80 protein-coding genes and 4 pseudogenes (2 of these 84 cut by a window edge) are annotated in these 115,343 nt (G+C 54.0%); 37 read left to right on the forward strand and 47 right to left on the reverse strand.

What is annotated here, in order from left to right:
• Positions 1 to 365, forward strand: partial view of an HMA2 domain-containing protein gene (locus tag GO003_RS25205; RefSeq protein ID WP_159651866.1) — the 3' portion only. Its footprint begins 64 nt before the window's first position; only the last 365 of its 429 coding nucleotides appear in the window; its start codon lies beyond the left edge, outside the window; the stop codon is at positions 363 to 365.
• Here GO003_RS25205 and GO003_RS25210 read toward each other — a convergent pair.
• The 14 genes from GO003_RS25210 to GO003_RS25275 all read right to left on the reverse strand — a co-directional run bounded on the left by GO003_RS25210 (position 357) and on the right by GO003_RS25275 (position 10,967).
• Positions 357 to 923, reverse strand: a complete 567-nt coding sequence (locus tag GO003_RS25210) for a hypothetical protein (RefSeq protein ID WP_159651868.1) — start codon at positions 921 to 923, stop codon at positions 357 to 359. The genes GO003_RS25205 and GO003_RS25210 overlap by 9 nt on opposite strands.
• A gap of 6 nt (positions 924 to 929) precedes the next feature.
• Positions 930 to 3,260, reverse strand: coding sequence for a Fe(2+) transporter permease subunit FeoB (feoB, locus tag GO003_RS25215; RefSeq protein WP_159651870.1), 2,331 nt, complete (start codon positions 3,258 to 3,260; stop codon positions 930 to 932).
• Entirely contained in the window at positions 3,257 to 3,487 is a 231-nt protein-coding gene (locus GO003_RS25220) for a FeoA family protein (RefSeq protein ID WP_159651872.1), read from the reverse strand. Before GO003_RS25220 ends, feoB begins: the two co-directional genes overlap by 4 nt.
• A 13-nt stretch (positions 3,488 to 3,500) precedes the next feature.
• Complete coding sequence (locus GO003_RS25225; RefSeq protein WP_159651874.1) at positions 3,501 to 5,651, reverse strand: heavy metal translocating P-type ATPase; 2,151 nt, start codon at positions 5,649 to 5,651, stop codon at positions 3,501 to 3,503.
• On the reverse strand, positions 5,651 to 6,130 hold the full coding sequence (locus tag GO003_RS25230) for a YtxH domain-containing protein (RefSeq protein ID WP_159651876.1): 480 nt from the start codon (positions 6,128 to 6,130) through the stop codon (positions 5,651 to 5,653). Before GO003_RS25230 ends, GO003_RS25225 begins: the two co-directional genes overlap by 1 nt.
• Positions 6,123 to 6,449, reverse strand: a complete 327-nt coding sequence (locus GO003_RS25235) for a hypothetical protein (RefSeq protein ID WP_159651878.1) — start codon at positions 6,447 to 6,449, stop codon at positions 6,123 to 6,125. The genes GO003_RS25230 and GO003_RS25235 overlap by 8 nt, the downstream gene beginning before the upstream one ends.
• 5 nt (positions 6,450 to 6,454) lie before the next feature.
• Positions 6,455 to 6,790 (reverse strand): hypothetical protein, encoded by a 336-nt coding sequence (locus GO003_RS25240; RefSeq protein ID WP_159651880.1) that lies wholly within the window; start codon positions 6,788 to 6,790, stop codon positions 6,455 to 6,457.
• Position 6,791: 1 nt separating this feature from the next.
• The gene (locus GO003_RS25245; protein ID WP_159651882.1) at positions 6,792 to 7,487 is read right to left on the reverse strand and encodes a ferritin-like domain-containing protein; all 696 of its coding nucleotides are present in this window, start codon (positions 7,485 to 7,487) and stop codon (positions 6,792 to 6,794) included.
• Positions 7,474 to 7,815 (reverse strand): heavy-metal-associated domain-containing protein, encoded by a 342-nt coding sequence (locus tag GO003_RS25250; protein WP_159651884.1) that lies wholly within the window; start codon positions 7,813 to 7,815, stop codon positions 7,474 to 7,476. The genes GO003_RS25245 and GO003_RS25250 overlap by 14 nt, the downstream gene beginning before the upstream one ends.
• Positions 7,802 to 8,083, reverse strand: coding sequence for a hypothetical protein (locus GO003_RS25255; protein WP_159651886.1), 282 nt, complete (start codon positions 8,081 to 8,083; stop codon positions 7,802 to 7,804). Before GO003_RS25255 ends, GO003_RS25250 begins: the two co-directional genes overlap by 14 nt.
• Positions 8,084 to 8,170: 87 nt before the next feature.
• Positions 8,171 to 8,716, reverse strand: a complete 546-nt coding sequence (locus GO003_RS25260) for a c-type cytochrome (protein ID WP_159651888.1) — start codon at positions 8,714 to 8,716, stop codon at positions 8,171 to 8,173.
• Between the two features lie 18 nt (positions 8,717 to 8,734).
• Positions 8,735 to 10,057 carry a carbohydrate porin gene (locus GO003_RS25265; protein ID WP_159651890.1) on the reverse strand — a complete coding sequence of 441 codons (1,323 nt, stop codon included), beginning with the start codon at positions 10,055 to 10,057 and terminating at the stop codon, positions 8,735 to 8,737.
• Between the two features lie 417 nt (positions 10,058 to 10,474).
• A complete protein-coding gene (locus GO003_RS25270) occupies positions 10,475 to 10,705 on the reverse strand; it encodes a DUF6686 family protein (RefSeq protein ID WP_159651892.1) in 231 nt (76 codons plus the stop codon).
• On the reverse strand, positions 10,698 to 10,967 hold the full coding sequence (locus GO003_RS25275) for a hypothetical protein (protein ID WP_159651894.1): 270 nt from the start codon (positions 10,965 to 10,967) through the stop codon (positions 10,698 to 10,700). Before GO003_RS25275 ends, GO003_RS25270 begins: the two co-directional genes overlap by 8 nt.
• Positions 10,968 to 11,268: 301 nt before the next feature.
• Between GO003_RS25275 and GO003_RS25280 the strand changes: the two genes are divergently transcribed.
• Positions 11,269 to 12,297, forward strand: coding sequence for a peroxidase family protein (locus GO003_RS25280; protein WP_331001675.1), 1,029 nt, complete (start codon positions 11,269 to 11,271; stop codon positions 12,295 to 12,297).
• On the opposite strand, the pseudogene GO003_RS25285 reads toward GO003_RS25280, so the two are convergent.
• The 3 genes and pseudogenes from GO003_RS25285 to GO003_RS25295 all read right to left on the reverse strand — a co-directional run bounded on the left by GO003_RS25285 (position 12,290) and on the right by GO003_RS25295 (position 14,818).
• Positions 12,290 to 13,517: pseudogene (locus tag GO003_RS25285) on the reverse strand (ISL3 family transposase). The gene GO003_RS25280 and the pseudogene GO003_RS25285 sit on opposite strands and share 8 nt — an antisense overlap.
• A gap of 15 nt (positions 13,518 to 13,532) precedes the next feature.
• On the reverse strand, positions 13,533 to 13,850 hold the full coding sequence (locus GO003_RS25290; protein ID WP_159651896.1) for a hypothetical protein: 318 nt from the start codon (positions 13,848 to 13,850) through the stop codon (positions 13,533 to 13,535).
• A gap of 371 nt (positions 13,851 to 14,221) precedes the next feature.
• Positions 14,222 to 14,818, reverse strand: coding sequence for a recombinase family protein (locus GO003_RS25295; RefSeq protein ID WP_159651898.1), 597 nt, complete (start codon positions 14,816 to 14,818; stop codon positions 14,222 to 14,224).
• A gap of 152 nt (positions 14,819 to 14,970) precedes the next feature.
• Here GO003_RS25295 and GO003_RS25300 point away from each other — a divergent pair.
• From GO003_RS25300 to GO003_RS25315, 4 genes and pseudogenes are all read left to right on the forward strand, one after another.
• A pseudogene (locus tag GO003_RS25300) lies at positions 14,971 to 18,038 on the forward strand (Tn3 family transposase).
• Between the two features lie 570 nt (positions 18,039 to 18,608).
• Positions 18,609 to 19,457 (forward strand): tyrosine-type recombinase/integrase, encoded by an 849-nt coding sequence (locus GO003_RS25305; protein ID WP_164505700.1) that lies wholly within the window; start codon positions 18,609 to 18,611, stop codon positions 19,455 to 19,457.
• The gene (locus GO003_RS25310; RefSeq protein WP_231089284.1) at positions 19,451 to 20,362 is read left to right on the forward strand and encodes a tyrosine-type recombinase/integrase; all 912 of its coding nucleotides are present in this window, start codon (positions 19,451 to 19,453) and stop codon (positions 20,360 to 20,362) included. Before GO003_RS25305 ends, GO003_RS25310 begins: the two co-directional genes overlap by 7 nt.
• Complete coding sequence (locus GO003_RS25315; RefSeq protein ID WP_159652056.1) at positions 20,359 to 21,348, forward strand: tyrosine-type recombinase/integrase; 990 nt, start codon at positions 20,359 to 20,361, stop codon at positions 21,346 to 21,348. Before GO003_RS25310 ends, GO003_RS25315 begins: the two co-directional genes overlap by 4 nt.
• Positions 21,349 to 21,945: 597 nt before the next feature.
• Here the strand turns inward: GO003_RS25315 and GO003_RS25320 are convergent.
• The 17 genes from GO003_RS25320 to GO003_RS25400 all read right to left on the reverse strand — a co-directional run bounded on the left by GO003_RS25320 (position 21,946) and on the right by GO003_RS25400 (position 75,510).
• Positions 21,946 to 23,166, reverse strand: coding sequence for a PepSY-associated TM helix domain-containing protein (locus GO003_RS25320; RefSeq protein WP_159658093.1), 1,221 nt, complete (start codon positions 23,164 to 23,166; stop codon positions 21,946 to 21,948).
• Positions 23,167 to 23,178: 12 nt separating this feature from the next.
• Complete coding sequence (locus GO003_RS25325; protein WP_159658092.1) at positions 23,179 to 25,527, reverse strand: TonB-dependent siderophore receptor; 2,349 nt, start codon at positions 25,525 to 25,527, stop codon at positions 23,179 to 23,181.
• 340 nt (positions 25,528 to 25,867) lie between these two features.
• Positions 25,868 to 26,545 (reverse strand): 4'-phosphopantetheinyl transferase family protein, encoded by a 678-nt coding sequence (locus tag GO003_RS25330; protein ID WP_159658091.1) that lies wholly within the window; start codon positions 26,543 to 26,545, stop codon positions 25,868 to 25,870.
• Positions 26,535 to 29,630 carry an efflux RND transporter permease subunit gene (locus GO003_RS25335; protein ID WP_159658090.1) on the reverse strand — a complete coding sequence of 1,032 codons (3,096 nt, stop codon included), beginning with the start codon at positions 29,628 to 29,630 and terminating at the stop codon, positions 26,535 to 26,537. The genes GO003_RS25330 and GO003_RS25335 overlap by 11 nt, the downstream gene beginning before the upstream one ends.
• Positions 29,631 to 29,643: 13 nt before the next feature.
• Entirely contained in the window at positions 29,644 to 30,801 is a 1,158-nt protein-coding gene (locus GO003_RS25340; protein WP_231089285.1) for an efflux RND transporter periplasmic adaptor subunit, read from the reverse strand.
• A complete protein-coding gene (locus GO003_RS25345) occupies positions 30,798 to 32,177 on the reverse strand; it encodes an efflux transporter outer membrane subunit (protein ID WP_164505731.1) in 1,380 nt (459 codons plus the stop codon). The genes GO003_RS25340 and GO003_RS25345 overlap by 4 nt, the downstream gene beginning before the upstream one ends.
• Positions 32,164 to 45,423 (reverse strand): non-ribosomal peptide synthetase, encoded by a 13,260-nt coding sequence (locus GO003_RS25350; protein ID WP_231089286.1) that lies wholly within the window; start codon positions 45,421 to 45,423, stop codon positions 32,164 to 32,166. The genes GO003_RS25345 and GO003_RS25350 overlap by 14 nt, the downstream gene beginning before the upstream one ends.
• 60 nt (positions 45,424 to 45,483) lie before the next feature.
• A complete protein-coding gene (locus tag GO003_RS25355; protein ID WP_231089287.1) occupies positions 45,484 to 53,511 on the reverse strand; it encodes a non-ribosomal peptide synthetase in 8,028 nt (2,675 codons plus the stop codon).
• Entirely contained in the window at positions 53,511 to 66,683 is a 13,173-nt protein-coding gene (locus GO003_RS25360; RefSeq protein WP_231089288.1) for a non-ribosomal peptide synthase/polyketide synthase, read from the reverse strand. Before GO003_RS25360 ends, GO003_RS25355 begins: the two co-directional genes overlap by 1 nt.
• 9 nt (positions 66,684 to 66,692) lie before the next feature.
• Entirely contained in the window at positions 66,693 to 67,685 is a 993-nt protein-coding gene (locus GO003_RS25365) for a TauD/TfdA family dioxygenase (RefSeq protein WP_159658911.1), read from the reverse strand.
• Positions 67,686 to 67,755: 70 nt separating this feature from the next.
• On the reverse strand, positions 67,756 to 68,529 hold the full coding sequence (locus GO003_RS25370) for a thioesterase II family protein (protein ID WP_206444796.1): 774 nt from the start codon (positions 68,527 to 68,529) through the stop codon (positions 67,756 to 67,758).
• 5 nt (positions 68,530 to 68,534) lie between these two features.
• Positions 68,535 to 68,747 carry an MbtH family protein gene (locus GO003_RS25375; protein ID WP_159658910.1) on the reverse strand — a complete coding sequence of 71 codons (213 nt, stop codon included), beginning with the start codon at positions 68,745 to 68,747 and terminating at the stop codon, positions 68,535 to 68,537.
• Positions 68,748 to 68,757: 10 nt separating this feature from the next.
• On the reverse strand, positions 68,758 to 69,789 hold the full coding sequence (locus GO003_RS25380) for a GNAT family N-acetyltransferase (protein WP_206444795.1): 1,032 nt from the start codon (positions 69,787 to 69,789) through the stop codon (positions 68,758 to 68,760).
• Positions 69,790 to 69,878: 89 nt separating this feature from the next.
• The gene (locus tag GO003_RS25385) at positions 69,879 to 71,255 is read right to left on the reverse strand and encodes a lysine N(6)-hydroxylase/L-ornithine N(5)-oxygenase family protein (RefSeq protein ID WP_231089289.1); all 1,377 of its coding nucleotides are present in this window, start codon (positions 71,253 to 71,255) and stop codon (positions 69,879 to 69,881) included.
• Positions 71,256 to 73,646 (reverse strand): penicillin acylase family protein, encoded by a 2,391-nt coding sequence (locus tag GO003_RS25390; protein ID WP_231089290.1) that lies wholly within the window; start codon positions 73,644 to 73,646, stop codon positions 71,256 to 71,258.
• Positions 73,647 to 73,734: 88 nt separating this feature from the next.
• The gene (locus tag GO003_RS25395) at positions 73,735 to 74,499 is read right to left on the reverse strand and encodes a VPLPA-CTERM sorting domain-containing protein (RefSeq protein WP_159656266.1); all 765 of its coding nucleotides are present in this window, start codon (positions 74,497 to 74,499) and stop codon (positions 73,735 to 73,737) included.
• Between the two features lie 81 nt (positions 74,500 to 74,580).
• On the reverse strand, positions 74,581 to 75,510 hold the full coding sequence (locus GO003_RS25400) for a hypothetical protein (RefSeq protein ID WP_159656264.1): 930 nt from the start codon (positions 75,508 to 75,510) through the stop codon (positions 74,581 to 74,583).
• 311 nt (positions 75,511 to 75,821) lie between these two features.
• Here GO003_RS25400 and GO003_RS25405 point away from each other — a divergent pair, with 311 nt between their 5' ends.
• The 15 genes and pseudogenes from GO003_RS25405 to GO003_RS25475 all read left to right on the forward strand — a co-directional run bounded on the left by GO003_RS25405 (position 75,822) and on the right by GO003_RS25475 (position 89,588).
• The gene (locus tag GO003_RS25405) at positions 75,822 to 76,025 is read left to right on the forward strand and encodes a hypothetical protein (RefSeq protein ID WP_159656262.1); all 204 of its coding nucleotides are present in this window, start codon (positions 75,822 to 75,824) and stop codon (positions 76,023 to 76,025) included.
• Between the two features lie 65 nt (positions 76,026 to 76,090).
• The gene (locus GO003_RS25410; protein ID WP_159656260.1) at positions 76,091 to 76,321 is read left to right on the forward strand and encodes a DUF6686 family protein; all 231 of its coding nucleotides are present in this window, start codon (positions 76,091 to 76,093) and stop codon (positions 76,319 to 76,321) included.
• Between the two features lie 14 nt (positions 76,322 to 76,335).
• Positions 76,336 to 78,006: a multidrug ABC transporter permease/ATP-binding protein gene (locus tag GO003_RS25415; protein ID WP_159656258.1), complete on the forward strand. Its 1,671-nt coding sequence runs from the start codon at positions 76,336 to 76,338 to the stop codon at positions 78,004 to 78,006.
• 171 nt (positions 78,007 to 78,177) lie between these two features.
• On the forward strand, positions 78,178 to 78,444 hold the full coding sequence (locus GO003_RS25420; RefSeq protein WP_159656256.1) for a hypothetical protein: 267 nt from the start codon (positions 78,178 to 78,180) through the stop codon (positions 78,442 to 78,444).
• Positions 78,445 to 79,013: 569 nt separating this feature from the next.
• The gene (locus GO003_RS25425; protein WP_159656254.1) at positions 79,014 to 79,181 is read left to right on the forward strand and encodes a hypothetical protein; all 168 of its coding nucleotides are present in this window, start codon (positions 79,014 to 79,016) and stop codon (positions 79,179 to 79,181) included.
• Between the two features lie 126 nt (positions 79,182 to 79,307).
• Entirely contained in the window at positions 79,308 to 80,486 is a 1,179-nt protein-coding gene (locus GO003_RS25430) for an ISAzo13 family transposase (protein ID WP_159656252.1), read from the forward strand.
• Positions 80,487 to 80,524: 38 nt separating this feature from the next.
• Positions 80,525 to 81,385: pseudogene (locus tag GO003_RS25435) on the forward strand (Fic family protein); the annotation flags it as partial.
• A gap of 100 nt (positions 81,386 to 81,485) precedes the next feature.
• On the forward strand, positions 81,486 to 82,289 hold the full coding sequence (locus GO003_RS25440) for a tyrosine-type recombinase/integrase (RefSeq protein WP_159656250.1): 804 nt from the start codon (positions 81,486 to 81,488) through the stop codon (positions 82,287 to 82,289).
• Positions 82,290 to 82,332: 43 nt separating this feature from the next.
• The gene (locus GO003_RS25445; protein WP_159656717.1) at positions 82,333 to 83,571 is read left to right on the forward strand and encodes a site-specific integrase; all 1,239 of its coding nucleotides are present in this window, start codon (positions 82,333 to 82,335) and stop codon (positions 83,569 to 83,571) included.
• Entirely contained in the window at positions 83,568 to 84,512 is a 945-nt protein-coding gene (locus GO003_RS25450; RefSeq protein ID WP_159656715.1) for a tyrosine-type recombinase/integrase, read from the forward strand. The genes GO003_RS25445 and GO003_RS25450 overlap by 4 nt, the downstream gene beginning before the upstream one ends.
• Positions 84,509 to 85,507: a site-specific integrase gene (locus GO003_RS25455; protein WP_159656713.1), complete on the forward strand. Its 999-nt coding sequence runs from the start codon at positions 84,509 to 84,511 to the stop codon at positions 85,505 to 85,507. The genes GO003_RS25450 and GO003_RS25455 overlap by 4 nt, the downstream gene beginning before the upstream one ends.
• 181 nt (positions 85,508 to 85,688) lie before the next feature.
• Entirely contained in the window at positions 85,689 to 85,838 is a 150-nt protein-coding gene (locus GO003_RS25460) for a hypothetical protein (protein WP_231089304.1), read from the forward strand.
• A 259-nt stretch (positions 85,839 to 86,097) separates the two neighbouring features.
• Positions 86,098 to 87,390, forward strand: a complete 1,293-nt coding sequence (locus tag GO003_RS25465) for an IS4 family transposase (RefSeq protein WP_159651551.1) — start codon at positions 86,098 to 86,100, stop codon at positions 87,388 to 87,390.
• Between the two features lie 17 nt (positions 87,391 to 87,407).
• Positions 87,408 to 88,469: pseudogene (locus tag GO003_RS25470) on the forward strand (IS91 family transposase); the annotation flags it as partial.
• A 639-nt stretch (positions 88,470 to 89,108) separates the two neighbouring features.
• Positions 89,109 to 89,588 carry a cupin domain-containing protein gene (locus tag GO003_RS25475; RefSeq protein ID WP_159651537.1) on the forward strand — a complete coding sequence of 160 codons (480 nt, stop codon included), beginning with the start codon at positions 89,109 to 89,111 and terminating at the stop codon, positions 89,586 to 89,588.
• A gap of 417 nt (positions 89,589 to 90,005) precedes the next feature.
• Here the strand turns inward: GO003_RS25475 and GO003_RS25480 are convergent, their stop codons facing one another.
• From GO003_RS25480 to GO003_RS25510, 7 genes are all read right to left on the reverse strand, one after another.
• Positions 90,006 to 90,179 carry a hypothetical protein gene (locus tag GO003_RS25480; RefSeq protein WP_164505694.1) on the reverse strand — a complete coding sequence of 58 codons (174 nt, stop codon included), beginning with the start codon at positions 90,177 to 90,179 and terminating at the stop codon, positions 90,006 to 90,008.
• 66 nt (positions 90,180 to 90,245) lie between these two features.
• A complete protein-coding gene (locus GO003_RS25485; protein WP_159651539.1) occupies positions 90,246 to 91,058 on the reverse strand; it encodes an energy transducer TonB in 813 nt (270 codons plus the stop codon).
• Complete coding sequence (locus tag GO003_RS25490) at positions 91,055 to 91,489, reverse strand: ExbD/TolR family protein (RefSeq protein ID WP_159651541.1); 435 nt, start codon at positions 91,487 to 91,489, stop codon at positions 91,055 to 91,057. The genes GO003_RS25485 and GO003_RS25490 overlap by 4 nt, the downstream gene beginning before the upstream one ends.
• Positions 91,482 to 92,009, reverse strand: a complete 528-nt coding sequence (locus GO003_RS25495) for a MotA/TolQ/ExbB proton channel family protein (protein WP_159651543.1) — start codon at positions 92,007 to 92,009, stop codon at positions 91,482 to 91,484. Before GO003_RS25495 ends, GO003_RS25490 begins: the two co-directional genes overlap by 8 nt.
• An 11-nt stretch (positions 92,010 to 92,020) precedes the next feature.
• The gene (locus GO003_RS25500) at positions 92,021 to 93,235 is read right to left on the reverse strand and encodes a MotA/TolQ/ExbB proton channel family protein (protein ID WP_159651545.1); all 1,215 of its coding nucleotides are present in this window, start codon (positions 93,233 to 93,235) and stop codon (positions 92,021 to 92,023) included.
• On the reverse strand, positions 93,232 to 93,846 hold the full coding sequence (locus GO003_RS25505) for a DUF3450 family protein (RefSeq protein ID WP_231089291.1): 615 nt from the start codon (positions 93,844 to 93,846) through the stop codon (positions 93,232 to 93,234). Before GO003_RS25505 ends, GO003_RS25500 begins: the two co-directional genes overlap by 4 nt.
• A gap of 352 nt (positions 93,847 to 94,198) precedes the next feature.
• Positions 94,199 to 94,711 (reverse strand): PepSY domain-containing protein, encoded by a 513-nt coding sequence (locus tag GO003_RS25510; RefSeq protein WP_159651547.1) that lies wholly within the window; start codon positions 94,709 to 94,711, stop codon positions 94,199 to 94,201.
• A gap of 270 nt (positions 94,712 to 94,981) precedes the next feature.
• Here GO003_RS25510 and GO003_RS25515 point away from each other — a divergent pair, with 270 nt between their 5' ends.
• Together GO003_RS25515 and GO003_RS25520 are read left to right on the forward strand one after the other, a co-directional pair.
• Positions 94,982 to 95,827 (forward strand): flagellar biosynthesis protein FlhF, encoded by an 846-nt coding sequence (locus GO003_RS25515; protein ID WP_231089292.1) that lies wholly within the window; start codon positions 94,982 to 94,984, stop codon positions 95,825 to 95,827.
• A gap of 9 nt (positions 95,828 to 95,836) precedes the next feature.
• A complete protein-coding gene (locus tag GO003_RS25520) occupies positions 95,837 to 96,262 on the forward strand; it encodes a hypothetical protein (RefSeq protein ID WP_231089293.1) in 426 nt (141 codons plus the stop codon).
• 391 nt (positions 96,263 to 96,653) lie between these two features.
• On the opposite strand, the gene GO003_RS25525 is transcribed toward GO003_RS25520, so the two are convergent.
• Together GO003_RS25525 and GO003_RS25530 are read right to left on the reverse strand one after the other, a co-directional pair.
• Positions 96,654 to 97,040, reverse strand: a complete 387-nt coding sequence (locus GO003_RS25525) for a type II toxin-antitoxin system VapC family toxin (RefSeq protein ID WP_159658286.1) — start codon at positions 97,038 to 97,040, stop codon at positions 96,654 to 96,656.
• A complete protein-coding gene (locus GO003_RS25530; RefSeq protein ID WP_159658285.1) occupies positions 97,037 to 97,285 on the reverse strand; it encodes a type II toxin-antitoxin system Phd/YefM family antitoxin in 249 nt (82 codons plus the stop codon). Before GO003_RS25530 ends, GO003_RS25525 begins: the two co-directional genes overlap by 4 nt.
• Before the next feature lie 255 nt (positions 97,286 to 97,540).
• On the opposite strand from GO003_RS25530, the gene GO003_RS25535 reads away from it, so the two are divergent.
• From GO003_RS25535 to GO003_RS25545, 3 genes are read left to right on the forward strand one after another with little or no spacing between them, the layout of a single operon-like run.
• Positions 97,541 to 98,143 carry a recombinase family protein gene (locus GO003_RS25535; protein WP_159658284.1) on the forward strand — a complete coding sequence of 201 codons (603 nt, stop codon included), beginning with the start codon at positions 97,541 to 97,543 and terminating at the stop codon, positions 98,141 to 98,143.
• Between the two features lie 9 nt (positions 98,144 to 98,152).
• Complete coding sequence (locus tag GO003_RS25540) at positions 98,153 to 99,814, forward strand: IS481 family transposase (RefSeq protein ID WP_159658283.1); 1,662 nt, start codon at positions 98,153 to 98,155, stop codon at positions 99,812 to 99,814.
• Positions 99,804 to 100,775 (forward strand): ExeA family protein, encoded by a 972-nt coding sequence (locus GO003_RS25545; protein ID WP_159658282.1) that lies wholly within the window; start codon positions 99,804 to 99,806, stop codon positions 100,773 to 100,775. Before GO003_RS25540 ends, GO003_RS25545 begins: the two co-directional genes overlap by 11 nt.
• A 303-nt stretch (positions 100,776 to 101,078) precedes the next feature.
• Here GO003_RS25545 and GO003_RS25550 read toward each other — a convergent pair whose 3' ends face one another.
• Positions 101,079 to 101,834: a pentapeptide repeat-containing protein gene (locus GO003_RS25550; RefSeq protein ID WP_159658281.1), complete on the reverse strand. Its 756-nt coding sequence runs from the start codon at positions 101,832 to 101,834 to the stop codon at positions 101,079 to 101,081.
• A 620-nt stretch (positions 101,835 to 102,454) separates the two neighbouring features.
• On the opposite strand from GO003_RS25550, the gene GO003_RS25555 reads away from it, so the two are divergent.
• The 10 genes from GO003_RS25555 (at position 102,455) to GO003_RS25600 (ending at position 110,670) form a co-directional block, all read left to right on the forward strand.
• Positions 102,455 to 103,042, forward strand: a complete 588-nt coding sequence (locus GO003_RS25555) for a TetR/AcrR family transcriptional regulator (RefSeq protein WP_159658280.1) — start codon at positions 102,455 to 102,457, stop codon at positions 103,040 to 103,042.
• A gap of 196 nt (positions 103,043 to 103,238) precedes the next feature.
• Entirely contained in the window at positions 103,239 to 103,466 is a 228-nt protein-coding gene (locus GO003_RS25560; protein ID WP_231089294.1) for a rhodanese-like domain-containing protein, read from the forward strand.
• 203 nt (positions 103,467 to 103,669) lie between these two features.
• Positions 103,670 to 103,948 carry a DUF4242 domain-containing protein gene (locus tag GO003_RS25565; protein ID WP_159658279.1) on the forward strand — a complete coding sequence of 93 codons (279 nt, stop codon included), beginning with the start codon at positions 103,670 to 103,672 and terminating at the stop codon, positions 103,946 to 103,948.
• An 11-nt stretch (positions 103,949 to 103,959) separates the two neighbouring features.
• The gene (locus GO003_RS25570; protein ID WP_159658278.1) at positions 103,960 to 104,139 is read left to right on the forward strand and encodes a (4Fe-4S)-binding protein; all 180 of its coding nucleotides are present in this window, start codon (positions 103,960 to 103,962) and stop codon (positions 104,137 to 104,139) included.
• 98 nt (positions 104,140 to 104,237) lie between these two features.
• Positions 104,238 to 105,437, forward strand: a complete 1,200-nt coding sequence (locus GO003_RS25575; RefSeq protein WP_159658277.1) for an NAD(P)/FAD-dependent oxidoreductase — start codon at positions 104,238 to 104,240, stop codon at positions 105,435 to 105,437.
• Positions 105,434 to 105,868 (forward strand): DUF1641 domain-containing protein, encoded by a 435-nt coding sequence (locus GO003_RS25580; RefSeq protein ID WP_231089295.1) that lies wholly within the window; start codon positions 105,434 to 105,436, stop codon positions 105,866 to 105,868. The genes GO003_RS25575 and GO003_RS25580 overlap by 4 nt, the downstream gene beginning before the upstream one ends.
• 164 nt (positions 105,869 to 106,032) lie before the next feature.
• Positions 106,033 to 107,205, forward strand: a complete 1,173-nt coding sequence (locus tag GO003_RS25585; RefSeq protein WP_231089296.1) for a YncE family protein — start codon at positions 106,033 to 106,035, stop codon at positions 107,203 to 107,205.
• A gap of 290 nt (positions 107,206 to 107,495) precedes the next feature.
• Positions 107,496 to 108,734: a site-specific integrase gene (locus tag GO003_RS25590; RefSeq protein WP_159656717.1), complete on the forward strand. Its 1,239-nt coding sequence runs from the start codon at positions 107,496 to 107,498 to the stop codon at positions 108,732 to 108,734.
• A complete protein-coding gene (locus GO003_RS25595) occupies positions 108,731 to 109,675 on the forward strand; it encodes a tyrosine-type recombinase/integrase (protein WP_159656715.1) in 945 nt (314 codons plus the stop codon). Before GO003_RS25590 ends, GO003_RS25595 begins: the two co-directional genes overlap by 4 nt.
• The gene (locus GO003_RS25600; RefSeq protein ID WP_159656713.1) at positions 109,672 to 110,670 is read left to right on the forward strand and encodes a site-specific integrase; all 999 of its coding nucleotides are present in this window, start codon (positions 109,672 to 109,674) and stop codon (positions 110,668 to 110,670) included. Before GO003_RS25595 ends, GO003_RS25600 begins: the two co-directional genes overlap by 4 nt.
• A 1,129-nt stretch (positions 110,671 to 111,799) precedes the next feature.
• Here GO003_RS25600 and GO003_RS25605 read toward each other — a convergent pair.
• From GO003_RS25605 to GO003_RS25615, 3 genes are read right to left on the reverse strand one after another with little or no spacing between them, the layout of a single operon-like run.
• On the reverse strand, positions 111,800 to 112,027 hold the full coding sequence (locus GO003_RS25605) for a hypothetical protein (RefSeq protein ID WP_159654957.1): 228 nt from the start codon (positions 112,025 to 112,027) through the stop codon (positions 111,800 to 111,802).
• The gene (locus GO003_RS25610) at positions 112,012 to 113,226 is read right to left on the reverse strand and encodes an IS91 family transposase (protein WP_159654959.1); all 1,215 of its coding nucleotides are present in this window, start codon (positions 113,224 to 113,226) and stop codon (positions 112,012 to 112,014) included. Before GO003_RS25610 ends, GO003_RS25605 begins: the two co-directional genes overlap by 16 nt.
• Before the next feature lie 8 nt (positions 113,227 to 113,234).
• Complete coding sequence (locus GO003_RS25615) at positions 113,235 to 114,134, reverse strand: tyrosine-type recombinase/integrase (protein ID WP_206444633.1); 900 nt, start codon at positions 114,132 to 114,134, stop codon at positions 113,235 to 113,237.
• A 1,015-nt stretch (positions 114,135 to 115,149) separates the two neighbouring features.
• Here GO003_RS25615 and GO003_RS25620 point away from each other — a divergent pair.
• Positions 115,150 to 115,343, forward strand: the 5' portion of a protein-coding gene (locus GO003_RS25620) for a TIGR02450 family Trp-rich protein (RefSeq protein WP_206444634.1). 49 nt of this gene lie beyond the right edge of the window; only the first 194 of its 243 coding nucleotides appear in the window; it begins with the start codon at positions 115,150 to 115,152; its stop codon lies off the right edge, out of view.

The raw sequence follows: 115,343 nt of genomic DNA on the forward strand, positions 1-115,343 counted from the left end.
AGGCACGGCTTGATCAGCTCGAAGCAGAATTAGTCACAATCGATGCCATTATCGAACTGAAAGCCAATGTCGTTGCCGGTAGTGTGGTGATTAATTTTGACTATGACCAAACCGATACCGAAAGCTTGGAAAACAAAATCGAAGCTGCCGTCGATGCCGCATTGGACGCACCCCTGGCACATCAAAAACGTTCGCTGAAAATGCGCGTCAACCGTTATGCCAAGGTCGGCATGTTGGGCAGTCTGGCAACGTCGCTAGCGTTGGCGGCGACCGGTCAGAAACGTGGACATGCTGTGGCTGGCGGTTTGTTCGTGGCTTGCTTGGGAGTGCATTTGACTACCCATCGTAAGTCCCTGTTACGTTGAGTCTGCTAATGGCCTAGTGGCGAGTTCGGCCACTAGCATGACCAACGATTTGGCCAAATCGCGTCCAGCATTTTGCCCGTCCACCGTCTCAGGCAGATAGACTTCCAATCCAAGATAAGTGAAGCGAGGATTGTGCCAGATTTTTTTTGGGATTACGGTATGTGCGTGGGGAAATTCGGATTCGATGCCGAGCGGAACGATGCGCACATCCTGCTTGTGAAAGTCCGGACGCCTATCAATTTCCTGCTCAAGCGCGTCGCGCCACCCCGCACCGGCGCAAATCAAATCGGCACTCGGGCCGGCAGTATCGCAGCCGCTGTGCAAATCCAGCAACACTGAATGGTGACCGAGCACGTAAGGCAGCAATTGCTGATACAAGGCCCGGTGCAGGGTTTGATAATTGAAAGATTGATCCGGCAATGGTCGCCGGCCGGACAGCCCTTCCGGCACGGTTAGCACTTGAATTTGTTGCGGGTCCAGTCCTTTGGCAACCGCACGACCGAAGGCCAATTCTTCGCGGTGGATACCGATGACCAGTAATACCGGTGCGCCTTGCATGAACGACTAAGAATCCTGATGGATCGGAACAGTTTGCAACACCGATTTTTCTCGCTGACCGATATGCCGCAAGGTTAGCAAGACCACAGCAAATAACGTCAAAATCACCATCGACCAAACCAGCGACTGTTGGGGATGGCGGCTCCAGGTCGCGGTTTGATAATACAAGGTAGCCAATCCATAGCCTAAACCGGTGGTCCAAAAAGCCACGAATAATGTCCAGGCTCGGCCCGATTCCTGGTAGGTCGCAGCAATCGCCGCAGTACAGGGCATGTACAAGAGGATAAACAATAAGTACGCAAAGGCGCCGTCCTTGCCGTCGAATCGACTGGCCATCGCGCCGAAAATTCCGGTGGAAATTTCCTCTTTTTCCGCCACAGCAGTTTGATCGTGGACATCCCCGATGTCCAACCCCAACGGGTCCAACCAAGCGGACAAGGCTTCGCTTAGATTGACGGGCACCGTCGCAGCTGCATCACGCAGGCTATCGGCCAAGTCGAAAGCGTCTTTCTGCGCATTCTCGGCTGAAGCACTGCTTGCCAAAGCCGTGTAGGCGGCGTTCAAAGTGCCGACCACGGCTTCTTTGGCCAATACGCCGGTAAAAATCCCTACTGCTGCGGGCCAGTTGTCTCGGTCCAGACCGAACGGCGAGAACGCCGGCGCGATGGTGCGGCCAACCGCGGCCAATACCGACTTCTCACTGTCTTCGTTGCCATAACTGCCGTCGGTGCCGACCGCGTTCAGTACGTTGAGCACCAGTACCATCGGCACGATGACTTGGCCGGCGCGCAATACAAAGCCTTTTAATTTATCCCAGGTATGAATGGCGATGCCTTTCAGCGTTGGCAGGTGATACGGCGGCAATTCCATGATGAACGGCGTCGCCTCGCCTTGCAGCAGTGTGGTTTTTAAAATCAAGCCCGTCAATACCGCAACGATGATGCCGGTCAAATACAAACCAAACACAATGTTCTGCGCCCCGTCGGCGAAAAAAGCCGCTGCGAACAGCACATACACCGGCAGCCTTGCGCCGCAGGACATAAACGGCGCCATGGCGATCGTCATCAAGCGGTCGCGGCGATGTTCCAGCGTGCGGGTGGCCATAATGGCTGGGACGTTGCAGCCGAAGCCGACGATCAACGGTACGAAGGATTTGCCGGGCAAACCGATCCAACGCATGAAGCGGTCCATAACAAACGCCGCCCGCGCCATGTAGCCGGAGTCTTCCAGCACCGATAAAAACAGGAACAAAAAGCCGATCACCGGCACGAACGTGGCTACCACTTGGGTGCCGCCGCCGATGCCCTTGGCGAGCAGCAAGGTCAGCCAATCCGGCGTGCCGATGCCGTTTAGCCAGACGCCAAAGCCATCCACGAACAAGGCCTGCGCAGCTTGGTCGAAACAGTCGATAAAGGCGCCGCCAATGTTGATCGTGAACATGAACATCAGATACATCATCAACAAAAAGATCGGAATCCCCAATGCCCGATTTAGCACAATACGGTCGATACGGTTAGTCAGGTCGCGATTGATCCGGCCGCTGATCGTCACGCAGTCTTTGCAGATACAGCGAGCCAGTTCGAAACGGGCATCGGCCATCATGATATCGATATCCTCACCCAACTTTTGCGACCACGATTTAGCTTCTTGCCGCAGTTCGGGGGCCACCAAGCCCAGCGCCAAGTCGTCGCCTTCCAGCAGGCGCATGGCCAACCAACGTTCGGACCAACCCAAGCGCTTTGCAGTGCCTCGCAAACGCTCGCTCAGCACGACGATAGCCTCTTCCAAGGCGGGTTCATAAATGACTTCGACGGCGGCGGCTTTCGGGGTGATCGCCGCCTGGACGATAGCGGCTTTCAACGCGGCGATTCCCTGGTTTTCCGATGCTGTTACCGGCAATACCGGACAACCCAGGCGTTCGGCCAATCGGGCGGCATCGAGCTTCATGCCTTTGCTTTCTGCGACATCGATCATGTTCAACACCATCAGCATCGGCACGCGCATTTCCGCCAACTGGCTGGTCAGATACAGGCTACGTTCCAGAATCGAAGCGTCGACAATGTTGACGATCAAATCGGCCTCGTTGCTGTGGGCGTAGTCGCGGGCTACACATTCGTCCAGAGACACTTCCCGGTCGGCCACGTCGAGGGAATAAGTACCGGGCAGGTCGACGACCTCGAACTGACAATCGGCATAGCGGTATTCGCCACTTTTCTTCTCAACGGTGACGCCGGGCCAGTTACCGACGCGTTGTCTGGCGCCGGTCAAGCCATTGAACAGCGTGGTTTTCCCACAGTTGGGATTGCCGACCAAGGCGATGGTATAACGGGTTTTCATGGCAGCTTGTCCACGGATAGGGCGTCGGCTTCATCCTTGCGTAACGACAAGGAATAACCGCGTATTAGAATTTCCAATGGATCACCGAGCGGCGCTACCCGCACCAGACTGAGCTCGGCACCGGGAGTCAGGCCCATCGATAACAATTTGCGTCGATAGGCTTTGCCGCTGGGATTAAAGCCAACCACTGTGGCGCGTTCACCGATAGCAAGTTCTTTTAAGGTCATGCAGCCTCTTTAATTAGTAGGTCATACGTTGCTGTTTGCGCGGCGCTCGGCTGGCGCGGGCTTTGGTTTTAGGTGGCATGCCGCCGCCCAGTAGAGCGCGCAATAATATGGCAATCGTGCTGCCGTTGTGCAGCATTGAGGCTTTTACCGGACTCAGCCAGCCGAACGCCGCCGCCGACAAAATGCCGGTATTAAGGCCCACGGTCAGCTTGAAATTGCTGTCGATGAGTTTGCTAGTGGACAGAGCCAGAGCGCGGGCATCGGCGACGCGGGCGATGTTGTCTTCCAATAAAGTGATATCGGCGGCAAGTCGCGCTATGTCGGCACCTCGGTGCATGGCGATGCCAACATGCGAGCCGCTTAGAGCCGGCGCGTCGTTGACGCCGTCGCCGATAAAAGCAATAGTTGAACCTTGTGCCGCCAGTTCCTCCAGAATTTTGGCCTTTTCGTGCGGCAACAGGTTAGCGTGAAATGCGTCCAAGCCTAGTTGTTTTGCCAACTGGCTGGCGCGGTCGTAATGGTCGCCGGTCAGCATTAGAATACGCTTGACACCCAGAGCGCGAAGGCGTGCTACCGTAGCGGCACTGTTGGCGCGGACCGTGTCGGTCAACACCAAAATCCCCAATAACTTACCACCGAAGCCGATGTATAAAATGGTTTTGCCTTCGGCGTTGATTTTATCCAGCACGTCTTTGTATTCGGCGAGGACAATGCCTTCGTCGTCTTCGATGAAATGCCGCGAACCGACCACAATGCGCTGGCCGTCGATGACGCTGGCGACACCGTGAGCCACGACGAATTCCACCTCCTGGTGTTGAAAGTGCTGATGGCGATTTAAGCTGTGCGCAGCCTCGACAACGGCTTGCGCCAGTGGATGGAAGTAATGTTCCTCGACCGAGGCGGCCAGATTGATCAAATCTTCCGGGCTGAAGTCGTGGTTGAAGGTAATCGAATCGGTGACCTGCAAGGCGCCACTGGTCAGCGTTCCGGTCTTGTCGAACACAAAGGTGTCGGCCTTGGCCAGACGTTCCAGCGCATTGGCGCCCTTGACCAAGATGTTGCTGTGACCTGCCCGATACATCGCCGATTTAAATGCCACCGGTGTAGCCAATTTCAAAGCACAGGAATAATCGGCCTGCAATACCGCGGCGACCCGTTCGCTGTCGCGGGAAATCAACCAAGTTGCCGCCGCCAGCGCCAATACCAAGGGTACGGTTTTGTCAGCCAAACGCGATGCTTCCAGTTGGGTTTCGCTTTTGACGGTCAAGGACTGTTCGACCAGATCGGCGATGCGGGCAGCGGCGGCTTGGCGGCCGACTTGTTCGGCGTAAATGCGGATGCGGCCTTCTTCGACCAAGGTGCCGGACAGGGCTTTGTCGCCGCGCTTACGGACGACAGGAACACTTTCACCCGTCATCGTAGCTTCGTTAACCAAAGCTTCGCCGCCCAGCACCGTTCCGTCGATCGGAATCACCGTGCCGGTGGCGGCGATGACGGTATCACCGACCACGACTTCATGCGCCGGAATCAAGGTTTCGGCGCCGTCGCGTTCCACCCAGACTTCTTTACTACCGGGTTCCAATAGATGTTTCAATAAATCGTCCGAGCGACGGGCGATCGAATGTTCCAGATATTCACCCAGAGCCAATAAAAATGAAGTGGTGTTGGCAGCCAAATAATCGTGGCGGCCTATCGAAATAGCTACCGCCATGGCCTCGAGCACATGCGAGGTAATGCCTTTTTCCAGAAAGTCGTCGATGGCTTCGCCCAACAGCGGAACGGCGGTGCCGAAGGCGACCGACATTTGCATGGATGGATTCAGACTTCGGCTGGCCAGCAAGGTCGCCCCGCTCATGGCCACCGCGCCGAGGCGGGCGGTATCGCTGGCGAGCGCTTTGCCATTGGGCAGCGGGTTATCGGGCGGTGCTAATGTCAACAATGCGGTCGCCAAAGTATCGGTGTCGGTGGCGTCAGTCTCGTATTCGATCACCAACGAGCAAGCCACTGGATTGACCTTGACCGTCAGTACGCCCTGGATGGCCTCGACGGCGCGGCTGATTTGCCGAGGTTCCAGCGATGTGCCACGGCGGCAGCGGTATCGAAATCGGATCCGCCCACGGGTACTGTGTACCGGCTCCATTTTGGCGAACCAGGTCGCGGACATTACTCGTCTCCGTGACGTTCCGTGGCGACTTCGGCCTTGATGTCGGCCATTTGCTCTTTGAATTCCTCGAACCCGCCGGCTACGCCGGCATAAACTTTCATTGCCGCTTTGATTAATTTGCCGCGAATCTCCTCATCACCCAATACCCAGGCTGCGCCGGCGCCTATCATCAATCCCAACAGGAATTGATCGGTATGCTGTCCGGGCAGAAAAGACGACATTTGGCGCAGAAAGTCGCGGTCGACGCTGCCTGCGCCAAAATTACCCGCACCATAACCGGGTGCGCCGTAACCTGCGGTCTGATCGTGATCAAAGCCATGAGCCTGATGCTCACGCGGCATGCCGGTTGCCGGATCGAAGCCTGCTTGCCAGCCGCCGTAGGGCGGTGGATAACCATAACCGTTGGCTTGCGGCGGTTGACCGTAGACGTAGCCGTATTCGTTCGCTTGGCGTTTTTGTTTTTTGTGTTTTTTACTCATCAGAGTTCTCCTGAAGTATTTCCGAATCCTTTAGCAAATTTTCGAGCAGCAACACGCCGGCCGCACCGATGGCGACCGATAGCAAGGCGTCGGTGTAATTACCGTGACGCAGGGCTACAGCGGAACGGGCGCCAGCTGCCAATGCGGTGCCGCCTTGCAAACCCTGACGCAATATCCGTTTATAGTCTGCCTTGGAACACGGTTTATTGACATCCTGAAACGCGGATAGGCAGGCGGAGGCGACAAACCCCTGTGTAAAGCTGGCACCGCCTCGCATTTGTGGTAGTGAGTGCGCATAAGGGTATGGTTGGTATTTCATGGGGTTTACTCCTGATCGCTTTCGGGATGTTCATGTTTAATGGAATGCTTGCGTGATGCGGTTTTTTTAGACCTGGCTTTACCCGCTTCCTCGGCGGTCAACTTGGCGCGGGCCTTGGCAGATGCGCTTTCGATGGCTTCCAGGCCGGACACCGTGGCATTGCGCAATTTGTCTTGTGCCTTTTCCAAGGTTTCCTTAGTCGATTGACTGGCCTTATCCAAGGTTTCCTTGGTCGATTCGCCGGCTTTTTTCAGGGTGTCCTGAGTCGATTTGTTTTTCAGCAACTGCATGGCAACGATCCCGGTAGCCACGCCAGCTGCGAAACGGATTAGATGTAACATGTCAATTCTCCTGTTTGTTGCGAGCTAAGCGGTTGCGGTAAAAGTAAACCCCTGCGCCACCGGCGGCCAGACCGAGCAACATGGATGGTGTGGTTCGGCGAAGCAGCGGGCTGAACAAACCGATGGGGCCGGCGTGAGGACTCAGATGAACCAGGGCTTTTTCCACCAGATCGGCCAGAGGACCGTGTTGTTCGTAAGCCTGTTGCGGCGGAATGCCTCGCTCGGTATGGTAGCGTTCTTGCGCCATCGCCTCGGCTAGGGCTTCCTGAAACGCCGGCAGGTGGTTATTCAGCGAGGCAGCCTGCAAATTCAGCATGACGTTGCCGACTTGCGGATCGACGACATGTGGCAACAAGTAGTGGTAGAGACGGATATTGGCGATTTCGCCGACCACAGCGCGCTCGCAGTTGGCGCGCCAGGTCGGTTCGATTTCGGTTTGTGTCGGAAAAGGGTCCAACGGTCGCGGGATTCCCAGGCGTTCGCACTGCCGTGATAGTGCGTCGACGTGACGTTGTTCAGCGCGCACGATATTCGCGAACGGTCGGTGCGGGCCGAAGGCTTCAACGACCTTGCCATAGAAAGCGCGCGCGGCGTACTCGTCGTAAAGCGCGATCCGCACGGCTTGATGCAGAATCGGAAACGGCGCGTTGGGATTGAGCCTGCGCGAGCGCAGGATGGCTTCGTCATAATTGGGCATAGCTGATCTCCTGATAGGTGTCGCGCAGGATGTTTTCCAGTGACTGAGCGGCGGCCGAGGACGCGCCGGCGATGAAATCCTGCCACGCGTGATCAGGAATCACGGCGGGGTCGTATTCGATCAGGCAGGAGCGGGCGAGTAGATTGATGCGCACCGAGCGCACGCCGGGTGCGCGCTCGACCAAAGTCTGAAATCGTTCGGTGTCGTTGCGGCGCGGTAAAGGCAATTCCTGGGGATAAACCTCAAGACGTAGCCGGATACGACCATGAATATGGTGGGCGATCTGAACTTTATGGAGATAGCCGCACAGGTGTTCAAATGTCGGCATCGCATTGCCTCCTAAAAAAACTCGATTGGCTGGTAGCGGCTTGCCAATCGCGTAGCAATTTTGCGGGATCAAGCGGTTGGCTTAAATCACGACATCCTTTTTTCATAATTAAATGTCCAGTAGCGATTTTCCGAGTAAGTGAAAAAACGCCGGTCATTGTTCTGCCAAGGCAATGGATAACCTTGTAAAAACAGAAGTTCGGAGTATATGCCCGCTGAATGGCGTTTACAACTGAGTATTTTGATAAAGATTCGTCCCTTTTTTTCATTGAAAATCGCCTGAATTGTGTTGGTTACATTTGCGCCAGTTTTGACTGTATCGTTTTGGCAAATCAAAGTCCTCCCCTTAACCAGGATTATTTTGAGAAGGTTCTCAGGTACAGTATTACTTCCCAGATTTGTTCCTCGGTCAATTCGTTCTTGTGGCCGCGCATGGCGGTATAACGTGGGCGTCGGCCGGGGCGTTTGATTTTTGCCTTGCTTTGTTCATGTTCTAATTCGAAAAGTCCCGAACCATTTTCAATGACCCAAAACAATTGTCCATCCGGAAGATTGTCCATGAGTGCTTTACACGTGAAATCAGTCGGAGAGGGCTGCAGGTGTTTGCCGATCGGCCCCCTGCCATCACCGTTGACTCCATGGCAATTCATACACGGAACGGGCTTGGCTTCACGTCTGTAAAGTTGCTTTCCATTTTCGATATTTTCAGGCGTCATCTCTAACGGATTTTGTCTTAAATAATAGGTTTGCGGAGCTTGTGGCGTCTGACGAATGGAGGAACAATCGGCTTTGAGAGCGAGTTCATCCGACGAGCTAGGGGGGGGCGTTGAACAACCCGCAAAGAGCAGCAAGGCTGCCAAAGCGAAATGCAACGGGAACCGTGTCAAAGTAGCGAACATCATAAGAAACCCCGAACCTCTTTAGAAATTGATATTGTAGCGAAACCCGCCGACGATGCTATCGTCCAGCGTAGGATCGGTGCCGGGATTAATATAGTATTGGAGAACCGGTTGGAAGCTTAGCCACGGCATCAACTGCGCTCTATAGGTCAGCTCCAAGGCTATCTCAGCATTCTTGACGGATTGGCCGGCATTGTTTTGTGCTGTCATGAACTTGTTACCGTTAACCCCCACGGTGACGCCCAGGCCGAGCACATCATTATCCCTTCTAGGAATCAGGCCTGTATAGACTAATCCAGCGCCATAGAACATCTGGATCTGATTCACGTCCTCGTCAGCGCCTCCGATGCGGAGGAAACCGCTTAACCCTTGGTCGGCTGCATCCGATTCACTCAAAATTTTGCCTTCGACAAAGCTGTAGATGCCGTAAGTGCCATCCCTAGCTACGGGATCACCGTCTGGTGCCGTATCAACCAGATCATCGAATTCAGTCGTGTATAGCCATGAGCCCAAGCCAAAGCGAAGGAAGTCAAACGCGCTGGGCTGGTAATTGAGTTCATCTACGATAAGCAAACCGTCACCGTCATTTAATCCGATTTGCGTTCCTTTATGATTGCCGGGGTCGCCTGGGACACCGTCCAGGACCGCCGCCCGCAGGGTGATTTCATCAGTAATATTGGCGCGGAGCCTGAGACCAATCGAGCTCACTGGAAAGATCGACGGACCATTGATGCCTGTTTCTGACAGATCCAAGCCTGTGCCGAAAGCGCCGTTGATAAAAACATCCGCAGTTTCCTTGGCATCAAACTCGGAATCCACAGCGAAGAGTCCCACCAAAAATCCGATCCGGTCATTAAACAAAGATTGTTCATACCAAGCTTCAAAAAGTTTAAAGGTATCGTTGGCTGCCAAGTTACTTGGAGCCGTGATGCTCCCGGTCGCCTCGCCAGGGTCTTTTCCATGGGTGCCCAGAGCCATTATGTAAACGGTACCGCCGGACAAGCCCACTAATTTTTCCATGTCTGCAGTGAGCGATGTTTCCAGCAGGTTGGCATAGCGAACATCGGAACTTACACCACGGGAGTTGACCAATAAGTCACCCGTATTGGCAATATCGATGCTGATTCCGTATTCCAGCAGAGTCGAGCGTACACCACCCCAATCACCTGTCAAGGTGCCATCGAAAGGTTCGGTCTGTTCCAACGCTGCTTCTGTCTTGGGCTCCTCGGATTCGATAGGGGTGGCAAATACCGTATCTTCAGTAGCAACGGCAAAACAAACGACGATTACCACGGCGAGCGATAATTTATTCTTCTCATGAAAATGATGTTGTATTCGATTCATCGTCAACCCTATGCAATCGGTAAATTATTGATTCAGTATCCGTCGTAATGACGCTAATTTTTTCGGGAACTGCGTATAAGGGGCTGAACCACGAATAGAGTTAAAATGGACTGCGTTCTTGTTGATCAGCCGGTAGGCAACATGAAAATAATGTTCGCCGGGGGTGACCCGAAAGCACGGACTTACCAGATTGCAACTAACAGTATCAGCAGCCAACCGACACTCACCGCACCTGCATCAAGCCAGATATGCAAAGCCCCTCAACGTTCAAGACGAAACAGTAAACCGCCGAAGGCCAACTGATAAAGGCGTAGGCCGGATCGCTGGTACCGTTTTTTAGGCTGGCCGCTAAACGGACTGACTCAAATTATTCAAGGCATTGCGGATCGAATTACATCAGTAAACTAAATGTTGCTTTTAGGTAACCATGCTCAGCATCGGGCGAGTGCGGACCGTTTTTTGATTCTGCCGACTCAGGTTTTTGCTGGCTTGTGCGATAAGAAGCGCAAGGTCTTCAAACTGCTCAACATCAAGTCGCAAGGATAGGTTTTGCCAATGCAAATGCACAACGCCGCATTCGCGGCAGGTCAATATTTTTCCAGCTTGGTTGCTGGCAAGATACTCATGGGTACAGGGCTTTTTAGACATAGTCGAGTTCTCCGGATAGATGAGATGGGTAAGTCGTTTCGGTAGGTGGAACGGCAAGCTTCGAACAATTGCCATTTACAGTGAGCTTTGATTTGCCAAGCGAAAACAGCAGCTTCCAGAGGATTTGCTTGACATTTAAGTCCAAGCGATGAGAGTCGGTGTTGTGGATCTGACCGCTGGCTAATAACGACCTAAAAAAGTTCGGCTTGATCTCCAAATATAAAGTTGTCGGTGTTTTGAACAGATGCGCGAAAAATTTCATAAGGTCACCTAGATGCTTTCTATAGCAAATGATAATCATTCTTGTTCAGTATTTGCAACAATTTTATTCGTTCTATGGCGCTTTTAGCTCGCATTGTTTTTAAACACCGTTTTGAATTAGATAGGTTCAGAGCGAAAGGGAGATCAATTTCAAAATTCGAAATATTTTTTGGAAGATTGTGTTGATTAATACGGCAGCGCTGTCGTGGTCGCTTCGAAACTTTATCAACTGATGCGCGAATCACGGAGCCACTTATTTACTCTGGTTCATTTTTGAGTCAAGTAGAAGCCGAACGTCCGCATTGGCATTTGCTATCGCGGAGGTAATTGCAGGCAACCCGGTGATGGCCAAGATGGCACCAACCATGAATAGCTTCTGGTGGCCGGCAGATTACGGGCCGTTTTTTATTCGCATGGCCTGGCACAGTGCCGGCGTATACCGGATCTTCGACGGGCGCGGCGGTGCGGCGGGGGGCCAACAATGCTTCGAGCCTCTCAACAGTTGGCCGGATAACGTCAACCTCGACAAATCCCGCCGCCTGTTGTGGCCGGTCAAACAAAAATATGGCGCCAAGCTGTCCTGGGCCGATTTGATGGTCTTGGCCGGTAACGTAGCGTTGGAAGAGATGGGCTTCAAGACGAAAGGTTTTGCCCGTGGCCACGCCGACGACTGGGAGGCCGAGATCGTCAATTGGGGAAGCGAGAAGAAATTTCTTGCCGATGAGCGCCACGATGACAAAGGCGAGCTGGCGAAACCGTTGGCCGCAGTACAAATGGGCCTGATTTACGTTAACCCGGAGGGACCTGGTGGCAACCCCGATCCGCTGGCGGCTGCCAAGCATATCCGCGAAGCCTTTGGCAGGATGGCGATGAATGATGAAGAAACCGTAGCTTTAATCGCTGGTGGCCATACGTTCGGTAAAGCACACGGCGCACATAAATCGGATGAGTGCGTAGGCAAAGAACCGGCCGCCGCCGGTATTGAGGAGCAAGGCTTAGGATGGGCCAACCGATGCGGTAGCGGCCATGGCCCCGACACCGTCAGTAGCGGCCTGGAAGGCGCGTGGTCGACCAATCCGACTCGCTGGACCCATGACTATTTGACCTGGCTGTACACCTTTGATTGGGAACAAACCAAGAGTCCAGCCGGCGCGACGCAATGGATTCCCAAGGAGGGCAAAGGCGAGAACTTTGTACCGGACGCGCACGATTCCAACAAACGCCATGTGCCGATCATGTTTACTACCGATATTGCCTTGAAAATGGACCCGGAGTATCAAATAATCTCCAAGCGTTTTTTGGATAATCCCACTGAATTTGGCTCTATGTGAAATACAGTGGGTAATCAAATTTCAACTTTCCACATAGGAAAATCATATTAATGAAATTGTTGATGTTGCGGTAGCCTCTGGCTCGCCGTTTAGCCAGCTGAATCTTACTATTGATGCCTTCAAGAATGCCGTTACTAATGAGTGATTCCACGAAATGCACAATCCCCCGACCAATGTCCTCGAACTGTGTTGGCAAACTTCGTAAACGCTGGAATTTTGGCTGCGTCCACCTCCTCAAACCATTGCCTCAAAAAAGCCTCCGCTGTCGGCTTGTCGCGCATTTCCCAGAGATCATTGAATAGCACTTTTAAGCGGTAAGCTTCGCCCAGCGTGGGGTAGAGTTTAATCAGTTCATCCAGCTCTTTTTCTTTTTTGTCGGATAGGTTTTCCCGGTTCTTTAGAAAAGTGTATTTGTGACCTTTCAGAGCATCATGCTCCTTGCGTTCGGCAATGCGCACCTGATTCATGGCCTCATTCAATAATTTCACAACATGGAATCGGTCAAAGGTAATTTGTGCAGACGGGAGTGATTCGGCAGCACCGGCAATAAATGACGGTGACAAATCCATGCTGATTTGCTCCACCTGTTCCTTATCAACACCCTTATTTTCAAGGTGTTGTTGAATACTTTGCAGCGTTGCCTTACCCTTACCTTCGGTGACATGAATCACACGGGCTTCATCCAAATCAACGCCCAGCGTGACGTAATGATGGCCTTTTTTGGTCGAGGTTTCATCGACGCCCAGCTTGGTTATCCTGCTCGGATCATCGGCTGCTTTTGCCTTGCTAATCCAGTGATTAAAGATAGTCCAGATGCGCTGTGGATTGACCTTCAGTATCTCGGCGACTCGGTTGACCGGCATTTCCCGTTCGATCAAGGCTAGCGCCAAGGCTTCAAATAACAAGGTAAAACCACTGCCCGGTCGTGCCCAGGGAACGTCAACAGTGCGGACTTTACCAGCGCTCGTGGTAATGCGCGGCACCGTACAGTGGAGGTAACAGGTGTGTTCAAAAAAACTCAAATGTTGCCATTGCCGCTCTACGGTATCATGCACTGGACAGAGGTTATTCGCGTCGTCTAAGAAGCGCGAGCCAGTCACGAAATCGATATGCAGATGAAGTTCGCTACGGGCCAATTCATCTGTAGAAAAGGTCACGGCTTTGACCTGCCAAGGGGGTTGCAGGCCTAAAGCCATGCTGAATAAAGTTTCACTGTTCATGGCTATATTATTGCATTACCCACTACGAATCACATAGAGCCTCAGCAGCGCCGAGTCATTCTGCTGCTTGCGCATCAGTTCGAGTTCGCGCTGATGTGCCGCGCTGATCCGGCTGATGTATCGGCGCACCATTACATACAACAGCAGCGAAGTAACCGCGACGAAGAACCAGCCCTTGGCCATGCTGGCCTGCACGAGCGCTGCGGGATCGCTGAACAACAATCCAATTACCCGGTCGGACAGTAGTATCCACAGGCTGGCGAAGAAGGCATACGCCAGCACAACGCGGAAGGTGCCACGCCAAGTTTTATCGCCTGTTTCGATCTCAGTCATTCGTGCAGTCCGGTTGGAAATAGAAACCCTTGAGCGACCAAGGGCATCATTATAAATCCATTTATACAACATGGTCATTGAGGAAGCTTGAGCAAGATGAAATAACCTCCATAGCTGTCGGCGATTGATGGACGGCTTACCGCCAGCTTGCCGCCCGACAAAAAACCAACCGCTCAGGCCGATGAGTGATCGGTCCGTTGGTGGGCAGTGCAGCTGTTCTTCTCAGTAAGCTGCCGTTGCCCTGCGCAACAGGCGAAGGTCCGCTGAGGGTCGGGTATTGCCGGCCAGACGAGCCATATAAAATCATTAGCACCTTATTTTAGGTGCTAACTCGGTTTTTCGTTCGATTGCGCCCCAATTCAAATGCAATTTTACGTTTCACCAGAACCATTCCGTTTTTCTGCCACATAGGAGAAGAATTTTCGCCTCCCTACGCCGGTAATCTCACAAACCTCGGCGGCGGTTTTGTCCGAGTTTTCGTATAGGATTCTGGCATTCTCCAATTTTGCAGGGTCAGTTTTAGGTCTTCCACCCGTTTTGCCCCGCGCTTTAGCAGACGAACGACCAGCAGCCGCCCGCTCAGCGCGAAGCTCACGCTCCATTTGGTGAATAGCACCCATCATCGACAAGAAACAACGACCAGTCGCCGTGGTGGTATCGATATTTTCGCGCAATGACACTAAATTAATTTGCCGCTGTTCTAGCACCTTTGCCGTTGTCAGTAAGTCCATCAAAGAGCGCGTCATGCGGCTTAATTCGCTGACAACCAAGGTATCGCCAGGGCGAGCATATTCTAAAAGCTGATCCCAGCCGGGACGATCCATGTGCGAGCCGGTCATCTTGTCGGAAAATATTTTGCCGCACCCGGCTTTTTGCAACGCATCAATCTGAGAATCCAGATTTTGGCCGGTACTGCTGACTCGGGCATAACCGATTCGATGAAATGGCGTAGTAGTATTGGTTTGCATGGTGCAAAAAGTTAACACATAGTGGGGTTAAATGCATTATGATTTTGGCAAAGGTTTTTGCACTCAAAATTGAAGGAATTGAAATTGAAAAGGATCGGTGAACATAGAGTGCAAAAAGTGTACTTTCTGCACTCGCCGAAAAGCTGTGCCGAATGAACGTCAATTCGCGCCGCCTGTCTATCCTGACGAGAAGTGAAATCGATGATCTATACGGGTTACCTCGTTTCAGCAATGACGACCGCAGTCTCTTCTTCGATTTAAGCGTGATAGAACAGAAAGCTGTCGACGCCGCTTATGCCCGCTCATCGGCAGTCCATTTAATCCTTCAAATCGGGTATTTCAAGGCCAAGCAACAGTTTTTTGTTTACGTGCGGGAGGCCGTGCTCGACGACCTACACTATATTCTCCAGCGGTATTTCCCCGACCAGGCATTAGATAAGATCAAAACCCTTTCCAAGCCGACCCGGCTCGAACAGCAACAAATCATCCTCCAGTTATTCGACTATCGCCTATGCGACGGCGAGGCCAAGGCGGCACTGGAACTGAAAGCGCAGCGGGTCGCCATGCTGTCGACACAGCCGATTTACATCCTACGCGAAACCTTACAATACCTTACTAACCACCGCCTAATTGCTCCTGGCTACACTTATCTACAGGACATGGTGAGCCGAGTAGTGACTGGCGAACGTCGGCGAATTACGGACTTACTGAAAAAAGCCATGACGCCGGATGTCGACAAGCAGCTCGAAGCCTTGCTTGAGTCCGAGGAAGGCATGTATCGCATCAGCCTACTCAAACACGAGCCTAAGGATTTCAGTTACCGCGAGTTACGCCAGGAGGTTGACCGCCGCAAATTTTTTCAGCCGCTGTATGAATTCGGGCAAAGCTTTCTGGGTACTGCCGGCCTGTCCAATGAGAGTATAAAATACTATGCATCATTGGTTCCGTTCTACTCCGTCTACAAGCTGCGGCGCATGGCGGAACCCACAACACGCCTGTATTTGCTGTGTTTCGCCTTTCATCGCTTTCGGCAAATCAACGATAATTTGATCGAAGCCCTGATTTGTCTCATTGGCCAATACGAGAAACAAGCCAAACTTGCCGCCGACGAGGCCATGCAGCAAGCCATCAACGAGGCCGGCGCGAATCTACAGGCGGCAGGCCAAGTTCTGGAACTGTTCATCGACAATTCAATCCCTGACGAAACACCGTTTGCGGCCATCAAGGAAAAGGCTTTCGAGCTACTCAACGTCGAGAGCTTTCCAGTCGTATCCGGTTTTATGCGTAACATCGAATTCGATAAAACCGCTTTTGAATGGTCGTATTACGGCACGCTACGCCACAAATTCAAGCTCAATTTACGACATTTGTTCTGTAACCTCGATTTCGTCTGCCTGGTGTCGGATGAACCACTGTTGGAAGCCATTTTGTTTCTACAGGAGCTGCTGCGCCAGGGCAAGACGCCACGACAAATGAACCCGGCCAACTTCCCGACCGGAATCATCGCAAAGAATTTGCAACGGTATTTATATACCCGGACGGAAGAACAAAAAAAGAAAACCCTAGAGGTTGATCGCTATGAGTTCCTGGTATACCGCGAGCTACGGAAGGCGCTTGAAGCCTGTGACGTATTTGTTCGGGACAGTAATGAATTTCGCAGCTTTGATGACGACCTGATCAACACCGAGCGCTGGAATAAGGATAGAGACGCGATATTGCAAGAAATCGGCGCACCGATTCTGTTGACACCAATCCAGGATACGTTAGCCGCGCTCAAGCGGGAACTGGAAGCCAAGTACAAATCAGTGAACCAGCGCATTGAAAGCGGCGACAATAAACATATCAAATTCACCGGTAGCGGGGACAAGCTTCGCTGGACGTTGGTTTATCCCTCCGAGGAAGAGCCAACCAACAGTCCTTTCTATGCTCAATTGCCAAGTATCGGCGTGGCCGACCTGCTTTGGTTTGTCGCTGAAAGAACAGGACTCCTGAAGTCATTTGCCCACGTTTTGGAGCGGTACGTCAAACAAGATGCCGATCCGAAACCGATCCTGGCCTGTATCGTTGCCCTGGGTACCAATATGGGCTTATGGAAAATGGCGGAAGTCTCGGGGCTTAGTCATTCTGCGTTGCTGACGACGGCTCGAAATTTCCTGCGGGCGGAAACGCTGCATGCAGCGAATGACGCCATTTCCAACGCTACGGCTGCGTTACTCGTTTTCCAAGTGTACGACATCCACCACCAAAAGCATTCTAGCAGTGACGGCCAGCATATAGTCACGCAGATCGACACGATCAATGCCCGACACTCCAGCAAGTTTTTCGCGCTAAAGAAAGGCGTAAACTCCATTACCTTAGCCATGAATCAAATGCCAAGATTATCGGCGCGCACGAGCACGAATCGCATTTCGTGTTCGACATCCTGTACAACAATACAACGGAGATCAAGCCGGAAAGGCATTCGACGGACACGCATGGCACCAATCAAGTGAATTTCTTTATTTTGCGCGTCTTCGGCTACCAATTTTCGCCACGATATCGTGACCTGCATAAAAAGATCGATAGCCTAGTTGGGTTCCAGCACCCAAGCCGTTATGGCGATGCCTTGTTTAAGCCATCGCGTAAGGCCTTTGATACCTTAATATGCAAGGAGTGGCCGAATATCCAGCGCATTCTGGCTTCGCTTGCACAAAAAGATGTGACTCAAGCAACCATCGTGCGTAAGCTCGCCAGTTATAAGCGGCAGAACCAGACCAAGAAGGCACTATGGGAATTGGACAATATTTATCGGTCACTTCATATCCTTGATTTCATCGATGACCCGATACTCAGGCAGCGCATCCAAAAGGCGCTTAATCGCGGCGAGGCGTATCATCGCATGCGACGAGCCATATCCTATGTCAACGCCGGCAAATTCCGGGTAAAAACCGAAGCGGAGCAGCAAATCTGGAACGATTGTTCCCGGCTTATTGCCAACGCCATCATTCATTACAACACACTGATCTTGTCGCGGGTGTATGAGCAAAAACTGGCAGCCGACGACCAGGATGCTATCGTGATCATTAAAGGTACTTCGCCCGTCGCCTGGCAAAATGTGAATCTGATCGGTAAGTTTGAATTTACGGAAGAAAACGCCAAGGTTGACATTGATGCGTTGGCGGCACGATATAACGATCCTGATTTCTGGCGTAAGTCTGTGGAAGAAGGTAGCGACCTATAACATTAGCTATTGTTAATTTTTACCTTTTCGAGGATATGTGGAGTTCAGGAATATGCCGAGTATAATTGCCAATGGACGGCAGTAACCGCATAAAATCATCACGTTTGCGCCATTCGATCCACTGATTTAATCCGCATATTATTGCCGTCTTTCATCTCACCGATTGAAGGAGGTCAGTATGCTTACAACATATCTTAAACGCCAGACTACTCTTACCACTTACTACACCAGCTCTGCTGGACCATATTTGGATGAGTTCACTGACTGGTTAGCTCAGTGCGGGTTCCACGATGAAGTCATATGCCAATATCTTCCGGGCGTCAGCGAGTTTGCGGCCTGGGTTGATGCCACCTATGGCAACCTGACTTCATTTCCAGTTAACGCACTTAATCATTTTCACGATTACCTCGCTACACGCGGTCGATTGCGCTATTCAAAAGGTCAGCACTCGGTATACTGGTTGGTGCACATCACTTTGTCGAGTTTCTCCAGAGTCAGAACAAAATCGTCGTCACCGAGATATCACCGAAGACGACACAACCGGAGCTCTTCCGTCAATTTGAACACTGGATGCAAACACACCACGGAGTGCAGTCTTCAACGCTACGCAATTACCGCCAGCATATCGTTGAACTGCTATCAACGCTCGGCGAACATCCTGAACAGTTCACCGCAGACGCGTTGCATACCTTTATCCTGAACTACGCTCTCGGGCGCAGTCATGCACTCGCTAAGAAGCGAGTGACGGCAGTTCGTATGTTTATTCGGTTTTTGATCACAATGGGGCATTGCCAGCCAGGCCTTGAGGCAGCGATTCCGGCTCTTGCCGAATGGCCACTTGCGCGGTTGCCTCGTTATTTACTTCCAGAAGAGGTTGATCGTGTCCTTGCCCATATTAATCGTACCACGCCAATCGGCATCCGCGACAAAGCAATCCTTTTACTACTGGCTCGATTGGGATTGCGAGCCAGTGAAGTCGCTGAACTAGCGCTTCCTGATATCGATTGGTCTGCGGGAACATTTTCCGTTATTGGCAAGAGCCGACGAGAGGCGAAGCTACCTTTGCCACAGGAGGTTGGTGATGCCTTGTTGGAATATCTTGAGAGTGCACGCCCATCGGTTAAAACTGACCGTGTCTTCATCACTGCAATCGCTCCCTGGATGCCAATAACCCGGCATGTTGTCAAGCAAGTTGCCGCTCAAGCGATACGGCGTGCTGGAATCAATGCCCCATCGTTTGGCGCCCATGTCCTGCGTCATTCAGCTGCTACAGGGATGCTGCGTCAGGGAGCGTCGCTCCAGGTGATCGGCGAGGTATTGCGGCACAGTTGTCTTGAGACTACGGCTCATTACGCGAAAGTGGACATAGCCTTGTTGCAGCAGGTCACGCGTTCGTGGCCGGGAGGAGCATCATGCTAAAAGATGCCATCGATACTTATTTGGCCGTACGCCGCGCTGCGGGCTTTAAGCTCACAGACGATGCGTTTTATCTGTTTCACTTCGCTCGATTTGCCACTGCCCAGGGAGACACGCATGTAAAGTCACAGACGGCTATCGCTTGGGCAGGACAGGCACGAACTGAATCACAGCGCGCTATCCGCTTGAAAGCGGTTATTCGCTTTGCCCGCTTTAGCTATGCCGCCGACAACCGCCATGAAATTCCACCACAAGGTGTATTTTGCTTTCAACGTCATCGACCAATTCCCTATCTCTATACCGAAGCAGAGATTCAGGCATTGATGGGTGCGGCAGCACGGCTGGAGCCAGCAGATTCGTTTCGTCCACTGATGTATCGCACCTTGATTGGGTTACTTGCGTCTACGGGATTGCGGATTTCCGAGGCGCTCGGCTTGTGTTTTAAGGACATTATGGCGGATGGGCTGCTGATTCGGAAAACGAAATTTGGCAAAAGCCGGATAGTGCCGCTCCATCCCACGACGCTTTTAGCACTGGAAGAGTATCTTGTCGAACGCGCTAAACTCGCCACTACTGATGATCATTTGTTTATCTCGAAGTGGCGTCGTGGGATGTGCCGCCAGACGGTATATGCCACATTCAAAGAGCTCCTGAAGATGGCCGGTCTCCCTCGCCAATCTGGGCTGCCACGACCAAGGCTAATCGATTTTCGTCATTCCTTCGCGTCGAATGCACTCGTAGACGGCCCGGATCGTCGCGATCAGGTCGGTCGCCACACGCTGGCGTTGATGACGTACTTGGGTCATGCCAGCCCAAACAGTACGTTTTGGTATTTAGAAAGTTCACCGCTCTTAATGGATCACATCGTTCGCGCCTGCGAACATTTCGTCGAGGAAAATACACCATGACTCCGATCGCCCCTCATATCACCGCATTTCTACAAGAACGATTGCCGCTACAACGAGCCGCGAGCGAGCATACCTGCGACAGCTATGCCTACGCTTTTCAACTGTTGTTTCAATTTGCCGCCGCTCGGTTGCATGTGACACCCTCCGCGCTCTTCCTTGAGCAACTCGATGCCGCTTTGGTGATGGATTTCTTGCAATATCTGGAAACGGAGCGCGACAACAGCCCGCGCACACGCAATGCTAGGCTCGTTGCGATCAAGTCATTTATGCGCTTTATGGAATATAGAGAACCCGCGCTCTTAGAGCAGAGCCGACGTATCTTAGCCATTCCCGCAAAGCGAACAGATACACGGCTAATCAATTATTTGTCATTAGACGAAATGCAGGCACTGCTCAATGTACCGGATCTGAAACGCCGCGACGGTATCCGTGATCGAGCTATGATCCACCTCTGTTTTTCGGCAGGACTGAGAGTATCCGAACTGGTTCATCTCCCATTACAGGCGCTGGAGTGGCAACCATCACCCAATGTACGCATTTTCGGTAAAGGGCGTCGAGAACGTCTATTGCCACTCTGGAAGCAGGCAGCTTCCGATCTGCGTGCATGGCTTGCCGTGCGAGGACAACCAGCTGCGACAGAACTCTTCCTAAATGCACACGGAGAACCCATGACCAGATCGGGCTTCGAGTATGTGCTGAAGAAACATGTGGAAGTGGCTGCTAAACGTTGCCCATCTATTGAGAAAAAACGGATATCTCCTCATGTCCTACGTCACACCGCCGCGATGGTGGTATTGCAAGCAACAGGCGATATCCGAAAGGTATCGTTGTGGCTTGGACATGGGGATATCCAGACGACCGAAGTCTATCTACGCGCTGATCCGACCGAAAAACTTGAGGCGATGAGTGCGATGGTCCCGCTTACGCTTAAACGTGGTCAGTTCCGTGCGCCGGACCAGTTGATTGCCTCTCTACGAGGCGGCTAGAATATGCTGAGTAGTTCGGAGCCGAACGACCCATGTTGTTCGGCTCCTCCGTTCGCTACTTTCCATATTCCTGAACTCCGTATATCCTCGAATATGCTGAGCTCAGCATATTCGAGGGGATGGGCAAAAATAGCCAAAATGGCCAAGTCACGAGGTCGTTCATCACCTAAGCAATCATAATGTAATCGAGCGAATACCGGTTCCAACGAGCATGTCACTGGATTTATGTATGATAAGCTGACCTTTGTGTCCCTATTATTGAGTAAATACCTAACGAGGCTTCGCCTCAGACCAACGAGTCGTGATTTGCTCGCATTTTTGCCTAGCCCTTCATTGGCTAACACTTCGTGAGGATGCACATTAATTCCTGTAATTCGGACTCATGAACGTACATTATTTTGTGCGTTACGCTGACGCGGTTTAATCCGCCAGCGACTACTCAAGTCACTATCCGTAAGCGGTGCATCCTACAAAGTGGTTTTTTAAAAAGCTCATTTTTTGGGAGAGGTGTGTCTTTGTCTAAATTTTCAAACTTGACTCATTTTTAAATATGCTGCCAACTAAAGGTATGTAAATACATAGTTGCTTGTCTTTTATTCAGTCGGCTGAACTCAGACTAGAGACTGCCCGTTGTTTAACACGCAGGGCTTTGCGCTTACTCAGCCAAATCAACACACCGGTAATAGCCAACCCGACCACAGCCAATCCGCTCAGGGAAACCAAAACTCTGCCCGGCAGCCCGATGATTTGTCCACTGTGCAGCGGCAGTTGCCACGCTTCGAAAATATCGGCCGCCGTGCCGCTACCGGGGACGTAATCACCAAGATAAGCGCCGGTTGCACCGTCGAAATACAGATAACTAAGCCCCAAGCCTTGATTGTCGCCGTAGCCAACGCCGAAAATGCCGTAGCCGGCGTTGTAAAAAATGGAGGCCTGCGCTTTGTCCCAGTCGCGAGTTGCTGCTTCAAGCGCCGCGCTTTGCAGAATATCGGCAAAGGCCATATTCGCTTCTACCGGGGGTTGTTCGCTACGCTGTTCCCGAGCATCGAACGGCGATGGGGTAAATTCGGAAACCAGCGAAACCACGGGCTCGAAAACCGCATCGCGCAGATTCAACGAGATGGCGCTGACAGACATCATCAGCATCAAGACCAACAACCATAAGCCACCAGCGCGATGCAGATCAAAACTCAAGCGCATGGCACTGGCACCGGGTTTTATCCGCCAAGCCATAGCCCAGCGTTGCAGCCAATTTTTTTGTAAACCGTGCCCGTTTGGCGATGGCTGCATTGAACGAGGCTTCGTTTTCGGCAGGGTCAGATAAAAACCGACCAGTGACTCGAACAGCCAGACGATCGCGGCCGAACCCATCACCCACAAGCCGGTTTCGCCAGGTAATTGCAAGCTGTAATGCAGCACGTAAATAAACGGAATCAAATGCCGGCGCTCGAAGCAACAAGCACCCCAAATCCGTCCGCCCAAAACCTTGCCGCTAACCGGATCGACGAATAATTCGTCGGCATCGACCAGCTGATCGGCGTCGGCCGCCCGGACAGTAATCCGCGCCGCCTTGCCGGCTTCACGGTTTAATGGCAGCGAGACGATGCGATATTGCGGCCAATCGTGCTGCAAACGTTCCATCAATTCGCCCGTGGCAAGCAGCGGCCCTTGCTCGAGACTTTCGAACAAATCCGGATTAAGCCAGGCGTCTAGTTCCTGTTGGTAGGCAATGATGCTGCCGGTCAAGCCGGCTAGCAGCAGAAACAAGGCCGCAGTCAGACCGAGGAAACGGTGCAGCCGAAGCCAGATTTTCCGCATGGTTGCGCAGACTTACCAGTTGTAACGAAGGCTGGCCAATACCGAGCGACGATCGCCGTAATAGCATGAGTCTCCGCCACAAGTCACCACGTATTCTCGGTCGAGCAAATTGCTCATGTTCACCCCCAGACGCATGCCTTGCAGCTTGGAATGAACCTTGCCCATGTCGTAATGCACGGATGCATCGACCAGTACATAACCCGGCGCCTTTTGTCTATTGCTCAAATCGCCGTAATTGGATCCGATATAGCGCAAACCGCTACCCAGGCCCAAACCGGTGAGATCGCCGGTTTTTTGCGTGTAGTCCAACCATAGCGAGGCTTGATGCTCGGGGGTATAGGTCAGGTTCTTACCCAATTCCTCCTCCGAATTGGATTTTTTGACTTTGGTATCAGTATAGGTGTAAGCAGCAGCGACATCCAACCCGAGATCCAAACTGGCTTTACCTTCCAATTCCACACCCTGAGCACGAACTTCGCCGGTCTGCTTTTGATAATTTCCCGATGGATGCTCAAGATCGGGGGTCAGTACGTTTTGCTGAGTCAGATGGAATACGGCGGCGGTAAACAGCGCGTTATAGCCGACCGGCTGATATTTGATACCGAACTCGTGTTGTTGACCGGTAGTCGGTTTGAACGGCGAACCTTCGAAACTGGCACCGATAGCCGGCTCAAACGATTCCGAATAGCTGTAATAAGGCGCCACACCGCTGTCGAACTGATAACTTAGCCCGGTACGATAGGTAAATGCTTCGTTATCCTGCTGGGTAGCGGTGTAAGCAGGATTAGCGTAATCGACAATATTACTGCCTTCCGTGCCACCATTAGTCTGATAATCAGTATTCACGCTGCTGGTAGACACCCAATCCTCCCGCACACCTATCGTGGCAATCCAACGATTCCATTTCAGCTGATCCTGGCCGTAAAAACCGATTTGATCCAGCTCCTGATCGAAGCGTTGCGAAATATTGGGTCGAATAAATGTTCCGCTACCACCAATTACATCATCAAACGGTTGCCCGTAAACCGGGGTGTAAATATCGAAATTCGTCGCAGCCCCCCAAACACTGCCGGTTTGTCTGTCACTGACAAAATGCCGAAAATCAAGACCCGACAAAAAAGTATGCTGCACTTCGCCAGTGGCAAAGTTGGCTTGTAATTGATTATCCAAAGTGAATGTATCAGTCTGATCATGGTAAACACTGACATCGCGATCAATTAAACGGGAATCAGCATCCAAAAAACCGGCTGAATTATAGGGAAAAACACCTTTCAACTCGCTATCAACATTGGCATAACGGAGATTCTGCCTAGCGGTAAATGTCTCATTGAAATGATGCTCAAACGCATAACCTACCGCAAACTGTTCCCGTTCAAACCCGTCAAAATCAGGCTCACCCAAAAATCGACTGGTGGGAATGTTGCCGTTGGGATTGGCCATTACACTACCTTGATATGGCATAAACTGCATGGCATTGCCGGTTTCATCCTTTTGATAATGGCTCAGGAAGGTAAATGTTGTGGCATCGCTTGGCTTCCAGATAAAACTCGGCGCAACGAAATAACGATCATCCTCGACATGATCGACCTGAGTATCGCTGCCGCGCCCCAAAGCCACCAACCGATACAACAAATCGTTACGTCCGGCGACAGGACCGCTCAAATCGACACTGCCTTGCACCCTATCGAAACTGCCGCCAAGAAACTGGATTTCATGAAATGGTGTTTCAGTCGGTCTCTTACTCATCATATTGACTAAGCCACCCGGTGCGTTTTGACCATAGAGTACAGAGGATGGCCCCCGCAATATTTCGATCTTTTCCATGCCGTAAGGGTCGACCCGAAGCTGGGCGTAACTGTTGCTGGAGTTCATCAATCGAGTCCCATCCAGGTATTGAGTACCCTCAAATCCGCGTAGATTGAAATAATCATCGCGCGTACTCGGCCCGAACATGCCGCTAACTACACCCGGTGTGTAAGCGACGGCTTGGGTAATGCTCTGCGCTGCACGCGCTGCAAACTCATCGTTATTGATCACACTGATCGATTGAGGAACCTCAATTAGCGGTGTATCGGTCTTGGAACCTGATAGAGACTTGATGACTACATAACCCTTTACCGGATCGGTAGCCTTGATTTCCTGTTGACCAACTACGAACATGGTTGGCAACGTTATCTCACTCTCGGCCTTACCCGTTTTGATATTACTATCAATGGATCTTGGCGATTCCGGCTCATCGGCCATTTCTTCAGCCATTAGATCGCCAATCGATAAGGTCGCGGTAAATGCGATGACGATCGCTCTTCGTAACACTTCGTTTCCCTGGTTTCGGCAGGGTTCTTTTCCAAACTGTTCGTTCATAGCAACACGTAATAGATTAAGTTACCTCCATAATAACGCGATTGATAATGATTCTCAAGTCTAATATGTTTACTGAATATTGATTTTCCTAATCACTTGTTTATCAGAACTGAACAAACATCTACTAAAAAAGGTGAGCGTGCGCGGATCGCAGAGGACTAAAGTCCACCTGTTTCGCTCCCCGCGCTAAAAGCACATTCGCTAAATCTTGTGGCTGCTTTAGTAAAGTTTAAAAAGCGGCGCTAATACTGACCGGCTGAAGCCGGTGGTTTAAACTTTATGATGGAAAATTAAAGCGATAGGAAAAATGACAGTCTACGAATATAAAGTCAGTTCAGTTTCAAACGGTTATAGTCAAAGCAGCACTCATGCCCGGCACCAGATCTAAATCGATTATGCACCACTCGCGACTAGATAGGTAAGAATCCGGCAAAGTTCGGAACCCCGGATCTCCAGATGTTGAAGTGACAATGGCTCTGATACCGGCACCAATCCCGCACCCTACCGCCTTAACCAAACTTTCCTTGCGTGTCCAGAAACGATAAAAAGCCGGAACTTGCTCATGTGTGGACAATGATTGCCAGTAACGTTTCTCTTCCGGTGCCAGAATTTCATCTACTAGAGATGCCAAATCGTGCCGCCCGTCCCAAGCCTCAATATCGATACCGAGCGGCGTTTTTCCAACCCCCAGCAACATCCAGTCAGATGAATGCGATAGATTGAACTGCAAGACTTCCGACTGACCGCTTGCATCAACTAAATATGGCTTGCCGAATGCGTGTCTAGCAAAACACAGGCATTCAGGTGCGATATTCAGATAGTTGCTTAACAACAAACGTAATTTAGCGTGGCAGACTACATAGCGCTGGCGATCCAGATCGCGAACGAAGCGCCGCGCAATCGAGTTTTCCTCGGCGGACAATAATCGCCAATAGCGTTGGTAGTCGGCATCACTTGCCACCAAATCCTCGAACCAAACATCGACGCCGGCAACCTGCAAAAAGGGTTTAGCGTGCATCGTCGCCTTGTCGTTGAAAATCCTGTAATACGGCATAGCAAACCGGTGTCAACAATAGGCTGGCGAACATGCCGAACAACAAACCTGCCGCCAGCGACAAAGTCATCGGCACCAGAAATTGCGCCTGCACGCTGGTTTCCAGCAGCGTCGGCAGGAAGCCGGCAAAGTTGGTCATGAAGGCCAGGAATATGGGCCGGAATCGAGCGGTGCAGGCTTCGGCGATCAGTGCGAATTTATCCGTGGCGCGCGCTTCGTGCTCATGAATGTAATCCAGCAACACCATGCTGTCGTTGACCACCACCCCGCTGGCCGCCACCATGCCCACCAAGGATTCCATCGACAGCGGCATGCCCAACAGCGCATGGGCCAATACCGCGCCGGCCCAGGCCATCGGCGCCGCCAGCAAAAACACCAGCGGCAGCGCATAGGAGCAGAAGCTGACGGCAATGATTGCGTATATCACGGTCAAGGCGATGGCGGTGTTGCGCGCCAGTGCCTGCAAGGTGGCGTTCTGCTCCTGCCTTTCCCGGCCCAAATCGGTTTTCAAGCCGGCAAAACGGCTTTGCAGACCCGGCAAGACTTGTTGCTCCAGATCGGCATAAATCGCATTGAGATCGGCTTGTGCCGGATCCACGCGGGCCGCGACTTCCAGCACGCGCTGGCGGTCGCGGCGGGTCAGTTGCGCATAGCCCGGCTGAAAATTCACCTCCGCCACCTGCGCCAACAGGGTGTGTTTGCCATCGGGCAAATGGATCGGCAACTGGTACAAGTCGTCCAACGAATGGCGCTGCTCGGCCGGCAAGCGCACCATAATCCTTACATCGTTGCGGCCGCGCTGAAACCGTTGCGCTTCGACCCCGTAATAGGCATGGCGCACCTGTTCGGCCAGATCCGCCAGTTGCAAACCGAGTTTGTCGCCCAGCGGTTTCAAGCTCAGCCGCAATTCCGGTTTACCGGGAATATTGGAGTCCAACACATCATAAACGCCGGGATAGGCGGACAAGCGGCTTTTCAACTCGGCTCCGGCCTGCTGCAATACCGTGGGATCGGCAGCGCCCAGATTCAATACGATGTCGTAAGGCACGTCGCCCTCGCGGACGATGAAATCCAGCCGTGCCAAGCCCAGATCGCCGATACGCCGCCGCCATTCACGAACGAAATCGTCCACCTTGACCCGTTGCCGCGCTTGTTCCGACAGTTCCAGCCACAACCCGGCTTCCTGCTCCCAAATCAAGGTCTCCTGTCCCAGCAGGAGTCGGTAACCCGGCTCGGCCTTTTCCAATTCGTCGCGATAACTCAATAGTTCGCGCTCCACCCGCTCGGCCAGGCGCCGGGTTTCATCCGCTGCCGTGCCGGGCGGCACGGTCAGTCTGGCCCAGAACGCATCCTTGCTGATGTCGGGATTCATAGCCCGCCGCACATGGCCGCCGGCATACAGGCCGCCAGTCAACAACAGCAAGACGATGAACAGCGATAACACCAGATAGCGCCAAGCCAGCGCCCGTTGCAACAGCGGCCGGTAGTAGGCTAAAACAAAGGCTTCCAAGCCATGATTCAAGCGCTCGCGCCAATGCGTCAGGCGTTGGAAACGCGAGTCGCTTGCGGTTGGCACAGCCAAATGCGCGGGCAAGATCAACAAAGCCTCCATCAGCGAAAATATCAGCGTCAGTATCATCACCCAGACGATGGGCCGCATCATCTCGCCGCTCCAACCGGGCATAAACAGCCCTGGTAAAAATGCCGCCAAGGCGATCAAGATCGACAACAACACCGGCAACGCCACCTTGCGCACGCCGCTGGCGGCCGCCTGTAACGGATCGGCGCCCGGCTTTTGTTGCTCGCTGTGCACGCTCTCGCCGATGATGATGGCGTCATCCACCAGGATGCCCATCGCCAGCAGAAATCCGAACAACGACAGCATGTTCAGCGACAGGCCCAACATCGGCATCCACCACAGCGTGCCCAGCACCGAAGTCAAAATCCCCATGCCGGCCCACCACGCCACCCTGGCCCGCAAAAACAGAGTCAACACCAGCCAGACCAGCACAAAACCGCTCAAGCCGTCTTCCAGCAAGGTGTCGATACGCTGACCGAACGCCATCGAGTCGTCCCACCAGGTTTTAAGATGCACGCCGGGCGGCAGACCGGTTGCGGTTTGATTAACATATTTCCTGACACTTTCCGCCACCTCGATGGCATCGGTTTCGGCGTGAATTTCCCAGCCTTGCGCCGGCAGACCGTCATGCCGCCATTGCAACACTTTTTCGCCGAGGCCGTCGCGAACCGTCGCCACGTCGCGAATGCGCAGCACGCCGCCATCGGCCAAACTGAGCAAAACCAGTGCGCCGACCGCATCGCCCCGGCGCGCGCCACCCTGAACCTGCAACAACAAATCGCCGGACGGCGTTTTTACCGTGCCCCCGGCTAGATCGAACGAGGCCCGGCGAATGGCCGCCGCGACCTGTTCCAGCGTCAAGCCGTATTGATGCAGACTGGCGGCACGCACCTCGACGCCGATTTCATAATTCATCCGCCCGTAATCGACCGCCTGGGTGACGCCGGGCAAGGCCGACAACTCGGCGCGAGTCCTGTCGCCCAAGGCTTTCAACCGCAACGGCTCGACCTCGCCGTACAAGGCCACCCAGATCACACCGTCGTCGCCGTCGCGCTGGGCTTCGCGAATGTCGATCTTTTCCACTGCCGCCGGCAGGTGAGTCAAGGCATCGATGCGACCCCGCGCGGCGCTCATCACCGCTTCCCGGCCATGGCCCCGCAGTACGCTGACCTTGATCTGGCACTCGCCTTCGAATACGCCGGTATCCAGATGCTTGACGCCCGGCAAATCGTGAACCGCTTCCTCCAGCGGGATGCATAATCCCGTTTCCACATCCCGCGGGCCCGCGCCGGGATACATACCGACGATTTCGAACTGCTCGGGACTAAAACGCGGGAAAACGTCCTTCTCCACCGCCATCAATCCGGCCAGACCACCCAGCCAAATTAGCGCCATCAACAGGTTGGCGGCCACCGGATTGGCGACGAACCAAGCCAATAGCGAGTTCGGCAAACGCACGGCATCTTTCATGGCTGGCTCCGCGTTACAGGCTGTCGCCGACCGGTTCAACGACCACCGGCATACCGGCCACCGGCACATCGATACCGGATACGATCACCCGGTCCCCTGCCTGCAAGCCGCCACCGACCAACACACGCTCGGGATCGCTGCGCAGCACCTGTAAGCGTTTGATTCGCAGCTTGTTATCGGCGTCGACCAGCAAGGCTTCCTGGGCGGCGTTCAAGGCAGTGCGCGGCAGTTCGAATACACCCTCCAGCTCACGGCCCTCGATTTCGGCGGTTAAAAAACTGCCCGGCAACAAGGCCGGTTCCCGCTCCGGATATTCGAGGCGGGCCACCCAATATTCCAGCCCGGTACCCTGATCGACGACACCCTCGCGGCGAACGATCATGGCCTGCCGTTGCACCTGTTCGGTCCCGCGTTCGGTCATCAGCATCACTTTGGCGCCAATGGTCTTGCCGTTACGAATCTCGGGCACCGACAAATAGCCGATCTGCGCCGGGCTCAACGGCAAGCGTATCTCGGCTGCATCGTCGGCATAGATTCGCGCCAACGGCTTGCCGATTTCCGCTGTCTGTCCAACCCCGGTCGATTTTTCCTTGACTCGCCCGTTGAACGGTGCGCGTATCTCGCAACGGCTGCGCTGTAATTTGGCGTCCGCCAGCTCGGCCTCGGCTTGTTTCAATTTGGCCTTGGCTTCCTGTAACTGCGGTTCGTGCAGGGAGAGCGGGGTCGGCGAGCCCTCGCCCAGCACTCGCCATTCCCGTTGCGCCTGAATAGCCGCCGCCTGTTCTTCGGCCAGCGCGCGCCTGGCTTCCGCCAACCGGGTTTCGCTTCTGACAATCGACAGATCGTATTCGGCCGTCTCCACCGACACCAACACCTCACCGGCCTTGAACCGGCCGCCGACCACAAAACTGTCATGCACAGTCACGATTCTGCCTTGCACTTGAGCGGTCAAATCGATCTCGCGCACCGGCAGCAATATGCCTTGGCTTTGCACCGGCAAGTGCAAGCGTTGCGGTTGCGCGATCAAGGTTTTGACGGTTGGCGGCTGTATGTTTGCCGCCTGCGCTTCGGGTTTGCCACCGCTAGCCAGTAGCAGGGTTCCTCCAGCGCCGGCCAACAAGACCAACGCGGGCAGCACTATTTTCAGGGTATTGCCGGACATCAAACTCATACCCCGCCTCCCAGGGCCAGGTACAAATCCAGCCGATTGTTCAACAGCTGCAAGCGTGCATCCAACAGCGCGGTGCGTGCAATCAGGGTGCTGCGGTAACTATCCAGTAAGGTCAAAATATCCACGGAGCCGTTTCGATAAGCGTAAATTGCCAGCGCACGGCTGGTCTCGGTTTGTTTTGCGGTGGCCGCCAACGCTTGTTCGCGGCCAATCAGCCAGTCCTCGGCCGCCAGACTTTGTTCCACTTCGCGAAACGCGTTCAGCACGGTTTCCCGGTAACGATGCAAGGTTTCCCGGCTTTGCGCGGCCTGGAAATCGATGTCGGCCTGCAAGCGATCGCCGACATACAAAGGTTGAGCCAAACCGAGCGCCAGATTCCAGGCCGCGGAACGCGGATCGGTGAGATCGGATAAGGTGTTTCCCAGGCTGCCGCCGCTGGCCACCAGAGTAACCCGCGGCAACAAGGCCTTACGCGCGCTGCTAAGGCGCTGGTCTTGCGAGCGCAAACGTATGAATGCTGCCGACACATCGGGCCGGCGCGCCAGCAACTCTGACGGCAAGCCCGCCGGTAACGCGGCCGGTAAATCCGGCAAGCGCCGACAACGCTCGACACGGCCCCCCGGATACTGTCCCAACAACACTTCAAGACGGCGTTGCGCCTGTTGTACCCGGTTACCCGCCTCTTTCAGCTCGGCCTTGGCATCGCTGAGGTCGGTCAACGCCAGACTCAAATCCAGTCCCTGAGCCAAACCCAGGTTGAAACGGCCCTGCAGCAATTCGACCAAGGCACTACGCTCGTCGATGGAAGCTTGCACCACTGTCACCCGTTGCCGGGCTTCAGCCAGCTCGAAGCAGCTTTGCGCGGTACGCGCCGCCAACGATAACACCGCCCCCTGCAAATCGGCTTCTACCGCATCGGCTTCCAGAACCGCTGCCTGCCGCGCATCGTTGATCCGCCCCCAGACATCCAGTTCCCAACTCAGATTGAACGGCACCGACCAGCGGCTACCGGTACTTATCGAGTTTTTCGCATCGCGCCCGGCGTCAGCGTGTTCAAAACCTGGCGCCAACTCCAGTTGCGGTCTGGCGGGCGCGCCTGCTATGCGCGCTTGCGCACGGGCTTGCTCGACCCTCGTCGCCGTTGCTTTCAGGTCGTTGTTTCCTTCCAGGGCCGTCAACACCAGACTTTTGACATCGTCGTCGTTAAAGCTGGCAAGCCAGGCGCTGACCTGGCCTTGTGCAACGCTAACCGGTAGCGCCGTCCAGGCAGTCGGCAACGGGCCGGTTTCGCGAATGGCATCGCGTTCCGGCACCGTGGTACAGGCCGGCAGACACAACAACGCCAGGCATAGCCAACAACCGTTACGACGCGGCATCGGCATTCAATCGATTTACTACATCGGCGATAAAGTCATCATGCTTGACGATATTAGCGTGATCGGCCGGCACCCGTGCCGACCACAGCACACGGCTGCCACAGGCTTGTTCCAGCATATCCTGGGCGAATTCCGAAGCTTCGCCGGCCTCATCCGACCACCAGCAATGCAGGCCTACCCTTATGGGTTCCATCCGGTAACTTTCACTCAATTGGCTCAATCGCTGCATAATCGTCAGTCCATTATTCACATCCAGCAATTTTAACCATGCCGCGGCCGGATGCCGAGCTTCATCCGCTTCACTGAGATTCGCCAGGCTATCAAGATCGAAATCCGCCCACTCGAGCGCAATGTCATGCAATAGTTCCCTCTGGCTGGCATTATCGTCGGCATCCGCTTCGTTGTCATTGCTATCGAAGCCGGGCACATAACTATCCGCCAAAGCTAAAAACGCCACTTCTCGGCCGGCTTGTTCCAATACGCTCGCCATACTCAACGCCAAAGCACCGCCCAAGGACCAGCCCAACAGATGAATCGGACCGTGCGGCTGCTGTTGCATCACTGCCTGGGCATAATCCGCTGCCATCGCCGCTATCGACTCATCTTTCCAATCGGGGTCCAGAAAACTACGGCACAGCAAACCATACACCGGTCGTTGATCCGCCAGCACTCGGGCCAGCGGGTAATAGCCGAACACCGTACCGCCGGCCGGATGCAGGCAAAATAGCGGCGGTTTATCGCCATCGGCACGATTCAAAGCCACCAAGGGCGACAATTGGCCGGTGTTGGCTTGCGCGGCCAACGCGGCAATGGTCGGTCGTTGCAGTAATTGGCTGAGCGAAAGATTCCAGTCCAGCCGCCTGTTGATCAGCGACACCAGCCGCAGTGCGCTCAAAGAGTGCCCCCCCAACTCAAAGAAATTATCCTCGACGCCGATGTCCTCCAAGCCCAGCACTTCCCGCCAAATCGTTGCCAGCTGGTGTTCGACGGCATTGCGCGGCGCGGTGCGGGTGCGGGCGATGCGTTCCGGCGCCGGCAGGGATTGGCGATCCAGCTTGCCGCTGGGCAATTTCGGCAGTTGCGGCAAGACCAGGATATGGCTCGGCAGCATGTAATCCGGCAAGCGGGTTTGCAAGGCTTGGCGCAGGCTTTCGGCACGTTGAGTTTCGTTGCCTTCAGCCCCTACGGAACCGGCCCCGACATAGGCCAGCAATTGGCCGTTTTCGGAGGCGATAACTACAGCTTCGTCTATGCCGGCTTGCGCCAGCAAGGCGGCTTCGATTTCGCCCAGTTCGATGCGGTAGCCGCGCAGCTTGATTTGTTGATCCAGCCGCCCCAGGTAGTCGATGACCCCATCGGCCCGGCGTCTGACCCGGTCGCCGGTACGGTACAGCCGAGAGCCGGCCTGGCTGCTGAACGGATCGGGAATGAAGCGCTCGGCGCTCAACCCCGGCTTGTGCAAGTAGCCTTGGGCCAGGCCGGGCCCGCCGATGTAAAGTTCGCCGGCCACGCCGATGGGGACGGGGTTGAGGTCGGTATCAAGGATGTAGGCGCTGCGATCACCGATAACGCTGCCGATGGGGGCATAGGCGCTGTCGCAATCGACGGCGGCTTCCCAGACCAGCGGCGTGATGACGGTTTCGGTGGGGCCGTAGGCGTTGAGCAGGCGTTGAGGCTGCAAGCGGCTTTGAATCAAGGCCAGGCTGTCTCGAGGCAGCGCTTCGCCGCCGACCGTACAACTGGTCAGGTCGGGGGCTTGTTCAGGCAGCTGGATGTGCCGAGCCAGTTCGCTCAGATAGGCCGGCGGCAAGTCGATGCGGGTGATGCCATGGCTTTCGATCGCCGCCAGGGTTTGCTCGACGCTCCACAGGGACTGGTCGCTGACGACCACTTTGGCGCCGCACGCCAGCGGCACCGCCCATTGTTCAATCGCCGCGTCAAAGCTGAACGAGGCGAAATGCAGGCAGACATCGCCGGCTTGCATGGCATACACCTCGGCCATGGCCTGGCAATGCCGGGCCAGCGCGCCGTGGCTGACCGCCACGCCTTTAGGCTGGCCGGTGGAGCCGGAGGTATAGATCAAATAAGCGGTTTGCTCGGGATGCGTCGCGAGCGCCGGCGGCGTGTCGGGGTAGGCGGACAAATCCAGCCGGTCCAGCTCAAGCGTCATGATCGACGCGGGCGTGCGCGTGATTGATGGTCCTTCACTATGGCTTAACAGACAGCCGACACCGGCATCGGCCAGCAAATAACGCAAGCGTTCCGTAGGATAATCCGGGTCCAAGGGCAGAAACGCCGCGCCGCATTGCCAAACTGCCAGACTGGCGACGATCATGTCCGCCGAGCGCGGCAGGCACAAGCCCACCACGTCGCCCGCTTTCACGCCGGACGCCAACAAATGGTGCGCCAGCTGCTGGCTGTGGCTTTGCAAGTCGGCATAGCTCAGCACCTGCCCGGCACAAACCAGGGCTTCGGTGTCGGGGTGGGTAGCGGCTTGATGGCTCATGGTTTGAAGTAACAGACGTTCATCCAACCGCTTTGCGGTGATTGGATGGGTTTGCGCCCCGTCGAAAGCCCCATACCCTATGCTGCCAATTGCCTCCTCGGCGTGTTGACCAATGGCCAGTAATAAGGTCCTTAGACAATCGCCGATGCGGCGAATGTCTTCCTCACCAAAATGTGAACGGGCATAATCGAAACCGATCTCCAGCATCGTCCCAACCGCAACATCCACCGTTAATGGATAATTGGTGACGTCGTGCTGATTGACATTGCCGATACTCAAGCCGCTGCCGGACAGCTGCAATGCCTCATCGACCGGGTAATTCTCGAACACCAGCAAGGTATCGAACAAATCGCCGCCGACGCCGGCCCAACGCTGAATATCGTAAAGCGGCAGGTATTCGAATTCGCGCAATCTCAAATTATCGGCTTGCAAGCCGCGCAGCCACTCGGCTAACGGCATGGACGGCGAAATCTCTATCGCCACCGGCAAGGTATTGATGAACAAACCCAGTATGGTTTCCGCTCCCGGTAAATCGCCAGGCCGCCCGGCCACTGTCGCGCCGAAAACAACGCGGCTTTGGCCTGTGTAATGTCTCAGCAGCAAAGCCCAGGCGCCTTGCAGCAGCGTGTTCAAGGTGATGCGCTGCTGTTGCGCGGCAGTCTGCAAATGTTGAGTCTCGGCGGCATTCAATTGGCAAGTCCAATAACCGTTGCCCGAATCTTGCGGCTTGTTGACGGTCGCCGCCAACAAGCACGGCGCATTGACGCCGGCGAGTTGACGCCGCCAGAACGCTTCGCCGCCGGCACTATCCTGACGTTGCAGCCAAGCGATGTAATCCCGGTAGCTGCCTGGGCTGGTACGCGATGGCGCGTCGGCGTAAATCTCCATCACTTCGCCCAGCAGCAACGAGGTGCTCCAACCGTCCAGCAGTAAATGATGACAGGTCCAGATCAAATGCGTCATGCCGCCGGCGAGGCTGACCAACGTCAAGCGCAGCAACGGTGCCTGGTGTAAATCGAAACCGCGTTCATAATCGGTTTTTGCCAACTCGGTCAACGCAGCGTCATCGACGGTTCGTTGCCGCCAATCATGCAGCTTCACCGGCAATTCAACGTCCCTGAATACCGCTTGCAACGGCACCGGCAAGTCACCCTGCCAGACAAAACCGCTATGCAAAATCGAATGGCGGCGCAGCACCGTCCGCCAGGCATCCACAAATCGGTTTGCATCCAGACCTTGCAGATCGACTGCCATTTGCGTGACATATAAATTAGCTTCCGGCTCGCACAAAGCATGAAACAAGATGCCCTGTTGCATGGGCGACAGGGGGTACAGGTCTTCGATTTGGCGGTGTTCGACCGGCAGGGCGTCGAGCTGGGCTTGAGTAACCTGGGCCAGCGGCACGTCGCTGGGGGTCAGGTGAGTCTCGGCTTCGAGGCAGTGGTCGAGCAGCTGATCCAGGTGGGTCTGATAACGTTGCAATAGCGTGGCAATGGTGCGTGCTTGGTAGCGCTGGCCGCTGTAACTCCACTGCAGCCGTAGTTGGCCTTGGTAGATTTCGCCGTTGATTTCCAATTCGTTGCCCAGCGGCGCTTCGGGGTCGCGTTCGTCGCCGCTGTTTTCGGCGGCCGGGCGCAGGAGCGCTGCGGCATCGAAGCTGGTGTCGAGTTGACCCAGGTAGTTGAAGGTGACTTTGGGTTTGTCGTGACGTTGGTCTTCGACAGCAACTTGTTCGTGGTTGCCGGATTGATCGCTCAGGTAGCGCAATACGCCATAGCCGATGCCATTGGACGGGACGCTACGCAGTTGTTCCTTGACGGTTTTGACGGTTTCGGCCCAGTCCCGGCCTACGCTGAGTTTGACCGGGTACAGACTGGTGAACCAGCCGATGCTGCGGCTGAGGTCGAGGGCGCTGTTATTGCTGTTATGGTGATTGGCGTTGATGCCTTGTGTGGTCTGGATCACGGCGTCGGCTTCGCGGCCGTGGCCTTCGAGTTCGATGCCGATGTCGGCGTGCCCGGTCCATTCGCTAAGGGTGCGGGCCAGGGCGGCCAGCAGCAGTTCCTGGATGCGGGTGCGGTAGGCGCCGTTGGCGTCGTGTAGCAGCTGCCGGGTGCGGGCGCTGTCCAGAGTCAGGCTTTGGCTGACCCGGTCGCGGCTTTGCGCGCGGCCTTGCGGATGGTCGTAGGGCCAGGGGGCTGCTTGGATTCGGCCTGGGCTTGCGGTTTGTGCTTGCCAGTAGCCGCGTTGGGCTTGCAGGTGTTGGCTTTCGGCATAACGTTGCAGTGCGCCGCTCCAGGCTTGGTAGCTGGCGGTTTTGGCCGGCAGGCGCGGGGTTTGGCCTTGTTGCCGTTGCTGGTAGAGGCTTTGCAGATCTTCCAGCAGGATGCGCCAGGAGACGGCGTCGACGATCAGGTGATGGCCGATCAGCAGCAGGCGTTCGCTGCCGTCGTCTACCGGGATGTGCACGGCTTTGAACAAGGGGCCGTGTTGTAGGTTGAGGCGGCGTTGGGCTTGTTGGGCGATGCCGCTGATGCCGTCTACCGTGACCACGGAATGGCGGTCGAGCACGCTGGCCGCCATTCCGTCGTGACTTGTTTGGAAGGTATGGCTGGTTTCCATCGCCTGTGCTTGCTCGGCGGGCTGGTAGTATTGTAGCCATTGGCTGTCTTGCTGCCGGTAGCGCAGGCGCAGGCTGTCGTGGTGGGCGATCAGTTGCTCCAGGGCTTGTTGCAGGTGGTCGAGATCGAGCGCTTGCCGGGTTTGCAGCAAGAGGGATTGGTTCCAGTGGTGCGGGTTAGGCAGGTTTTGCGCGAAAAAGGTGTGCTGGATCGGTAATAGCGGGGCGTTGCCGCTGGCAGGCTGTTGCGCGGCGGCGTCTATCGCGGCGGTTTGGCGGTCGGCGTGCACGGCGACGCGGGCCAGGCTTTCGATGGTCTGGTGCTGGAACAGGTCTTTGGGGGTGAATTGCAAGCCTTGGGCACGGGCACGGCTGACCAGCTGGATGGAGATGATGGAGTCGCCACCCAGTTCGAAGAAGTTGTCGCGAATGCCGAGGCTTTGCCGGCCAAGCAGGTCTTGCCAGAGCTGTAGCAGCAGGCGCTCGCTGGCAGTAGTCGGCGCTTGCGGGGCGCTGGTTTCGCTGAAGTCGGGCACGGGCAGACGACGACGGTCGACTTTGCCGTGGGCGGTGCGCGGCAGGCGATCCAGCAGGACGATTTTGGCCGGTACCATGTAGTCCGGCAGGCGTTGGCTAAGTTCGGTTTGGATGACGGCCGGACTTAGGCTGGGTGTTGCGGGATCTGTAGAGCGATCATCGGCCACTTTGGGGTTTTGTTCGGTCGCTTCGGTGGCGTTTTGCTCCAGATAGGCGGCCAGGTAGCGGCGGCCGTGGTCGTCTCTCAGCATGACGTAGGCATCGCCGATGCCGGGCAGTTGCCGCAAGGCGGCTTCGATTTCGCCGGGTTCGATGCGGTAGCCGCGCAGCTTGATCTGTTGGTCGGCGCGGCCGAGGTAGTCAACGCTGCCGTCGGCGCGGAAGCGGACCCGGTCGCCGGTACGATACAGCCGGCTGCCGTCGGCGGCGAAGGGATCGGGGAGGAAGCGTTCGGCGCTCAGACCGGGACGCTGATGGTAGCCACGGGCCAGACAGGGGCCGCCGATGTACAGTTCGCCAATGGCACCCGGCGGTAGTGGGTTCAAATCCCGGTCCAATACATACAGCGTGCGTTCGCCGACGGCCTGGCCGATCGGGGCGTAGCCGCTCCAGTCGTTGTCGTCGGCTTGCCAGGCCAACGGGGTGATGAGGGTTTCGGTGGGGCCGTAGCCGTTGATGATGCGTTCGGGCCGCAGCACGCTACGGACTTTGTGCAGGGCGGCGGCGGAAACGGCTTCGCCGCCGACGCAGGCAATACGCAGCTTGAACGGGTGCGGACGCACGGCGAGCGCGTCGGCCAGGTGTAGCAGATGGCTGGTCGGTGGGTAGATGACGCTGATGTCGTGAGCCGCGAGCGCGGCGGCGGTGTCGTCGCCGGTCCAGTCGCCAAAACCCAACACGACGCCCGCGCCGTGGCACAGCGGCGCCAGCCATTGTTCCATGGCGGCATCGAAGGTGAAGGCGGCAAAGTGCAGCGCGCGATCGTGACGGGTGTAGGCGTAGAGTTCACCGGCGGCCTGAATGTGGCGGCTCAAGGCACCGTGGGCGACGGCGACGCTTTTGGGTTGGCCGGTGGAACCGGAGGTGAGGATCAGGTAGGCCAGTTGTTCGGGGTGGAGGGTCACGGCTGGTGCGCTGGCGGCATAATCGCTCAGCTCGGTTTCGTCAAGATTGAGCCAAACACAGGCGGCAACCGCCTCAGCCGAACGTGTAGGCTGGGCTGAGCGCGAGCGAAGCCCATCGCTCGCGCCTGATGGCGCCATCGCCAACGAAGATAGCGAGATCGCCAGCGTCACGCCGGCATCGGCCATCAATTCGGCCAGGCGTTCGCCCGGTTGTTCGGGGTCCAGCGGCAGGTAGGCGCCGCCGGCTTTCAAGACGGCCAGCATGGCGACGATGGCATCCAGGCCGCGCGGCAGCAGCAGGGCCACCCGGCTTTCGGCTTGGACGCCCCATTCGATCAATCGGTGCGCCAGTCGGTTGGCCTGTTGTTCCAAATCTTGATAACTCAAGCGCTGTTCGCCGCAGATCAAGGCCACGGCGTGCGGTTGCCGTTCGGCCTGGCGCTGGATCAGCTCATGCACCGGGGGGCGCGGGTCGTAGGTCTTGGGCCAGATGTTCCAGGCAGCCAGTTGCGCTTGTTCGGCGGCGGTCAGGCATTGCAATTGACCGATGCGTTCGTCGGCTTGCGCGGCCAACCGGTTTAACAGCAATCTAAAGTGCTCGGCCAGGCCGGCTACCGCTTCGGCGCTGAAAAATTGCCGGTCGTAATCAAACACGACCCGCAACGTATCGCCACTTTGCACCGCCAGCGTCAGCGGATAATTCGTGGTTTCGCTATGCTCGCCGCCGCTGATCCGCAAACCGTCGTCGGCCCGTTGGCGCAACGCTTCCGACAGCGGATAGTTCTCGAACACCAACAGGCTATCGAACAAAGCTTTGCCCGTCTTGCCCCACCAACGCTGGATGTCGGCCAGCGGCGTGGCTTCGTGCTCGCGCAAGTTGAGGTTATCCTGCTGCAAGCCCTGTAGCCAGTCGCCAATTCGACTGTCGGCGCGCGGCGCCTGAATGATGGGCAGAGTGTTGATGAACAAACCGATCATATCCTCGGCGCCCGGCAAATCAGCAGGCCGGCCGGACACGGTGACGCCGAAGGCTACCGCCTCGCTGCCTGTATAGCGCTGCAGCAACAAGGTCCAGGCGGCCTGCACCAAGGTATTCACGGTCAATTTGTCGGCCTGGGCGATTTGACGTAATTTCGCGAATTCGTCGCCGTCGATCAGCAGCGGCAACAGGCCGTGACCGCTTTCCCTGACACCAGCGACCAGCCCTTCGGCCAGTCGGGTAGGTTCTTCCAGCAGACCGAGTTGTCGCCGCCAATAGCCTTCGGCGGCTTGGCCGTCGCAAGCTTGCAGCCAGGCGACATAATCGCGGAACCCGGCCACCAGCGTTGGCAGCGTGACGCCGCGATAATGGGCCAGCACTTCCCCCAACAGCCGCGCGCTACTCCATCCATCCAGCAGCAAATGATGACTGAGCCAGATTAGGTGATAAATGTCTTCGTCCAGTCTGACCAATTCCAGTTTGAACAACGGCGGGGTTACGGTTTGCAATCCTTGGCTTTGCAATTCGGCAATCAGCCTTTGTAAGGCTGATTCGGCATCGTCCCTACCGCGCCAATCGCGTTCCCGCAACGGCAATGCCACACGTTTATGCACGATTTGCAGCGGGCCTGGCCAATCGCCTTGGGAGACAAAACCGGTGCGTAAAATCGGATGGCGCTCCACCATCGACTGCCAGGCAGCGGCGCAGCGGACGGCATCGAGTCCGCTCAGGCGTACATCGAAACGACTGACATAGCTGGCTGCATCGGCTTCATACAGGCTATGAAACAACATGCCCTGCTGCATCGGCGTCAAAGGATAAATATCCTGCAAATTACCGATCTCTATCGGCAATTGGTCCAACTGCGCCTGCGTCAGGCCGGCCAGCGGAACATCGCTAGGCGTAACCGCCAGCGGTCCTTGACTGCAATGTTCGATCAACGCCGTCAGTTCTTGATTATATTCGGCAGCCAGCCAATCCACGCTTGTCGCGCTGAACTGCTTGCAGTTATAGGTCCAGTTCATCGTCAAGCGGCCGTCGTAAATCTGGCCGTTGATTTCCAATGCATAGTCCAACGGTGCAGCACTGTCGCGTTCGTCGCCGCGCGACTCGCCGGCGGGCCGGAACAAACCGGCATCGGTGAAACTGGCGTCGAACTGCCCCAGATAATTGAAGCACACCGCGGGGTTGGGCAAGGCCTGCAACTCGGCGCGAACCGCTTCGTCGGCCAGATATTTCAACAAGCCGTAACCCAGACCGCGATCCGGAATGCACCGTAATTGCTCCTTGACGGTTTTGATCGATTCGGCCAGATAGGCGGCGGGGCTTAATTTCACCGGATAAACGCTGGTGAACCAGCCGACGCAGCGGCTGATGTCCGGCGCATGATCGAACTCTTCGCGGCCGTGGCCTTCCAGATCAACAGTCAATGCCGGGTTGCCGCTCCAGCGGCACAACACCCTCGCCAAGGCGGTTAGCAACAATTCATCGATACGGGTGCGGTAAGCAGCCGGCGCATCCTGCAGCAAGCGCCGGGTCGAGGCTGGATCGAGTTGCAGCGTCACGGTTTCCGCGTCCGCCGCCGTCGCATCGGTAGCCCCGAATTCGGATGGCAATTCGTGGATTGCCGCCAGCTGTTGCCGCCAAAAATCAAGCTGATCCGAAATCTTTCCGGCACGGCGAGCAAGCGCTTCCGCCCAGGCTTGAAATGACGCGGTTTTGGCCGGTAATTGCGGGATTTCCGCGTTGGCAATTTGCCGGTACAAAACCTGTAAATCCTCCAGTACGATCCGCCATGACACTCCATCCACCACTAAATGATGTACCACCAGCAGCAATCGGTAACTACCGTCGGGCACTTCGATATACGCCGCACGCAGCAACGGTCCACCTTGTAAATCCAGGCTGCGTTGCGCCTGCTGCGCAATCGCGGCGATCTGTTCGGCATCGGCGGCTTGGCGCAGCCACAAGATGTCTTGTTCCTCCTCCGCTTCGGCATAGTACTGCCGCCACTGCCCGTTCCGGCAAAAACGCAAACGTAGCGCATCGTGATGTTGCAGCAAATGCCGCAACGCCAGATTCAGGGCCTGGGCATCCAGGGCTTGTTCGGTTTGCAGCAATACCGATTGGTTCCAGTGTTGGCGCTGAGGAATCTCGGCAGCAAAAAATTCGGCTTGAATCGGCGTCAACGGCAAGTCACGCCCGTTAATAACGGCGGCAATGGAGGCATCTGCTTGTATCGGTGTCAGCTTTGCCGCCAACCCCGCCAGCGCGGTGACGGTTTGATGGCTAAAAATATCCTTGGGCGACAACGCCAGCCCGACTTGGCGGGCGCGGCTAACCACTTGCAGGGAAATAATCGAATCGCCCCCCAACGCGAAGAAATTATCCTCGACGCCGATGTCCTCCAAGCCCAGCACTTCCCGCCAAATCGTTGCCAGCTGGTGTTCGACGGCATTGCGCGGCGCGGTGCGGGTGCGGGCGATGCGTTCCGGCGCCGGCAGGGATTGGCGATCCAGCTTGCCGCTGGGCAATTTCGGCAGTTGCGGCAAGACCAGGATATGGCTCGGCAGCATGTAATCCGGCAAGCGGGTTTGCAAGGCTTGGCGCAGGCTTTCGGCACGTTGAGTTTCGTTGCCTTCAGCCCCTACGGAACCGGCCCCGACATAGGCCAGCAATTGGCCGTTTTCGGAGGCGATAACTACAGCTTCGTCTATGCCGGCTTGCGCCAGCAAGGCGGCTTCGATTTCGCCCAGTTCGATGCGGTAGCCGCGCAGCTTGATTTGTTGATCCAGCCGCCCCAGGTAGTCGATGACCCCATCGGCCCGGCGTCTGACCCGGTCGCCGGTACGGTACAGCCGAGAGCCGGCCTGGCTGCTGAACGGATCGGGAATGAAGCGCTCGGCGCTCAACCCCGGCTTGTGCAAGTAGCCTTGGGCCAGGCCGGGCCCGCCGATGTAAAGTTCGCCGGCCACGCCGATGGGGACGGGGTTGAGGTCGGTATCAAGGATGTAGGCGCTGCGATCACCGATAACGCTGCCGATGGGGGCATAGGCGCTGTCGCAATCGACGGCGGCTTCCCAGACCAGCGGCGTGATGACGGTTTCGGTGGGGCCGTAGGCGTTGAGCAGGCGTTGAGGCTGCAAGCGGCTTTGAATCAAGGCCAGGCTGTCTCGAGGCAGCGCTTCGCCGCCGACCGTACAACTGGTCAGGTCGGGGGCTTGTTCAGGCAGCTGGATGTGCCGAGCCAGTTCGCTCAGATAGGCCGGCGGCAAGTCGATGCGGGTGATGCCATGGCTTTCGATCGCCGCCAGGGTTTGCTCGACGCTCCACAGGGACTGGTCGCTGACGACCACTTTGGCGCCGCACGCCAGCGGCACCGCCCATTGTTCAATCGCCGCGTCAAAGCTGAACGAGGCGAAATGCAGGCAGACATCGCCGGCTTGCATGGCATACACCTCGGCCATGGCCTGGCAATGCCGGGCCAGCGCGCCGTGGCTGACCGCCACGCCTTTAGGCTGGCCGGTGGAGCCGGAGGTATAGATCAAATAAGCGGTTTGCTCGGGATGCGTCGCGAGCGCCGGCGGCGTGTCGGGGTAGGCGGACAAATCCAGCCGGTCCAGCTCAAGCGTCATGATCGACGCGGGCGTGCGCGTGATTGATGGTCCTTCACTATGGCTTAACAGACAGCCGACACCGGCATCGGCCAGCAAATAACGCAAGCGTTCCGTAGGATAATCCGGGTCCAAGGGCAGAAACGCCGCGCCGCATTGCCAAACTGCCAGACTGGCGACGATCATGTCCGCCGAGCGCGGCAGGCACAAGCCCACCACGTCGCCCGCTTTCACGCCGGACGCCAACAAATGGTGCGCCAGCCGGTTGGCCTGGCTTTGCAAGTCGGCATAGCTCAGCACCTGCCCGGCACAAACCAGGGCTTCGGCGTCGGGGTGGGCTTGCGCCTTAGCGCGAATGGCTTCGGCCAATGCAAGCCATTCACAAGGTTTGGCTTCGTTAGCGCTTGAACAAGTCCATTCAAGCGGATCGAGCAGCGGCAAGTCCAGTAAGGCCGTCTCGGGTGCAGCCAACGCGGCTTCGGCCAACCGGCAAAAATGCCGAGCCATTCGCTCTATCGTCGAATGATCAAATAAATCACTGGCATAGGTCCAAAGGAGAACGATGCCGTCTTTGCCAATTTCGAAGGTATCCAATATCAATTCGAATTGGGTGGTGTGACTGTCGCGGGCAAACGGCGCGATATTAAGCAAGCCCAGGGCTTCGGCGATCTCCGCCTGTTGATACTGATGGTTGTACATCACCTGAAACAGCGGATTGCGGTTCAAACTCCTTTCAGGGCTAAGCGCTTCAACCAATTGCTCGAACGGTAAATCGGGATGCGCCTGCGCGCCCAACGCGGTGTCCTTGACCCTATCCAGCACTTGGCGGAAACTCAAGCCACCATGCAGTTCGGTCTGTAACACCTGAGTATTGACGAAAAAACCGACCAGATGCTCGGTCTCGCGGCGATTGCGATTGGCAACCGGCACGCCGACGCGAATCGCTCGCTGGCCGCTGTAACGGTACAGCAGCATTTTGAACAGGGCCAGCAAGCCCATGAAGAGGGTTGCACCTTGCTCCAGACTATATTGGCGTAGCGCGGCGCTCAACGCATCGGGCAACGGGAATTCCAGCTTGGCGCCATGGTCGCTCGGCTGTGGCGGCCTGGGTTTGTCGAACGGCAATTCCAGCGCGGCATGCTCGCCGGCCAGTTTTTCCGTCCAATATTTCAGCTGCCGTTCCATTTCGCCTGCTTCCAGCCAATGCCGCTGCCAGACCGCGAAATCGGCGTAACCGATCACCAATCCGGGCAATTGCGGCTCCCTTCCCTCGCAGTAGGCGCGATAGATTTCGGCGAATTCGCTAATGACGATAGCCAGCGACCACTCATCGGCAACAATGTGATGTAGCGCAATCGATAGTACATGGCGGTCGGCGGCCAGCTTCAGCACGCTGACCCGCAATAATGGACCGTTTTCCAAATCGAAGAGTTGCCGCTCGATACCCTCAAGCTTGGTTCTGACCGAGGCTTCATCGCCGATCGCCGCGCTGTAATCCAGCCAAACCACCGTCACCGGCAACTGTTCATGGACGACTTGTAGCGCCTTACCGCCGACGTTGCGGAACGTGGTTCTGAGGCTTTCGTGCCTCGCCACTAATTTATCGACACTGCGCTGTAACGCAGCCGCATCCAACGTGCCGTTCAGCCAGACCGCATCGGCTATGTGGTAGGCGCTGCTATCCGGTTCCAACTGCGCCAGAAACCATAGCCGCTGCTGCCCGTAGGACAGCGGTAGCGGGGCATCGCGCTTGACGCCGGTAATCGGCAATTGCGCAACGTCTATGCCGCGGCGTTTCAACAGCACGATCAGGGCTTTGCGTTGCTGGATGCTCAGGTCATTAAAATTGGCGAGTAGGTTTTCCATTAAACAAATCTATTTTCAATAAGGTTTACGTCGCTGCGCACGAAACAGGCAGCGATCGTTTCATTCTTCGGCGGCCAGCAAGGCCAGCAAATCTTCCGCCGACAGACCTTGCAACTCGGCCAGAGCGCCTGACAATTCGGACTGTAAATCCGGCTGTTGCGCAGATAGGGCTTGCAGCGAGTCGATTTCCGCCGCCAGCGCCGCCAACCGCGGGATTTCGAATATGCGCAGCACCGGCAATTCAACCCCGGCCGACTGCTTGACGCGGCCCACCAGTTTCATCGCCAGCAAGGAATGCCCGCCCAGCTCGAAGAAATGGTCGTCCAGGCCGACCCTGTCGATATTCAGCAACTCCTGCCATATTTCGGCCAGCACCCGTTCTGTCGCGCTGTGCGGCGCATGGTAGCTACGCCGGTTCAGTTCGGGTTCGGGCAGGGCTTTGCGGTCGAGTTTACCGTTAACGGTTTTGGGCAGGCTGTCCAGTAAGACGATGGCGGCGGGAACCATGTAGTCGGGCAGGCGCTGCCGCAAACCTTGTTGCAGCGTTTCGACCACAAGTTGGCGACCGGCGGTGGCGACATAGGCGACCAGATAATGTCCGTGCGGACTGTCTTTCAGCGATACCACTGCTTCGTCCACGCCTTGTTGCGCCAATAACGCCGCTTCGATTTCGCCCAGCTCAATGCGCAGGCCGCGCAGTTTGATCTGATGATCCAGGCGGCCCAGGTATTCGATGACGCCGTCGTTGCGCCACTTGGCCCGGTCGCCGGTGCGGTACAGGCGGCCGCCGCTGCCGAACGGGTCGGGTATGAAACGTTCGGCGGTCAGGCCGGAACGGCGGTGGTAGCCGCGCGCCAGGCCTCGGCCTCCGATGTATAGTTCGCCGGCGACGCCCGCCGGTAGCGGGTTGAGGTGGGCATCCAGAATGTGGATTTGGCTGTTGGCGATGGGTTGGCCGATCGGCACGCTGTGACCCCCATCATCGCGGCAGGTCCAGTGGGTGACGTCGATCGCGGCTTCGGTGGGGCCATACAGGTTGTCGAGTTCGACGCCCGGCAATCGCTGAAATACTCGCTGTTGTAGTTCCGCCGGCAAGGCTTCGCCGCTACAGACGATACGTTTCAGGTCGGGGAGCGCCGGCAGCTTGGGCTGGTTGACGAATTCGGCCAGCATGGACGGCACGAAATGCAGGGTGCCGACGCGGTGCTTGAGCATCAGTCGCGCCAGTTCGGCCGGGTCGCGATGCGCGCCGGATCCGGCAATCGCCAGACGGGCGCCGGTCAGCAAGGGCCAGAAGAATTCCCACACCGAGACGTCGAAGCTGAATGGGGTTTTTTGCAGCACGGTATCGCCAGGGCCGATGGCATAAGCTTCCTGCATCCAGTGCAGCCGGTTGGCCAACGCGACATGGGGGTTGGCGGCACCCTTGGGCCGTCCGGTGGAGCCGGAGGTATAGATGATGTAGGCCGGGCTTTCCGGATGCAGCCTTGGGCTGGGCGCAAAATCGGGTTGGCCGCTCAAGTCCAGTTCATCCAGATCGTAGGGTACGCATTTATGCCCTTTTGGGTGCTGCGTACCGCAAATGCCTTGCAACTTGGGCCACACCGCGCCGTGACTCAACAACAAGCCGATGCCGGAGTCTTCGATCATGTACGCCAGCCGGTCGGCGGGATAGTCGGGATCCAGGGGCACGTAGGCGCCGCCGGCCTTGACGATGGCCAGCAGGCCGACCACTAATTCCAAGGAACGTTCGACAGCTATGCCGACAGGAATTTCCGGGCCGACGCCTTGGCTGATCAAATAATGCGCCAGACGGTTGGCACGGCTCTCCAGTTCGGCATAACTCAGGGTTTGCTCGCCAAACGCCAGGGCGATCGCCTCCGGCCGGATCAAGGCCTGTTGGCTGATTAACTGATGAACCAGGCCGACGGGATAGTCGCGCGGCGTGGCGTTCCAGGCAGCAAGCTGGCTTTGTTCGGCTGCCGTCAGTGAGCTCAAATTGGCAAGCGGGCGTTCGCCATCTTCGATCATGTCCAACAGCAACTGGCGAAAATGCCGCTCCAAAACCTGTACGACATCGGCATCGAATCGATCCCGCCAATAACCGAAGGCCAGCCCGAGCGACTCGCCGACACTGACATTCAATGTCAACGGATAGTGGGTGATATCGATATGCCGGGGCAAACCGAATTGCAGGCCGGCATCGGCATTGCGCAACGCGGCGTCGACCGGAAAGTTTTCGAATACCAACAATGTATCGAACAGCGCCACCCCGGCTTGCCCGGCCCAGCGCTGAATATCGTACAGCGGCGTTTGTTCGTGTTCGCGCAAAACCAGATTGTCTTGCTGCAGGGCTCGCAACCAGTCAGCGACCGATTGCTCGGACCTGCCGGTGACGATCAACGGCAACGTATTGATAAACAGACCTAACATGCCGTCCACGCCTGACAAATCCGCAGGTCGCCCGGATACGGTAACGCCAAACGCCACGGTTTGTTGGCCGCAATAACGTTGCAACACCAGCGCCCAGGCGCCTTGCAGCAAGGTATTCAAGGTAATGCGCTGACGCTGGGCGAAGTCCTGCAGGTTCCTAGTGATATTCGCATCCAGTCGCTCGCTGTAACTGCCGTGACCTGCTCCGCCAGCCCGGCCAAGCGCGGCGGCCAGCAGAGTCGGCTCGTCCAGCTCCGCCAAATGCCGGCGCCAGAAGCGTTCGCTGTCCGCCGGGTCTTTTTGTTGCAGCCAGGCGATGAAATCTCGGTATCGGCAACCCGCGCCGCGCTCGGAACCGGCATAGCTTTGCAACACTTCGCCGAGCAATTGCGAGGTACTCCAGCCGTCCAACAGAACATGATGGCTGGTCCAGATCCAGCGGTAAGTCCGCTCGGAAAGCCGCACCAGCAACAAGCGCATCAGCGGCGCTTGCGCAGGGTCGAAGCCGCGCGCGTGTTCTTCGGCGGCCAATGCCGCCAACTCGGCTTCGGAAGCCGCGCGGCCACGCCAGTCAAGGATTTCCAGCGGCAATGCCGCCTGCCTGTAAACCACTTGTAACGGCCGGTCGGCCTCGCCGCGCCAAACAAAGGCACTGCGCAATATATCGTGCCGGGCGATTGCCTTGCGCCAGGCGGCGGCAAAGCGCTCGACGTCCAGGCCCTCGATGTCCAACGTCATCTGATTGACGTACACCCCGGTTTCCGGCTCCAGCAGGGCATGAAACAAAATGCCTTGCTGCATCGGCGCCAACGGATAAATATCTTCGACAACCTCGATGGCAACCGGCAGCGCGTCGATTTGCGGTTGGCTCAGACCGGCCAACGCAAAATCGGCCGGCGTCGCGCCTTTGGCGCCGCTCAAGCAATGTTCCACCAACATGGTCAATTCGGCGCGATAGGCTTCCAGCAAACCCAGCACGGTTTCGGCGCGGTACTGGTTTTCGCTGTAACGCCAACGCAATTCCAATTCGCCCGCCAACACCTGGGCATTGATTTCCAGCCAGCACGGCAGCGGCACGGCGGGGTCGCGGTCAGCACCGGCGGTTTCCGGCGCCACCTCGAATAAAGCCTGCTCGGCATCGAATTGGCCGAAATAATTGAAGCTGACTCGGGGTTGCGGCAAGGCCGCCAATTGCGCTTGCACTACGGGCTCCGCCAAATATTTCAAGACGCCGAACCCCAAGCCGCCGTCCGGCACGCTGCGCAGTTGATCCTTGACGGTTTTGATCGCGGCGCCGGAATCGGCAATGGCAGACAGACAGACGGGATACACACTGGTGAACCAGCCGACGCTGCGACTGAGGTCGGTATCCTCGAACAGATCTTCGCGGCCATGGCTTTCCAGTTCTACCAGAACCCTGTCGCGACCGCTCCAGCGACACAACACCCGCGCCAACGCAGTCAACAACAAATCGTTGACCCGTGTACGGTAAGCCGCGGGTGCCTGTTGCAACAATTGCCGGGTGGTTTCGCTGGAAATCGTCAGGCTCAGCGTGCGGGCGTCGGCAAAACTGCCGGCATCTTGCGGAAAATCGCGCGGTAATTCGTTGCCACCGCCGCCCTCGGCCAGCGCCAGCCAGTAAGGCAGTTGCCGGTTAATCGTTTCGCTGTCGGCGTAATCTTGCAGGCGTTGCGTCCAGTGTTTGAAACTGGCGGTCTTGGTCGGCAAGGCCGGGTCGCCGTTATAGAGCCCTTGTAAATCCTCCAGCAATATTCGCCAGGATACGCCATCGACCACCAGATGATGCACCACCAACAGCAACCTTTGGCTGTCGTCGGCAACGCGAATGGACACGGCGCGCAGCAACGGACCCTGCTGCAAATTCAGACTGCGCTGAGCCTGATTGGCGATACTTTCGACCTCGGCGCTATCCTGAGCCTTGCGCCGCCATAGTACATCGGTGGCATCTCCGGCATCGAGGTCGGCGTAATATTGGCGCCAAGCCCCATCTTCCAGGCGATAACGTAAACGCAGGCTATCGTGATGATTGATCAAGGTTTGCAGCGCCCGCTCCAGCTTGGTTTCGTCCAGTGGCTGGCGAGCTTGCAACAGCAAGGACAAATTCCAGTGCTGGCGATTGGGAACATCATCCTGAAAAAACTGAGCCTGAATCGGCGACAACGCCGCTTCGCCGTTGACAATATCCTCCACGGCATCGCCTGCTTGCCGTGCAGGTTGTGCGACAGCTGCCAGGCCGGCGACGGTTTGGTGCAAAAACAACTCCTTGGGCGTGAACTGCCAACCGGCTTCGCGGGCGCGGCTGACCACTCGAATCGACAGAATAGAATCGCCGCCCAGTTCGAAAAAATTATCGTCGATGCCGATCCTATTAAAGCCCAGCACGTCCTGCCATATGTCGGTCAGCGCTCGCTCGGCCTCGGTTTGCGGCGCCCGAAAGTTTTGCTCCGTCGTCCATTCCGGTTTGGGTAAAGCTTTGCGGTCCAGCTTGCCGCTGGTCAGTCGTGGCAAACGGTCGAGCAGAATGATTTGCGCCGGAATCATGTAGTCAGGCAAACGGCTTTGCAAATAGAGTTTCAAATCATCCGCAGTGATTTCGCCGGCGGCAACCGCATACACCAATAGCCGCTTGTCGCTGCCCTCGCCGTCGGCGATGGCCACGGCTTCACTCACGGCAGGATGCGACAAGACCTGCGCTTCGATCTCGCCCAATTCGATACGGTAGCCGCGCAACTTGATCTGATGATCGCCGCGGCCGAAATAATCCACATTGCCGTCGACGCGGAAACGCACCAAGTCGCCGGTGCGGTATAGCCGGATGCCATCCGCTGCGAACGGGTCGGGAATAAAGCGTTCGGCGGTCAAGTCCGGCCGGCCATGGTAGCCTCGGGCCAGACAAGGGCCGCCGATGTACAGTTCGCCGATGGCACCCAGCGGCAAGGGATTCAGATCCTTGTCCAATATATAAAGCGTACGCTCGCCGACGCCGGTGCCTATCGGCGCATAGGCGGTATCGCACTCGGTATTTTTGTGCGCACTCCACACCAACGGTGTAATCAAGGTTTCGGTGGGACCGTAACCGTTGACGATGGGCGCGTCGCCCACCACCCGGCGGATTTGCGCCAGATTTTCCTTGCTGACCGCTTCGCCGCCCACCGAACAAGCCCGCAGCGGCAGGGTAAGTCCCTGCTGTTCGGCCCAGCGGGCGATTTCGGTCAGGTAAGCCGGCGGCATTTCGAACCAACTGACGCCCTGTTCGATCAAGATATGGTAGGCCTGCTCCGCGCTCCACAATTCATCCCGGATCACTAAGCGGCAACCGTTGATCAACGGTACCAGCCATTGCTCCATGGCGGCGTCGAAGGTGAAGGCGGCGAAATGCAAAGCCGTATCGTCCCGTTTGATTTCATAACGTTCGGCAATGGCCAGGCAATGCCGCGCCAAGGCGCCATGGGCGACGGCGACGCTTTTGGGTTTGCCGGTGGAACCGGAGGTGTGGATCAGGTAGGCCAGTTGCTCGGGGTGAAGGGTCACGGCTGGTGCGCTGGCGGCATAATCGCTCAGCTCGGTTTCGTCAAGATTGAGCCAAACACAGGCGGCAACCGCCTCAGCCGAACGTGTAGGCTGGGCTGAGCGCGAGCGAAGCCCATCGCTCGCGCCTGATGGCGCCATCGCCAACGAAGATAGCGAGATCGCCAGCGTCACGCCGGCATCGGCCATCAATTCGGCCAGGCGTTCGCCCGGTTGTTCGGGGTCCAGCGGCAGGTAGGCGCCGCCGGCTTTCAAGACGGCCAGCATGGCGACGATGGCATCCAGGCCGCGCGGCAGCAGCAGGGCCACCCGGCTTTCGGCTTGGACGCCCCATTCGATCAATCGGTGCGCCAGTCGGTTGGCCTGTTGTTCCAAATCTTGATAACTCAAGCGCTGTTCGCCGCAGATCAAGGCCACGGCGTGCGGTTGCCGTTCGGCCTGGCGCTGGATCAGCTCATGCACCGGGGGGCGCGGGTCGTAGGTCTTGGGCCAGATGTTCCAGGCAGCCAGTTGCGCTTGTTCGGCGGCGGTCAGCAAGGCTTGGGAGGCGATAGCGGTGTCGGGCTGGCTGGTGAGTTGCGCCAATAGTTGTCGGTAGTGGTCGGCCAGGCTTTGAATGGTGGTGGCGTCGAACAGGTCGGTGGCGTAGGTGAAGAAGCCGCCGATCCGGCCGTTGCCGTGTTGTTCGGTGTCGAGACTGAGGTCGAATTGGGCGGCGCCGTTGTCGCGGTCTATGGCTTGGATTTGCCAGCCGTTTTGTTGTAAGGCGCTGAAGTCTTGTTGCTGGTGGTTGATCAGGATTTGAAACAGCGGGTTTTGTCCGAGCCGGCGTTCGGGTTGCAGGGCGTCGACCAGCTGTTCGAATGGTAGGTCGGGATGAGCCTGGGCGTCCAGCAGGTGGTGTTTGATTTGGGCCAGGAAGGCGTTAAACGACTGGCGGCTGTCGAGTTCGCTGCGCAACACCACGGTGTTGACGAAATAGCCGATCAAGTGTTGGTTTTCTGAGCGGTTGCGGTTGGCCAGCGGCAGGCCGATGCGCAAATCGGTTTGACCGCTGTAGCGGTACAGTAGAACCTTGAAGGCGGCCAGCAGCACCATGAACACGGTGGCGCTGTTTTGCCGGGCCAGTTGCTGGATGACGTGGCTGAGCGCTTCGGGCAAAGCAAACGTGACCCGGCCGCCGCGGTGGCTGGGTTCCGAAGGCCGAGGGCGATCGAAAGGCAGTTCGATGACGGGTTGTTCGCCGCCCAGGCGGTCGGTCCAATAAGCCAGTTGCCGTTGGCTTTCGCCGGCTTCCAGCCAGCTGCGTTGCCAGACGGCGTAGTCGGCATGACGGATGGGTAACACCGGGAATTGCGGCACACGCTGGTTCAGCGTGGCGGCATGCAGTTCGGCGAATTCGGCCAGCAGGCGGTTCAGGGACCAGCCATCGGCGATTAAATGATGCAGGCTTAGGTTGAGTTCGTGCACCGGCGCATCTTCGGCGGGCAGCCGAACCAAAGTGACCCGCCACAGCGGGCCGCGTTCCAGATCGAACGCTTGACGAGTGGCGGCTTCGGCCCGTTGGCTGGCTTGGGTTTGCGCGGTTTCGGCGTCCAGAGCGCTGAGGTCGTGGTAGTCGATGTCAACCGGCGCGGCGTCCAACAGGCGCTGTCGGGGCTGGCCGTCGAGGGCGTAGAACACAGTGCGCAGGGCGTCGTGCCGCGCGGCCAGGGTGTCGAAAGCCTGTTGCAACGCGGCACAGTCCAGCGCGCCGACGATGCTCACTCCGCCGGCAATGTGATAGGCCGTGCTGGCAGGGTCGAGCTGGTGCAAAATCCACAGCCCTTGCTGCACCAACGATAGCGGAATATCGTCGTCGCCACACAATTGCGCTGGAATCGGCAGCTTGGAGAAATCGCCGCCTTGCTGCTGCAGCCTATCCAGAAACAGCCGCCGCTTTTCCAGCGGCAAGGCGACAAAGCGGCGTACCAAATCCTCGCCGACCATCGGATTGGCGGATTTCGGCGATGCTTGCGGGTATTTGTCAGCAGCCAAGCTGTCGGTATTCAATTTCATATCGTATTGATTGTTATCCTTTGATGTTGCTAATGCCTGCTCCGCCATTAAGAAAGCTCCAACTCATCCAGCCACCCGCTCATATCCGCCAACACCTCGTCGCCGACCAGGGCCGCACCGAGCTGATCGATACGCTCGGCCAATTGCCGCAGATCCTCGGTTTCGAATACGTTGCGCAACGGTAAATCCACGCCCAGATCGGTACGAATTTGCGCTACCAAACGTGTCGCCAACAACGAATGCCCGCCCAATTCGAAGAAGTTATCGCTACGCCCAACCCGTTCCACGCTCAGCAGGCTTTGCCAGGCATTAGCCAATCGTTGTTCGGTCCCGGTTTGCGGCGCCTGAAATTCGCGGCCGCTCCAGTGAGGTTCGGGCAGGGCTTTGCGATCCAGTTTGCCGTTGGCGGTTTTAGGCAGGCTATCCAGACACACCAGCGCCGACGGCACCATGTATTCCGGCAAGCGACTGCGCAAGGCCCTCAGCAAGGCGTCATGACCTGCTTCACCCGCGTCCGCCACCAGATACGCTACCAATCGTCCGCCGCCCTGGCCTTCTTTCAGCAACACCGCCGCTTCGGCTATGCCTTGTTGCGCCAATAACGCCGCTTCGATTTCGCCCAGCTCAATGCGCAGGCCGCGCAGTTTGATCTGATGATCCAGGCGGCCCAGGTATTCGATGACGCCGTCGTTGCGCCACTTGGCCCGGTCGCCGGTGCGGTACAGGCGGCCGCCGCTGCCGAACGGGTCGGGTATGAAACGTTCGGCGGTCAGGCCGGAACGGCGGTGGTAGCCGCGCGCCAGGCCTCGGCCTCCGATGTACAGTTCGCCGGCGACGCCCGCCGGTAGCGGGTTGAGGTGGGCATCCAGAATGTGGATTTGGCTGTTGGCGATGGGTTGGCCGATCGGCACGCTGTGACCCCCATCATCGCGGCAGGTCCAGTGGGTGACGTCGATCGCGGCTTCGGTGGGGCCATACAGGTTGTCGAGTTCGACGCCCGGCAATCGCTGAAATACTCGCTGTTGTAGTTCCGCCGGCAAGGCTTCGCCGCTACAGACGATACGTTTCAGGTCGGGGAGCGCCGGCAGCTTGGGCTGGTTGACGAATTCGGTCAGCATGGACGGCACGAAATGCAGGGTGCCGACGCGGTGCTTGAGCATCAGTCGCGCCAGTTCGGCCGGGTCGCGATGCGCGCCGGGTCCGGCAATCGCCAGACGGGCGCCGGTCAGCAAGGGCCAGAAGAATTCCCACACCGAGACGTCGAAGCTGAACGGGGTTTTTTGCAGCACGGTGTCGCCAAGGCCGATGGCATAGGCTTCCTGCATCCAGTGCAGGCGATTGGCCAGGGCGGCATGGCTGTTGGCCGCGCCTTTGGGCCGGCCGGTGGAGCCGGAGGTATAGATGATGTAGGCCGGGCTTTCCGGATGCAGCCTTGGGCTGGGCGCAAAATCGGGTTGGCCGCTCAAGTCCAGTTCATCCAGATCGTAGGGTACGCATTTATGCCCTTTTGGGTGCTGCGTACCGCAAATGCCTTGCAACTTGGGCCACACCGCGCCGTGACTCAACAACAAGCCGATGCCGGAGTCTTCGATCATGTACGCCAGCCGGTCGGCGGGATAGTCGGGATCCAGGGGCACGAAGGCGCCGCCGGCCTTGACGATGGCCAGCAGGCCGACCACTAATTCCAAGGAACGTTCGACAGCTATGCCGACAGGGATTTCCGGGCCGACGCCTTGGCTGATCAAATAATGCGCCAGAAGGTTGGAACGGCTCTCCAGTTCGGCATAGTTCAGGGTTTGCTCGCCAAACGCCAGGGCGATCGCCTCCGGTTGCATTGTGGCGCGTTGGCTAATCAGGCTGTGAATCAAGCCCTCGGGATAGCTGCGCGGCGTGGCGTTCCAGACATTCAGTTGGCTTCGTTCCGCCGCTGTTAAAAGACCGATATTCACTAGCGGCTGTTCGGGTTGCGCCAACCACTGCTCCAACAAACTCAAAAAGTGTCGGCTCAAGCGGACTATCGTCTCGGACTCGAACAGCTCCGCCGCATACACCCAATTGCCGGTAATCAAACCGTTTTCATCTTCCTCGGTGACTAGGCTCAAATCGAATTGCGCGGCATCCGCCTCGCGGCCGATGCGCTCGACAGCCAGCCCCGGCAAGCTCTTCAGCACGCTCATGTCGCGTTTTTGATGGTTCATCATCACCTGGAACAGCGGATTGCGGTTCAGGCTGCGTTGCGGCTGCAATAGTTCGACCAAATGCTCGAACGGCAGATCGGGGTGATCCTGGGCGCCCAGCACGGTTTGCTTGACTTGCGCCAGCAGCTGTAAAAAGTTCAGCTCGCCGCGACAATCGCCGCGCAACACCAAGGTATTGACGAAAAAGCCGACCACGGCTTCGGTTTCGATCCGGCTGCGATTGGCGACAGGAATGCCGATGCTCAGATCGGACTGTCCGCTGTAGCGATACAGCAAGGCTTGAAATGCGGCAAGCAATACCATGAATGGCGTAGTCGATGTTTCGACCGCCAATTGTTTCAGGCGTTCGCTTACGGTTCCCGACAGACTAAAACTGAGCGCCGCCCCTTGGCCGCTGGATACCGCTGGCCTGGCATGATCGACGGGCAATTGCAGCACGGGCTGCTCACCGCCGAGTTGCTGTAGCCAGTATTGGCTTTGCCGTTCGCCTTCGCCTGCCGCCAGCCATTGCCGCTGCCAGACCGCGTAATCGGCATAGCTGATGGCCAGTGCCGACAAATCCGGCGGGCGTCGTTCCAAGGCCGCCGCGTAAAGTTCGGCGAATTCCTGCAACAGGCGACCGACCGACCAGCCGTCGGCCAGCAAGTGATGCAAGGTCAGCCATAATTCGTGGTGTTGCTCGCCGATGGCGATCAAGGTTGCCCGCCATAATGGCCCTTGTTCAAAATCGAAAGGCACTACCGCTTCTTGTGCCGACCAAGCGGCCAACTCGACTGCCGCATTTACGCAGGTGGCTGAATCGATCAGGCGCAACGGTACCGGGACTAAGGATTCCGCCACTTGCAACGGCTTGCCGTCCACGGCGATGAAGCGAGTCCGCAACATGTCATGGCGGGCCGTCAAGATTTCAAAGCTGCTTTTCAGCGCGGCCAAATCGAGCTGTCCGGACAGTCGCAAACCACCGTTGATGTGATAGGCAGTACTCTCGGGTTGTAATTGCGCCAAAAACCAGAGCCGCTCCTGTCCATAAGATAACGGCAGCGGTCCGTTTAACCCGCGACGCGTAATCTCGGCTTGCTTACCCTCGAGATTAGCTTCGGCCTTGGGCAGACCAACGGCGTCCGCCAGTTCGGCTATGGTCTGTTTTTCGAACAACAGTTTCGGTGTCAGTTTGATGCCCTGTTTACGGGCGCGTGCAATGATTTGCAAACTCAGGATCGAGTCGCCACCGAGCTCGAAAAAATTATCGGTCACGCCGACGGCATCGGTTTTCAATACCGTTTGCCAGATAGCCGCCAGCTGCGCTTCGAGTTCGTTACGTGGCGCCACGGTTTCGCGCATCTGCTGCCGAGGTTTGGGCAAGGCCCTGCGGTCTACTTTGCCGTTGGCAGTCAGCGGAATCGCGTCCAGGGCCAGGATATGCGCCGGCACCATGTACTCCGGCAACTTATTCGCCAGTTCAGCGCGCAAAGCAGGTACATCCAGCGCTGTTTGCCGCTCGGGCACCACATACCCCAGCAGTTGCAAACGGCCGTCGCTGTCACCGGCTTCGGCCACCACCAGCGCGTCGGCGACGCCGCTCAGGCTGCGCAGAATGCGGGCGACCTCGTCGGGTTCGATGCGGTAACCGCGGATTTTGACCTGATTGTCCATCCGCCCCAGCCAGACCAGGCTGCCGTCGCGCAATACTGCTCGATCGCCGGTTCGGTAAACGCGTTCGCCATCGCGGAACGGATTGGGTAAAAAGCGTTCCGCCGTCATGCAGGCCTTGCCGTGGTAACCGCGCGCCAAGCCGGCGCCGCCGATGTATAACTCGCCGGGTACATCGACCGGCACCGGATTCAGATCGGCATCCAGTAAATAGGCATGTACGCCGGGCAAGGGGTTGCCGACGGGCACAGTGGCTCCGGCCTGAACGGCATCGGGTTCGTGGGTCAGCACACCGACCGTGGTTTCGGTCGGGCCGTAATGATTGATGATCCGGCACCGAGGTTTCAGTTTGTGAATGGTTTCCAGCAAATCCCATGGACAAGCCTCGCCACCCAGAATCAACACATGCTCCGGAAGCACGTCGGCGGGACTGGCCGCCTGCAACAGGCCACGCAAATGACTGGGCACGATTTTCAAGGCCCCAATGCGGTTATCGCTCATCATCCGCGCAAAGCGGTCCGGATCGGCGACGCAATCGGCAGAGACCAAATACAAAGATCGGCCCGAGTACAAAGCACCAAACAACACGGTGTGGCCAAGGTCGGCGGCCGGCGTCGAGACCATCGCCATGGCACACTCATCCGGCAATGCCAGACGCTGCAATACCCCGTGCAGATACTGATTCATGGCGGCATGGCTGACCGTAACTCCCTTGGGTTCACCGGTGGAACCGGAGGTGTAGATGCGATACGCGGCCTGCTGTGAATGCAATACGCGAGGCGCCCATTCGGCGGACAGTTGCCACCAATCCAGTGTATCCAGATTCACAATGCGGCAACCGTAAGCGGCCAAGTGTTTTACGCCGGCATGACCGGTCACGACGCAGTTGGCGCCGCTGTCCCTTAGCAGTTGCCGCAAGCGTTGTTCGGGCAAGGCAGTATCCAGTGGCAGATAAACCGCGCCTATCTTCAAGATCGCCAACAGACTGACCGGCAATAGCGTCGAACGTTCGATCAACACACCGACCGGCGTTTCGCCGGTGACGCCCTGCGCCAGCAACGCGTTCGCCAGCCGGTTGGCCGCCAAATCCAGCGCTATAAAGCTGAGGCTACGCTGTTCGTCGCGCACCGCTAAAGCCTGTGGCTGACGCAAGACTTGAGCTTGCCAGGCTGCCAGCGGATTTGAAAACGCCGGCGTCCATGCAGTATCGGTTTCCAACACGCTTGGCAAGGCGGATTCGAGCTGCACGTCAGCCAACTGCATTGGTTCACCGGCAACGATTTGTTGCAGCAAGTAGCGAAAGCGCCGAGCCAACAAGCTCATCGCATTAGGTTGAAACCGAGTTTTCCGGCCGGAAAAGGTGAAATGCAAGTGGCCGTCCAAACCGGCGATCAGACTTAGCGCATAGTTGTTGCGGCCGCGGTTATGCTTCAATGGACCGCTGCCATCCTCGTCATCCAGCAACCCGACTTTCAGGCCTTGCATGGGTTGCTTCAATACCTCGTCCAGAGGATAGTTTTCAAACACCAGAATGGCCTCGAACAGGTTTTTTGCCTCGCCAAAGGCGGCCAGGCGTTGAATCTCCGGCAACGGGGTGAATTCATAATCGCGCATGGCGGCGGTTTGCGACTGAATGGCTTGCAGCCAAGCGCTCAGTGCCTGTCTGCCGTCCAGCTCGACGCGTAGCGGCAAGGTGTTGATGAACAAACCAGCCATGGCCTCGATGCCGGCCAAATCGGCCGAACGCCCCGACACGGTGACACCAAACAGCGCGGCATCGCAACCGCCATGCCGTCCAAGCAGCAAGGCATAAGCCCCCTGTAACAACGTGCTGATCGTCACGCCGTAGCGGCGCGCGGCCGCTTGCACGGCTTGCGTTTCGCTCACCGACAGACTGATCTCGACTTCTTCATAGATGTAGGATTCAGTACCGGTGGCGCTTAGCGCCACCAACGGCAACGGCGTCATGTCTTCACAACCGGCCAGGCTATTGCGCCAAAAATCCAGCGCGCTACGCTGATCGCGGCCATTCAACCAATGCAGATATTCGGCATGGGCCGGCACCGCCGGCAACGCTTTGCCGTAATACCCTTGCATGACGTCGCGCAACACCAAGCCCATGCTCCAGCCGTCCAGCGCGATATGGTGATGGCTCCAGATCAGCCACCAGGCCTCGTCTTCGACCCGGATCAGGCTCAAGGCAAAACCACGCCGACCGGCAAAATCGAACCCCTGCGCACGTTCGTTGCGCAGACATTGCACTAGCATTTCCCAACGTTCTGCGGGCAACATGCCGCGCCAATCACCCTCGAACAAATCGATGTTTCGGGTTTTGCAGACAATTTGCAACGGCGTATGGGCGTCTTCGAAATAATAAACCGAGCGCAAGGCCGGATGGCGGGCGATGACGTTTTGCCAGGACGCGATGAACCCGTTCGTATTCAATGGCCCGCGTAGCGAGAATACCCGCTGATAGAAATACGGATCGTCATCACCGTGCTGCAAAGCATGAAACAAGATGCCCTGTTGCATGGGCGACAGGGGGTACAGGTCTTCGATTTGGCGGTGTTCGACCGGCAGGGCGTCGAGCTGGGCTTGAGTAACCTGGGCCAGCGGCACGTCGTTGGGGGTCAGGTGAGTCTCGGCTTCGAGGCAGTGGTCGAGCAGCTGATCCAGGTGGGTCTGATAACGTTGCAATAGCGTGGCAATGGTGCGTGCTTGGTAGCGCTGGCCGCTGTAACTCCACTGCAGCCGTAGTTGGCCTTGGTAGATTTCGCCGTTGATTTCCAATTCGTTGCCCAGCGGCGCTTCGGGGTCGCGTTCGTCGCCGCTGTTTTCGGCGGCCGGGCGCAGGAGCGCTGCGGCATCGAAGCTGGTGTCGAGTTGACCCAGGTAGTTGAAGGTGACTTTGGGTTTGTCGTGACGTTGGTCTTCGACAGCAACTTGTTCGTGGTTGCCGGATTGATCGCTCAGGTAGCGCAATACGCCATAGCCGATGCCATTGGACGGGACGCTACGCAGTTGTTCCTTGACGGTTTTGACGGTTTCGGCCCAGTCCCGGCCTACGCTGAGTTTGACCGGGTACAGACTGGTGAACCAGCCGATGCTGCGGCTGAGGTCGAGGGCGCTGTTATTGCTGTTATGGTGATTGGCGTTGATGCCTTGTGTGGTCTGGATCACGGCGTCGGCTTCGCGGCCGTGGCCTTCGAGTTCGATGCCGATGTCGGCGTGCCCGGTCCATTCGCTAAGGGTGCGGGCCAGGGCGGCCAGCAGCAGTTCCTGGATGCGGGTGCGGTAGGCGCCGTTGGCGTCGTGTAGCAGCTGCCGGGTGCGGGCGCTGTCCAGAGTCAGGCTTTGGCTGACCCGGTCGCGGCTTTGCGCGCGGCCTTGCGGATGGTCGTAGGGCCAGGGGGCTGCTTGGATTCGGCCTGGGCTTGCGGTTTGTGCTTGCCAGTAGCCGCGTTGGGCTTGCAGGTGTTGGCTTTCGGCATAACGTTGCAGTGCGCCGCTCCAGGCTTGGTAGCTGGCGGTTTTGGCCGGCAGGCGCGGGGTTTGGCCTTGTTGCCGTTGCTGGTAGAGGCTTTGCAGATCTTCCAGCAGGATGCGCCAGGAGACGGCGTCGACGATCAGGTGATGGCCGATCAGCAGCAGGCGTTCGCTGCCGTCGTCTACCGGGATGTGCACGGCTTTGAACAAGGGGCCGTGTTGTAGGTTGAGGCGGCGTTGGGCTTGTTGGGCGATGCCGCTGATGCCGTCTACCGTGACCACGGAATGGCGGTCGAGCACGCTGGCCGCCATTCCGTCGTGACTTGTTTGGAAGGTATGGCTGGTTTCCATCGCCTGTGCTTGCTCGGCGGGCTGGTAGTATTGTAGCCATTGGCTGTCTTGCTGCCGGTAGCGCAGGCGCAGGCTGTCGTGGTGGGCGATCAGTTGCTCCAGGGCTTGTTGCAGGTGGTCGAGATCGAGCGCTTGCCGGGTTTGCAGCAAGAGGGATTGGTTCCAGTGGTGCGGGTTAGGCAGGTTTTGCGCGAAAAAGGTGTGCTGGATCGGTAATAGCGGGGCGTTGCCGCTGGCAGGCTGTTGCGCGGCGGCGTCTATCGCGGCGGTTTGGCGGTCGGCGTGCACGGCGACGCGGGCCAGGCTTTCGATGGTCTGGTGCTGGAACAGGTCTTTGGGGGTGAATTGCAAGCCTTGGGCACGGGCACGGCTGACCAGCTGGATGGAGATGATGGAGTCGCCACCCAGTTCGAAGAAGTTGTCGCGAATGCCGAGGCTTTGCCGGCCAAGCAGGTCTTGCCAGAGCTGTAGCAGCAGGCGCTCGCTGGCAGTAGTCGGCGCTTGCGGGGCGCTGGTTTCGCTGAAGTCGGGCACGGGCAGACGACGACGGTCGACTTTGCCGTGGGCGGTGCGCGGCAGGCGATCCAGCAGGACGATTTTGGCCGGTACCATGTAGTCCGGCAGGCGTTGGCTAAGTTCGGTTTGGATGACGGCCGGACTTAGGCTGGGTGTTGCGGGATCTGTAGAGCGATCATCGGCCACTTTGGGGTTTTGTTCGGTCGCTTCGGTGGCGTTTTGCTCCAGATAGGCGGCCAGGTAGCGGCGGCCGTGGTCGTCTCTCAGCATGACGTAGGCATCGCCGATGCCGGGCAGTTGCCGCAAGGCGGCTTCGATTTCGCCGGGTTCGATGCGGTAGCCGCGCAGCTTGATCTGTTGGTCGGCGCGGCCGAGGTAGTCAACGCTGCCGTCGGCGCGGAAGCGGACCCGGTCGCCGGTACGATACAGCCGGCTGCCGTCGGCGGCGAAGGGATCGGGGAGGAAGCGTTCGGCGCTCAGACCGGGACGCTGATGGTAGCCACGGGCCAGACAGGGGCCGCCGATGTACAGTTCGCCAATGGCACCCGGCGGTAGTGGGTTCAAATCCCGGTCCAATACATACAGCGTGCGTTCGCCGACGGCCTGGCCGATCGGGGCGTAGCCGCTCCAGTCGTTGTCGTCGGCTTGCCAGGCCAACGGGGTGATGAGGGTTTCGGTGGGGCCGTAGCCGTTGATGATGCGTTCGGGCCGCAGCACGCTACGGACTTTGTGCAGGGCGGCGGCGGAAACGGCTTCGCCGCCGACGCAGGCAATACGCAGCTTGAACGGGTGCGGACGCACGGCGAGCGCGTCGGCCAGGTGTAGCAGATGGCTGGTCGGTGGGTAGATGACGCTGATGTCGTGAGCCGCGAGCGCGGCGGCGGTGTCGTCGCCGGTCCAGTCGCCAAAACCCAACACGACGCCCGCGCCGTGGCACAGCGGCGCCAGCCATTGTTCCATGGCGGCATCGAAGGTGAAGGCGGCAAAGTGCAGCGCGCGATCGTGACGGGTGTAGGCGTAGAGTTCACCGGCGGCCTGAATGTGGCGGCTCAAGGCACCGTGGGCGACGGCGACGCTTTTGGGTTGGCCGGTGGAACCGGAGGTGAGGATCAGGTAGGCCAGTTGTTCGGGGTGGAGGGTCACGGCTGGTGCGCTGGCGGCATAATCGCTCAGCTCGGTTTCGTCAAGATTGAGCCAAACACAGGCGGCAACCGCCTCAGCCGAACGTGTAGGCTGGGCTGAGCGCGAGCGAAGCCCATCGCTCGCGCCTGATGGCGCCATCGCCAACGAAGATAGCGAGATCGCCAGCGTCACGCCGGCATCGGCCATCAATTCGGCCAGGCGTTCGCCCGGTTGTTCGGGGTCCAGCGGCAGGTAGGCGCCGCCGGCTTTCAAGACGGCCAGCATGGCGACGATGGCATCCAGGCCGCGCGGCAGCAGCAGGGCCACCCGGCTTTCGGCTTGGACGCCCCATTCGATCAATCGGTGCGCCAGTCGGTTGGCCTGTTGTTCCAAATCTTGATAACTCAAGCGCTGTTCGCCGCAGATCAAGGCCACGGCGTGCGGTTGCCGTTCGGCCTGGCGCTGGATCAGCTCATGCACCGGGGGGCGCGGGTCGTAGGTCTTGGGCCAGATGTTCCAGGCAGCCAGTTGCGCTTGTTCGGCGGCGGTCAGCAAGGCTTGGGAGGCGATAGCGGTGTCGGGCTGGCTGGTGAGTTGCGCCAATAGTTGTCGGTAGTGGTCGGCCAGGCTTTGAATGGTGGTGGCGTCGAACAGGTCGGTGGCGTAGGTGAAGAAGCCGCCGATCCGGCCGTTGCCGTGTTGTTCGGTGTCGAGACTGAGGTCGAATTGGGCGGCGCCGTTGTCGCGGTCTATGGCTTGGATTTGCCAGCCGTTTTGTTGTAAGGCGCTGAAGTCTTGTTGCTGGTGGTTGATCAGGATTTGAAACAGCGGGTTTTGTCCGAGCCGGCGTTCGGGTTGCAGGGCGTCGACCAGCTGTTCGAATGGTAGGTCGGGATGAGCCTGGGCGTCCAGCAGGTGGTGTTTGATTTGGGCCAGGAAGGCGTTAAACGACTGGCGGCTGTCGAGTTCGCTGCGCAACACCACGGTGTTGACGAAATAGCCGATCAAGTGTTGGTTTTCTGAGCGGTTGCGGTTGGCCAGCGGCAGGCCGATGCGCAAATCGGTTTGACCGCTGTAGCGGTACAGTAGAACCTTGAAGGCGGCCAGCAGCACCATGAACACGGTGGCGCTGTTTTGCCGGGCCAGTTGCTGGATGACGTGGCTGAGCGCTTCGGGCAAAGCAAACGTGACCCGGCCGCCGCGGTGGCTGGGTTCCGAAGGCCGAGGGCGATCGAAAGGCAGTTCGATGACGGGTTGTTCGCCGCCCAGGCGGTCGGTCCAATAAGCCAGTTGCCGTTGGCTTTCGCCGGCTTCCAGCCAGCTGCGTTGCCAGACGGCGTAGTCGGCATGACGGATGGGTAACACCGGGAATTGCGGCACACGCTGGTTCAGCGTGGCGGCATGCAGTTCGGCGAATTCGGCCAGCAGGCGGTTCAGGGACCAGCCATCGGCGATTAAATGATGCAGGCTTAGGTTGAGTTCGTGCACCGGCGCATCTTCGGCGGGCAGCCGAACCAAAGTGACCCGCCACAGCGGGCCGCGTTCCAGATCGAACGCTTGACGAGTGGCGGCTTCGGCCCGTTGGCTGGCTTGGGTTTGCGCGGTTTCGGCGTCCAGAGCGCTGAGGTCGTGGTAGTCGATGTCAACCGGCGCGGCGTCCAACAGGCGCTGTCGGGGCTGGCCGTCGAGGGCGTAGAACACAGTGCGCAGGGCGTCGTGCCGCGCGGCCAGGGTGTCGAAAGCCTGTTGCAACGCGGCACAGTCCAGCGCGCCGACGATGCTCACTCCGCCGGCAATGTGGTAGGCCGTGCTGGCAGGGTCAAGCTGAGACAGAAACCACAAACTTTCCTGGCCAAACGAGAGTAACAAATCGTCGGTTTGGGTTCGTCTGTGAATCACGGGCAGTGAATCGCGATTATTAGTGGCGTTCAGCGTTGCGACGACCGCAGCAAATTCGCGCAAACTCGGCGCTTCGAAAAACAACCTAGGTTCGATCGCTATGCCAAGCAGCTCGCGCAGACGGGCGATGACTTGCACGGCGGTAATCGATTGCCCACCCACAGCAAAAAAGCTTTGTTGCGGCATCACTGCCTTGATTCCCAACACCTCGCACCAAATGGCCGCGATTTGCTGCTCAAACTCATTCAATTCAGCGCTTTCGGTACCGACTGACTCGCAACGCCCGCCGTGCTGAACCGCATAACAATCCAGGCTACCGTCATGCCAGCCTTGGCGGCAGGCACTGCGTTGCAACTTACCGCTGCTGGTTTTGGGTAAGGCACCGGGATTGAGCAGCAAAATCAGCGCGGCCGGTTCCTGACAGCTCTGGGCAACCGCTTCGTTGATCGTATCAAACAGGTTTTCCGCTGGAACCAGTTTCTGAGTGCTACGACCGATTTCGGCGGCAATGCCTATGCCTTCTCGGCCGTCGATATTGACTGCGAAAGCCGCCACCCGGCCTTTACGCAATAATTCGATTTGATTTTCCAGGGTCTGTTCTATGTCCTGCGGATATAGGTTTTGACCACGGATCAGAATCAAATCCTTGCTGCGGCCGGTGATGAACAGGCTGCCTTGATCGAGAAAACCTAAATCGCCGGTGCGTAGCCAGGTTTTGCCGCCCGCCGCCACAAAGGTGTCCGCACTGGCTTCGGGGTTTTGCCAATAACCATGGGTGATACTAGGCCCGGCAAACCGAATTTCGCCGATTCGGCCATCGGCGCAAGGCTCATTGTTAGCGAGATCGACGACGACCACGTCATGCCCCGACTGTACATGGCCGCAATCGACTAGCGCCACACCATCAGCTGCGCTTTGCATACGATGTTCCGCCAAAGCTTGCGGGTCGCAGCTTAATACTCGAGCCGCCTGCTCCGGCCGACCGCCGCTAACCAGTAGTGTGGCTTCGGCCAAGCCGTAACAAGGATAAGGCGCGGTCGGCGGCAGGCCAATCACGGCGAATTTATCGGCAAAGGTGGTCAGGGTATCGTAACGAATCGGTTCGGCGCCGCAGAATGCCAGTCGCCAGCTATCCAGGCGCAGGCCTTGCAATTGTGCTTCGCTAATCCGCTCGTTGCACAAGCGAAACGCGAAATCCGGCCCACCGCTTATGGTGCCGCCAAAACGGGAGACCGCTTCCAGCCAACGCACCGGCCGTTCCAGAAAATAGCGCGGCGACATCAGCACCAGCGGTATGCCGCTGTATAAAGGTTGCAGCAAACTGCCGACCAAACCCATGTCATGGTAAAGCGGCAACCAGCTAACAAAGACATCATCGTCGCCAATGGCAAAGCCCTGTTTGATCGCCCGTTGATTGGCCAACAAATTGTCGTGGCCGACGATCACGCCTTTAGGGCTGGCGGTGGATCCGGAGGTGTATTGCAAAAAGGCAATGGCATCCTGAGATATGTCCGGCATACGCCATTCGCCGGCCAACCGAGGCTTTATGCTATCGATCGCTAGAATTTGCGGCGCATGCTTGACGGGCAAGGCGGCCAAGCCCTTGTTGATCGTGTCGAGCAAAGCGCTATGGCTGAGGATGGCTTTAGGCTGGGCATCGTCCACTATCGAGACAAGCCGTTTTACATGCTGCTTGGCCGCTGATTCGGGTGGAAAAGCCGGCACCGCGATCACGCCGGCATACAGGCAACCGAAAAAAGCCGCGACGTAATCGATACCGCTGTGCAACAGGAGCAAGACTCTATCGCCCGTCTCGACTGTTTGCCGCAAGCCTACAGCCACTGCCCTGGCGCGCTGATCCAGCTCGGCAAAACTATAGCTGCCGTTCTCGGATGCAACGTCCCCCAAACAATGCAATGCCATCCGCTGGGGATGCAGGGCGGCACGTTGCATCAGCAATTCGACGAAGTTTTTAGCCTGAGCGGGATCGAACGTCATGATTGAGACTTATAGGGTTGAATGTTGGGAATGCAGATGGGAGTAAGGCTCGGCCATCGCGACCACCACCTTACGCGGCCCTTTGAATGGCGAGCGGGCATGGGCGGCCAGCATGTTATCCAGCATCATCACGTCGCCGGTTTGCCAAGGAAAACTAATGGTCTGTTCATCAAGCACGCTGCGAATTTCGTCGAGTATGACGTCCTCGATTTCAGATCCATCGCCGTAATACACGTTGCGCGGCAGGTCCTCGTGATCGAGTATCTCCAGCAGCGTTTCGCGTACTTCCGGCTCCAGATTGGAAACATGGAACAGATGGGCTTGATTGAACCAGACCCAATCCTGGGTGATAGGATGTTGCGCGACGGCCTGGCAAGTTTGCCGGGTACGCAATTCGCCATCGTCCTTCCATTCGCAGACTATGTCATGGTCACGGCAATAGGCTTCAACCACTGCTTTGTCTTCGCTATTGAATACTTGGGCCCACGGCACGTCCAGGCCGTTGCCGAAATTGCGGACGTACATCAGGCCTTTTTCGCTGAAGCGCTGGCGAATATGCGGATCGATGCGGCGGTAGATTTCCCGGCTATCCGCAATCGGCGTTTCACCACCCTGTTGCGCGACTAATGCACTGTAAAACCAGATCTTCATCGGCCATTCGCGAGTATAGGCTTGTTCGTTATGTAACGGAATCGACTGGTGCGGCGGGTATTCGGTCGAGGTATATACGCCTTCTTCGACTTTGGTACGCGGCGTCGAGCCGAATTCGTAGCTCAGCAGCGGATAACCAAAGCCGGCGGCAAACGCCTTAAACTCAGCTGGTGTTTCGACAATAAAATCCCGAAATAAAAAGCCCCCGCATTGCAATAGCCGGCTATCCACCTGATGGCGCAACTGTTCGGCGGCATCGGCTAAACGCATGCCATGGCTTAAAGGCCGAACCAGTAACGGCAACTCGCTGTTCGGCATTAGATTTTCTATTCGTAAAGTGTCTGTATTCATCGGCATAAGCGTTTTGAAAACCGGGCTTCCGGGTGTTTGTCCTGAGAAAGAAGGCAAATTAGGAGGTATGCTACGATGTCCCTATCGTCGCTTCCCCAAGACAAACACCCGGAAGCCCGTTTGCATAAAGACCGGCATAGCGCTGGGCTGCAGCGGAATACGGCTGTAAATGGCGACACAAACTTGCCAACACCGCCTGCTCCTGGCTTTGAATAAAAAAATGGTCGCCGCTAAAATAGTGCAATGAAAAATCAGCCGTGGTTTCCATTTGCCAGGCCCTGAGCGTGTCGTCGCTGGTTTCATCGTCGCTGCCGGCGAAAACATGTAGAGGCATCGGCAGCAATGGCCGAACTTGACGCCGGTAGCGGGCGCATAATTTGAAGTCCGCTCGCAACACCGGCAAAGTCAAGTCCATCAATTCCTTGTTGGCCAATATCGCTGCATCGGTGCCATTCAAACGCTGCATTTCCGACAGCAACTCAGCATCGCTATCCAATTGTTCGAAACGTTGCTTATCGCGGCGACTGGGTGCATGAGTGCCGGAGACGATCAACGTGGCCGGCAGCGACAAACCCCGCCACTGCAGGCCGTGAGCCACTTCGAACGCAACCAGCGCACCCAAGCTATGCCCGAACAGTGCGTAAGGCTGACTAAGGTCGCTGGCGATCTCCCGAATTAACGTTGCGCTCAATGTCTCCCAATCGGCGGCCAAAGGCTCTAACATTTTACTTCCGCGCCCCGGCAATTCCACTGGTTTGATTTCCAGCCAATCCGGCACTTTCCGCCGCCAGCGCTGATAGGTCACTGCGCTGGCACCGGCATAAGGAAAACAAAACAAGCGCATCGTCGTTATTGGGTCTGGCTATCCATGAACTGGCGCAAACTCAATGGCCGCATGTCGGTCCAGACTTGCCCGATGTATTCAAGGCAGTCTTTCTTGACGCCGGATTTGCCGACCGTGCGCCAGCCGTTGGGAACCGGCTTGTAATCGGGCCAGATCGAGTATTGCTCTTCGTGGTTGACCACCACTTGAAACACGGTGTCTTCGCTATCGATACTCATGACTCATTCCTTAAACGCAAAATTGATCGAAAAAAGCTTCCCGCGACAGCATCATCAGCGCGGCACGCTTGTGGGGAAAATCGAATTCCTTGGGTTTGCAAAATCCGGCCTGCTGCATGTACCCGATCATTTTGGCGTTGTCGGCACGCGGCTCGGCGACAACGTTACGGGTGCGCGGGTCGTCTAGAAACATGAAGTGCGCCAGGGACGGCAACCAGGCGGCTACCCGCTGCGGCCCGCGCCAACGCTCTTCGCCGACCAACATATGCACACCGCGATCGTAATCGTCGACCTCGTAATACGGCGCGATGCGATCTTCCTTGGCCCAGTAAATCTCGAAATAGCCGAACGGCTCGCCGTCGAAACAACCAAAAACCGGATGCATATGGGCATCGGTCGTGACTTTTTGCAAATATTCCCGGTGCATGTCCTTGCTGCCTTCCAATTCCCAGAATGCGGAAACCCGAGGATTGTTATGCCAGGCGTGGAAAGTGTCCAAATCCGTTTCGGGGTCTACGGTACGTAAGGACAGCGACAAGCCCTGTTCCGGCAAATAGCGGCGGTAAACCTCGCCAATTGCAACCGGCGCACGCAACGGATGACGTTTACCGTCAGTGACCGTGTAGTGCAACGGAAACGCACAGGCGCTAGATTGAGACAGGTAGAGCTCAACCATCTGGCGCAGCATGCCGCGGCGGCTGATAACCGATTCGCTTACCTCGCCGGACCGGGTCGCGGCGCCGCTTGCAACCAGCGCTGCAATCAACTCGCCATGCCCGGCCAGCGACAGTTCAATTTCCAATAATTGCGGCTGACTGTCGAACAAGACATGTAACGCCGCAACCAACACGGGAACGCTGGAATCGCGATCAACCCCAGCAAGCTCTATCAGCTGTAGTGCAGACAGATTCTCCAGACTCGAAGTGAGTTGAAATAACGCGCTATGCTGTTCATCAACGGTCATTAACAACTCGGCTTCGGCGTGTTGTAAGTCTACATGCCGCCCATCGGGCAAAGTTTGTTTCAAAATATTCGGATTCATGTATGAAAGCTAAATGATGACGCTATTTAATTATTGTTTATGTTGTTGCAAATAATAATGATTATCATTTGATTCGTCAAGCTGCAATCTCAACCCACCCGATAAATCTTCTCGGTCTCTAAAGTGCTTGCATCGCTTTCGATTTGATCCGGTGTATTCCTTACCCATTTCAATGCCGTTGAACAAGGATCGACGTCGTAAACCGGATTTTCCAGCAGACTATTGATGATCATGGCCGATCGCCAGGCCGCCAGGCTGAGTTGGGCGTCGGCGACGCCGTGGCTGTTACGGCCGGCGTTCTGCAGATAAATACGATGTTGCTCAGGGCCATCCCAGGCGACGCTGTAATCCTCCCGCAAGCGCGGAAAACCTTCTTCGTCGAGATCGAGCCGATCGATAATCGCACTGAGACACGCCGGCAATTGGTAGTGATAGCCTGTCGCCAGGATGATCATGTCCGCAACCACCGCCTCGTCATCATTATTGAACCCATTGCGCATATGCAGATGGTAGCCGCCCTTGTCACGGCCCATCAGATGCACCTCACGATACGGGAGAATGGCGTACGGCGTCGTATCGCTATTGAGAAAATCCGTGTCGTACAAATATTGCGACAAGACTTGCAAGGTTGCGGGTGAGACACCGTCGCCGGTCAGTTTATGCGAGCTGACGATAGGCGGCTTGCGCTGTTCCGGCAGCTTATGGAAATGGCGAACGTAATCGGGCGTGAAGTACTCGTTGATGAAGGCGGTTTCGTCCAATGGCTCCAGATTCGGCCGGCGGCTGATCCAGGTAATCTCGTCAGCCCGGCCCCGCTTACCCGCCATCAAATCCAAAAATATTTCCGCGCCGCTTTGCCCGCCGCCGATGATGGCAACGCGTTTGCCGGTTACTGAAAAATCGGCGGTCACGTAATGATGACTATGTAAGCATTGTTCGCCGACATAACGCTCGACCCAAGTCGCGATATTGGGCCGCATGCCGGTCGCCACCACCAAATGGCGGCTATGCACCCCATCCAAACCATTGCCGCTCAGTTTGAAGCCGTTCTGCGCGAACTCGATGCTATCCACGCCGGTTCCGAAACTGAGATTCGGCAATTGTTCCGCCACCCAGCGTAGATAATCGGCAAATTCGACTCGCCGCACCCTGGGATACTCGGCGTTGATAAAGCGGTAAAATCGGCCTTTCTTGACCAGATAGGACAGAAAACCATACGGACTGCTGGGGTCGACGGGAGTGACCAGATCTTTCAAATACGAGGTTTGCATCTGAGTGCCAGGCAACATCATGCCCGGATGCCAGTTGAAACTGTCGCGGCGTTCGAAAAATCGAGCCCGGCATTGCGGTACCTTGGATAGCAAAGCCGCCAGACTGAGATTAAATGGCCCGATGCCGATACCGGCCAGATCAAGATTGTCGTTCATTGCTGTGTCCTGTGATGATGGTGAAATAAAAGGTCGCATTTAATCGGGTCGCAAGTGGATACGTTCTACGGCGCTGCTCAGAATGCGTTCCCGGTCGGTTATTAACGGCACATAGCCGCCTTGCAACCAAGCCGAAGTCATGTCCCGATAGTGGGAGGAAAATGGGTTACCGGACTGGCCGGTCCCGAGGATGAAAACCGAGTTTTCCGGCTCGGCCAAATCGTAAATCGCCCGAAAGGCTGCGCCCGCTTCGCCCAGGTAGTGACCGCTATCTTCGTCATAGCGGTAGCCGCTCACATTGACGGTATCCATGCCGCCGGCGCTTTCGCCTTCGACATTGAACAGCGAGCTGAGGAAAGGCACCTGGCCGAAAGGGTGATGCTTGAAGACGGTGACATGCGCCTTGCCCCAACGCCATTGCGACGGGTCGTCGCCGTAATGCCGCTTGAGGTTGGTCAGTGCGGCCCCTAAAGCAAGTTTGATTTCCGCATCGCACAATGCCGCGCCGGAATTAGCGGCGGCGCACCATCGCCCGCCGCCGCCGTGACTGTTGTTTAACACTTGCAGCAAAAACTGCGGTTGATAGTCGCCGACCAGCTCGTACAAATCGCCTAATTTATCCTGGTAAAGAGTGACGGCAAGTTGCCTGATCCATTCGGCAAAAATCAAGGGCTGCGCGGAGTCGTCGGCCATGCGCCCATCCCAATCGCGTAGGCCCTGTAAAATTTGCTTGGCCTCTAGCTCCTCGACTGTAATCGTCAGCAGCCTGGGCAGCAATTGCGCCGCAAACGGATTAGCGACATCGTTTTGAATGGCCTCAAACGACGCCACGTCATGCTTGGCGTGACTATCCAATAAGGCGCCAATCCGCTCGGCCCGATAAGGCAGCGCCCAGCCGGAGGTTATGAAATAGGGGTAAGCGGGCGGTGTGATTTTTTGGTTGGCGGTAACGATCTTGCCGTCTTGGCTGGCCGTCTGCTGCGGCAGTTGTTCGAAGGGAATCAATCCCTGCCAGTCATAGCTCGCCAGCCAACCTGGCGCCGGCAAGCGTCCGCTCAAGACATTGTCCGGGCTACGCACCGGCACCCGCCCCGCCGCGACAAAGCCGATGTTGCCATCCGCATCGGCATAAACGATATTCTGCTGCGGTGCGTGGAAATCGCTGGCAAATGCCTTCAGTTCGGATACGGATTGCGCCCGCCCGGCATTGAGCATGAAGCGAATGGTGGCATCGTCCTCGCGTAAGCCCACCCAGCTCAACGCCGCCGCCATACCGTTCGGCACGGCTTGTCGGGCGTCGTTATCGACGTCGGAAATCACCGGCCCATGGCGGCTAACGCGAATTGTCAGCTCCTGATCGGGCTGATCCTTGACCTTGATGATTTCCCGGAGGGTAGTGAAGGCCTCCGAGCCGGTGGGGGTTAGATACCGATTCGACTGATCAGGCAGCGGTTGTTCAAGAAAAATATCCTGGCTGTCCGGGCCGGTGTTGGTGAAAGACCAGGCAACCCGCTGGTTACGTCCCAATAAAATACCCGGTATGCCGGGCAAAGTGGCGCCCACGGCGTTCAATCCAGGCGCGTGCAGATGAGCGAAATACCAGAGGGAAGGAGCTGTGAGCGGTAAATGCGGATCGTTGGCCAGTAACGGCTTGCCGCTGGTGGTGCGACTACCGTCGACCAACCAATTGTTGGAGCCGATGCTTTTATGGGCTTCTTCGCGGTGTTGTGCCAGCAATTTGCCGGCCAGCGGCGCTAACTCGGCATAAAGATTTTTGACATCGGGTAGTGCGCGTGGCGCATCGCCCGGATAAGGTGGAAACAAGTCGGCGAATTGTTCCGGCGACAAACGTTGCTGAAGACTGAGATTAAGTAATTCTTCCCACCAGTTGCCGGACAGGCGCCAAGCCATGTTTTTTAACCAGACCAGGGAATCGGCGGGTTGCCAAGGTTCGGGGCGCGGTGCGCCGGTCAAATAAAATTCGACCGGCAAAATAGAGTCATGTGCCAGAAAGGCATTCACGCCTTGCGCATAAGCTTGCAGACTGGCGAGGGTGGCCGAATCGAGTTGTTGCAGATTGGCCTCGGCTGCCCGGCGCAAACCCAGCACCCGCATGAAGCGGTCTTGTTCCAGTGCGTCGCTGCCGAAAATTTCCGCCAGACGGCCGGAGCCGGCGCGGCGATTCAAATCCATTTGCCAAAGTCTGTCCTGGGCGTGCAAATAGCCCAATGCGAAATAAGCATCGTCGGCCGTGCCGGCATAGATATGCGGCACGGCATGGCTATCGCGGACGATTTCTATTGCCCTGGGCAATCCCGGCAATTTGAGATAGTTGTCTTCGGGCTGTGATTGCCCGAAAAACAACCCAGCACAACCTAGAGCCAACAAACCAGGCCATACTCTCAAATACCGGATAGACCTCCATGTCATATCCTTAAACCCCTTGCTATCCATAGGCTTTGCGATCCATCAAACCCCTTGCTATCCATAGGCTTTGCGATCCATCCGCCACAACTCCTTATGCCGATAATGGGGATAGCGGAGATTTACGTCTAACCGCCAACATACCAAACAAAGCGGACATGAACATCCAAGCGGCGCCAGGCAACGGCACAGCAACCGGCGCTTCGGAAATCGGCGCGCCTTGCGCTACCGCAGCCATGTCAATCGCAACTTGAGCGATGCGCGTACCCGCAGCCGCCGACAAGTCGAACAAATACAAATCGTCTGTCGGTGCAAAATCCAGATCCCAGATGGCCAGTGATTGATATAAGGCATATTCGATCGAGTCGACGACAACGCTGTTACCGGTGTCGGTCAAGCCCAGGAATGTGGGCGTCAAGCCGTTCAACCAAATGTTGTCGTAATCGACACCATCGCCGCTGCCTGCTACCCAAGCTTCCGATTGCATCGCCACCCGCACCACTTGCTCAGAGGCTTGCGCAACGCTGCCTTGTATATCGGCATAGGCGAAAATCGAATCGGTATCGTTAGCCAGATTGCCGTTGCCGTCGATGCTCGTGCCGCCATCCCAACCGAACTGCGCGCCAGTCAGGCCGTAACTGCCCGCCAACAATTGACCGTCGAAATTGAAGCTGTCCCATTCCGCATAAACGGTACCGGCATCGCCGCGACTCCAGCCTCCCCACACCGCTTGTTGAGGATAATCGAAACCGTATGCGGCACTGTAAGGATTGGGGGAATTGGCGATGTCCGCAGAGGCAAGACCCGACTGTCCGGCTAATCCTGCAGCCAACAGCAGTGATAAAGTTAATTGTTTCATGTTGTATATCTCTTGAATTTATGCCGTGGAATGCAACCGGCCATTCACCGGTTGCTTGCTATATTAAAGGCTAGCTGGCCGTCACTCGACCGAGCAGGACTGCTGATCGTCGGTGGTGATTTCCAGACTCCAGCCACCCTTGACTTCGCCGGCAAACCAGTAAAAGTCGTCAACCACATACAACTTCCATTGACCCGATGGATCGATGCCATTCAAGTTGCTGAGCTTTGGACCATTGGTCACTTTTTTATAAGTGCTTGGATCACCCGCTGTCGGCGCAGCCAACACGGTAGTCGGCGTCAAAGCGACTGAGGTAGCCGGATCTTGCAACTCCAAGGGAGCTGGCGCAGGAAAATGGTCAGTATCCGGATTATTGTCGTAATCGGTTGGTTTGAATGCGCGTAGCGAGGTATCGGACCAAACATCGACCCATTCCTCGTAAATCACGTTATACAACGGATTGGTGGCTCGGCCACTCAAACGGCCATCGTTACGTACCGAGCGAGGAAGAGGTAGGGCTGCCGAGTCGTCGAATTTCCAGTTCAGATTTTCCGCCACGATACCCAAGACGCCGCCTTCGGGGGTCGCTCCGGCAGCACTGACATTCGAAGCCAACATTACATATTGACCATTCGGCGCCACCAACAATATATCAACATCGTTTAAATAATCATGGTGGATGCCTTTGATCGTGACATTGACATCTGTGATTTTGGCATCTTTAGGAAATGCGCCCTTGGGAACGTTGATCATTGCCGGATAGGTTTTTGCCACCTTCACCGGCACGGCTGGAGCGCCCTCCGCTGTATAGGTATCCAATAACGCTGCACATTCAGCATCATCGGGGTTGGCACAGGTATCTTGAATAACGATAGGTCTTGGGTTGGCAAAAGACCGGGTTACGCTGTCTGCCATGGCCATGCCGGCCGGTAAAATTGATAGCAAGGCAACAGCACCTGCCAACGGTTTGATCACCGCAAGATTCAAACGTTTAGAGACTGAGTTCTTCATATTCATTTCCATAATAAAAGTTGACGACTGTTCAGATATTCCAACCCAGAACCAGCATCAATTGACGAGAGAGTAACAACCAATGCTTTTCTAAATGAGAACGATTACTATTCTCCTTGCGATAAAAACCGTTGTCAACCGTTTTTTAAAAAGCAACCTTCTTAAAATTGAATCGGGAAATTTTCAGACTGTTGAATGCTTGATAGAGGGAGTGAGCCGCATGGACTCAGTGAAAACAGGGAAAAATAAAATGCTTTACAAAACAAATGAGAATCATTATCATTAAATTAAACTATCGAACGGATCTCTTTATGAAATTTTTGAACTCATTTTTCAGAAGGCCTTTAACAGTAAAGCTTGAAATAGAACCGGAATTTCTGGCTTCGCTAATGGAAAACGGCCAAATCCACGCCTCGAATTTCCGCTGTCTGGATTTCAGCTCGAAGCAGATCGTTTGGAAGATGCTGTTGTCGCTTTCCAAATCGAGATTCGGCAATGACGGAAAACCTGCTTGAAGGCCAATGACTCTGTAGTCCATCAACCGCAATTACCTTTCTCACCCGCTTGGAGGAAACATCTCATGACTAAAAAACCTTGCACCCATGAATATCTGGCCAATAGCGATACAGGCAAAGTGCTGATTTGCCGGGACTGCGGCGTCGTGCATCTGCACATGCCGAACATGTCTTTGCGTTTCGACGTGGAGCAATTTGCCGAATTCGCAGCCATGATGACAACCGCATCGAAACGATTGGGACATGAATCGGCAGAGACGACCAGAAAACGTCCGACACTGACCCTGGTCCATTAACGCGCTACATTGCCATGAATCTGATTCGATTGATGTTCAGCCAGTTCAGGCTGCCCTTATTGTTGGTGTTCACTCTGAGCATTTGCAGTGCCGGCCTGGCGGTTTGGGTCATCGCGTATACCAACGATCATTTGCTGCATCCGCAGTCCGATATAAAAACCACTCTGATCGAGTTCGCCAGCCTTTTACTGGCGGTGTTCGTCATAGGCACTGCCTCGCAAATCAGCATGACGACGCTGGGTCATCGGCTGGTCTATCAACTGCGCCGCACCATGGTCAAGCGCATACTCGACACCCATCTGGAAAGACTGGAACACCTTGGCCCCGCTCGATTGCTGGCCAGTCTCAACAGCGACACCAATCATTTGACCTCGGCTTTCATCAGTCTGCCTGCCGCCGTCTACGGCTTGGTATTGAATCTGGGGGGCTTCGGCTATTTGTACTGGCTTTCCGAGCGACTCTTCTTGGCGACGGCCGGATGGATGGCATTGACGATCCTTATCGGTTGGCTACTGATGCGTAGCACCCACGCCCGCATCGATGCGGCGCGCAATATCGAGGATTTATTGTACGAAGATTATCAAGCCGCACTGTTCGGTCGCAAAGAACTGGCCCTGAATAGGGAACGCGCCAAACTATTCTACGAACAGGAATTCGAACTACATGCTGCCAGCGGCCGCGACCAGGAAATTGCCGCCGACATCTTTAACGGCATCAACGAGAACTGGGCCAACATCATGATACTGGGGGCTATCGCCCTGGTGTTCTTCCTGGCGCACGGTGTCGGCTGGGCAGACCATGCGGTGGCGACGACTTATTCGTTGACCATCCTGTTTCTACGTACGTCGCTGACCGGCCTGATCGCCGCCATCCCCAGCCTGATCGGCGGTAATGTCGCGCTGGATAAACTCAACAGCTTACAGCTACCGAAATATCGGTCCGACTTCGCCGGCTTGCCTCAGGCCTTGCAGCCAAACTGGCAAGCCCTGACCTTCCAGGGCGTGCGCTACCGCTATCCTGACACCGAGCGCGGCAACCGCTTCTCGGTCGGCCCGCTCGACTTTACCCTGAGCGCCGGCGAAATCGTATTTCTGATCGGCGGCAACGGCAGCGGCAAAACCACCTTCACCCGTTTGCTGACCGGGTTATACCAGCCGCAGGTCGGCAACATTTTATTCAACGACATCATTCTGCGAGAACCCGATATGCCGCACTATCGCCGGCTGTTCTCCACGGTTTTTTCGGATTTTCATTTATTTCACCATCTGCTCGGCGCGGAGGGCTGCGACGCCAATCCGGAAAAAATTGCCTATTGGCTGGAGCTTTTGGCACTGGACCGTAAAGTCAAGGTCGAGAACGGCCGATTGCTGGACACCCGCCTATCCCAAGGCCAACGCAAGCGTCTGGCACTATTGGTGGCGATCCTGGAAGATCGGCCGATATTGGTGCTGGACGAATGGGCGGCGGATCAAGATCCGGGTTACCGCCGCCGCTTTTATACCGAACTCTTACCGCTACTGAAAGCATTGGGCAAAACCGTGTTCGCCGTCACCCACGACGAACACTATTTCCATGTCGCCGACCGCGTTCTGAAAATGGATGAAGGCCATTTGCACCCGTTTACCACCAATAACGTTAATGCCGACACATCACTAGCAGCGCCGGCAGAAATCGGCGCATATTGATAACAATAAAAAATGGTACATGCGATGAACTACCGCCATCTTCTCTTCGCCGTGTTACTGGTTTTATCACCGTTTCATGCCACTTTCGCGGCCGACGACGTGCGGATACGCCAAATCGTCGACTAGATGCTGCATGAAAAAAACGCCCGGATCGAACAACTGGAAAGCCGTGTGCAGAAATTGGAGCAAAAGCTCGACGCAATGACTCTGGCCGCGACACTCCCTGTGCCCACAACCGCCCTCGCCGCGTCTAGCCCAATGATGGCAAGCGTATCTCAGCGCAACCCGCCGGTAGGCGAAGCGATACCAACCGCCACGGCCGAACCGGACAGCAACGAAGGCACTATCCAGGGCAAGCTGCGGGCATTAGACAAAACCGTCGTCGAGCTGAAAGCGGCAGCATCCGACAAAGGCCTGGGAAATCAGCGGTTTTTTTGATGTCAACGCCAAAACCGGTAATTCCACCGATCAAACCTTCAGCCTCGGTTCGGTCGAACTGGATCTGGATTATGTGCATGACGATCATTTCGGCGCGTCCATTGCCCTGGTGCTATGTGGCAACTCGTCCAACTCCGATTACGGCGCTCCCGGTGCGGTGTTCTGCGGTAACAGCGGCCCTGGAGCTCTGAGTGGTGGCAACACCATGGCCGGAATTGCCGTTGCCTTGATCGACTGGCACTCATTTAATGATCGGGTACCACCACGGAGCCGGATTTTCAATAATCAGGGTCTTAGACGATAACGACTCGCTCGTCAGTTGATACCCGTATTTCTTGTAACCCGTTTAACCGATTTTGGGGAAGTGGAATCAACGCCTCCCTCCAAAATGAGCCCCTTACCTTTCGGTCTAGCTAAGCGCCTTACGAAAACACGCTCATCACTCCGCAGAGGATTACCGGTTAAAGCTTGAATCCCAAGCAGCAATATAAACTTTAATAACGCGCCTAGTTATTAAATAATAATGTGCTAAACCTTAATAATGAAGTTTGTTATTAAAGGCTATCGTCATGAAAAAATCCGATCTTTGCGCATCAAGGCAAAAGCTGCTGGTGCCTGTAGATGGTTATTCTGGCGCTTTTGCGCTTGTACCTCCACTCACACCGCGAACGATGCCAATAGCTGGCATTCCTAACGAATTAATTCATGCTCACGAGGCGCTTAGGAATGGCAATTAAATAAGTTTAACAGAAGCCAATTTAAGATGACCCCGGATTGACCGTTATAATCTGCGAATTAGATTTCAACCTGTTTCCGTTTACTAAGTCATGTCAAAGCCGTATTCAAGTGACGTAGAACAATCGATGAAAGATTTCTTCAATAGCTTGTCGGAAAAAGACAGTCGCCGTTATGCGGCAGTCGAAGCTCAGAAACTGGGTCGTTCCGGTCTGTGTTATATAGCCAAGGTTTTGGGCTGTTCTCGTACGACGCTCTATGCGGGGCTAAAAGAACTGGGAACACTGCCTGAAAAAAAACAGGATTCCCGCATTCGTCGTAAGGGCGCAGGCCGTAAAGGCTATGAAGAAACTCATGCCGGTCTTGATGAGGCGTTTTTAGAGATCTTAAAAGATGATATTGCCGGTGATCCAATGAATGAAAAAACGCGCTGGACACAGTTGACCCATGATGACATGAAGCAGCGCTTATCAGCACAATTCGCTATTCAGGTCAGTTCGACAGTCATCAAGAAGCTCCTTAAAAAGCATGGTTTTAAACGTCGAAAAGCCCAGAAAAAAGAAACCATGAAAAAAGTTGCGGGACGTAATGATCAGTTCAAACGCATCGCTGAATTGAAAGCACTTTACCAAGCTGCCGGGGATCCTGTTATTAGCATGGATACTAAAAAGAAAGAGTATTTAGGGAATTTTTATCGTGATGGCAGGCTTTACACCACTGAAGCAGTTATCGTGAATGATCACGACTTTAATAGCTTTGCCACCGGCGTTGTTATTCCTCATGGCATTTACGATGTCCAACTCAATAAAGCCGCCATCAATCTCGGCATCAGTCGCGATACCGGTGAGTTTGCTTGTGATAGTTTTAGGTTATGGTGGTATGCCCAAGGAAAACAAGACTATCCTCAGGCCCGCTCTATCTTGTTATTGTGTGATGGCGGTGGTAGCAATAGCTGTCACCAGTACCTGTTCAAACAGGACTTACAGCGGTTAGCGAACGAAATTGGGGTTGAGATTCGCGTGGCTCATTACCCGGCTTATTGTTCTAAATATAATCCAATTGAGCATCGCCTTTTCCCGCATGTAACACGAGCATGTCAAGGCGTGGTGTTTACCAGCATTGAACGCGTTAAGAAATTGATAGAGCGAACTAAAACTAAAAAAGGCTTACAAGTTTTCGTTAATGTGATTGAGACTATTTATGAAACCGGGCGTAAAGTGTGCGAGCGTTTTAAAAATGACATGCCAATAATATTTGACTGCCTTTTACCTAAATGGAATTATCGAGCCATCCCTCAAAACGCTTGATTGTCCATGTTATTTAATTTCCATTCCTTAGTGATCTAAAGCTGCTAACACATCAACTTCCAAATCCAGATATCGTGATGCGGACATTGGACCGACGTGAAGCCGTGCTGAGCAGTCAAACCGAGGGCACTCACTCTGATGTCAACGACTTGTTAATCTACGAAGCGACCGGAAGTGATGAAGGTTTACCAAAAGATGTTTTAGTAACCCTTAATTACGTCAAAGCGCTTGATTATGGCCTTAAAAGAATTCGTAACGGCAATTGCAATGCATTGACTAATGAATTGCAATTAGCATTACACGCGCATCTTATGGAGGGGGTTAAAGATTTCAAAGGGACACCGGGGGAGTTTAGAAAAAAACAAAATTGGATTGGCGGATTCAAAATCTATGATGCTCGATTTGTGCCACCCCCCGCCTGTCAAGTTCAATACTGCATGAATGACCTCGAATCATTTCTGCACTATGAACCTGATGAAGAAGATTATGGGGTAATTTCAATCGTACTTCGTATGGCGATAGCGCATGCACAATTTGAAACTATTCATCCCTTTATTGATGGCAATGGTCGAGTGGGGCGGTTATTATTACCCCTGATGCTTGCTAAAGAAGATTATCCTCCGGTTTACTTGGCTGGCTTCTTAAAATCAAACCAAAAAGAGTATTATGACGCCTTGGCAAATGTGCAACTGCAAGAAAAATGGCAAGACTGGATTGTTTTTTTTGCAGAAGGTGTCAAAGTAGCTTCACATGATTCAATAATGACAGCTAGAGGACTTCTATCTATCCTTAAGCGATGGCAAATAGCAGTCAATGGCCTCGGACAGCGTTCGGATTCAGCTATTAATAAGCTCCCCGAACTTCTAATCGCTAATCCTGTTGTTGGACGAAGCCGCTAACGCGGAGAAAAGCCGTGCTGTTTGATTGACGATAAAATGTAACCTCACGCCCTCTTTATACGAGGAAAAATTCCACGACGAATCATGAGGTTACACGACTATGACAGCATCATCCACTTTCGATTTCAAGCAAAACTATCAAACACATCTCAAACACCTGAAACTCAAGGGGCTTCAACCGAAGACGATCGAGGCCTATTCCCGAGCCATTCGGCGCATCGGTGCGTATTTCGATGAACAAATTCATGACCTCTCCGAGGCGCAATTGCTTGAGTATTTCTCCTATTTATTGGCAACCCACTCTTGGAGTTCCGTTAAGCTCGATCTGTACGGTCTCAAGTTTTACTATCAACATGTGCTAAACAAGCCGTGGGCGCATTTGGATTTGATCAAGCCGCCGAAGGGTCAGCGGTTGCCGGATATCGTCACGGTTGCAGAGGCACAGCGTGTGTTTATGACGACCCGTTCGGTCAGTTACCGGGTGTTCTTTTTTACGCTATACAGTCTCGGACTGCGCCTCGGCGAGGGCTTACGGCTTCAGGTGGGTGATATCGATGCCGCGCGTCAGCGTGTTCATATTCGGGATGCCAAAGGCAATAAAGACCGTTTGGTCCCGTTGCCGGAAACGACACTGACTTTACTGCGCCGCTTTTGGCTGGTTCACCGCAATCCGGTGTTGCTGTTTCCCAGCCGCCAAGGCGGTCCGAAGTCGGCGCATGCGGCCACCACACCACTGGATCGTGGCGGCGTGCAAACGGCGTTGCGTAAGGTCGCCAAGGAATGCGGTCTAAAAAAAAACATCACACCGCACTGTTTAAGGCACTATCTACCCTTCCTGACTATCTCTTGTAAGGCCTCGCCGATCGTGTATTCCCTGCAAACACACCTCATTTTATCGATATAGTTTGAGCTCCTTTCATCAGCCTCGTGTAGGGGAGGAGTTCACCATGAAATATCGTATCAATAACCAAGTCGTTTTATCGCAAATTCCCTTGGGCCCTCTTGCGGCTCATATTGGCTCATTTGCGGATTTCATTAGCGCTCAGGGCTATGCGCTGTATACAATTCATCGGCAGGTTCATCTAGCCGCGGACTTTAGTCAATGGCTTAAACTAAAGGGCATTGAGCTACATTGTATTTCCTCCGATCATCCAAGGCTGTATTTACGGGACCGCGCCCGGCAGGTGCAGCCATGTCGGGGTGATGCTGCGGCACTCAGTCATCTCATTGGCTTTTTGCGTGGTGAGGGTCTGATTCCCACAGAAAAAGTGTCGGAGCCTCGACTCACGCCGGCGGAGCACTGTGCGCAGGCCTACGAGCAATACCTGCGCGAGGCGCGTGCCCTGGCTGAAGCAACGATTGTCAACTACGTGCCGTTCATCAGCCATTTTCTTAAGGATTGCTTCGGCGACGGACCGGTTACACTCTCAGACCTGTCTGCCCGCGATGTCGTGAGCTTTGTTCAGCACCAAGCACAGCGGTTGCACAGGAAACGAGCCAAGCTCATGACCAGTGCCTTGCGCTCCTTCCTGAAGTACGCCCACTATCGCGGTGAGATGTCGTTGGATTTGGCGGCCGCGGTTCCGGTTATACCTAATTGGTCGATGCCATCGATTCCTCGTGCTATTTCGCCAGACCAAGTCAAGCAGTTATTGGAAGGCATTGATCAGCATACGGCGGTAGGACGTCGCGACTATGCCATTTTGCTGTTACTGGCTCGACTGGGATTACGGTCAAGCGAAGTGGCGCTTCTTGAACTCGATGCAATCGACTGGAACACCGGTACCTTCAGCGTGCGGACCAAGAGCGGTCTGCGCCATGAATTTCCCTTACCCTTTGCGGTAGGTAAAGCGATCGCTGCCTATCTGCGAGATGGACGACCGGTGAGTGGTAGCCGGCGTGTTTTTTTGCGCGCCAAGGCGCCCATCCGCGGGTTCCGGGGTGCCGGTGCGATTGGTTCTATCGTTCGTCATGCGCTTAAGCGCGCCGGAATCAAAGCGCCCACTTATGGAACGCATCAGTTTCGTCATGGCTTGGCCACCGAGATGCTGCGGCAGGGCGCCTCGCTAGGCGAGATTGGCGACGTGTTGGGTCATCGCCATCCCCAGACCACGATGATTTATACCAAGGTTGATCTTGAGGCGTTGCGTACGCTGGCTCTACCCTGGCCGGGAGGTGCACTATGAACACGCTTCGGCAAGCCGTTGCCGAGTACCTGACTCTGCGGCGTAATCTGGGTTTCCAATTGCGGGAAGCGGGTAAAGCTTTGCTCGATTTTGTCACCTTTATGGAGCAACAGCACGCGACCTATATCACCCAGGCGTTAGCGCTTGCCTGGGCGCAACAAGCTGTGAAGGCTCAACCCATCTATTGGGCTCAACGATTAAGCTGCGTGCGTGGATTTGCCCGTTATCGTAGTTCGAGCGATCCTCGCACGGAGATTCCACTGCCCGGTTTGTTACCGTTCAAGCCAAAGCGAGCTCGACCCTATCTCTACTCAAATCAAGAGATTACCAACTTACTGCAGGCTGCGCTAAAAATGCCGCATCGTTACAAAAACGGTGCTTTACTGCCCTGGGTCTATTATTGCCTGTTCGGACTGTTAAGTGTTTCAGGTCTGCGTCTCAATGAAGCCCGCAATCTCGAACTTCAAGATATCGACCTTGAAGCCGGGGTGTTGACGATCCGCAACGCTAAGTTCGGTAAAACCCGCTTGGTGCCCGTGCATGCCTCAACCTGCAAGGTGCTGGCAGATTATATCGCCAGACGCGAACGCCATTGGGCAGGACGGCCTGTTTCTACCTACTTGTTTGTCTCCAGTTGGGGCAATCGGTTGGACAATGGCCAGATCCATCGCGCTTTCTACGCATTGTCTCGGCAAATCGGATTGCGCAACGCGACCGACTGTCACGGCCCTCGATTGCATGACTTGAGACACCGATTTGCAACGAATACGCTAGTGAACTGGTATCGCCACGATCAGGATCCCGAGCGCCGTCTGCCTTTGTTGTCGGCCTACCTCGGCCATGTTCACATTGCCGATACGCAGTGGTATTTAGAGAGTGCGCCGGAGCTGATGCGGGAGGCGATGAGCCGCCTTGAGCAGCACTGGGAGGGCCGGTCATGAACACTGCCAACAGTTTAGCGCCCCTGTTGGAGCGTTTCTTTACCCAACGTTTGATGCAGCAGCGCCAGGCGAGTCCTCATACTATCCGCTCTTATCGAGATACCTTCCGTCAATTCCTGATCTTCGCTCAAGAGCGCTTGCATCAACCGCCGTCACGCCTTAATGTCGAGCAGATTGATGCCCCGTTGATTGTGGCCTTTCTGGATGAACTGGAAAAGCAGCGAGACCTAACCGTCCGCAGCCGTAATTTACGGCTCACGGCAATCCATTCCTTCTTTCGTTACGCCGCCTTCGAACTGCCTACTCATGCTGCCCAGATCCAGAGAGTGCTTGCCATCCCCAGCAAGCGCTTCACACGAACCTTGGTCAGTTTTTTCAGCCGTCCGGAAGTTGATGCGTTACTCGCCGCGCCCGATTGCAGCACTTGGTCCGGGCGGCGCGACCATGCGTTCATGCTAACGGCAGTACAGACGGGTTTGCGGTTATCCGAGATGACCGGACTCAAACGTGAGGACCTTGTCTTGGGAGTCGGCGCTCATGTGCGGGTAATCGGTAAGGGCCGAAAGGAACGCTGTATTCCTCTGGCAAGATCAACACTCTCCGTATTAAAAGCCTGGCTGCGAGAACCACAAAGAGGTGATGAGGGTGTGCTGTTTCCCAACGCGAGAGGCAACCGGCTCAGTGTCCATGGCGTTCAGTACCTGCTGAACAAGCATCGCATGGCAGCCTGCAATGGGTGTCCTTCACTTGGACAAAAGCGTGTCACTGTCCACCGATTGAGGCACACCATGGCCATGGACTTACTGCAAGCGGGCGTTGATCGCTCTGTGATTGCTTTGTGGCTCGGCCATGAATCCGTTGAGACAACCCAGATTTATCTGGAGGCAACACTTGCGATGAAAGAGCAGGCACTCGCCAGGACGACACCGCCACAGGGCAAGTTGGAACGTTATCAACCCGGTGATAAATTACTAAATTTTCTCAACAGTCTTTAGCCGAAAACTATGTCGGGTACTCGGATAGGTCTTAAGGCGCCGGGTGTATTAAATTCCGAGCATGCCTACTGAGGCCTTAACGTGACTCGACATAGTCAGGAAGGGTAGATAGTGACGGCTATGTCTTGAACGACATAGAAGGCATAGCTATGCCACACATCTGATTGAAGCCGGCGTTGACCTGCTTGAAGTCCAAAAAATTCTTGGCCACCACAGCATTCTGACCACCGCCCGTTATACGCATTTGACCGACGGTACTGACCGCAACGCCGGCCAACTCAACAATGCCTTGATGGACGGTTTTGTCATCGCCTGGGGGACCGTCCAATGATCCGCCTCGCGTCTCTGATCGAAACTTTTGAAGCCGAGTTGCGGAAACAGTACGCAGGCTCGCTCTTACCCAGCCACCTGAAGGCACCAATGCTGTTGACTTAAGAAAATTAAAGACATAACACATTGTTTTCATTATAATAAGCGCATGAAATCACCACAGAGAGACTCATTAATGACCAGCACCGCAAACATGGCACAAACATCGCTTTGAAAATTCATGCCAACTGTCGTCTTATCTTGAACAATTTCGCCGTTTAATTCCGCAGACTTTAGCCGATGATCAAAAGCAATCGGCTGAGCACTTTACCCGCACACGCAAACTTTCCCTACCCAACCTGATTACCTTGGTGTTATCACTGGTCGCCGGTGATAAATCCGCTGGCGTAGATATCCACTCCGGCGAATTCTTCAAACAAGCGCGGCGAAGCGGTTGTTGGCCTGAAGCTGAAGCCGTGCATCGGAGCGCAGTGACGAAAGCCCGGAGCCGATTAACGTGGTCCGTCTTTGCCAATCTATTAGCCGATAGCGTGCAGTTAGCTTATTCGCTTTGGCCGGACGCGCCGGAATATACGTGGCATGGCATGACGGCGGTGGCTTTTGACGGTTCCAAATATCACTTGCCGGCCTCGCCTGAACTTCGCCAAGCCTTCGATCCCAACAGCGGCTTGACCTTTCCCGGCAAAGGCCACTATCCGCAATGCCTGGTCTCGACTGCATTCGATGTCTTTCGACGGTTGCCCATCACTCGAGTGATCAGTCCCTTGGCGGAAGGCAACGAACGCGAGGATGTTAAAGAACTGCTACCGCAACTCCCCGATCGGCCTTTGGTCTTATTGTTTGACCGCGGTTATCCCAGCTATGACTTGCTTCGCTATTTGCGAGACACGACGCCGAACTCGGCTTTCGTGTTCCGCTGTCCGGCCCAATCGACCTTTAAAGCGGTCGAGAATTTTGTCCAATCCGGTCGCTCAGAGGCCGTCATCTGGTTGGATACGGCCTCGCGGATTCAACGGAAACGACCGGGCCCCAAAAGCATCAAACTACGCGCGGTCCGTTTGGAAAGCCCGGATGGTAAGCTGTCGGTCTTATTAACCAATCTTACCGATAGCTGTCAGTATTCAGCCGACTCGCTAGTCGAACTGTATTTCCGGCGCTGGCGAATTGAAGAGCAGTATCGTGATGAAAAATTGCACCTCGACATCGAAACGTTCCACAGTCACAGTGAAAACGGCATAAGACAAGAACTGTTGGCCGTCTTGGTCATGTGCGTGATCAGTCGAACCTTGATTGCTCTGCTCACCGACCCGAACCCCGATCGCTTATCGACGCCCCAATTTAAAAATGCTGTGCGGACTCTAGCGAGCGAGGTCGTGGTGTTTACTGCAGCTTATCCGGAGATCGCACGCAACGTATTTCGCGAGCTGCTGGAGGAAATCGCGCGCGTTCAGTATTATCATCCGAATAAGCCCCGAAAGTCCTATCCTCGTGTATCCCGTAAACCCATCAATAAATGGCAGCAGGATAAGTCTAAAAGGATCGCTGATGCTTAAGTCAACAGCATTGCCTGAAGGCACTGGCCGCCATGAAACTGTGCCGCACCACGCACAGCCCCCTGATGCAAGCCCACTGCGCGGACTGCGATCACCAGAACTTTATCCCATATTCCTGCGGTCATCGCCACTGTCCGCATTGCCAACAACACGAGAGCCAACAATGGTTGGAGCGGCAACTGAAAAAACAAGTGCCGGCCGAGTATTTCCTCATCACCTTTACGCTGCCGAAGGAATTCAGAGTGTTGGCCTGGCAACAGCAACGCACCCTGTACGACGTGATGATGCGTTGCAGTTGGGAAACGCTGAACACGTTTGCTCAAAACGACGCCCATCTCAAGGGACGCGCCGGGGCGATCTCGGTGCTGCACACCCATTCCCGCCGACTCGACTACCACCCGCATGTGCACGTTGTCATGCCGGCTGCCGCCATCGATACTGAACGACGACTGTGGCGAACCAAGACCGGTAAGGACCAAAGCAAAAAGCCCCACTCACGTCAAAGCGGCACCGGCTATTTGTTCAATCACAAGGCGCGGGCCAAAGTGTTCCGCGCAAAATTGCTCGATGCGATTAACCAGGAAGGCTTGGTTCTGCCGGAACGGTATCCCGAAACCTGGGTCGTCGACGTCAAGTCGGTCGGTAACGGCGACAAGGCGCTGGTTTATTTGGGGCGTTATCTTTATAAAGGCGTCATCCAGGAAAAGGACATCATCGCCTGTCAAGACGGCCAGGTGACCTTCCGTTACCAAGACAGCAAGACCCAACGCACACAAACCCGAACCGTGCCGGGCACTGAGTTTTTATGGCTGATGCTGCGTCATATTTTACCGAAAGGATTTCGACGGACGCGCAACTTCGGTTTCTTGCATCCCAACAGCAAAGGCTTGATTAGCCTGTTGCAACTACTACTCGGCGTCAATCCGAATCAGGCCTTGGCCTGGCTGAAAAAACGTCCGGCTCTGAAGTGCCCGTGTTGCGGCGGCGACATGCGTATTGTCAAAACGAGGATACCGAAGATCTCCACTCTCCCGTTAAGCCGATCAGCCACTATTCCACAGGTTGCTTCGGTTATGTAGCCGACTCGCGCGTTCTTCGAAGAGTTCCGCATCGGCATTCGGCTGCCGAGGACGTCGCTCAGCCCGAAATCAGACTATAATGCGTCCAAAAGCCGGTTCTTTAGGTTCCTGTTGCGATATTAGCAACGGTTTAAGGCTTGAAAAGCTGTCGCCGCTAACTACGAGTCGCGACACCTTCAAAACGACAAAAAGCTATTTTCTTATATAAAGCATCCACCCCACGCTAAATCACCCGGGCCGGGTTTGTCCAACAAGTTATTATCTGGGTCTTTATACTATACGGTATTTTCAAACTTAATTGATAAAAAAACATATAGCGGTAATTTATCTAAACTGGATAACATCCCAATGCGCATAAAAACAGTTACCTAATAACATCTGATTATAGTTAAATTAAAATCAACAGCTTAAAAAACAAACGATGCATACTATACTTGCCTGATTAGACATTTTTATTTTTATATTTCCGGTTATCTCTATAAAATAATTTACGGCCATTTGATCCTTCCATTAGCATTTGTCTAATGTCAAATAATCCTGTTTCTTCAATCTTGAATTCATCTAATAAATGCAACACCTCTTAAAGGGGCTAGATGGTATAGTTTCTGTCTACCAAAACAAAAAATAAAGAGGTGCTCAATGAGAATTTATTTGATGGCTTTAATGCTTTTTTTTGTAGATACCGCATTAGCTCAGGATAAGATTGATCGCATGAGCGCTGTTACCATGGAATCGTTTAACCCAGATACGGTTAAGTGGAATGACGAGCTGTTACTCCCTCAAGGTGCCCAAAGCGTCATTCTAGTGGGTGACCCAAAGAATGCAGGGGTTTTTATCGCTTTGCTGAAATTTCCATCTAATTATCCAATCCCACCACACATACACCCGTTTACAGAAGTAATTACAGTTCTGCGTGGCAAACTAGGCAATGGCATGGGTGAAACATTTGACACAAAAAAGGGTGAGATGCTTAACGTAGGTTCAAGCTTTGTGTTACCAGGCGGACACATTCATTATGTGTGGACCACCGATGAGGAAACAATCGTCGAACTAATCGCTACCGGACCATGGGGTATTACTTATACGAATCCAACCGAAGATCCACGCAAGAAAAAATAGCGTGGAAGTGGAATTATGAATTCCAATAGGATTTTAATGACAGTTACTGCCGCCACACGCTCAACTATTTAAATGTCGCAAACTGGCAAACAGGAGGCGACCCAAAACTGCTGGTCGCGTTTCTCCAAACCGTTCAGTCAGCCAAATTCAGATTCTGTGTACTGGAGAGCTACAAAGCAGACGTTGGCGACCTCACCCGATCGGCTACTTTGCTACATTCAAGAATTATTTCGTAGGGCTGCTGTAAAACAGAAAGCCATCGGCAGTCAGTCGATCTCCCGTGCTAATGCGTTTTTTAAACCAGCAGTTATTTTTCCTCAGCTGGATTAGTTTAAGACCACAGGTGACACAGAAAGGTTTTCCGGTCAATCAGCGGTAACTTTTGACTGATTAGGTTCTGGTTATGCGGCTCTAACCTCACTTCATTTTTGTGTCTTTATCCAGCTGGTAGAGCTCCATGACGAGATGTTTAAACCAGAGTGGTTTTTTCATAACGATATAGAGCGCCACCAGCGTCGTAGTAGGGAACGGAAAAATATCGATGATCTCAAGTAAAACAAAGCCTACTATTAGTTTGAATTTTGCGCTCATTTAACCCACTTATTCATGTGATTTTAGGTAATAACCCGACTAAATAACCCCAAATAAACTTTCCCTTCAGCGTTGCTTGCTGAGCTTAAAACTTATCCTTTGAACAGCACGTTGTTCAACAGCCTGACCGTTCTTATATGTGGGTTTGAAACGCCAACGCCGGATAGCTTCAAGGGCAGCCTGGTCGAAAGTCAGTTTTGGTTTTGCCTCAATCACTTTGGCTTCGCGGACCGTACCTTCCGTTGTCACCACTATTTCGAGACGAACCCAACCTTCGAGTCTGCGTTCGAGCGCAATTCGCGGGTAACGGGGCTCCACGCGCGACAGTACCGTCAAGCCCTGAATTCCTGAACCGCCACTTTGTGCTCCGGCACCGTCACCGTGCGCAACTTTCGCTTCGGTTGTTTTGTTGCCATTTCCCAACGCGGGTGGCGTTGTCAAACGCACGTTGGTTCCAGGTATAGAGGCAAATTCAGGTCCAGTCCCTTGTTTGGGGATTGCTATATTCGGAGCTGTTACCGGTGTCGAAATCGGATTATTCTTTTTGACTTTTTTGGCAAGGGGTTTTGACTTTATCGCTTTAAGCTGTTTAACCGGCGTTGGCAAGGCAGACTTGTCTTTGGGTTTTTGTGTTGGCGCGCTATCGACCACTTTATTTGGCTTTGGTTGAAGTACAGTCTTTTGTTCCGGAGGTTTTGGGATAATGCGAATGAATTCGATCGGTTGCGGTTTTGTTTGTGAAACCAGCACCGCTTCTCGCTGGCTGATTAACGCGCCAATCAATAACAGCAAGGCCAGATTGATGAGCAAAGCCGCGGCAAAAGCTCCGAGCAACACCAAGCCCGAATAAATGGGAGCATCGGCATTTATCTGTTTCATCCAGGATCAGTAAGTGTACTAGCCGCCACCGAGATATTGACTAAACCGGCCAGTCGCAATTGATCCATTACGTTAATCAATAAGCCGGTACTGGTCTTGGTGTCTGCCAAAATAACTGCCGATCGGTTCGGTCCCGCAAGCCCCTGCTGTTCAATCTGGGCGCGCAGGAAGCGGATATCGACAGCAGTATTGTTGAGCCAGATTTGTTCGTCCATACTGATTGTGACGATGAGTTCGGTATTTGTCTGAGTCATGGCAGTGACCGCTTTCGGGCGTTGGACCGCGACGGCCGATTCACGGATAAACGAACTCGTGACCAGAAAAAAAATCAATAGAATAAATACCATATCGATCAGCGGTGTCATGTTGATCGTTTCGGAATTATCCTCGCCGAGATCGCTCCGGCTTTTAAACAGGTTTTTTCTATTCATGACTGCGGATCTGACTCCTGAAGCGGCGTTCGCCTGTATTAGCTCTTCGCTTTAGGTCATAGCCTACAGCCACGCCGAATAAGCCTAAGACCAGGCCCGTCATGGTCGTGATGAGCGCTTGGGATACTCCGCGTGCGACGATTCGGGGTTCAGCGCTGCCAAATAGGCGAATTAAGTCGAACGTTTCGACGATGCCGGTAACGGTTCCTAACAAGCCCAGCATCGGCAAAATTCCAGACAGTGTTTTGATTAAGCGAAGATGACGCCGCAGCAGAAAAATGATTTGAGCTGTCTCGATAATCCTATCCGCAGAGGAGCGCAATGAGGGAAGGCTGTCCTTGATGTAAACAGGAAAAACATGGAGCAAATAAAAGTAGCGTTCCAAAATCAAGGTCCACAATAGCAATGAAACGGCCAGTAAAGGCCACATCACCGGCCCACCCATCGCGATTAATTCTTCGATGTGCTGTTCAGCGTACTGAAGCCAAACAATCACAGTTTCGTAAAAATGGCCGTTCATTGATTTACCTGCTAAGTTCTTGGAGGCTGGGCACTGCCGCTTCCCGCATGGCGCTTATCGAGGCGTGTTGCGAGAGCGGCTGCCGCATGAGTCTCCAACAAATTACCGAGATTCTGACACTTGCCGACCAAAAGACTGTGCAACAGTAAAATAGGGATCGCTGTAACCAGTCCTTGGACAGTAGTAACCAGCGCTTGAGAGATGCCGCCCGACATCAATTTCGGATCGCCCGAGCCGTGAAGAGCAATGGCCTGGAACGTTTCTATCATGCCGGTCACCGTGCCGAGCAAACCCAGCATTGGCGCAATCGCAGCGACCAGTTTCAAGAACGGCAAGGCGCGCTCCAACTTACCCCGCTCATCATTTAATGCTTCTTCAACGGTTAAATACAACGCTTCTTCGTCACTTGCCGTCTGCTGTTCAAATCGCATTAGAATCCGGCCCAGTGGGTTATCCGGTCTCAGTTCGGGCGATTGCAGCTGAAGCTTGATACGTTTGCCGGTCAGGCTCAAATCCACGAAACGGAATCCACAAAGTACATAAGTGAATCCTGCCAAAACCAGGATCAAATAACCGACCATACCACCTTGAGCTATGCGTTCGCGCAAATTCGGTATTTGCACCAATAACTGCAGTGTTTGCCCACCGGATGGATCGATGGCTACCGGCGCAATAACTGACGAGTCAGTTTGAGTAAACTCCCGCGCCATTTCAAGCAGGTTCCCACCGGGTTGGCGGGGCAATTCGACTAAGCGGTCGATTTCGGGCGAATACGCCAAATAACGACCATCAGCGATGAACGTGAAACCGCCGAGCCGGAGCACCTCTTTTTCAGATGCGGTCCCGCTGGGCTCATATACCGGAGCGCGCACAAAGGCTATGCGCCCTGAAGCATCAAGCTGCTGGTGCAGACTGGCGAACAACTGTTCCAGTTCGGCGGCGCTAGGCATATGACGACTGTCGGCCAGACGCTCGATAAGCGCGCGTTGACTTGCCGAATCGCCGGATAAAAAAAGATGATGGTACAGCGGCTTGAGATCCGCAGCACCTTCGCGAATAGCCGCAAACAAAGCGTCCTTTTTTGCAAGTTCTTCGTTAAAACCGGCCTCAATTTTAGCAGGCAGCTTTGCCGCATGGTTTTCGGATGACGCGGCTTGAGCTAAAGGAGTAACAAATCCGCTAAAAAGCCACAGAAACCAACAGACTATAAAAAGCACGGGGTTCATGGCGTTTTTGGCCCCGGCAGCGGGAGTGAAATCAACAGCGGCGGATCCAGCTTACGTGCTGCACGCAAGCCTTGGGCGATCGCTTCATTGCCCTCTCCGGAAAGGCGTTGCCATTGGCGCGTATCGTTGCGCCAAAGTCCCGATTCACGCCCATCAAGCGTTTGATAATACAGCGCCAAACGACCAATACTGAGAAAGTCGACTAAGCGTTCTCCTTTTTGGGTTCTCAGCAGTGCACGATAGGTGTCGATAGTATGAGCAAAATCAAGCTCAACCCGATATGCTTCGACTGTGCGGCGAAATAGCTCCGGAAGTTCGGCATTCGGCTCGCTCAGCAATTTTTCCAAACGTTCCATGCGCCCCCGGCGTTCCTCAATCATGAACGGTGGTCCGTCTTCGATACCTTTTTTCAAAGCGGAGACGGCATTGCCAAGCACTACGCGTAGGTCGGGGTCAAGTTTTTTGAGCGCCTCAAAAGCGCTGATTATGTTTTGCTGATCGGCGGGTAGAGGAGCAGCCGATTGACTCGGGATTTGAATTTTCTCATCCAAAGGTTGCGCGGGATAAGCTAATGTTGGGATCGGTAAAAACAGAAAGACGTTAAGAATCAATCTGATTGTTCGACATAGGAAAACGGCTAAAATTTGAAGAAACAACTTAAATTTAACGGGGAGATTGCTGGGTAAATGAATCTAACAGGGGCAATTTTACATTGCAATGGGAATATTTCCCGTAGTCAAGATACAGTGTCCGGTGAAAAACGTCTTGTAAACTTTTTCTCGGTAGCATTTTTTCTGCATTAATTGACTTAAAATTTGGGTGAAATCTCGCTTATTTCATTTTGGCAATAACAAACCGCGCGCTTTAGCGAAAACTTATAGAGACGTGAAAAAGGCTTTATCAGGCCAATAAGCCTGTTTCAAGTGTTTAGTGAAACAGGCTTTTAGAAATGATACTGTGGAATCAATCCAATCCGATTTGATAAATCACTTGCTCCGGATCGCTAAGCTTGCCGGTAATGGCATCGACTTCTACTTCGAGCATCTTGCCATCGGCAGACTTAATGTCGAACTCATAGGCTACGCCAGCCTCTCCTTCGATTTCATATTCGATTTTCATAATGTTGCCGGGATATTTATCCAATGCGGTTTTCATTGCGGCATCTAATCTTACCTTGGTTTTAGAGGTAAACTCTGGGTCGTCGACAGCGACTTCTCGTTCGGTTTCAATTATTTTGCCGCTAACGGCATCGCATTCGACTTCCCAATGCTTACCGTCCTTTCCGTGAATATCCAATTCGTATTGGGGCTTACCTCCTTCCGTTTCAGCTCTCAACGTAATGACATCCCCAGGATGACCGTCAAGTGCGGATTTTACGCAGTTATCGATAGCCCCTTTGTGCTGTTCGGCTTCGGCGTAGACTCCAGGAGCAGCAAATAGAGACACCAGTAACGCAACAATTATCTTCTTGTTCATAGTGATTCTCCTTCATGGCAAAAACCTCACTTTAAATAAGGGAGGCCTGTGTTGGGATTATATGCCTTTTTTTTCTTAACGTTAATCCTGATTCGAAATCGAGTAATACGTGTTTAATTACCTTTCGCGAAACGGTCGTTTTTTATCAGATAGCCGTAAATGCAATGTTAAGAGACAAAGACAGAACCTGCCAACCAAGCCATAAGTATCTACACAACTTTTCGTAAATTTTGGCATGATGCCGCATGATTTTAAAAAAGCCTATCCGGCGTGGACTCACGCCTAAACGACCGCTACCAGCGCCTGGTGAGTGAACACATGAATTCAAGTGAACGCCTGAGTGCTGGATTAAAAGCGTTGCCTGACAAAATCAGCAGCTTTGCCAGCACTCAAGCGGCGTGGCGCTTCTACCAAAACGAATCGGTCAGTCTATCGAAGCTCCAAGAACCGCTCACGGTCGCCGCGCACCAAGGCATCTTGGCTCATTGCATGAACTTCGCTTTATGCGTCCATGACTGGTCCCGATTGAGTTACAAACATGCCAACAAACCGGACACTTACGCGATCACCCATGACACCGACATCGGCTACGATCTGCAAACCAGCCTCATTATTAGCGACCAAACGGGACAGCCCTTGGCGCCGGTAGCGCAGCGACTGGTTAGCAGCGAAGGGAGTTTCGCGACCTATCAGGAAGCCAACCCTCAAGCCATCGTCCAAAATCATTTGGATGAAGTCAGCGACTGCATTCAGTTTTTGGGCGGACAAGGTTTTGCCAAGCCATTAGTCCACCTGATTGATCGAGAAGGCGATTCCATCGGCCATCTCCGCCGCTGGGAAGCGACGGGTAGCCACTGGCTGGTACGCGTCAAGGATAATCCCAAAGTGGACTACCAGGCTAAGCCCATGGCTTGTAAAGCCGTGGCGCAAGAGCTGGCGTTCAGCAAGACTCGGGAAGTCCGTTATCAGGGTCAGACTTATTGGCAGTGGGTGGCAGAAACCGATGTGACGCTAACCCGTCCCGCCAAACCGAGTCAGAAGAAAAGCAAAAAGCCGGCTGTGCCTGGCATTCCTGTAGCGGCAAGGCTGGTGGTCAGTCGCGTCTTGTCCGACTAAGGTGATGTGTTGGCGGAATGGCTGCTATTGACCAATGTAAAAGATGTCGATGCTTCGACTATTGCGCTATGGTACTACTGGCGCTGGCAAATCGAGTGTTTCTTCAAATTGGTCAAGTCGGCAGGTCACCACCTCGAATCGTGGCAACAGGAATCAGCCATGGCCATTGCCAAACGCCTCTTGGTGGCTAGCATGGCCTGTGTTACGGTTTGGGCCATAGCCGCCGACAAAAGCAAGGAAGCGGCTGAATTAAGGCTATTTCTGATCAAGCTCAGCGGCAGGCAAATGCGCCACAAAAAGGAGTTTACGAATCCAGCACTATTGTCGGGGCTGTGGGTCTTCCTCTCCATGCTTGAAATCATGGAGGCCTACTCTCAAGAAGAACTGGATAGTTTGAAAGCAACCGCTCAGCAATTTTTAGGAAAAGATGTGTAGATACTTATGCAACCAAGCCGACCTCTATCTGTAGCGGCCTGCAAACATAATCCATAAGGCCTGCAAACATCCGCATTTTCGGCCCGAATTATTTGCGAATATCCGACCCCTGCGGCCCGAATTAAATGAGAATGAGCCCACATTATTTGCAAACAGCCTGCAAACATCAATCAGGACCCACATTAATTGCAAACAAGAAATAGGGGCTATTCCAATAAAAGCGGTCATGAGCTATTTGGCCAGACGGCGGTATCAAATATAAAAGCCGGAATGGGTCGAAATTTCTGTTCAGCACACCAGAAGTACGTTTATTATCAGTATTCCCCTTTTGCACAAACAGCCGGACAATTGTGGGTGCGTAATAAAGTTGCATACTAAAATCAATTCAAGTTTAAATCTTGATAATTGTGTCGTTATAGAGCGCTACCAAGGGATCGTGGGTCATTAAACGCATCGGCTCTACGAGTGCTTGAGCCACAAGTATGCGGTCGAACGGGTCTTGGTGATGTAAAGGCAGTTCTTCGACCGCTATCGCATGTTCCGCCTCAACGGCGAGGAAGCGATAACCCGACTCCTGAAAATAGCGCATCGCGTCTCGGCCAGAAACCGGCATGTCGCCTCGTCCTAACGAATGCTTGATTGCAATTTCCCAGACATTCGCCGCGCTGACCCAAACGTTCGTTTTGGGTGATGAAATCAAATCACGTGCCTTTTGTGGCAGTTTTGGGTTGTCCGTGATAGCCCATAATGCAACGTGAGTATCCAGCAGCAGATTCAAGACGGCACCTCGCCCATGAACAACTGAGCCACTTCGTCGTTATGTGTATCAATGCTGTCCGGCACCACGAACAAGCCTTTTGCTACACCAATCCGCTGCCCGGGTGGTGCAGTATCGATCGGAACAAGCTTAGCCGCTGGACGGCCATTTCTGGCAATCACGATTTCACGCTCTTGCCCTTGCTCAATGGCCTCTACTAAGCGGGACAGCGAGGACTTGGCTTGTAACATATTTACAGTTTGCATTACATTCCCCATAAAAACACCTAGTCTAGTCTAGCTAATCACGCAAATCAATCAAGACTTCAAACAGGTAATTTTGCCGTTTACTTTCTTTATTCTTGGGTTCGATAAAACGAGCGTTTTATCGAACCCAAGCAAGTTCGCCATGTTTACCTTCAAGTCCTTGATTTTATGGTTCGGTATTGTGGTTTTATAAAACAAGGTTTAAAGTTCTTCGCAGAGACGAAATAATCATACAATTTCTGGGGATCGGCCTTCATGAAAATTGGCTATGCACGGGTAAGCACCAAAGACCAGAACCTGGCACTCCAGATCGATGCCTTGACGAAAGCCGGTTGTGAGAAGATTTATCAGGACCTTGCCAGTGGCGCACGGTCGGAACGTCCGGCACTGAATGAGATGATCCATAACCTCCGCTCGGGTGATGTGCTGGTAATCTGGAAGCTAGACCGATTGGGGCGTTCGCTTAATCACCTGATTAGCCTGGTCAATGACTTAATGGAAAAAAAGATCGGCCTGCAAAGCCTGCACGATCCCATTGACACCACCACGGCCCAAGGCCGGTTAAGCTTTAACCTATTCGCCTCATTAGCCGAATTTGAGCGTGACCTTATCCGGGAAAGAACCCAAGCCGGCTTGTCCGCAGCCAGGGCCAGGGGGAGAAACGGAGGCAGACCCAAAGGCATACCACAAAAAGCAGAAGCCACCGCCTGTGCAGCAGAAACCCTGTATAAGGAAGGACGGCTAACAGTAAATGAAATCTCAGAAAAGCTGGGTATCGCCAAAAGTACCTTATATACCTATCTGCGCCATCGTGGGGTCGCCCTTGGATCTTATAAAACCAATGCTGAATACGCCTAGTGAAAGGCAATGAGCGGCAAACGCATTTTCCCAGAAGCGCTGATTAGTTTACGCCACCGTCTCAGCAGCCTTCCCTCCCGAAGCAAGGAGCGCCGCTCCATCATGCAGGAAACAGCAAATTTGTATGGCCTATCAGAATCCACTTTATACCGTGCCCTGAATGCACATAACCGGCCTAAACCGTTACGACGCTCTGACTGTGGGAAGCCGAGGATATTACCGGCAGACGAAATGGAAATGTACTGTGAAATCATCGCCGCCATGAAAATCAGAACTTCCAACAAAAAAAGCCGTCATCTCTCTACCTCCGAATGCATTCGTCTACTCCAGGACTTTGGTCTTGACACGCCAAGTGGCTTTTTCAAAGCCGATTCTGGACAACTTAAGAAAACTACCGTTAACCATTATCTGAAATTATGGGGTTATGACCGTAATTACTTGGTTCGGCAACCACCAGCAGTCCGGTTTCAGGCTGAGCACAGCAATGACTGTTGGCATTTCGACCTCAGCCCCTCAGACCTTAAACACGTCAAAGAACCGCTTTGGCTGGATAAAGACCGGGGAGCGCCCACACTAATGATTTACAGCGTAGTTGATGACCGAAGCGGGGTAGCCTATCAAGAATATCACTGCGTCTATGGCGAAGATGTGGAAGCGGCATTGCGGTTCATGTTTACGGCGATGTTACCGAAAAAAGATGCGCAATTCGTCCTCCAGGGGATTCCGTCCAAGCTCTATTGTGATGCTGGCCCGATTGCCAGAAGCCGTATTTTCCTGCAAGTCATGGATTACTTGGGGGTTGAGGTTATCATCCATATGCCGAAAGGCAGCGACGGTACCCGGGTGACCGCCCGAGCCAAAGGCAAAGTCGAAAGGCCGTTCCGCACCGTCAAAGAAATGCATGAAACCCTCTATCATTTCCACGAGCCTCAAAATGAAGTGGAAGCCAACCAATGGTTGTTTAATTACCTGATCCGCTACAACAACATGGATCATCGGTCTGAAGCCCATTCCCGAACGGAAGACTGGCAACTCAACCTGCCTGCCACCGGCATCCGTGAAATGTGTTCCTGGGATCGGTTTTGTACGTTTGCCCGTGAACCGGAACGCTGTAAGGTTGGGTTGGATGCCCGTGTCAGTATTGATGGTATTTCCTATCAAGTCGATCCAGACCTGGCCGAGGAAACCGTCGTGCTCTGGTGGGGCCTGTTTGACAGCGAATTGTACGTTGAATTCGGGGACAAGCGTTATGGGCCTTACCATTCTGTCAACGGCCCGATTCCCTTAGGACGTTACCGGTCATTCAAAAAAACCAAACAGCAAAAACGGGCTGAGCGGATAGCGGTGTTGGCGGGTGAAATTAAACTGCCTCGGGCTGCACTGGAAAACAACCCTAACGATGGATCATTAGCTGCTTTGGTGCTGGTTCAGGAACCCCCTAAAACAGCGTTTGTTGACCCTGACCCCTTTATTGAATTCACCTTTCCTGACCGGGTGGCCGCAAAACAGGCGATTGCCTCTGAGCTCGGGTTGCCCTTGGCAAAACTGAACCAGGAACAACGAGACTTGATCAATCAAGTCGTCGCCGAAACCCTCAACAAGCGCCTTATTTTCGAACAAATACACGCTTTTTTTAATTCGCCATTAAAAGGAAAGCAACATGTTAAGTGACGTCATGAATTATTACAGTTTCATTCGGGATTTTAAAGGTGCCGGTTATTTTGAAACGGAACACCATCAGCAAATTGTTAAAGAACTCAAGGTTGCGATCAAGCAAGGCCAGATGGTCGCCTTATCCGGTATTGTCGGTTGCGGCAAAACGACCACATTAAAAGCGATTCAGCAGGAATTGAACAAAGAAAAAGAGGTTCTGGTTTCTAAGTCACTCTCGGTTGAGAAAGGACAAGTCAATCTTGGCACCCTGATATTGGCCTTATTTTACGATCTGGTCACAGAAAAGGATTTTAAAATTCCCACGCAACCCGAAAGGCGTGAACGTATGCTGCAAGCGTTGATTAAAAAGCGGCAAAAACCGATTGCCCTATTTGTGGATGAAGCCCACGATCTCCACAACAAGACCCTGATTGGCCTTAAACGCCTGATAGAAGTGGTGCAAGATGGTGATGGCATTCTCTCAATCATCTTGGCAGGACATCCTAAATTAAAGAATGACTTGCGTCGGCCAGCGATGGAAGAAATTGGTTCAAGAACGACGGTTTTCAACCTTGAAGGCATCCAGGGGCAAAAAACGGAGTACATCAATTGGCTATTGGACAAATGCTTGAAAAAAGGCGGAAAAAGGGCGGACGTAATAACCGATGATGCCTTGGCCCAATTGGCAGAAAGGTTGACGACGCCGCTGCAAATAGAACAGCATCTGGGATTAGCCTTTGATGAAGGCTACCACATAGGACAAAAACCGGTGGAAACTGAAATCATTGACGCCATCCTGGCAAAAGACATCAATGCCCTAGAACCACGGCTAACCCGGCATGGCTATACTGCCAAAACCTTGGCAGAATTACTCGATACCAAACCCGCTGAAATACGCTCATTCTTGAATGGCAACCTGACTCCTGCTCGGACACAGGAACTGCAAAATAATCTTCTGGCCATTGGGATTCCGCTCTGATTTCTTGTTTGCAAATAATGTGGGTCCTGAGCGATGTTTGCAGGCTGTTTGCAAATAATGTGGGCTCATTCTCATTTAATTCGGGCCGCAGGGGTCGGATATTCGCAAATAATTCGGGCCGAAAATGCGGATGATTGCAGGCCTTATGGATTATGTTTGCAGGCCGCTACATCTATCCTTATCGAAAACTACTTCACCACTTGACTCTTTAAGCCGGATGACCCGCCTTAGGGTTGAGACTCAATAACTCATAAATTTCATTTGCTTTGGTCAGCACGTTCTACGTCTGACAAGGTTCTTGACTTACTCCAAGAACGTGTTGAAGCCTTGATTTTCTTTTTGCAAACCCAGCGCAGAGGCGAGTCCTTTGACGTTGTTTAAATTGATACCGTCCAGATTGGCATGGCGAAAATCAGCTTCAGAGACCTCAGAGCCACTCATATTGGCCCCGGACAAATCCGCCCACTGCAAACGTGCTTTATGCAGATTGGCATTTTGCAGTTTCGCGTACGATAGGATGGCATGAGTAAAATTAACACCGCTCAGATCCGCTCCATTCAATAAGGCGTTGTTCATTTCCACTCTTGCCGGGGCCATACCTTGATTAGTCATATCCGCTCCGAGATCGGCATTGTTGAGGCGGGCATTGCTCAGATTGACACCATTCAGCAACCCGATAATACGGCTGTTGGCAAGATTCGCTTCTGACAAGTCTGCATTTTCGAGCACCACGGCATACAAACTCGCACCTGATAAATCGGCTTTTCTTAACTTGGCATTACGCAGTTGCGCCCGATTTAGATTGGCGCCATGCAGATTGGCGTTATCGAGATTGCAATCGTCCAGGTTGGCGGAAAACAAATCTGCGCCTTTAAAGTCAACCCCTGATAAATCCAGTCCGGACAGATCTTTGTTGGTCAGTTTGGGCGGTTGATTATCGGCGCTGGAAATTATCTCGATGACTTGTTCACGACTGAGTTCGGCCGCATGGCAAAGAGGAAGGTTTACAGCGAGCAATAGACTGACGGGCAGTAGCGTAAATAGACGCGATGATTTCATGATACCTCAACAGTAGCAGCAAATTTATTGGCTCCACAGTTTAGGTTATGCAGGAAACAACTGGCTATTCTCGATCAAACAAAAGGAAATTGTAGACTGGGGTAAGGTGAATAAATCCTGTAATGCTGATTAAGTGCGGTGAGGATCAAAATATGAATGACTTCACAGCATATAATATCAGCCACTCAAATCCTTAGGATTTGAGTGCATTCAATGACTCTTGTTGGCCGATTGGTTGAAGTCGCCAACGACTGCTTTGCAGTCCTCCAATTTCAAAATCTGGATTTGACCGACTGGCTGCTTTGGAGAAACGCTAGTGTCAAAAATGGGTCGGTTGAACTCGCTGGCGAATGGCCGCTTTAAGGAATCGGAATTCAATGACAGCTTTCCGGCGATGAATCTGAAGAAAAGATAGTCACATGGCGACCCCAAGCTGACATTCAACGCCAAGTTAAGCGGACGGAGCGCAGTTTGCGCAACAATGTCGAAGCCATGCGCAATAAGGTCAAAAACAGCATTCTTTATTTACCATTAAGCAGCACTGAATTTCCTCTGCGACTTCACCTTATGGGCAAAAATTTATTGACAAAATACGACCGGTCGTATATTTTGTATCCACTATGAACAGTAAGCTATCCAAACGCACAAAATTACTAGATCAGGGTGTTTATCTGCTGATGAACCAGGGCTATCATGCAACCGGTATTAACGAACTTGTAAATGCCGTACAGGTACCCAAGGGCTCATTTTATAACTACTTTGGTAGCAAGGAAGAGTTTGCTGCTGAAAGCATCAACCACTATATCGAACCCTTTATACAGCTATTAACGAGGCACCTACAACACTCACAAATTGACCCGCTCTCTGCTTTAAAAAACTACTATGCGGAGCTTATTGTTGCAGTGGAAAAGAATGGATACAAAGGCGGATGTTTATTGGGTAATCTGATGGGTGAAATTGGCGATACCAGTGAACTGTGCAATCAGGCACTAAAATCTGCTGTTGAACGCTACAAAGTGTTGCAATACAAGGCGTTACTGCAAGCACAAAAGGAAGGCACGGTACGTAATGATAGGAGTGCCGATACCATGGCTAACTTATTGATAAATAACTGGCAAGGCGCGTTGTTACGAATGAAAATCGAACGGTCCGTGCAACCTTTACAAGAGTTTTACGATACGTTATTGAATGATTATTTTGTTGCCTAGTCGATTTTAGATTAGGAACCGTGCAAGTCGACACAACTGCCGGTTGTCTGGATCTTTTTTTTGCCCAACAAAAAGACGACCGGTCAACTATTAGCCATGGAAATTTGATATGAGCGAAGAAAAAACCTTAATGGATTTTGTTAAATAAGCAAAATCACAAATACACGAAATAGAGGTATTAAATGTTAAAACGCTATTGGATGAAGGCTATCAGTTACTGGATGTGCGTGAACCTGCCGAATTTATGACAGGCACTATTGAGGGCGCGTTAAATATTCCGCGTGGAATACTGGAAGCGGCGGCAGACCGCCAATACGCGGGTCGTCGTGAAGAACTAATGGATCGCGATAAAAAATGGCTACTACTTTGCGCCAGTTCGGGGCGTTCTGCCATGGCGGCGGCTGTGATGCAACAAATGGGCTAGGAATATTAATATGGCGGCATTGCAGCCTGTAAAGCGGCCGAATTAGCCGTGAAAATTCCACCACAAACTTAAGACTTAATCATTTAAAAAGACAGCGCGGATTCAACTAACAACCTTTTAAACGATATCGCCATGATGGCTTCTATCGTTTTTTTTAACAATCAACCAAAAACGACTGGTCGTCTAGCAGCATAGGAGACAATATGCCTAAATATATTATTGAACGAGAAATCCCTAATGCAGGCCAATTAACCGCAGCAGAGCTGCAACAAATTTCACAAAAGTCCTGCTGCATTCTGAACGACATGGGGCCGCAAATTCAGTGGGTGGACAGTTATGTGACAGACGACAAAATCTATTGCATCTACATTGCCCCCGATAAACAAAGCATTAAAACACATGCGGAACGCGGTGAGTTTCCGGCCAATTCGATTGCCGAAGTAAAAACCATGATTAATCCGACAACAGCTGAACATAACTGAGCTTAAACACCATGAAAATACAATGGGATAAACAAAAATGTTCTCATTCCGGCAACTGTGTCAAATCACTGCCTGAAGTTTTCAAAGTGGTCGATGGGCAATTTGTGATCGAACCGGACAAAGCGACTGATGCTGAAGTCGTTAAAGTTATCAATCAATGCCCTTCCGGTGCGCTCAAACGCGTCGACTGACTAAAAAAACGGGTCTTCTTGTACATGGCGCACGATGTTCATTATTGATGCGCCTAACACGTTGCCCCTTCACTGAATAATCAAGTAAAGGAGTCATTATGACAAGTTCGACAAAACGCATTATCGTCGTCGGTGGTGGGATTGGCGGCACGATGACCGCCAATAATTTAGTCGCTAAATTTTACCCGGAAATCCTAAAAGGTGAAATTGAGATCATGATGCTCTCAAATTCCCCTAACCATATTTACAAGCCGGCCAATATGTATGCGGCTTTCAATGCTTTTCATCCGCATGAACTGGTGCGTAAACAACGTTCGTTATTACGCCCGGAAATTATTTTTCATGTCGATGGCGTTGAAAGTTTCGAATTTGAGCAAAATCGTGTCCTCTGCGAAAGCGGCAAGCGCTACGATTATGAGTATCTGGTTATTTCTACCGGCTGTATTCCGGCACCGGAACGCATTGAAGGCCTAAAAGAGGCGGGAGATCATTTTTACCAAACTAAAGCGGCGCAACAACTCGCGCAAAAATTACGCACCATCCAGGAGGGCCGTATATTTATTACGGTTAATTTCCCTAAAACACCTAATGTGCCTCATCAATGCGGCATTGCCCCTATCGAAACCACGTTAATGCTTGATGAATATTTGCTTAAACGCGGCGTACGGGACCGGGTAGAGATTATTTACAGCTATCCAACCATCTCTCAATTATTGCGTAATTGTTTATTTTTACAGAAACCAACCTGCGATGTATTGCCTACCATTTTCGATAGTAAAAATATTAAATATCAACGCGGTTTTACTTTAGATAAGGTTGATCCCGAAGCAAAAATTGCTTATTCGGAAGAAGGTAAATCTCAAGAATTCGATATTTTAATGGCTACGCCGCCTATTCGCGCGGTAGATGCCGTCATTAATTCGGGCAAGTCGCAAGCACAAAATAATGAAGGTTGGTTACCTACCGACTTTGAAACCTTGAAAATGTACGGTACCGATAATGTCTATGTGATGGGAGATACCGTCGATTTGCCGGTTAGTAAAGCCGGTGGCACTTGTCACAACCAGTCACCTGTCATCGTGGAGAATATCGCTTCGGAAATTCGTCGCGGTTACACCTCTGCTATCTATGATGGCAAAGTACAGGCCATCGCTCAAATGGGATTGGAAGCCGGCATGCCGCTGTGGTACGACTATAAACATGATGTACAGGTCGCCCCACCTACCAAGCTCGGGGGCTTAATGCGTAAAACGTTTAATCGCGGCATTTATTGGGCTGTTGCGCGTGGAATAGTTTGATTACAGAGGAATTACTTATGTCTGAAGAAATACAGTTAAATACAAATGTAGAAAAACTTATGTCAGCTACGGTTCTTAATGACCCGGCAACCATCGATGGCATTAAGAATCTAATCGATAAAGCCACCCCGTTAGTACAAGCCGGACGCTTCAATAACATCATCGATTTATTGTCAATCATATCGGACAATATCGAATTTCTTGATGAAGCGGCACTTGAAAAAACCACTAAAGTAGGCGAAGAAATTTTAGCCTTGGGTTGGACAGCCGGTAATGCCGTGCGTATGGCAAACGCGCAAACGGAAGCATTAGAAAAGCCACCCGGTTTGTTTCAATTAATCAGTTCCCTAAACGACCCTGATGTTCGTCGTTCATTACATTTTTTTATTGGCACCATGCGTATTATTGGTCGGCAGATGAAAAATGATTAATCAGTCAATTTTAGGTGGCTTGCTTACTTAAATAGACGACAACTATTATCAAAGTTATGCAGACTAAATTCCCCCTCGCACCCCACGAGTTACGCTGTTGGGTAGATATTTAGCCTGTTAATAATAAATTATTAACTCAACATCCCCTCTATTTTAAAAATATTATGAAAATAACGTACAGTTTAAAAAAGTCACTTATTATTTTAACCTTACTTTATCCAGTACTGGCACAAGCTGAAATTTTAGCGTTAGTAAATTATCAAAGTAAACCCGATCAAACGCTAAAGCGGGAGGGATTGGCGATTATTGATCTTGATTTCAACTCTGAGAATTTTGGAAAAATTGTAACGGATATTCCATTACCCACAGATTTAGTGGTGCATCATGTTTTTTATAATAAAGATGTAACTAAGGCCTATGTCGCATCCTTAGGCAGTAACCCCTTGCAAGTAATAGATATGACAAAACAACCTTATGAGCTTAAGACCATTTCTGTTCCTGAGTGTCAGGTAGCGGAAGACTTGGTCTTTTCAGGCGATAAAAAAAGATGGTATGTCACCTGTATGGGTTCTAGCAATGTCATTATGGGTGATGCACAAACAGATAAACAGATTAAAGTCATTGCCGCCGCCAAAACGGCGACAAGCAAAAAATTTATTAGCCATCCGCATGGTATTGGAATAAACGATGAAATTAATCGAATTGTAATTGCTAACACGGTACACCCGACTGATTTCAGCGATGCAGATGAAACAGTAACAATTATTAAAGCCCGCAGTGGTGAAATACTCTCTACACATAAAATATCGGAAAAAGCATCACCTTCAGGTTCAGCCCCTGTTGAGGCGGTATTTTTACCTAAATCAAATCCAGCACGGCTTTATATCAATACCATGTTTGGCAATACCTTGTGGACAGGCGTTTGGAATAGCATGAGTCAAAACTTTAGCTTTTCACAAATTTTTGATTTTAACCCTTTAAAACAAGGAGTCCCTTTAGAAATTTACTTTAACCATAAACTTGACAAAATGTATATTACTACCGCAAGTCCAGGTTATTTAAATATTTTTAATATTAAAAACCCAGCTAAACCGGTACTTGAAAAATCGATTGCAACTGCGGAGGGCTCGCATCACGTTGTCTTTTCTCCTGATGAGCGATATGCCTTTGTGCAAAATAATCTTTTAAATTTACCCAATATGAGCGATGGTTCTATTACGGTAGTTGATTTGCAAAAATCGACCATAAAAATGACGATTGATACTTTTAAAAATCAAGGTCTAAATCCAAACAGTATTGTCATGATGCCGAAATGGTATCATGACAACGCCCATTAGAAACGGTCGAAAAAGTTCAGTGGCGCGACCAACTTGATCCATGGTTTTACAAAACTGCAAGTAAATATCCCCCGGGCAAAGTCGGGGGGATTTCTCATTATTGGTTAAGTTAGCAGTGCACAACTGCCGCATTTCCAAGCGAGCGTCGGCACATACCTTTCGCCACTATCTACCCTTCCTGACTATCTCTTGTAAGGCCTCGCCGATCGTGTATTCCCTGCAAACACACCTCATTTTATCGATATAGTTTGAGCTCCTTTCATCAGCCTCGTGTAGGGGAGGAGTTCACCATGAAATATCGTATCAATAACCAAGTCGTTTTATCGCAAATTCCCTTGGGCCCTCTTGCGGCTCATATTGGCTCATTTGCGGATTTCATTAGCGCTCAGGGCTATGCGCTGTATACAATTCATCGGCAGGTTCATCTAGCCGCGGACTTTAGTCAATGGCTTAAACTAAAGGGCATTGAGCTACATTGTATTTCCTCCGATCATCCAAGGCTGTATTTACGGGACCGCGCCCGGCAGGTGCAGCCATGTCGGGGTGATGCTGCGGCACTCAGTCATCTCATTGGCTTTTTGCGTGGTGAGGGTCTGATTCCCACAGAAAAAGTGTCGGAGCCTCGACTCACGCCGGCGGAGCACTGTGCGCAGGCCTACGAGCAATACCTGCGCGAGGCGCGTGCCCTGGCTGAAGCAACGATTGTCAACTACGTGCCGTTCATCAGCCATTTTCTTAAGGATTGCTTCGGCGACGGACCGGTTACACTCTCAGACCTGTCTGCCCGCGATGTCGTGAGCTTTGTTCAGCACCAAGCACAGCGGTTGCACAGGAAACGAGCCAAGCTCATGACCAGTGCCTTGCGCTCCTTCCTGAAGTACGCCCACTATCGCGGTGAGATGTCGTTGGATTTGGCGGCCGCGGTTCCGGTTATACCTAATTGGTCGATGCCATCGATTCCTCGTGCTATTTCGCCAGACCAAGTCAAGCAGTTATTGGAAGGCATTGATCAGCATACGGCGGTAGGACGTCGCGACTATGCCATTTTGCTGTTACTGGCTCGACTGGGATTACGGTCAAGCGAAGTGGCGCTTCTTGAACTCGATGCAATCGACTGGAACACCGGTACCTTCAGCGTGCGGACCAAGAGCGGTCTGCGCCATGAATTTCCCTTACCCTTTGCGGTAGGTAAAGCGATCGCTGCCTATCTGCGAGATGGACGACCGGTGAGTGGTAGCCGGCGTGTTTTTTTGCGCGCCAAGGCGCCCATCCGCGGGTTCCGGGGTGCCGGTGCGATTGGTTCTATCGTTCGTCATGCGCTTAAGCGCGCCGGAATCAAAGCGCCCACTTATGGAACGCATCAGTTTCGTCATGGCTTGGCCACCGAGATGCTGCGGCAGGGCGCCTCGCTAGGCGAGATTGGCGACGTGTTGGGTCATCGCCATCCCCAGACCACGATGATTTATACCAAGGTTGATCTTGAGGCGTTGCGTACGCTGGCTCTACCCTGGCCGGGAGGTGCACTATGAACACGCTTCGGCAAGCCGTTGCCGAGTACCTGACTCTGCGGCGTAATCTGGGTTTCCAATTGCGGGAAGCGGGTAAAGCTTTGCTCGATTTTGTCACCTTTATGGAGCAACAGCACGCGACCTATATCACCCAGGCGTTAGCGCTTGCCTGGGCGCAACAAGCTGTGAAGGCTCAACCCATCTATTGGGCTCAACGATTAAGCTGCGTGCGTGGATTTGCCCGTTATCGTAGTTCGAGCGATCCTCGCACGGAGATTCCACTGCCCGGTTTGTTACCGTTCAAGCCAAAGCGAGCTCGACCCTATCTCTACTCAAATCAAGAGATTACCAACTTACTGCAGGCTGCGCTAAAAATGCCGCATCGTTACAAAAACGGTGCTTTACTGCCCTGGGTCTATTATTGCCTGTTCGGACTGTTAAGTGTTTCAGGTCTGCGTCTCAATGAAGCCCGCAATCTCGAACTTCAAGATATCGACCTTGAAGCCGGGGTGTTGACGATCCGCAACGCTAAGTTCGGTAAAACCCGCTTGGTGCCCGTGCATGCCTCAACCTGCAAGGTGCTGGCAGATTATATCGCCAGACGCGAACGCCATTGGGCAGGACGGCCTGTTTCTACCTACTTGTTTGTCTCCAGTTGGGGCAATCGGTTGGACAATGGCCAGATCCATCGCGCTTTCTACGCATTGTCTCGGCAAATCGGATTGCGCAACGCGACCGACTGTCACGGCCCTCGATTGCATGACTTGAGACACCGATTTGCAACGAATACGCTAGTGAACTGGTATCGCCACGATCAGGATCCCGAGCGCCGTCTGCCTTTGTTGTCGGCCTACCTCGGCCATGTTCACATTGCCGATACGCAGTGGTATTTAGAGAGTGCGCCGGAGCTGATGCGGGAGGCGATGAGCCGCCTTGAGCAGCACTGGGAGGGCCGGTCATGAACACTGCCAACAGTTTAGCGCCCCTGTTGGAGCGTTTCTTTACCCAACGTTTGATGCAGCAGCGCCAGGCGAGTCCTCATACTATCCGCTCTTATCGAGATACCTTCCGTCAATTCCTGATCTTCGCTCAAGAGCGCTTGCATCAACCGCCGTCACGCCTTAATGTCGAGCAGATTGATGCCCCGTTGATTGTGGCCTTTCTGGATGAACTGGAAAAGCAGCGAGACCTAACCGTCCGCAGCCGTAATTTACGGCTCACGGCAATCCATTCCTTCTTTCGTTACGCCGCCTTCGAACTGCCTACTCATGCTGCCCAGATCCAGAGAGTGCTTGCCATCCCCAGCAAGCGCTTCACACGAACCTTGGTCAGTTTTTTCAGCCGTCCGGAAGTTGATGCGTTACTCGCCGCGCCCGATTGCAGCACTTGGTCCGGGCGGCGCGACCATGCGTTCATGCTAACGGCAGTACAGACGGGTTTGCGGTTATCCGAGATGACCGGACTCAAACGTGAGGACCTTGTCTTGGGAGTCGGCGCTCATGTGCGGGTAATCGGTAAGGGCCGAAAGGAACGCTGTATTCCTCTGGCAAGATCAACACTCTCCGTATTAAAAGCCTGGCTGCGAGAACCACAAAGAGGTGATGAGGGTGTGCTGTTTCCCAACGCGAGAGGCAACCGGCTCAGTGTCCATGGCGTTCAGTACCTGCTGAACAAGCATCGCATGGCAGCCTGCAATGGGTGTCCTTCACTTGGACAAAAGCGTGTCACTGTCCACCGATTGAGGCACACCATGGCCATGGACTTACTGCAAGCGGGCGTTGATCGCTCTGTGATTGCTTTGTGGCTCGGCCATGAATCCGTTGAGACAACCCAGATTTATCTGGAGGCAACACTTGCGATGAAAGAGCAGGCACTCGCCAGGACGACACCGCCACAGGGCAAGTTGGAACGTTATCAACCCGGTGATAAATTACTAAATTTTCTCAACAGTCTTTAGCCGAAAACTATGTCGGGTACTCGGATAGGTCTTAAGGCGCCGGGTGTATTAAATTCCGAGCATGCCTACTGAGGCCTTAACGTGACTCGACATAGTCAGGAAGGGTAGATAGTGTCGACTATGTCTTGAACGACATAGAAGGCACAACTTCGCCGATTAATTGTTACAAGCCAACGTGGATATTCGTAACGTTCAGGAGTTTTTGGGTCATAGCGGTTTTAAAACCACGCTGATCTGTATTCATCCCATACTCAGTAGGACGATCAAAGAAGCTAAACGCCCGCTAGATTTTTAAGCCAAACAAAATCTTTGGCGGAAATGAGCCAATTTGCTGTCATTGGTCAATAGGTGCTGAGTGACTGCAAGTGGCCGTAATGCAGAGCTTTTCAATTACCGGCCATTATTATGTGAAGTTTCCTTTTATGAGCAGCGGCATTTGCACAACCATGATGTAAGCTGGCTTTAAAGCCTCTACCTCGCACGCAATCTTTGCATAATTTCAATGATTTAAAACAAGCTTTCAAATACACCCAAAGTAAGCAATATCAGCGATTATTCCAGTCGATGTCATCAGACGTATCGAATTCTCACTTTTTATCGACATCATGGATAAATTCCGCGTGATTGTTGCCCTGTTGGGAGCAATAGTTTCCCTGTTGGGAGCAATATTTAAGTAGAAAAAGCTATCTGTAGTACTGAGGGTTAGTTTCTGAATCGAACTACAGAAAATCGACTCCTGCAGTTTGCAAAAATTATGACCAGCTTTTTATCTGGCTGCCTTGCTCAATCCACTATATTCCTAGCGTCAACTATGAGAAACCAAGACAATGTGCATAAAAGGAAACTTCACATAATGGCCGATAGGGTGAGGTCGCCAATGGCTGCTTTGTAGACCTCCAGTTCCCAGTATCTGGATTTGGCCGACTGACCGGTTTGGAGAAGCGCAAGTGGCAAAAATGGGTCGCTATGGATAGCTATCCATAGTGAAGAGGGTTTTTAGTCTAGCGGTCGCGGCGCAAACAAGCATGAAAAACCTGTCGGACTGTCACCGCGACCGGTTGACTAAAAAGCCTGTTGGACTGAACCGCCGCTCAGGCCTTGAAATTATGGGGATTGAATCAGAACGGCATCATTGAGTCGGGATGCTTAAAGAGATATTGGCATAATGCCGGGGCCAGAGCATTAATTTCTGACTGGTTTTCAGGGTATTGAATGGCGGCAATAGGCTAATTGATGGGTAAACAAGCCGCAATATGAGCGAATGACCGCCAAACTTGCCCACGCGGACCAAAGGAAGGTTGTCACTCCGTTTGGCTAGTCCGGAAATGTTCAGCTGCATTTTCATGTGGTCAGGCATAAACTTTCTCCAGGTGGCCCGCGGGGCACCGTGCCAGGCAGGAAGGTTTCGATGCAAAGCATGTGACCCTGATGACACTTCGGACAATCACGTAGCGATTTGCCGGTGAGTTGTTCGTAGCGGTCACGATAGTCTAACGAAGCATCGGAGAGTTTGACAGCCGGAGTGGGCGCGTCAAGTAACAGCCGGCATTGAGCCAACTTGACCGCGCGATAGCGATTGGCAAGAAAGCCGTAATGCCTGATCCGCTGAAATCCGCTGGGCAGGACGTGCAATAGAAATCGGCGAATAAACTCATCGGCTTCCAGACACATCACTTTCTGGCGCGAGTCATGGCGATAATCTTTCCAGTGAAAACGCACCTGACCATCCACGAAGTCGATCAGACGATGATTGGCAATGGCTACCCGATGCGTATAGCGCCCCAGATACTCGAGAACCTGCTGAGGACCGCCAAACGGCGGCTTGGCGTAAACCACCCATTCGACTTTTTTTACCGGGGCCAGATACTGAGCAAAGGGTTCGGGACTTTGCAGCGCTTCAAGGGCGTTGAAAAAATGCAGCTGCCCAGCGTCAAAGGCATCTTGCAACTGCGCCAGAAACAACCGGCGAAACAGCCGTGAGAGCACGCGCACGGGTAGAAAAAAGCCTGGCCGACAGGAGACCCAGCGTTCGCCATCAGCACTCAAACCACCGCCCGGCACGACACAATGCAAATGCGGGTGATGCTGCAAGTTTTGCCCCCAGGTATGGAGAATAGCGATGAAGCCGATCTCAGCGCCCAGATGCTTGGGGGTGGCTGCGACCGTGCGCAAGGTTTCGGCGGCGGCGTGAAACAAGAGGTTGTAAACCACGGCTTTATTCTGGTACGCGATGGCGGCGATGGCCTCAGGCAGCGTGAAAACAACGTGGAAGTACTCAACAGGTATAAGATCGGCCTGACGATCATCCAGCCATTGTGCGCGCACCAGTGACTGGCATTTTGGACAGTGCCGATTGCGGCAACTGTTGTAGGCAATGCGTTGATGGCCGCAGTGATCGCACGCTTCGACATGTCCGCCGAGAGCGGCGGTACGGCACCGCTCGATTGCGCTCATCACACAGCGCTGCCCACGACTGAGGGACTCAGCGTGTTGCTGTCGGTAGGCAGAACCTTCCTGGCGAAAAATATCCGCCACCTCTAGCCCGTGGGTGTCCATCACCCACCTCAGAAATGAGCGGGCGGCGCGGGGGGTATCGCCTGCTTTTCAATCTGGGGTAAGCAGTCAAAGGGACTGGCGGTAGCGCACACGGTCGTAGTGGCAACCTTCAGGTAACGCGAAGTAGTAGCCAGGCTGCGATGACCCAACAGCAGTTGAATGGTACGCACATCGGTGCCGGATTCCAGCAGGTGCGTAGCAAACGCGTGACGCAACGAATGTGGCGTAATGGGTTTAGTAATCCCAGAGGCACGATGGGCTTTCTGGCAGGCCATTTCGACGGCGCATCGGGTAATCGGTTGGCCGATCAGATCGCCGGGAAACAGCCACAGCGTCGGGCGCACTGTTTTCCAATAGGCGCGCAGTGCTTCAAGCAAACGGGGTGAGAGCATGACGTAGCGATCTTTGCGCCCTTTCCCTTGATCGACGCGGAGCATCATGCGCTGGCTGTCGATGTCGCTCACCTTGAGATGGATCGCTTCGGAGACCCGCAAACCTGCGGCATAGGCCGTCATGAGAATCGTTCGGTGCTTGATGCTGTCGACCGAAGACAAGAACTGCATGACTTCCTCTCGGCTGAGAACTACCGGCAGTTTGAAGGGCCGTTTAGGCATGGGAATCTCATCAATGGCCCAGTCGCGGTTGAGCGTGACTTTATACAAAAAGTGCAACGCGCCGGTGGTAACACTGATACTGCTCGGAGACAGTCTGCGGGTCTTGGTTAAATAAACCTGATAGGCACGAATCGCTTCCTGATCAAGTTCATCCGGGGAGCGGTGAAAATATTTTGCATACGCGATAACCTGTTGCAGGTAGGCTGATTGGGTATTATCGGCTAGGTTGCGAATTCGCATATCGTCGATCATGCGTTGGCGCAACGGTGTGATGGTTTGAGTAGATGTAGACATGATACTGCTCCTGTCTTGAAAAAAGGCGGATTGCCTTTTCCCTTAACATAGGGAGCAGTTTTAAACTTTCAATTACAGGAAGGCTTTTGATCACAGCGAACCCTACCGCGATAGCGGTTTAGTCCAACGACCCCTATGTATAGTGCGCAATTATGTATAGCCGTGAATTTCTGTCGGTGGCAAAGCCCGATATCTCTGACATGTAAGCTAACCGTCAGGAAAGAAGCTTTACATAGTTTTGCTGGGGTTGTGAGGCGATAATTTATGCGCTCCAGTGAATTCAATGAACATTTGCCAACCGCTACATAAGCACCTAGTTGCTTGTGTGCGAATGGCGCCCATCGTTGATGATTTTACGGCTGAATTGCTTGAATGTCGCAATACATTTCACGGATTATAGGTATCAATCAACTACCAATGAAATCACGGAGTTCCTTCAAGCATTAAAACTATGTGTAGAGCCCTATCGGCAACCCCTTGTAATTTCATGGGTTATATTTGCCTCTATTCATAGTTGGGCACTATACATAGGGGTCGATAGCGGCTTTGGCTGCTTCAAAACCATGAAAAATGAATGTGAGCTATTTAGACTGGCTTTCTTAAATCAGCCAATTCCAGATCGAATTAAGGCTGATCATATCCATGCCTTGTGCCTGATTAGGTGGGGACCGCGGCTTGGTCGAACTTTTTCTTGACCTGGACTACATTCTTGAACTTGAATGGATTTGTGGTGAAAATGAACACACATTAAGAATCATTCCGGGCGATCAAAATCATCACAATGCGGTATCCTGGCTTCAAATTAGCTACAGTAAACTACATTTTTCGCTGCTGTGCTTTAAACTTCAGGGACGTTCTTGGTGTACCCCATCGTCGGTGACAACAAAACTAGTTGATCGTAGGTCAGTCCCCACGCGTCGGCAACCTGAACGCATTACGCCTTATCAGCTCATATCAAGTCATCTAAAAACTTGGCTGGCTGGTCTCATGGAAGCAGATGTGAGGCGGGAGGCAGTTGCCGCATATTTCATTTATTCCAATGGCAAGAATCAATCCCGAAAAACAGCTAATCACAAAATGGACAGCAGTGGAACCAAAACGAAAAGAGCGGCATTTTATTGTAACTAAACTGATATGTTTAACTGATGAAATCTTTGTTGTCGCCTGTGTGCTTGAAGCTGTGATCAATAAAAATAACTATGAAATGGA

Origin of the sequence: Methylicorpusculum oleiharenae (assembly GCF_009828925.2) — a bacterium.
GTDB classification, from domain to species: Bacteria; Pseudomonadota; Gammaproteobacteria; order Methylococcales; family Methylomonadaceae; genus Methylicorpusculum; species Methylicorpusculum oleiharenae.

What these genes read in the sequence shown, in the direction of transcription:
- GO003_RS25425 (WP_159656254.1), top strand. Translation starts at nt 79,014, where the DNA reads ATGAAAAAATCCGATCTTTGCGCATCAAGGCAAAAGCTGCTGGTGCCT.
- GO003_RS25245 (WP_159651882.1), bottom strand. Translation starts at nt 7,487, where the DNA reads ATGCCCAATTATGACGAAGCCATCCTGCGCTCGCGCAGGCTCAATCCC.
- GO003_RS25340 (WP_231089285.1), bottom strand. Translation starts at nt 30,801, where the DNA reads ATGAGTTTGATGTCCGGCAATACCCTGAAAATAGTGCTGCCCGCGTTG.
- GO003_RS25335 (WP_159658090.1), bottom strand. Translation starts at nt 29,630, where the DNA reads ATGAAAGATGCCGTGCGTTTGCCGAACTCGCTATTGGCTTGGTTCGTC.
- GO003_RS25415 (WP_159656258.1), top strand. Translation starts at nt 76,336, where the DNA reads ATGAATCTGATTCGATTGATGTTCAGCCAGTTCAGGCTGCCCTTATTG.
- GO003_RS25495 (WP_159651543.1), bottom strand. Translation starts at nt 92,009, where the DNA reads ATGAACGGCCATTTTTACGAAACTGTGATTGTTTGGCTTCAGTACGCT.
- GO003_RS25555 (WP_159658280.1), top strand. Translation starts at nt 102,455, where the DNA reads ATGAACAGTAAGCTATCCAAACGCACAAAATTACTAGATCAGGGTGTT.
- GO003_RS25440 (WP_159656250.1), top strand. Translation starts at nt 81,486, where the DNA reads ATGACAGCATCATCCACTTTCGATTTCAAGCAAAACTATCAAACACAT.
- GO003_RS25585 (WP_231089296.1), top strand. Translation starts at nt 106,033, where the DNA reads ATGAAAATAACGTACAGTTTAAAAAAGTCACTTATTATTTTAACCTTA.
- GO003_RS25310 (WP_231089284.1), top strand. Translation starts at nt 19,451, where the DNA reads ATGCTAAAAGATGCCATCGATACTTATTTGGCCGTACGCCGCGCTGCG.
- GO003_RS25370 (WP_206444796.1), bottom strand. Translation starts at nt 68,529, where the DNA reads ATGCGCTTGTTTTGTTTTCCTTATGCCGGTGCCAGCGCAGTGACCTAT.
- GO003_RS25530 (WP_159658285.1), bottom strand. Translation starts at nt 97,285, where the DNA reads ATGCAAACTGTAAATATGTTACAAGCCAAGTCCTCGCTGTCCCGCTTA.
- GO003_RS25275 (WP_159651894.1), bottom strand. Translation starts at nt 10,967, where the DNA reads ATGAAATTTTTCGCGCATCTGTTCAAAACACCGACAACTTTATATTTG.
- GO003_RS25455 (WP_159656713.1), top strand. Translation starts at nt 84,509, where the DNA reads ATGAACACTGCCAACAGTTTAGCGCCCCTGTTGGAGCGTTTCTTTACC.
- GO003_RS25360 (WP_231089288.1), bottom strand. Translation starts at nt 66,683, where the DNA reads ATGACGTTCGATCCCGCTCAGGCTAAAAACTTCGTCGAATTGCTGATG.
- GO003_RS25575 (WP_159658277.1), top strand. Translation starts at nt 104,238, where the DNA reads ATGACAAGTTCGACAAAACGCATTATCGTCGTCGGTGGTGGGATTGGC.
- GO003_RS25255 (WP_159651886.1), bottom strand. Translation starts at nt 8,083, where the DNA reads ATGAAAAAAAGGGACGAATCTTTATCAAAATACTCAGTTGTAAACGCC.
- feoB (WP_159651870.1), bottom strand. Translation starts at nt 3,260, where the DNA reads ATGAAAACCCGTTATACCATCGCCTTGGTCGGCAATCCCAACTGTGGG.
- GO003_RS25410 (WP_159656260.1), top strand. Translation starts at nt 76,091, where the DNA reads ATGACTAAAAAACCTTGCACCCATGAATATCTGGCCAATAGCGATACA.
- GO003_RS25250 (WP_159651884.1), bottom strand. Translation starts at nt 7,815, where the DNA reads ATGCCGACATTTGAACACCTGTGCGGCTATCTCCATAAAGTTCAGATC.
- GO003_RS25400 (WP_159656264.1), bottom strand. Translation starts at nt 75,510, where the DNA reads ATGAAGAACTCAGTCTCTAAACGTTTGAATCTTGCGGTGATCAAACCG.
- GO003_RS25510 (WP_159651547.1), bottom strand. Translation starts at nt 94,711, where the DNA reads ATGAACAAGAAGATAATTGTTGCGTTACTGGTGTCTCTATTTGCTGCT.
- GO003_RS25540 (WP_159658283.1), top strand. Translation starts at nt 98,153, where the DNA reads ATGAGCGGCAAACGCATTTTCCCAGAAGCGCTGATTAGTTTACGCCAC.
- GO003_RS25330 (WP_159658091.1), bottom strand. Translation starts at nt 26,545, where the DNA reads ATGCACGCTAAACCCTTTTTGCAGGTTGCCGGCGTCGATGTTTGGTTC.
- GO003_RS25345 (WP_164505731.1), bottom strand. Translation starts at nt 32,177, where the DNA reads ATGCCGCGTCGTAACGGTTGTTGGCTATGCCTGGCGTTGTTGTGTCTG.
- GO003_RS25265 (WP_159651890.1), bottom strand. Translation starts at nt 10,057, where the DNA reads ATGAATCGAATACAACATCATTTTCATGAGAAGAATAAATTATCGCTC.
- GO003_RS25235 (WP_159651878.1), bottom strand. Translation starts at nt 6,449, where the DNA reads ATGAAATACCAACCATACCCTTATGCGCACTCACTACCACAAATGCGA.
- GO003_RS25500 (WP_159651545.1), bottom strand. Translation starts at nt 93,235, where the DNA reads ATGAACCCCGTGCTTTTTATAGTCTGTTGGTTTCTGTGGCTTTTTAGC.
- GO003_RS25615 (WP_206444633.1), bottom strand. Translation starts at nt 114,134, where the DNA reads ATGTCTACATCTACTCAAACCATCACACCGTTGCGCCAACGCATGATC.
- GO003_RS25610 (WP_159654959.1), bottom strand. Translation starts at nt 113,226, where the DNA reads ATGGACACCCACGGGCTAGAGGTGGCGGATATTTTTCGCCAGGAAGGT.
- GO003_RS25260 (WP_159651888.1), bottom strand. Translation starts at nt 8,716, where the DNA reads ATGATGTTCGCTACTTTGACACGGTTCCCGTTGCATTTCGCTTTGGCA.
- GO003_RS25405 (WP_159656262.1), top strand. Translation starts at nt 75,822, where the DNA reads ATGAAATTTTTGAACTCATTTTTCAGAAGGCCTTTAACAGTAAAGCTT.
- GO003_RS25315 (WP_159652056.1), top strand. Translation starts at nt 20,359, where the DNA reads ATGACTCCGATCGCCCCTCATATCACCGCATTTCTACAAGAACGATTG.
- GO003_RS25450 (WP_159656715.1), top strand. Translation starts at nt 83,568, where the DNA reads ATGAACACGCTTCGGCAAGCCGTTGCCGAGTACCTGACTCTGCGGCGT.
- GO003_RS25390 (WP_231089290.1), bottom strand. Translation starts at nt 73,646, where the DNA reads ATGACATGGAGGTCTATCCGGTATTTGAGAGTATGGCCTGGTTTGTTG.
- GO003_RS25225 (WP_159651874.1), bottom strand. Translation starts at nt 5,651, where the DNA reads ATGTCCGCGACCTGGTTCGCCAAAATGGAGCCGGTACACAGTACCCGT.
- GO003_RS25290 (WP_159651896.1), bottom strand. Translation starts at nt 13,850, where the DNA reads ATGACTGAGATCGAAACAGGCGATAAAACTTGGCGTGGCACCTTCCGC.
- GO003_RS25220 (WP_159651872.1), bottom strand. Translation starts at nt 3,487, where the DNA reads ATGACCTTAAAAGAACTTGCTATCGGTGAACGCGCCACAGTGGTTGGC.
- GO003_RS25600 (WP_159656713.1), top strand. Translation starts at nt 109,672, where the DNA reads ATGAACACTGCCAACAGTTTAGCGCCCCTGTTGGAGCGTTTCTTTACC.
- GO003_RS25270 (WP_159651892.1), bottom strand. Translation starts at nt 10,705, where the DNA reads ATGTCTAAAAAGCCCTGTACCCATGAGTATCTTGCCAGCAACCAAGCT.
- GO003_RS25320 (WP_159658093.1), bottom strand. Translation starts at nt 23,166, where the DNA reads ATGCGGAAAATCTGGCTTCGGCTGCACCGTTTCCTCGGTCTGACTGCG.
- GO003_RS25475 (WP_159651537.1), top strand. Translation starts at nt 89,109, where the DNA reads ATGAGAATTTATTTGATGGCTTTAATGCTTTTTTTTGTAGATACCGCA.
- GO003_RS25430 (WP_159656252.1), top strand. Translation starts at nt 79,308, where the DNA reads ATGAAAGATTTCTTCAATAGCTTGTCGGAAAAAGACAGTCGCCGTTAT.
- GO003_RS25380 (WP_206444795.1), bottom strand. Translation starts at nt 69,789, where the DNA reads ATGAATCCGAATATTTTGAAACAAACTTTGCCCGATGGGCGGCATGTA.
- GO003_RS25490 (WP_159651541.1), bottom strand. Translation starts at nt 91,489, where the DNA reads ATGAATAGAAAAAACCTGTTTAAAAGCCGGAGCGATCTCGGCGAGGAT.
- GO003_RS25375 (WP_159658910.1), bottom strand. Translation starts at nt 68,747, where the DNA reads ATGAGTATCGATAGCGAAGACACCGTGTTTCAAGTGGTGGTCAACCAC.
- GO003_RS25365 (WP_159658911.1), bottom strand. Translation starts at nt 67,685, where the DNA reads ATGAATACAGACACTTTACGAATAGAAAATCTAATGCCGAACAGCGAG.
- GO003_RS25240 (WP_159651880.1), bottom strand. Translation starts at nt 6,790, where the DNA reads ATGTTACATCTAATCCGTTTCGCAGCTGGCGTGGCTACCGGGATCGTT.
- GO003_RS25485 (WP_159651539.1), bottom strand. Translation starts at nt 91,058, where the DNA reads ATGAAACAGATAAATGCCGATGCTCCCATTTATTCGGGCTTGGTGTTG.
- GO003_RS25550 (WP_159658281.1), bottom strand. Translation starts at nt 101,834, where the DNA reads ATGAAATCATCGCGTCTATTTACGCTACTGCCCGTCAGTCTATTGCTC.
- GO003_RS25480 (WP_164505694.1), bottom strand. Translation starts at nt 90,179, where the DNA reads ATGAGCGCAAAATTCAAACTAATAGTAGGCTTTGTTTTACTTGAGATC.
- GO003_RS25295 (WP_159651898.1), bottom strand. Translation starts at nt 14,818, where the DNA reads ATGCAAACCAATACTACTACGCCATTTCATCGAATCGGTTATGCCCGA.
- GO003_RS25350 (WP_231089286.1), bottom strand. Translation starts at nt 45,423, where the DNA reads ATGGAAAACCTACTCGCCAATTTTAATGACCTGAGCATCCAGCAACGC.
- GO003_RS25210 (WP_159651868.1), bottom strand. Translation starts at nt 923, where the DNA reads ATGCAAGGCGCACCGGTATTACTGGTCATCGGTATCCACCGCGAAGAA.
- GO003_RS25545 (WP_159658282.1), top strand. Translation starts at nt 99,804, where the DNA reads ATGTTAAGTGACGTCATGAATTATTACAGTTTCATTCGGGATTTTAAA.
- GO003_RS25535 (WP_159658284.1), top strand. Translation starts at nt 97,541, where the DNA reads ATGAAAATTGGCTATGCACGGGTAAGCACCAAAGACCAGAACCTGGCA.
- GO003_RS25445 (WP_159656717.1), top strand. Translation starts at nt 82,333, where the DNA reads ATGAAATATCGTATCAATAACCAAGTCGTTTTATCGCAAATTCCCTTG.
- GO003_RS25305 (WP_164505700.1), top strand. Translation starts at nt 18,609, where the DNA reads ATGCAAACACACCACGGAGTGCAGTCTTCAACGCTACGCAATTACCGC.
- GO003_RS25595 (WP_159656715.1), top strand. Translation starts at nt 108,731, where the DNA reads ATGAACACGCTTCGGCAAGCCGTTGCCGAGTACCTGACTCTGCGGCGT.
- GO003_RS25230 (WP_159651876.1), bottom strand. Translation starts at nt 6,130, where the DNA reads ATGAGTAAAAAACACAAAAAACAAAAACGCCAAGCGAACGAATACGGC.
- GO003_RS25590 (WP_159656717.1), top strand. Translation starts at nt 107,496, where the DNA reads ATGAAATATCGTATCAATAACCAAGTCGTTTTATCGCAAATTCCCTTG.
- GO003_RS25565 (WP_159658279.1), top strand. Translation starts at nt 103,670, where the DNA reads ATGCCTAAATATATTATTGAACGAGAAATCCCTAATGCAGGCCAATTA.
- GO003_RS25355 (WP_231089287.1), bottom strand. Translation starts at nt 53,511, where the DNA reads ATGGCGGAGCAGGCATTAGCAACATCAAAGGATAACAATCAATACGAT.
- GO003_RS25325 (WP_159658092.1), bottom strand. Translation starts at nt 25,527, where the DNA reads ATGAACGAACAGTTTGGAAAAGAACCCTGCCGAAACCAGGGAAACGAA.
- GO003_RS25385 (WP_231089289.1), bottom strand. Translation starts at nt 71,255, where the DNA reads ATGCGACCTTTTATTTCACCATCATCACAGGACACAGCAATGAACGAC.
- GO003_RS25570 (WP_159658278.1), top strand. Translation starts at nt 103,960, where the DNA reads ATGAAAATACAATGGGATAAACAAAAATGTTCTCATTCCGGCAACTGT.
- GO003_RS25395 (WP_159656266.1), bottom strand. Translation starts at nt 74,499, where the DNA reads ATGAAACAATTAACTTTATCACTGCTGTTGGCTGCAGGATTAGCCGGA.
- GO003_RS25605 (WP_159654957.1), bottom strand. Translation starts at nt 112,027, where the DNA reads ATGCCTGACCACATGAAAATGCAGCTGAACATTTCCGGACTAGCCAAA.